Genomic DNA, 114,715 nt, shown 5'->3' with positions numbered 1-114,715 from the left:
TCCCCGGTCAGGGTGGCTTCGACCTCGCCGGGCTGTTGCGGCACGTCCTGCGCGCCGGGTACACGGGGCCCCTCTCGCTGGAAGTCTTCAACGACGTCTTCCGGCAGTCCGACGCCGGGCCCACCGCCGTAGACGCCCGGCGCTCCCTGCTGGTCCTCCAGGAACAGGTCGGCATCGCCGCACTGCCCGCGCTCACCGCGCCCACCGGGGTCGCCTTCGCCGAACTGGTCACGCCCGACGCCGCCCCCGTCTCGGCCGTGCTCGGCGCACTGGGCTTCACCCGGTCCGCACGGCACCGGGGCAAGCCGGTCGACCTGTGGCAGCGGGGCGACGCCCGCATCCTGGTCAACAGCGGACCGGCCGAGCGCCGCCAAGGCACCCGCCTGGCCGCCGTCGGCCTGGAGTCACCCGACCCCGCCGCGGCGGCCCACCGCGCCGAGGCCCTGCTGGCACCGGTGCTGCCCCGCCGCCGGACCCCCGGGGACGCCCCGCTGGAAGCGGTCGCCGCACCCGACGGCACGGAGCTGTTCTTCTGCGCCACCGGACACCCCCGACTGCCCGACTGGCGGGCGGACTTCGAAGACGTGCAGGATGCCGGGTCCGCTCCCGGCGACGACGCCGGATGGCGCGTCGATCACCTCTCCCTCACCCAGCCCTGGCACCAGTTCGACGAGGCGGCGCTCTTCCACCACGCCGTCCTCGGGCTGCGGCCGCAGGAAAGCGTGGACGTCGCCGACCCCTACGGACTGCTGCGCAGCCGCGCCGTCACCACCGACGACGGCGCCGTCCGCATCGTGCTGACCGTCGGCGCGGCGCCCGTCGACGACACCGCGCACGCCCAGCACATCGCCCTGGCCACCGACGACGTGGTCGCTGCCGCCCGCGCCCACCGGGCGGCCGGGGGCGAGCTGCTGCCGATTCCCGACAACTACTACGACGACCTCGCGGCCCGCTTCATTTTCGCCGACGGCGAGCTGGATACGTACCGGGAGCTGGGCATCCTCTACGACCGCGACGAACACGGCACCTTCCGGCACTGCTACACGCACACCGTCGGCCGGGTCTTCTTCGAACTCGTCCAGCGCGACGGCGACTACCGCGGTTACGGCGCCCCGAACGCCCCGGTGCGGCTGGCGGCACAACACGCGGCACGCGGATTCACCGGCGGCTGACGAGGTCGCTCAGGTGCCGCCCGTGCGCGGTGGGGCAAAGGGCGCTTTCGGCTCGCCGCGGTTTTACAGTGACGCCGAGACTTGACGAGTACTCCGGTCACACCCCGGCACGGACCTTCAGGCAGAACGGAACGCCCGCCGGTCCGGAGCACGAGTCCGGCGGGCGTTCCCCTTCGGGCCGCTCAGCGGTCCGTCGAGCGGGACCGGTCAGTGGCCGGCCACCGTCCCGGACAGTTCGTTGGTGGCCTTCGGCAGGGTCACGGACGTCAGCTTCTCGCCCGCGTCCAGGTCGAAGGAGTGCAGTTGGCGCTTGCCCGGGTCGGAGACGTACGCCGTGTGGTCACGGACGAACAGGGTGGGCCTGGGCTGCTGCCAGTCCAGGGGCTCCGTCCAGTCGCCGACGGCGTCGATCTTCTTCTGGACCTTGCCGGTCTCCGGGTCGATGACGTGCAGGACGCCGTTGGTGCCGAGCACGAGGGCTTCGCCGTGCGGGCCGCGGGCCAGGGAGCGGAAGGAGTAGCTGGTCTTGAGGTCGACCAGCTTCATCTTCGCGGTGCGGGTGTCGATCAGGGATATGCGGGTCGGCCGTTCCAGTTCCGCGTCGGGGTCGGTCTTGTAGTCGCCCAGGAGGATCGGGGAGACGTCGCTGCCTGCCTGGTTGCCGGTCCGGGCGTAGTCGTCGGGGGCGTCGACCTTGGTGAACTTGCCGCCCTTGTAGAGGAGTACGCCGTCCTCGCAGCCGAGTCCGACCACGTCGCCCTGGGCGGCGGCCTCGCCGTGCACGCCGGGGCAGTTCTCGGCGCGGGCGATCTCCTTGTTGTCCTTGTCCAGGACGAGGGCGCCGGTGCGCTTCTCCTCGGTGCCCAGGGTGCTGACGAGTTCGCCGCCCGCCAGTTCGATGGCGACACCGTGGTGGGCCTCCGCGGAGGTGTAGGTGCGGCCCTTGGGCTGCTTCCCGCCGGCCAGGTCGGCGGGGTCGAAGACGTTCACCTCGCCCGTGCCGTCGGTGAACAGCACCGTCTTGCCACCGTGCCGCACCACATGCCCCGGCTTCACGCCCTTGAACTCGGCGTCCGTGAACGTCTGTCGGGCCGCGTCGAACACGCGGAAGCCGCTGTCGGTGGAGACGATGACGTGGTCCTGGTCGCCCGCCGGGTTGACCCGGTTGAAGCCGGGCAGCTCGACCGTCTTCGCCAGCTTCAGGGTCTCGCCGTCGAGGACGTAGAGGCCCCCGTCGTAGGAGGCGACGATCGGGTTCTTGACGGCAGCGGCCCCGCTGCTCTCCGTCTGCTTCTTCGGCTCGGCGTCGGAGGAGGCGTCGTCGTTGCCGCCGCAGGCGGTCAGCGTCATGGCCGCCGCCAGGGCGAGTGCCGTGCCCGTGAGCGTTCTGGCGCGTGTCGACCTGTTCATGGTGTGTCTGTCCTCTCCGGCCCTCAGGGCGCGGGTTTGCGGGGTGGAACGGCCGGCGTGTTCGTTCGCCGGGCCGCGGGGAAGCTCGTTCAGTCGCCGGTGAGGCCGTCGGCCATGGCCGAGGTGTTGGCGCGCATCATCTGCAGGTAGGTGTCGGCGCCCTTGCCCTTCTCGGTCAGCGACTCGGAGTACAGCGAGACCACATCCACGTCACCGCCCATCTCCTGGCGCAGCACCTCGGCGAGCCGGGTGGGCTGGGAGGAGTCGGCGAAGACGGTGCGCACCTGCGCCTTCTCCATGGCCTGGGTCAGGGAGCGCAGGTCGGAGGAGCTGGGTGAGGCGAGGGTGGTGCCGCTGGGGACGACGGCGCCGATCACCCGGAAGCCGAAGCGGTCGGCGAGGTAGCCGAAGACGTGGTGGTTGGTGACCAGGGCGCGCCGGTCCTCGGGCACGGCGGCGAAGGACTTCTCCATCCAGGCGGTGAGGTCGGCGAGTTGTCCGTCGTAGCGTGCCGCGTTGGCCCGGACTGCCTTCTCGTCCACGCCGTCCACGTGTTCGGCGACCTGGTCGGCGATCAGGCCGGCGGCCTTGCGCACCCGGTCGGGGTCGGTCCAGAAGTGCGGGTCGGGTTCGCCGGCCTCCTCCTCGGGGCCGCCCTCCTGCCCGGTGCGGAAGGTGAGCGGGTCGGCCGCCTCGCCCGCCGCGAAGGTGGCCACGCCGGACTCGCGGGCCGCTTCCACGTGCCGCAGGACGTTCTCCTCCAGACCGAGCCCGTTGTAGACGACCAGGTCCGCGTTCTCCAGCTCCGCGGCCTGCACGGCCGACAGACCGAAGGAGTGCGGGTCGGCGTTGGGCTTCATCAGGACACTGACGTCCGCCTCGTCCCCGACGATCTCCCGGGTGATGTCGCCGAGGATGTTGGTGGTCACCACGACCCGGGGCCGTTCGTCGCCACCGCCCGCGCAGCCGGTCGCCGCACCGGCGAGGACGAAGAAGCTGATCAGGGTCACCAGCAGGGCACGGACCCGTGCCGCACCCACGCGCACGCTCATCGGCCCGTCTCCACCATCAGGGACGGACGGACGTCCAGGTCGAAGGTGCGCGCCACACGGAGGTTGTCGTTGTAGTCGACCTCGTACACGCGCCTGCCCTCGGGGTCGTTGAGATAGGCGCGGCTGCGGTCCACCTCGATCACCGGAGCCGTGGTGCCCCCGGGCCCGGCTTCGGGTATGTCCTTCAGCAAGGGATCGGTGACCGTGGTCTCCCTGCCGGCGGATATGTCGTAGCCGTGCAGGGCCCCGTCGGTCTCCAGAACCAGCAGCGGCGCGCCTTCACCGGCCGTGTTCGCGGCGACCACGGGGCCGGTCTCCACCCGGGTCCAGGCGCCCTTGGTGACGTCCAGGACCCAGACGGCTTCCTTGCCCGCGGGTGCCGTGAGGGTGCTGCTGCCGGGGCGGTGCCGGAACTCGGTGGCCCGCTCCGGCCGCGGCACGTCCTCGCCGTAGGGGATCTTCTCGGCGGTGAAGGTGCCGTCGTCCCCGTGGACGAGCAGGGCGCCGTCGGCGCAGCCGAGGACGAGCCCGCGCCGGGTGACCGCGTCGCCCCGCGGGTCCACGCACTCCGCATCCGGGGCGGCGACCTGCTTGCCGGACCGGTCGAGCACGGCGACGCTCGCGGGGCCGCCGCCTTCGCCGGTGAGGGTGATGAGGTGTTCCGCGTACGGCACGACGGCGCCGGCGGAGGTGCCCGGGAGCCGGGTGGGGGTGCCGAGGGCGCCCTTCTCCAACTCCGTTCGGGGGTACACGCTCGCCTGCCCGTCCGCCGCCGTGACCACGGTGACGCCCGCGTCACTGCGGACGCGCGCACCGGTGCCGCCCGGGAGCTTTCCGACCTCCTGGATCTTCGCGCGGTAGTAGTGCACGTGATCGCCGTGGTCGACCATCCACGCGCCGCTGTCGAGCACGTGGGTGCCGTCCGCGGTGTGGAGGTAGCCGAAGCGGCCGTCCGTGGTGAGCGCGGTGACACCCGGTCTGCGGGCGGTGTCGTGCACCTTGCCGGTGATCAGGTCCAGCACCCGGGTGTCGCCGCTGCCGGGGTCGCCGAGCACGAGCCGGGACTGCTGCTCGGCCGCCTCGTTGGCACCTTCGACGTAGCCGTGGGGGGTGGTGGGGGAAGTGGGGCGCTCGGAGCCGGACTCGGCATCCTCCTGGCCTCCGCATCCGGCGGTCAGGAGAAACACGGCCGCCAGCGCGGGCACCAGCGATGTGACGTTTCTTCGGACGGACAAGGAGATCGCCTCAGGTTTCGTTCGGTCGGGACATGGGGGCGCTCGGGGCCGAGGTGACCGCCGGGACCGGGAGGCCGGCACGGCGCGCACGGCGGCGGTGCCGGAGTCCGGACGCCAGGTGGGACAGGAAGAAGAGGCCGACCGCGAGGGCCGAGACGCTCGCTCCGGCCGCGGTGCTCAAGTGCCAGGACAGGAGCAGTCCGCCGAAGGTGGCGGACGCGCCGAGGACCGCGGCCAGGGCCATGACGCCGCTGACGCTGCGCGCCCAGGGCAGTGCGGCCGCGGGCGGGGCGATGAGCAGGCCGAGGACGAGGAGCGTTCCCACGATGTGGAACGAGGCGACGATGGCCAGCGCCAGCAGTCCCAGCAGCACGGCGTGGGCGAGCCGGGGACGCAGCCCGAGCGTGCGGGCCTTGCGTTCGTCGAACGCCAGGGCCAGGAAGGCACGGTGACCGAGCACCGAGACGGTCAGTGCCAGCAGCAGGGCCGCCCCGAGGAGCGTCAGGTCGCTCTCCCGCACGGCGAGGACGTCGCCGAAGAGGAATCCGGTGAGGTCCACCGCGAAGGACTGCGAGCGGGACACGATGATGACGCCGAGCGACAGCATGCCGACGAACAGCAGGCCGATGCCGGTGTCCTGGGACAGCCTCGGGGTGCGGCCGAGGACTGTGACGCCCGCGGTCATGACGGCCGCGCTCGCCACCGCCCCCACCAGCAGGTTGCCCCCGAGCAGCGAGGCGACCGCGACGCCGGGCAGCAGTCCGTGGGACATGGCGTCGCCGAGGAAGGCCATCCCCCGCAGCACCACCCACGTACCCGCGAGGGCGCAGATCGCCGACACCAGGATCCCGGCCCACAGGGCCCGCTGCACAAAGGCCACCTCGAAAGGGGCCGTCAACCACTCCATACGAGGACCCTACAATGACAACCATGTTCAATAACAACCCCCTGTCCCCGCCGGACGGCGAACCGAGGAACGAGCGCGTCCGGTTCCACGAGCTGGACGCCGGTTACCCCGGCCGCCCCGTTCTCCGCCAACTCAGTGCGGGCATAACGGCTTTGACCATGACCGCGCTCGTAGGGCCGAACGGGAGCGGCAAGTCCACGTTGCTGGGGGTCCTGGCCGGCGTGATCACTGCCACATCCGGACAGCTCCGGTACGCGCAGGGCTCGCCACCGGCTTTCGTCCCGCAGCGCGGCGCCGTCGGCGACACACTCCCCCTGACGGCGCGGCAGACCGTGGAGATGGGCCGCTGGGGCGAGCGGGGACTGTGGCGGCGGCCGACCCGGCAGGACCGGGCCGTGGTCGACTCCGCCATGGAACGGCTGGGCGTCGCCGACCTCGGCGCCCGCCAGCTCGGCGAGTTGTCGGGCGGCCAGCGCCAGCGCGTCCTGATCGCCCAGGGTCTCGCCCAGCAGTCCGACCTGCTGCTCCTGGACGAGCCGACCACCGGCCTCGATCCCGAGGCACGGGAGCGGATCACGGCGCTGCTGACCGACCTGGTGGCCGACGGCACGACCGTCGTCCAGGCCACGCACGATCTCGACGCCGCCCGCTCGGCCGACGCCTGTCTGCTCCTCAGCGACGGACGGCTGGTCGGAGACGGCCCGCCCGAGCAGGTACTCACCCCTCAGGCACTGACCCGGATCTGGCAGCCGGCGTGAAGCCCGCGACCGGACGCGGGGCGCTGGGTCTGCCGGTCGCCCGCTCCGTTCCCCGGCTGCCGCGGAGACCGGGCGGCGGGAAGATGGGCTCGCACCGATGATCGGTCGACGGCGCAGGGTGTCGTGGAGCGAACCGGAAAGGTGAAGTCGCGGCCGTGAGCGCACAGCGGGCGGCGCATCCGGCGTCGGGGCGGTCGTCGAAGTGTGGAGCACCGAGCACCGTTCGCGTACCACCACTGCGCCAGGAGAGGCACCATGACCGTCGCGGTCGTCCTGTTCACCTCGGATCTGCGTCTGCACGACCATCCGCCGCTGCGCGCCGCGCTGAAGGCGGCGGACGAGGTGGTGCCGCTGTTCGTTCTCGACACCGGGGTCCACGCGGCGGGTTTCGACGCGCCCAACCGCAGGGCGTTCCTCGCCGACTGCCTCGGCGACCTCGACTCCTCGCTACGCCGCCGCGGGGGCCGGCTCGTGGTCCGCTCGGGGCCGGTCGCCCGGGAGGTCCGCGCGGTGGCCGCCGAGTGCGGGGCCGCCGAGGTGCACATGGCCGCGGGCGTCACGGCGTACGCCCAGCGCCGTGAGGAACGGCTGCGCGAGCAACTCGGCGACGACGGCGTGGCGCTGCGGGTGCACGAGGCGGTGATCACCGCCGTCGCTCCGGGAGCGGTGACGCCCTCCGGCGGCGACCACTTCGCCGTGTTCACCCCCTACTTCCGCCGCTGGTCCCAGGAGACGCTGCGGAAGCCCCTCGCCGCACCGCGCACCGTGCGCGTCCCCGACGGGGTGCGCGGCGAGGCCCTGCCCGACCGCGCGGACGTGGCCGGCACCTCGCCCGGGCTGCCCGCCGGAGGGGAGACCGCCGGACGTGACCGGTACTCGCGGTGGTCGCGTTCCGGACTGTCCCGGTACGAGGACCGGCACGACGACCTCGCGGGTGACGCCACGTCCCGGCTGTCGCCGTACCTCCACTTCGGTGCGCTCTCCCCGGTGGAGCTCGTCCACCGGGCCCGCGCGCACGGCGGGCCCGGCGCTCAGGCGTTCGTGCGCCAGGTGTGCTGGCGGGACTTCCACCACCAGGTGCTGGCCGCGCGGCCCGAGGCGTCCCGGGAGGACTACCGCACCCGCCACGACCGGTGGCGTCAGGAGGGCGACGCCGCCGATGACATCGCCGCCTGGCGCGACGGGCGGACCGGTTATCCGATCGTCGACGCGGCCATGCGCCAGCTGCGCCACGAGGGCTGGATGCACAACCGCGCGCGGCTGCTGGCAGCCGGCTTCCTGACCAAGACGCTGTACGTCGACTGGCGGATCGGCGCCCGGCATTTTCTGGACCTCCTCGTGGACGGCGATGTCGTCAACAACCAGCTCAACTGGCAGTGGGTCGCGGGCACCGGCACCGACACCCGCCCCCACCGGGTGCTCAATCCGCTCGTCCAGTCCAGGAGGTTCGACCCGGACGGCGCCTACGTGCGTCGCTGGGTGCCGGAGCTGAGGGGCCTGGACGGCAGGAGTGTGCACGAGCCCTGGCGGCTGGCGGGGACGGAACGCGCGGGACTCGACTACCCGGATCCGCTCATCGACCTCGCCGACGGGCTCGCCCGCTTCAAGCACGCCCGCGGCCGCGACTGAGGAGACACCCGGCGGCGCCGCGTCCACCGCGGCAGAGCCCACCTCGGGCGCCGCGGCGCTTCGTCGAGCACCGGCTCACCGACCGCGCCGAGGTCCGCGATCAGGAGCGCGCGCGGGGTGATACTCCGCCATGAGCCCGTGACGTGGGGCCCCTGAGGTGACGGCGGCGGCCGCGGTGCCGAACCGGACAGGAGCCGCCGCATCCGCGACAGGGCTCCCGGCGGAAGCACTGTCGTGCGGATGACCGAGAGTGAGAAGGGGTTGTGCATGCCTGGACTGCCTCCGATGGTGGCCCCACCGGCCGGACGCGTCGACGACCCTTTCACCGCGGTCGACGCGGCGAACGGCGTCGGCACCGTCCTCGCCCGGGTGCTCGACGAAAGACTGCGCCACTCCCGTGCGGTCGACCCCGTCTTCGCCCGGGAACTGGCCGGCCGCCTCGCCACGCTGGTCGAGCGGGGCGGCAAACGCCTGCGCACCGCGTTCGCCCACTGCGGCTGGCGCGCGGCGGGCGGCTCGGGTGACGCCGCGGCCGTCCTGCGCACGGGGGCCGCCCTCGAACTGCTCCAGGCGTGCGCCCTCGTGCACGACGACGTGATGGACGGATCCGTGCGGCGACGCGGCGCACCGGCCCTGCACGTCGAACTCGCTCGCAGCCACTGGGCCGCGGCCAGGTACGGCTCCGCGGAGGACTTCGGCACGTCGGCCGCCGTCCTCGCCGGTGACCTGGCCCTGGCCTGGGCGGACGACCTGCTGACCGAGACGGCGCTGGGTACGCCGCACGGCCGGCGCCTGCACGACGAGTGGCGGGCGATGCGCACCGAGATGGTCGCCGGGCAGTACCGCGACCTGCACGCCCAGGCCGCCCGGTCCTCCGATGTGGACGAGGCGCTGAGCATCGCGACGCTGAAGAGCGCGCTGTACACCGTCGCCCGGCCCCTCGCGCTGGGAGCGTCCCTGGCCGGAGCCGACGAGCACCTGCTGGACGCGCTGCGGACGGCCGGCCGGTGCGCCGGGCTGGCCTTCCAGCTCCGCGACGACCTCCTGGGCGCCTTCGGCGACCCCGCGCTGACCGGCAAACCGGCCGACGACGATCTGCGCAGCCGCAAGCTCACCTACCTCCTCGCCGTCGCCGTCCGGCTCGCCGAGGCCACCGGTGATCGCCAGGCCGCCGCGGCGCTGGCTCCGGACGCGGACCCCGGGCCCGAGAAGGCCGTACGGCACGTGCGGTCCGCGCTGCGGCGCACCGGCGCCCGGGACCTGGTGGAGGCGAAGATCGAGGAGCTGACGGACCTGAGCCTCGGGCACTTCGGGCGCACCGGCGCACACCCCGCCGTGCGGCACGAGTTCGCCGCACTGGTCGGGCGCGCGACGGGCGTGGCCCCGCACGGTGGGGAGGGGGCCGCGTGAAGCGGGTGCCGGGGCCGACCGACCATGTCGTCGTGGTGGGAGCCGGGCTGTCCGGGCTGGCCTGTGCGCTGCACCTGCTGGGCGCCGGGCGCCGGGTCACCGTCGTCGAACGGGACACCGGTCCGGGCGGCCGGTCCGGCCGGGTACGCCTGGGCGGCTACACGCTGGACACCGGCCCCACGGTGCTGACCATGCCGCACCTGGCGGACGAGGCGTTCGCCGCCGTCGGGGACAGCCTGCACCGTCGCGTGGAGCTGACGGCTCTGCACCCCGCCTACCGGGCGTGCTTCGCGGACGGTTCCGCACTCGACGTGCACACCGACGGCGAGGCGATGGAGGCGGAGGTGCGCCGCTTCGCCGGGCCGGTCCAGGCGGCCGGCTACCGCGACCTGCGGCGGTGGCTGGAGCGGCTGTACCGGGTTCAGATGCGCCGCTTCATCGACACGAACTTCGACTCGCCCCTGCAGTTGCTGCATCCGGATCTCGCCCGGCTGGCGGCGCTGGGCGGTTTCGGACGGCTGGACGGCCGCATCGGCCGCTTCCTGTCCGACGACCGCCTGCGCCGCGTCTTCTCCTTCCAGGCGCTGTACGCCGGGGTCGCCCCGGCCCGCGCACTCGCGGCCTACGCGGTGATCGCGTACATGGACACCGTGGCCGGGGTCTGGTTCCCGAAGGGCGGCATGCACGCACTCCCCCGCGCCATGGCCGACGCGGCGGCGGACGCCGGTGCCGATCTGCGCTGGGGGGCCGAGGTCAGCGCGCTGGAGCGTTCGGCGAGCCGGGTGCGGGCCGTCCGCCTGTCCTCCGGTGAGCGCGTCCCCTGCGACGCGGTGGTGCTGACGTGCGAGCTGCCGGCCGCGTACGGACTGCTGGGGCGGGCGCCGCGGCGGCCGGCCCGGCTGCGTCACTCGCCGTCCGCGGTGATCCTGCACGCGGGCACCGACCGCACCTGGCCGCACCTCGCCCACCACACCCTCTCCTTCAGCGCCGCGTGGGAGCGCACCTTCGACGAGCTGACCCGGACGGGCGAGCTGATGAGCGATCCGTCCCTCCTGATCACCCGCCCCACGGCGCACGATCCCGACCTGGCGCCCCCCGGGCGCCACCTCCACTACGTCCTCGCCCCCTGTCCCAACACCGCGGTCGGCCCCGCGGCCACCACGTGGCGAGAGCTGGGCCCCCGCTACCGCGACCGCCTGGTGAGCGAGCTGGAGCGCCGGGGCCTGGACGGGTTCGCGGACAGCGTCCAGGAGGAACTCCTGGTGACGCCGCTCGACTGGGCGAGGCAGGGCCACGCCGCCGGAAGCCCCTTCTCGGTCTCCCACACCTTCGCCCAGACCGGGCCGTTCCGTCCGCGCAACCTCGTACGGGGGGTGGACAACGTGGTGCTCGCCGGGTGCGGGACCACTCCGGGCGTCGGTGTTCCGACCGTCCTCGTCAGCGGCAAACTGGCCGCCGCCCGCGTCACCGGCGGCGTCCGTCCCCGGTCCGCTTCGGCGCGCCGCTCCCCGGCCGCGCCCGGCACCTCTCCCGTCCCGGCCCCGGCAGGTGCTGATGACCCGTCGTGAACTGGACGCCGCCGGGATCACCGATCCCGTGCTGCGCGCCGCCTACGCCCAGTGCCGTCGGCTCAACGCCCGCCACGGCAGGACCTACTTCCTCGCCACCCGCCTGCTGCCGCTCGAACGCCGCTCCGCCGTGCACGCCCTGTACGGCTTCGCCCGCTGGGCGGACGACATCGTGGACGACCTCGACCGGCCCCGTACGACGGGGGAGCGCGACCGGCTGCTGCGCCGCCTGGAGGGCGATCTGGCCGACGGGCTGCGCACCGGAACGGGCGACGAACCGGTGGTCAGGGCCGTCGTGGACACCGCCGACCGGTACGGCATCGATCATGCGCTCTTCGCCGACTTCCTGTCCTCGATGCGTGCCGATCTGACCGTCACCCACTACCCGACGTTCGCCGATCTGCAGGGGTACGTGCACGGTTCGGCGGCGGTCATCGGCCTGCAGATGCTGCCGGTCCTCGGCACGGTCACGCCCCGGGAAGAGGCGGCACCGCACGCGGCGGCGCTCGGTGTGGCGTTCCAGCTCACCAACTTCCTGCGCGACGTGGGCGAGGACCTCGACCGGGGCCGCGTCTACCTGCCCGGTGATCTGCTGGCCGCGCACGGTGTGGACCGGTCCCTGCTGGAGTGGAGCAGGCGTACCGGGCGCCGCGACCGCCGCATCCGGGCCGCTCTCATGGCGGCGGAGGCCATGACGCGACGCGTGTACCGGACGGCGGAGCCGGGCATCGCCATGCTCGATCCGCGGGTGCGTCCCTGCATCCGTGCCGCGTTCACCCTCTACGGCGGGATTCTCGACGCGATCGCCGAGCAGGACTACTCCGTGCTGCATCGTCGTGCGGTGGTGTCGCGTCGGCGTCGTGCGGCGACCGCCGCGGCCGGGGTGCTGCGCGTGGCCGCTGCCCGGTGGCGTCCTCGCGCCCCGCGGCGAGCAGTCCCGGCGGGCGGTCCGGCAGTCGAGTGGAAGGGGCCGGTGCGGTGAGTGGTGGAAGGGGCGGCAAGCGCTGGTCGCCGCCGTTGCGGCGGCGGGGGCCCGGTCCGGACTGGGCGGCGCAGACCCCGACCTGGCGCCAGGCGCGGCCCGCGCTGATCGCCGACGCGCTCGAGCGGGCGTCCGCCCGTCCGTCCGGCAACTGGTTCGTGGTCGGCGCCTCCCGCACCGTGCGCGCGGGCGATCGCCCCTACGGCCGGACGGTCGGTGGGGTGGAGGTGGTGCTGTGGCGCTCGCCGGACGGCGGGCTTCATGCCGGTCCGGGCATCTGCCCGCACCTGGGCGCTCCGCTGCGCGACAGCCGGGTGGTGTGCGGCACGCTGGTCTGCCACTGGCACGGGCTCGCCCTGGACGGTTCCGCGTCCGCCGGGTGGCAGCCGTTCCCCGTGCACGACGACGGCGTACTCGTCTGGGTGCGGCTGGACGGGGTGGGTGGCGAGGAGCCCACCGAGCGGCCCGTCGTGCCCGCCCGGCCCATGACGGGCCGTGGGGTGGACGCGGTGTTCACGGCGGTGGGGCGGTGCGAACCGCAGGACGTGGTGGCCAACCGGCTCGATCCGTGGCACGGCTCGTGGTTCCACCCGTACTCGTTCGTCGACCTGTCGGTGGTGCGGGAGCCTGAGGGCGGCGAGGACGACGTCTTCGTCGTCGACGTCTCCTTCCGGGTGGCGGGGCGGCTCGTGGTTCCGGTACGGGCCGAGTTCACGGCGCCGGAACCGCGCACGGTCGTCATGCGCATCACCGACGGCGAGGGCGCCACGTCCGTGGTGGAGACGCACGCGACGCCGCTGACCGGGCGGGATCACGCGCGTCCGCGCACCGCCGTGGTCGAGGCGGTCGTCGCCGTGTCGGACCGGCCGGGCTTCGCCCTGGCGCGGGCCGCCGCCCCGGTGCTGCGCCCGCTGATGCGCCGTACGGCCGGCCGCCTGTGGCGCGACGACCTGGCCTATGCCGAACGGCGCTGGGCGCTGCGCAGCACCGGCCGGTTCCCCGGCTGAGGCCGGGGCTGCGGGGCGCCGGTCAGGGAGCCGGGCGGCGCCCCGCGAGGGCTCCGAGCGCCCGGAGCACCGGTGAACGGCCCGTCCGGGGGACCGTCCACAGGGTCTGGCCGCGCACTCCGCGGTCGGCGAGCAGGGCGTTCGCGGCCAGGAAGCCGGTGGTGGCGGCCCGTTCCATGAGGGCGACGGGCAGGTCGCAGCGGATTCCGTCACCGGCCAGGGTCAGCCATGGGTGGGGGGTGCGCACGGTGGGGCGTCGGCGGTGGGAGCCGACCTCGAAGAGCGGGCAGTCCGCGCGCCACTCGTGCCGGGCGTCGACGACGCGGGCCCCGCGCGTCTCCGGGTACACCTGGTGCAGCCGGTCGACGAGCTTGTCCTGCACCTCCTTGGGTTCGGCCGCCGGGTCCACTGCGTAGGCGTGCAGTTCCACGACCGATCCCTCGGTCCGGGCGGCCCAGCGGGCGGCCTCGCCCTCGTACCGTTCCAGGACGCTGATGTTGTCGAGCCCGCCGTAGCCGCTCGTGCCGAGGAATCCGGGCCGGTCGGCGCGGACCGGGCGGTCGAGCCAGAGCCGGGAGACGAGGAACGGCGGCGCGGTGCGCAGGGCGGCGATGTCCTCGCGCCAGGCGGAGGTGCCCAGGCCGGGCGACGCGGCGACGGCCTGCCGCAGTCCCGCGGTGTCGAGGGCCAGCACCACGGCCTGGTGGCGGTCGCTGCCGGTGCCGGTGCTCACGTCCGCTCCCCCGCCCTCGCGGGGAAGGATCGCGTGCACGGGGGTACCGGTGCGCACCTGCGCCCCGAGGCTCCGGAGGTAGTCGCCGAGCGGGTCCCACAGTGCCTGGGGGAAGGGTTCGTCCGGTACGTCGAAGAGCAGGCCCTCGGCCGATCCCAGGAAGTAGATGTGGAACATCAGCAGGAGTTCCGCGGCGGACAGTCGGCGCGGATCGGCGAAGAAGCTGCGGGAGAACACCTCGAAGGCCAGGTGGTGCGCGGCCTCGGGGAAGCGCACGCCTGCCAGGAAGTCGGTGGCGGTGACGGTGTCGAAGCGTTCGTAGACCTCGGGCACGCGCACGTCGAGGAGCGGCAGTGCGGCCCGGGCGTCCAGGGCGGCGAGGTCCCGCCATCCGAAGGTGGGGCTGAGGACGACGAAGCCGAGGGCGCTGAGGGGCGGGGTCCGCGGGACGCGGGCGAAGCTGTCGGTCAGGCCGCCGCTGTGCCGCAGCGGGTAGTCGGGCAGCGCGCCGAGGCGTTCCAGGCCGGGGTCGGTGCGGCGGAGCAGGCCGCGGAGGTTGTAGTACTGGCGGAAGAAGGCGTGGAACCCGCGGGTCATGGTCACGGGGGTGCCGTCCGTCAGGGTGGTGCGCCGGCCGGAGAGCCGGCCGCCGAGCGAGTCCTCCTTCTCGTAGAGAGTGACGCGGGCGCCGCGTTCGGCCAGCAGGGTGGCCGCGGCCAGACCGGCGATGCCGCCGCCGATCACCGCGACGGACGGCTCGTCCCCGCGTCGGAAGCGTTCCGCGCCGGGTGCGGGGAAGAGGATCTCGGCCTTGCGGTCGCGGCCCCGTCGGGCGGCGGTGGGGCGGCGGGCGGTCAACGGACGTGCTCCCTCGTGGTGGTCGGGTCGCCGTTGCGGGCGAGGAAGGTGTGCACGATGCCCGTCTGCCATCCGGCGACGGGGGCGACGCGCACCGAGGTCAGGCCCGCCCGGGTCATGCGGGCGGCGAATTCGGGGGCGGTGTCGAAGGCGAGGACGCTGTGCCGCAGATGACGGTAGAGGGCGCGGTCGCCGGTGAGCGTGCCCGCGGGGACGACGAACCCGCGGCACACCGCCGACCACAGGGCCCGGTGCACGCGTGAGCCGCTGAGGCTGTACTCGTGGGTGGCGAAGCGTCCGCCCGGCCGCAGGAGTCCGCGGACCCCGGCCAGGACCGCGTCCGGGTCGGTGACGTTGCGGAACAGGTAGGCGGCGAAGACCGCGTCGAAGGGGCCCTCGTGGGACGCGGCGAGTTCCTCGGCGGTCAGGTGGAGGAAGCGCACGCGTGCGGGCCAGGGTTTGGCCAGTGCTCGGCGCAGCATGCCCGCGGAGGCGTCCACGGCCGTGATCCGGGCCCTCGGCGCGGCCCTGAGCAGGGCCGCGGTGGAGGCGCCGGTGCCGCACCCGAGGTCGAGCAGGTGCAGTCCGGCTCCGTCGTCCGGGAGCGCGAGGCGTCGGGCCGAGCGCAGGAGGTCGGTGCGGTAGCCGGGGTTGAGGGCCGTGAGGTGGTCGTAGGTGTGGGCGGCGTGGTCGAAGGCGCGGGCCAGGTCGTGGTCGCGCAGGAGTGTCATCGGTTGCTTCCTCCGGTTCGGGCGGCGGGCCGGGAACGGCGGGGCAGGAACGGCACTTCGGCCGCGGTGCGCAGCATCGGCCGGACGGGGGTGCGCAGTCCGATGCCCCACTCCTCCCGCAGCGAGGTCGTGCCGTCGAGGAACCGCAGCAGGCGCTCGGCCGGGACGTCGCGGAAGAGGCCGGTGAAGAAGTCCGGGCCGTCGATCCGTCCGGTGTCCAGGGCGCGCAGCAGGATGGCGTCCATGGCCAGCGCCCGTCGCCCGTACGGTGCCGGGATGCCGCCGTGCCCGTCCCGCAGGGCGGCGGCGATGGCCCTGGCGTGCCGTTGCACCGCGGCGAAGGTGTATCCGGTGGCGGGACGGGTGGCACCGCCCGCGGTCCCGATGCGGAACACGGCGGACCCGGCACGCCGTGGAAAGCGGGCGTCGGTCATGGGGATGACCCCTTGCTCCGTCCGTTCCACGGTGAGTTCGCCGAGTCCGAGGACGTCGCGGCAGTAGCGCCCGAGTGCCGCCTCGTACGCCTCGGTGGTCAGCACGTCGCGGGAGAACTCGGTGTACTCCACGAGCGCCCGGTCCGGCGTCAGCGGCAGGACGTAGCCGAAGGCGAGCCCCTGGGCGGGCTGCGGGACCCGGAAGTCCATCAGATCCGCGACCGTGGGGTCGAACCGGTCGGTGGCGGTGCGCACGAACCAGCCGCGGAAGTGCTGGAGCAGCCGGGTACGGGCCGGTGGCAGTCCGGGCAGTGGCCGCGAGTCGAAGACTTTCCGGGCGTGCAGCGTCAGGGACCGGCCTCCCGGCAGCGCGCACCGGACCGCGGCGCCTCCTGGCACGTCGCACACCGATTCCACCGTCGCGCGCAGGAGTCGCGCGCCGTCCGCACGCGCCAGGCGGCCGTGGACCATCCGCTCGAAGTCGGTCGAGCGCACCATGCGATAGGTGAAGGGGGCCGGTCCGACGGTGAGCGGGCGGCCGTCGGCGCCGTGCACGCGCAGTACGGACCAGGAGGCGCTGACCGCCTCCTCCAGGCCGTCGGTGCCCGCCGCCCAGTAGCACCAGGTGCGCTCCGCGGGGCGGAGCGGACCGTCCGGCGGTTCGACGAGGGTCACGGTGGCGGCCGGGTTCTCCGTCAGCCGGTGCGCGAGGCTGAGACCGGCGGCGCCGCCCCCGACGACGAGCACGTCGGAGGTCTCGGCGCGGTCGGGTGTCACAGGGCTCACCGCTTCGGTGGCATCGCCCACCGGGTCATGTCCACCCGTCACTTCGCCACCTCTCCCCTGAGTCCGTGCTCTCATCCACTCGTCGTGTGTTCGTGACCGAGGCCGTCCCCGGATGCGGCCGGGTGGCGTTCACCCCCCGGCCTCACCTGTCCGGCCCCAGGTCGGCCACGACCTCCCGCGCGGCGCGGGTACCGGAGGCCAGGGCGCCCTGTACGGAGCCGGTCGCCCGGTGGTCCCCGCAGACGTACCGGCCGGGGCCGAGGCGTGTGGTGCGGCTGAGCGGCCAGGGCGGGCGCATCGCCGGCAGCGCGCCCTCGACCGTGTGGGCGGCGACCTGCCGCCAGTCGCTCGCGTCGGTGCCGTACAGCTCGGCCAGGCGCCCGAGCAGCGCCCGTTCCCCGCCGGGCGGGTCCGTGCCGAGTACGGAGGTGGAGACCAGTGCGGTGCCGGGCGGCGCGTAGGTGGGGGCGACCTCGCTGAGGACGCAGGTGTTGAGGATCGCTCCGGTGCTGTCCACCATCAGGGTCGGTTCGGTCATCGGCCGTCTGTCGGTGGCGTGGTAGTAGGTGGTGACGGTGCGGGTGTCCGGCACGGTCAGGTCCGGCAGCAGGCGGGCGGCGGTCGCCGGGTCCGTCGCCACCACGACGCTCGGGGACGGCACCTCGGTCCCGTCCCCGAGCAGCACCCCGGCGTCGGTGATCTCCGCGACGGGCGTACCGAGGCGCAGGACGCCGTCGGGCAGGCCGGCGGCGAGCTGGGCGGGTACGGCGCCGATCCCCTCCGCCGGCAGGCACAGCGATCCTCGGACCATGCTCCGCCAGACCAGGTGGAAGAACCGGGCGGAGGTCTCCAGCCGGTCCTCCAGGAAGACGCCGGACAGGAACGGCCGCAGGATGTCGGCGATCACGGCGTCCGAGACCCCGGCCCGGGTGAGGGCCTCGGAGGTGGAGCCGTCGGGGCGCCGCCTGGCGGCGGAAGCGGGCAGCAGGGCGTCCCGTGCGGTGAGAGCGGCCAGCGCGGTCAGATCACGGGCGGACAGGACCCGTCCCGGCAGCAGTGTCCCTGCCGCCCGGGGCTCCCTGGTCGGATCGGCGAGGCGGACCGGCCCGGCCGCGGTGTGCGCGATCACGCCGGCGGTGAACGGCCGCAGCCGCAGGCTCTTCAGCTCAAGGCGCCGCTTCACCTGCGGGTACGAGGTGTTGAACACCTGGAATCCGCGGTCCAGGAGGAAGCCGTCCCGCCGGTCCGTACGCATCCTGCCGCCCACGCCGTCGGAGGCCTCCAGCAGGGCCACCCGCCGTCCGGCGCGGCACAGGTCCAGGGCGCACGCCAGACCGGCCAGGCCCGCACCGACGACGACCGTGTCCGGTGCCCGGTGATGTTCGTCGCTCATACGTCTCCTCGGTCATCGCCGTGTCGGTGGCGCCCGGGGCCGAAGGCCGTCCGCTCGGCCTCTCCGCCTCCCGCGGCCACCGGTTCAGCGGACCACGTCCCGCGGCCGATGCCGGGGCGCCACGACCAAGCTCCGTCGGAGACAACACGTCACGGAGACAACACGTCACGGGATGAGCGGCTCACCGGGACAGCGGCTCACGGGGGGCGTCGGCTCATGGCGCCATCGGCGGCTCCAGCGCCGCGACCGCCTCGGCGAGCCCCGACGGACGCGCCAGGCCGGGCACCGTCCGTCCCGCCCAGCCGGGGCCCAGGGTCAGGAGGACGGGCCTGCGACGGGCGCCGCGCACCCCCCACTCCATCGCGGCCACGTGCTGGGCCAGCGGCCGGCTGGCGGTGGTGCGGGACTGCGCCCACAGTGCCACCGCGGCCGGTCCGGTCCTGCGCACCGCCGCGACGAGCGACTCGACGGGCAGCGCGCCGCCGAACATCCGCACCGGGACACCTCGTTCCGTCAGTGCCGCGGCCAGGGCCTCCAACGGAAGAGTGTGGTTCTCCTCCGGCACACAGGCGAGCACCGTGGTGGCGCCGGGACGGGCCGCGACGGTGCGGGGCGCGGCACGCCGCAGCGCCCCGGACACGTGCCAGGACAGGAAGTGCTCGACCTCGACGTATCTCTCGCCCGACGTCTCCCACTTGCGGCCGACGGCCTGGAGCGTCGGCACGATCACCTCGGTCCAGGCGGCGACCAGTCCGTGGTCGGCAATCGCGGTGAGCAGCAGTTCGTCCAGGACGGCGGCGTCGAGCCGCAGGGCGGCCCTGGCGATCCCCCTGCACTCCTGACGTACGTCGCCGAGTCGCAGGCCGCTCCCCGCGCGGCTTCGGCGCGGGGTCGGCGCGGGCGGCGGCCCGGCAGCGCCGCGGGAGTCGGTCGCCGCCGGGGGTTTGCCGCTGCGGGCCAGCCGGGCCGCCTCGGCCGGTGGCAGCCCGGTCGCCGTCAGCGCGCACATCCGCTCCAGTCTCGCCACGTCCGCAGCCGTCCAGCGCCGGTGCCGGCCGTCCGTGTGGGCGTCCGGCCCGAGTCCGTACCGGCGGTCCCACGTGCGGACCGTGGTGGGCGCCACCCCCAGCCGCCGCGCCACCTCGCCGGTGGTCAGCCCACCGCCGGGCGGACCGCCCAGGCCTGCCCGGCCCTCGCCGTGTTCCGTGTCTGCGCTCACCCCCGCACTGTACGACGCACAAACGACGCAAGTTGTCCGCGTCGTTCGGGCTTCCAACACTGGACCCAGGCGCACGGCAGGAGGAACGGCCATGAGCACGTACACACGCCCGGTCACCACCATGGTCCCGCCCGTGGAGGAGACGCGGTACGAGGAGGAACTGGCTCGTGGCCTCGTCGGCGCCGACGAGGAGGCGTTCGCGGCCATCTACCGGCGCTGGGGCTCACTCGTGCACACCATGGCGACCCGGTCCCTGGGTGACACCCACGAGGCCGAGGACGTGACCCAGCAGGTCTTCGTCGGCGCCTGGCGCGGTCGGCACGGCTTCCGGCCCGAGCGGGGCGCGCTCGGCGCCTGGCTCGTCGGGATCACGCGCCGCAAGATCGTGGACGCGCTGGCGGCCCGGACACGTCGCCTGTCCCTGGTCGAGTCGGCCGCGCGGGACGCCGTGCCCGCCCGGCTCGTCCAGCAGGCACCGGACGAGGTGCTCGACCGTGTGCTGCTCGTCGAGGCCCTGGCCCGGTTGCCGCAGGCTCAGCGTGAGGTGCTGTGCATGGCCTTCTACGAGGATCTGACGCAGGTCCAGATCGCGGAGCGCACCGGCGTCCCCCTGGGCACGGTCAAGAGTCACGCCCGACGTGGCCTGCATCGGTTGCGCACGGCCGTCGACCGGGGCGACACGCTCGACACGGGCGTCTGACCGGGCCGCACACAGACGACCGAGCCCGAGACGCAGGAGGGCGCAGTGGGCCATGTGGACCCGTCGCATCTGGTGGAACTGGCGCTCGGTCACGCGAGCGGTGACGCCGACGTCGGCGCTCTGCGGCACGTCGCGTCGTGCCCGCGCTGCCGCGGGGAGCTGGCTCGTCTGACCCGTGTGGTGAGCGCTTCGCGCGGCGCGCGGGTGTCGGACCTGCCCGTGGCTCCGCCCGAGCGCGTGTGGCGGCGCATCGTTCACGAGGTGCTCAAGGAGGGCGACGGACCGCTGCTCCCCCGGGAAGGTTCCACTCGCCGCTCCGTCGACGGGAGGGGTCTCGGCGGGGCGCGCGGAGCGCTCCTCATGCTCGCTCCGGCAGCCGCGTTCGTGCTGGTCCGGTGGTTGCGGACGAGGGCCGGTCGCGGGCCCGCGCGACCGCCGTGCGAAGACCGTCGAGCGTCATTCCTCGGCCGGGCGCGGGGCCCGGGGAAGGCGTAGCTCGAAGCACGCTCCGAGGGTTCGGGGAGTGAGGGTGAGGGTGCCCCCGTGGCGGTGGGCCAGGTCGCGGGCGATGGCGAGGCCGAGGCCGGTGCCGCCGTGGTCGCGGGAGCGGGCGTCGTCGAGTCGGACGAAGCGTTCGAAGATGCGCTCGGCGTCCTCGGGGGGCACGCCCGGTCCGTCGTCGTGCACCGTGAGGACGATCCAGGCGTCCTGGTTCCGCAGGGTGATCTGAATGCGGTGTGCGGCGTGGCGGGCGGCGTTGTCGACGAGGTTGCGCAGCAGCCGCTCGTAGTCGTCGGGGTTTCCGCGGGCGTGTGCGGGGGCCGCGCTGTCGCAGGTGAGGGTCAATGGCCGGTCGGCGAGGGGGTGTTGGTCGGCCAGTCGGGGGGCGAGGGCGGTCAGGTCGACGGTCTCGGGGGCGGTGGTGGGGGCGCGGGTGTCGAGGCGCGCGAGGAGCAGCAGGTCCTCGGCGAGGGCGTGCAGGCGGCGGGTCTGTCGTGCGGCGGTGGTGGCCGCGGCGGGCCAGTCGGTGCGTTCCGGGTAGGCCAGCGCGACTTCCAGGCTGGCCAGCAGGGTGGTGAGGGGGCTGCGCAGTTCGTGGGCGGCGTCCGCGACGAAGCGGCGTTGCTGGGCTGCGGCGTTGTCGAGGCGTTGGAGGGTGGTGTTGATGGTGGTGGCCAGCGAGGTGATCTCGTGCCCCGTGGCGGGGACGGTCACGCGTTCGCGGGGGTCGCTCGGCGTGACCGAGGCGGTGAGGCGGCGGATGGCCTCGACCGGCCGCAGCGCTCTTCGGACGGCGAAGTAGGCGACGGCTGCGGTCAGTACGAGGCTGACGAGTCCGGCCGGCAGCAGCGGGCGGACGGTGGCCTCGGTGATCGCCTCGGCCGTGCGCGGGAGCACCACCACGTAGACCCGCAGCTCGGAGTCGGCGGCGACGCCCAGGGCGGCGGCTTCGTCGGCGCTCAGGTCGCGGGCGCTGATGTCGGCGGACATGACCGGGTAGGTCCCGCCGGTCGGGCCGACTCCGTGCCCGGCGTTGCCGTCGCGGCGCTCCGGTATGCGCAGGGGGCGGATCGTCAGGAGCGCGGGGTCATCGGCCTTCGTCGGGGCGGGGAGTACGTGGCGGGTGCCGGGGTCGTAGGCGTCCATGCCTCCGCCGTAGGCGACGGCGGAGCGCCGGCCGCTCGCGACGACCTCGTACGGCACGGTGTTCCTGCGCACCGGGACCACGCCCTCGTTCAGCTGGTCGACGAGTGTCCAGAGCTGTTCCTGTGCCTGGTTCTCGGCGATCCTCGTGGCCTCGCGGCCGACGTCGCGGTGCACCCACCAGCCGACGGCGGCCAGGACGACGGCGGCGGCCGCGGCGGCGGCGAGGGCCGCTCGGGCTCGTACCGAACGCGGCCACCAGCGGCGCCGCGGCTCAGTCGCGGTCACGGTCGTCCACCAGCCGGTAGCCGATGCCCCGTACGGTCTGCAGGGACTGCCGGTGGAACGCGGCGTCCACCTTCTTGCGCAGAGCGCTGACGCGCGCCTCCACGAGGTTGGGATCCAAGGCCTCGTCGGGCCAGGCGTGATAGAGCAGGTCCGATTTGGAGACCGCCTGGCCCGCCCGGCGGGCCAGCAGTTCCAGCACGGCGAACTCCCTGGGGGTCAGCTCCACCCGCCTCCCGGCCCGGCGGCAGACGCGGCCCGCGACATCCAGTGAGAGGTCTCCCACGGCGAGGACGGGCGGGGCGACCGTGGCGGCCCGTCTGACCAGGGCCCGCAGCCGTGCGACGAGCACCGTGTAGGAGAAGGGTTTGACCAGGTAGTCGTCGGCGCCCGTGTCCAGTGCCTCCGCCTGGTCCCAGTCCCCGTCCTTGGCGGTGAGGATCAGGATGGGGGTCGCGTTGCCCTCCCGGCGCAGTTGGGCGCAGACCTTGTAGCCGTTGAGTCCGGGCAGCATCAAGTCCAGTACGACGAGGGCGTATTCGCCGGTCCGGGCCAGCCACAGTCCCTGCCGGCCGTCATGGGCGAGGTCGACGCTGTAGCCCTCGGCGGTCAGACCGGTGTGCAGGGTGTGGGCGAGGTCCACCTCGTCTTCGACCACCAGGATGCGCATGTGGTGCAGCCTCGCACACGGCCGGCCCGCCTTCCTGATCGCCCGGTCAGGTTGGATCAGCGGCCGGTCAACGAGGTCCGGGCACGCTGGCGGGGTTTCGTCGCCCTCGCTGAAAGGCCCTGTCGTCGATGTCCCTTGATGAACGCGCCCCCGCCTCGTCCCGGACGGTTTCCCCTCCCGTACCCGTCCACCGGTCATCACCCGGCCCGGCCAAGGCCGTTGTCGTCGTCGCGCCGTCGCTGCTGACCATCGCTCTGGGTCTCTGGGGGATCCGCAGGCAGAACACGCTGTGGGGGGACGAGGCCGTCACATACCAGCTCGCGCAGCGCGATCTTTCGCGGATATGGCACACCGCCCAGCACGTCGATCTGGTCCACGCCCTGTACTACGCCGTGATGCACGAGGTCTTCGGTCTCTTCGGCGCAGGGCTGCTGACGTTGCGGCTGCCGTCCGTGCTGGCGATGTCCGTGGCGGCGAGCGGGGTCGGGCTTCTGGCACTGCGCCTGGTGGGTCCCCGCGCCGGGCTGCTGGCCGGGCTGGTGTTCGCGGTCCTGCCCCAGGTGCAGAAGTACGCGCAGGAGGGCCGCTCGTACGCCATGGTCTGTGCCCTGGTCGCCTGGGCCACCTATGCGCTCGTGGTCGGCGTCCCGCATCGCGCCCGGTGGCGGTGGGCGGTCTACGCCGCCACCATGCTGCTGGCCTGTCTGCTCCACGAGTTCGCGGTCCTCGCCCTGGTCGCCCACGGCGTCACCCTGGTCGTCTCCCGCGTGCCGCGACCGGTGCTGAGGGCGTGGGGCGTGGCTGCCGCGTGCGTGGTGGCCGGGCTGATGCCCCTGGCGATCCGCAGTGCGGGGCAGTCGGAGCAGGTGTCCTGGATCGGCGGACCGGTGCGGCTCGGCTATTTCCTGGTGGTGGCGGTCGTGGGCGTGGTGTGTGCCCGAGCGCCCCTGGGAGGCAGGGGGCCCGTACGGCTCTCCGTGGTGGCCGTGCCGATCCTCGTGCTTCCCGGCCTCCTGCTGCTGATCGCCTCTTTGGTCAAGCCCCTTTTCGTCGACCGGTACGTGGTGTTCGGCAATATCGGATTCGCCCTGCTCCTGGGCGCCTTGATGGATTGCCTCCACCGGTCGCGGTGGTCCTCCCGCTGGGTGTGGATCGCGGCGGTCGCCGTACTGGCCGGGCTCGTCCCGTCTAGCCTGTCGCTGCGGACGCCGCAGAGCCGGAGCGACGACGCCACCGCCATCGGCGCCGCCGTACGCGAGGAGAGCCGTCCCGGCGACGGTCTGCTCTATCTCTCCGGCCGGCACCGGGTCCTGACCGCGGCCGACCCCGAGGACACCCGTCTTCTGACGGATCTGGCCCTGGCACGGGACCCCGTCTCGTCGAACACACTGGCAGGGGTCGAGCTTCCCGCCCGCCGGATCGCCGCACGCATGCTGGAGTTCGACCGGATCGTGGCGGTCCGCGCGGCGGGGGCGCACTCGCCGACCGACCCGCGGGAGGCAGCGAAGACCAACACCCTGCGGCGCCACTTCCGCGAGCACGGAACGACGCGTGTCCACGGGGCACGCGTCACCGTCTACGTCCGGGACCACGGTCCGTCCGCGAAGGCCGGTCCCCGGTCCGGCGGCTCGAAGCGACGAGCCGCCGGTGAGGCGGGGTTCACCCGTTGCAGCAGGCCTGCCGTGCCTCTTCGACGTACTGGTGCCCGTGCCACCAGAACGTGTCGTTGGCCGGGTGGTCGGGGACGGGGGGCAGCACGGTGCTGCTCCCCTCCGTCTTCCGGGTCCCGGTCGCCGGGGGTTCGGTGAAGGGCCGCAGCAGGGAGTCGACGGTGTGGGCGATGCCGGACACCAGCACCTGCCCGACGTTCGCGGCGTCCTTGATGTCGGTGAGGGGGTCTCCGTCGACGACGGCGAGGTCGGCGTACATGCCGGGTGCGATCCGGCCGAGGTCCTCGTGCAGGGTGTCGCCCGCCAGGCTCGTCGCGGTCGTCAGCGCCTCGTAGGGGGTGAATCCGTAGGTGACCATGGCCCGCAGGTTCATGTGCAGGCTCACCGCCGCGTGGTCGATCGGGGCGTCCGTGCCCGCGACGATCCGGCCTCCTCGGCGGTAGATGTCGAGGGCCTGGCGGACCTGCGCCCGGAGGTTCGCACGCCGCGCGGTCTGGTCGGTCCGGCTCGCCGCGTCGGCGCTCTCCCTCAGGGCGGCCGTCCGCCACGGCGGATTGAGGGTCCGCACCCGGCGGTCCTCGACAAGGGACCTGTCCTCCCGGTACAGGGTGGTCGAGCCGAAGAGGGTCGGTGTGCGGGCCATGTCCGACGCCACGAACAGGTCGGTGACGTCGGAACAGCCCGTCCCGAGCGGTGTCACGGTGCGCGAGTAGCCGAACCGGTTCGTCGCGCCCGTGTGCTCCATGCCGTCCCCGCCGAACGCCATGGCCGGGTAGTGGTAGTGCGAGGTGGCGGGGATTCCGACGCGGTGCGCGAAGGCGACGACGCGCTTGTGCCACACGACCGGCAGCCGGACGTAGCACTTCATGAGGTCGTACTCCAGGCCTTCGGCGCGCTCCAGTTCCAGCTTCAGCTGGGCGTCGGTGAACGTGGGGCGCATGAAGTTGTAGTAGATGCGCGGCCCGTCGACCGCCTCGCCCGTCGCGAAGTACCTGGGCGCGATCCGGGCGCCGGACCGGGTGGCCTCGCGCTCCTCGGCCATGTGGTAGGCGGGGCTCCCCGGCGACCTCGTCGTGGTCACGCCCAGGGAGAGCCAGAGCCGTCCCTGCCGGTCGCCGTAGGCGTAGCCCTGCATCTCCCGGTGGTGGTGCATGTCGATGAGTCCGGGCATCACCAGCCGGTCGCGCGCGTCGATGAGCCTGCCCGCCCGGCCCTCGGCGTGCGGCTCCACGGCCCTGATCCGGTGCCCTTCGACGACGATGTCGACGTCGCGCCGGACCTCCCGGCGCAGGCCGTCCCACATCCGGCCCGCGTGCACCACGGTGCGCGCCGGCGGCCGGACGGCGGTCCAGGTGAGCGGCACGGCGACCGTGCGCGGACGGCCACCGTCCGCCGGTACGAGGCGGAGCCTGCCGTTGTTGAGGTACAGGAGGTGCTTCGAGTCGCCGCTCCAGGACGGCGCGTCGGTCACTTCGCGGGTGATCTGCCGGGGTTCGCCGACCGGTGTTCCGTCCGTCGCGACGTCCACGGTGTACAGGACGCTGGCGACCGCGAACGCCATGCGCCTGCCGTCGGGGGACCAGACCGGTCCGTCGTCCCCCCGGGTCTGGATCGAGCGGCCCGCCACGGCCTCGACGTATCTGCCCCGCCCGGTGGTCCGGTCGACGAGCAGGATCTGGCTCAGCCCCTCCCGGAACCTGGCCGAGAACGGTTTCACGGCCGCCAGGGCGATGGTCTCGCCGTCGGGCGACCAGGTGGGTCTGCCGGGCTCGAACGTCGCGGTGAAGACCCGGCGCACGTCGCCGCTCGCCACGTCCGCGGTCCACAGCGCGCCGTCCTGGTCCAGGAAGGCGATCTCCTTGCCGCTGGGCGACCACGCGGCCGACACCGCCGCCCTGGTGCCGAGGTCGGTCAACTGCCGGTCCCGGCCGGTGCCGAGGTCCCTGATCCAGAGGTCGAGCGTCCCGCCGCGGTCCGTCGAGTACGCCAGCCGCTTCCCGTCGGGCGACCAGGCGGGATCGCACTTCCACCAGTGGTCGCGGGTCAACGGCCGAGGCGCGTGGCCGATCCGCATGACGTAGATGTCGTTGAGCGCGCGGAAGGCGATGTGCTCTCCGTCGGGGGACAGCACCGGGCTCCCGATTCCCCGCACGGGCCGCGGAGCGGTGCTCTCGAAGTCGGACCGGCGCCGGGTGTACCTCGGCCTGCGGGTGGTGACCGCGGCGGAGAAGCCGATGGTCCGGGTGGCCGAGCCGTGCAGCGACCGTACGTGGATCCGGCCGTCCGCGGTGTAGACGAAGCGTTCGCCGTCGAGCCAGGACACCCGGAACGGGAAGGTCTCCTGGTCGTCCACCAGGGGCGTGTCACCGGTCATCAGGCGGCAGCGCCCGTCGTGGGTGAGGTGGTGGACCAGGCCGGTGCCGTCCGGGGTCCATTCCGGCTGGTGGATCACCTGGCCCGCGGGCACCGTGACGTGCGTGCCGCGCCGGCCGGTGGTGCGGTCCACGACGTCGATCCGGGTGTTGTCCACCACGAAGGCGACCCGTTCGCCGTCCGGCGACCAGGACGGCTCGTACTCCTCACCGGGACCGTCGGCGAGTACGCCGACCCGTCCGCTGCCGACGTCGTAGGTCTGGATCGCGTAACTGCCCGACGCGTCGCCGGAGAAGACGATCGTGCGCCCGTCCGGCGACCAGCGGGGCTCCCGGTGGTCGAAGGGGCCCTCCGTCAACCGCCGCAGTCCGCTGCCATCGGGCCGTACGGTCCAGAGGTTGAAGACCCCGTCACGGTAGGACTGGAAGACCAGCCGGCCGCTGTCCGGGGACCAGTCGGGCTGGGCGATGTCGAACAGGTCGCTGGTCAGCCGCCGCGCCTGCCCGCCGGACGCCGGCATCACCCACAGGACCCCCAGCAGGTCGAGGGCGATCCACCGGCCGTCGGGCGAGACCCGTGCCGCGAACGTGGTGCCCGCGCTCAGCCGCAGGGTGTCCGTGCCGTCGGCGCGGTGGTCGGCCGCGACGGCACCCGGCCCGGCCAACGACGTCGCCGTCACCGCGGCGCCGGCGGCGGCCAGGAACCCGCGGCGGGACACCGGTGACGTCCTCGCCCGTCGGCCGCCCTCGGCCGCGTCCGGTGAGCCGGTGCGATCCGCTTCGTTCACAGCACGTCCCTTCAGCCCGGCCGTGAGGTCGAGTCGTTGACAAGTGCGGCACCCTGCCAAATTCTGGCATGGACACATCCAGTGCATCCAGTACATCCAGCATCACGCACCTCGCCCCGGGCACTTCGCGACACGCAGCACGCACCTCCGCTCACCGTCACACCGGCTGCAACGGAAGGACGCGGCACGGCGCAGAAGATCGAGATCCGTCCGCTGGACACGAAGGAGACCACCGGCGACAGCAACAGTCAGGGCGCCTGACGCAAGGGACGTGGTCCGGCGCCGTCGTGGCGCCAGACCATGCTCCGTCCGGCCTCCGCCGCGGTCTGCGGCTCGTCCGGTTCGACGCGCAGCAGCCGGTACCCGATCCGGGGCGGGATCCCGGCGCTTCGGACGTTGGCCTGGTCGCAGTGGATCTCCATGGCCTTGACGCCGGGGAGCCGGAGGCCCTCCTCGGTCAGCGCCGCCGCTGCCCGGGTGGCCAGTCCGCGGCCCGCGGCCGGGGAACAGACCCAGTAGCCGATCTCCAGGACGCCGTCCTCGCCGTTCGGGAACATCGCGCCCCCGCCGAGCACTTTGTCGGAACGGTCCGGCGGGGTCAGCACGTAGACGAACGCCCGGTCGGCGTCCCAGTCCGCGTCCTGCTCGGCGCGGAAGCCCGCGGTCTCCTCCCGGGTGGGCGGATGCTGGGCCCAGCGAAGCCACTCACCCAGGTGCTCGACATCGGCGGCGACCGCGTCGATGAACGCTTCGTCGGAGACCAGGGAGCGCCGTCGCAGGACGGAACCGTCCGGCAGTTCGATGTTCTCGCGCGGAAGCCTGGAAACAGATCCCTCTGTCATGGCTGCATCCTGGCCTACCCGAACGGCCACTTGAAGGGGGCCGCTCCGGCCCCTCAGGAGGACGGTCCCGGGGACCGGCCGGCCCGTCGGGTGAAGCGCCGCAGACCGCGCCGGGTGGGTTTGAGGGGCTTGTCCTCGGGGGCGACGGGCTCCGCGGCCGAGCCGGGGGCCGCGGTCAGGGCCGCCGCCGCGGGCGCCGGCCGCTGCGGTACGGAACGGCCGCCTTGGGCGAGCCGGCCGCGCACGGCCTGTGCCATGGCGTGGTGGGACGGTTCCTGCAGCAGGCCCGCCGCGGACAGCCGCTCCCACATGCGCAGCAGTTCCTGCCCGCGGGTGGCCACCTGGCCCTCGTCCCACAGCCGCTGCCAGGCCGCGGTGGCGCGGGCCACGTCGGGGGCGGCCCGGTTCAGGTCGGTGCGGCAGCGGATGCGGGCGACGGTCAGCGCGAGGACGGTGGAGAGCATGTAGTCGCCGCGCAGATACGCGAGGTACGCCTCGATCGCCCGCGCCTCCAGGGACAGTTCGTCCTCGGCGCCCCGGCGCAGCGTGAGGTGCTCCCGCAGCGCGCTGGCGAGGACGAACGCGGCGTGCAGTTCCTCGCGCTGCGCGTGCTGGATGATCCGCTCGACGCGGGCGAGCGGCGGGAACGCCTCCTCCTCGGCGGCGGTGCGCTCGCGCCCGGGCGGCAGGTCCTCCTCCTCGCCGATGGTCCGGCTGGAGCCGTCGGGGTGCACCCGCAGCCGCGCCACCTGCTGCGCGGTGCGGTCGATGACGGTGGCCGCGACCGGTGCCCCGAGGGTGCGGGCGAACATGGCGACGGCGTCGAGGATGGCCTCGTTGGGCGGCCGGGTGCCGCCCATGTCCAGCAGGTGGCCGTTGACCACCGTCGACCCGTCCTCGGCCACGTAGGCGTCGAGGCGGATCAGCGGCGGGGCGCCGAGGACGGGCAGGTTCCCCTTGTCGCGGGGGGTCAGCGAGTGGTTCATCCGCTCAGGCTCCGGGGCGTACGACGCCGAGGACGGGCATGGAGGCGGCCGGCGCGGTCGTGATGCTGCGGCCGGGCCGCGGTGCGTGGACCATCTGTCCGCCGCCGATGTACATGCCCACGTGGGTGGCGTCGTTGTAGTAGATGATCAGGTCTCCGGGACGGGCCGAGGACAGGCTGACGCGGGTCAGCCCACCCCACTGCGCCTGCGAGGTACGGGGAATGGGGTGCCCGGCCGCCGCCCAGGCCGCGGAGGTGAGTCCGGAGCAGTCGTACGACGACGGGCCCACGGCGCCCCACACGTACGGTTTGCCGATCTGCGCCATCGCGAAGCCGACGGCCTTCCCGGCCGCTCCGCTCGCCTGCGTCCCGCCGCCCGGCGCCGAGCCCTTGCCCTTGCCCTTGCCCTTCCCCGAGCCCACGGGGGTGCCGCCGGGGCCGGTCCAGCGGGCCTCGGCCTGCCGGGCCCGCTCCCGTTCCAGCGCGGCCAGCCTGCGGGTCTGCTCCTCTTCGAGGCCCGCCTCGATCCGCTCGGCCGTGGCGATCTTCTTCTCGATCTTCTGCTTCGCCGCGGCCTTGTCCGCACGGCTGCTCTTCAGCTCGCGCAGTTGCTTCGTGGCGGCCTCGGTCTGGTCGCTCAGCTCCTCGCGGGCGGTCTTCTGGGTCTCGGAGACGTTGACCAGGCCGCGCATGGCCTGGCGGGCCTGGGACGCCTCGTCGAGGGCCTGGTCCGGGTGGTCGCCGAGCAGCAACTGGATGCCGGTGGCGGCGAGGTCGCCCCCGCGGTACTGGGTGCGGGCGGCCGCACCGGCGAGGTCGCGCAGGTCCTTGACCCGCTTCTCGGCACGGGTCAGGTCCTTGCGGAGGGTCGTCAGCCGCTTCTCCTGTTTGGCCGCCTTCTCGTTGGCGGCGTTGTACGCCTCGGTGGCCACCTCCGCCTCGCGGTAGAGGCCGTCCAGTTCGGCGCGGATGTCCTCGATCGACGTGCCGTCGCGCGGGTCGGGTTCGCCCGGCGCCGCGTGTCCGGGGGCGGGCGACAGGAGGATCGCGCAGACGAGGGCTGTGGTGGCGCCCCGGGTCAGTAACCGTCTGCCGCCGGTCGACACGTTCATGAGCTCCACTTTCAGAGGTCGCGTGCGGGCGGCTCAGACGGACGGCTGCCGCCGCGGTCGCCACCGCGGGTCACGCGGTGGGCCGTTCGAGCCTTGAACACACTACCTTCCCCCGAACGGCCCACCACGGTCTCCCCGCACGTGTCAGCTTGCTCACACGCAACTGTTCATCGAGCGGTACTCAGTTGCGCCGGGTGTCGTTCAGTACGGTCTTCGCGGTGTTCACCGTCGCGGTGCGGTTGGCGCCGCTCCGGCCGGTTCGAGTGCGAGGGCACTGGCACCGGGTGCGCTGCCGCCGTCACAGGTGCGGGCGCCCGCGTGCAGGGCCACGGCCGTGCCGGCGCCCAGGGTCGCGGTGAACCGGCCTGCCCCGTCGACCGTGACGCCTCTGCCCGACTGGACATCGCAGTAGGCACCGGCGGGCAGCGACGTCTGGAACGTACGGGTCAGCGAGGAGCCCTCGTGGTTGATGGCGACGTACGCCTTGGAGCCGCGGCCGAAGGCGATCCGGTCGCCGCCGTTGTCCCACCAGTCGGTCACGGCCTGGCCGCGGGCGGCGTTGCGGAACCCGACCATGGAGGAGATCTCGCGCCAGGCGTGCTGGCACTTCCAGCCGTCGCTGTAACAGGCGTTCACCTGACCGCCGTTGGGCGGTCCCGCGTCGTGGTCGGTGAACTCGTAGCCGGAGTGGACGTCGGGGCTGCCGTACGGCCACGCCAGCATGAACACGTGCGCCAGCGTGTAGGTGGCGCCGTCCTTGTAGGTGAGCGTCTCCCCGTTGCGTTCGGTGTCGTGGTTGGTGACGAAGACAGCGGACTTGTCCGAGGACATGTAGCCCCAGGACTCGCCGAAGTTCTTCAGGTAGGCGAGGTTCTCGTTCTGGAAGACGCGCTTGAGGTCCCGGCCGTAGCGGAACTCCTGGACGTCGCCGCTGCCGAGGTACTCGGTCGGGGAGACGGCCTCCCCGGCGCCGTATATCGCCTCGTGCTTCCAGTACACGTTCGGGTTGCTCAGCCGGGACTTGATGTCGGCGAGGTCGCCGGCGGCCATGTGCTTGGCCGCGTCGATGCGGAAGCCGTCGACGCCGAGGGACAGCAGGTCGTTCAGGTAACCGGCGATCCTCCCCCGTACGTAGTCCTCGCCGGTGTCCAGGTCGGCGAGGCCGACCAGTTCGCACTCCTGGACGTTGAAGCGGTCGCCGTAGTTGTTGATCTGCGAGGTGCAGTTGTCGAAGTCGTACGACGAGTACGTGCCGGGGTAGTTGTACTTGGTGTACGACGAGCCGCCGGTGCCGGTGCCGTCGCCGGCCGACATGTGGTTGACGACCGAGTCGGCGACGACCTTCACACCGGCCGCGTGGCAGGTGTCGACCATGCTCTTGAACTGGGCGCGGTCACCGAGCCGGCCCGCGATCCGGTAGCTCACCGGCTGGTACGAGGTCCACCACTGTCCGCCCTGGATGTGCTCCTGGGGCGGCGAGACCTGGACGAAGCCGTAGCCGGCCGGACCGAGGGTGTCGGTGCACGCCCGGGCGACGGAGCTGAACCTCCACTCGAACATCACCGCGGTGACGTCCTTGTCCCCGGGCGGGGCCGCCTGGGCCGGTGCCGCGGTGGCGAGGAGGCTGCCCGCCACCCCGGCGGTGAGGGCGAGCGCCGTGGCGGTGACTCTTCTCGCCGTGCTGGTGTTCCCGTGCATGGAGCCTCCCGTGTGAGGATGCGGGTGTCCCACAAGCGCGGTGCCGGGGGTGTCCGGGGAGTCGGCACACGCTTGCAATACGTTGCAGCAAGAAGACTGCAAGAGGTTGCGGTCGTGACCGTAAGTGCGGGGTTCAACTACGGTCAACCCTCTGGACACGTCCCTTCGCATTCCTTCACGACACCGCTTTCCACGGGCAACTCCGTGCCGCTGCAAGAGATTTCCGCAATTTTCCATCGAGGACGAGGAGACGGGGCACGATGACCGACTGGGTCGCCTGGACGCGGGGGCGGGGACGGGTGCTTGCCGGGGTGGCGGTGGTCACCGCGCTGCTGCTCTCGTTCCACGGATCCGTACCCAACGGCGTCGGCGGGCTGGGGAGTCTGCTGGAGACCTTCCTGCCGTGGCTCGGCGTGGTCGTCGTGGTGCTGCTCGTCCTGGCGCTGGTGCGCCGCTCGGCGCTCGCGCTGCTCGCCCTGCTCCTGCCGGTGGCCGCCTGGACGCACCTCTTCGGCGGACTGCTGCTGCCCGCGCCGGAGCCCGGCCCCGACGACCTGGTCGTGGTGCAGCACAACGTCAGCGACGAGAACACCGACCCCGCGGGCACGGCGCGTGCCCTGGTCCGCGCCGAGCCCGATCTCGTCGCGCTGGAGGAGCTGGTGCCGCCGGCCCTGGAGGTGTACGCGAAGACCCTGGCCCCCGACTACCCCTACCACGCGGTCCGGGGCACCGTCGGGCTCTGGTCGAAGTACCCGCTCTCCGGTTCCCGCCCCCTCGACATCAAGCCGCGGGGCATCGAGGAGGCGTGGGAGCGCGGGCTGCGGACCGTGGCGCACACGCCGCGCGGTGAGGTCGCCGTCCACGTCGCGCACCTGCCGTCGGTCCGGGTGCGGGCGAGCGGGCTCGCGTCGTCCCGGCGGGACGAGAGCGCCGGTCTGCTGGGGGACGCCCTCGCCGCGGAGGAGCTGCGCAGGGTGGTCCTGCTGGGCGACCTGAACGGCACGGTCGACGACCGGGCGCTGCGTCCCCTGACCGACGCGCTGAACGTGCCCGAGCGGGGGCTCGCCCTCAGCTTCCCCGCCGGTTTCCCGCTGGCCCGGATCGACCAGGTGATGGCCCGCGCCGGGAGCGTCGGCGCCGTCCGGACCCTGCCCGCCACCGGCAGCGATCACCTTCCGGTCGTCGCCCGGGTCGTCTGGGACTGAAGCAAACCGCTTGCGGTGTTTGCGTTAGCCTTTCGGGCGTGACGCGACGACTTGCTCAGGTGGCGAAGAAGGTTGGGGTCAGCGAGGCCACGGTCAGCCGGGTACTCAACGGCAAGCCGGGGGTCTCGGAGTCGACCCGGCAGTCCGTGCTGAGCGCCCTGGACGTCCTGGGCTACGAGCGGCCGACCCAGCTGCGGGGCGAGCGCGCCCGCCTGGTCGGACTGGTCCTGCCCGAGCTGCAGAACCCGATCTTCCCAGCGTTCGCCGAGGTCATCGGCGGTGCGCTCGCCCAGCAGGGGCTGACCCCGGTGCTGTGCACGCAGACCAAGGGCGGCGTCTCGGAGGCCGACTACGTCGAGCTGCTGCTGCAGCAGCAGGTCTCCGGGGTGGTGTTCGCGGGCGGTCTGTTCGCTCAGGCGGACGCCCCGCACGACCACTACCGGCTGCTCGCCGAGCGCAACATCCCCGTGGTGCTGATCAACGCGTCGATCGAGAACCTCGACTTCCCGTGCATCGCCTGCGACGACGCCGTCGCCGTCGAGCAGTCCTGGCGGCACCTGGTGTCCCTCGGCCACGAGCGCATCGGCCTGGTGCTGGGCCCCTCCGACCACATCCCCTCGCGCCGCAAACTGGCCGCGGCCCGCGAGGCGGCCCGGGCCGCCGGTGCGGAACTGCCCGAGGAGTTCGTCGAGCGGGCCATGTTCTCCCTGGAAGGCGGTCAGGCGGCCGCCACCCGCCTCCTGCAGCGCGGCGTCACCGGCATCATCTGCGCCAGCGACCCCCTCGCCCTCGGCGCCGTCCGCGCCGCCCGCCGCCACGGCCACCGCGTACCCCACGACGTCTCCGTCGTCGGCTACGACGACTCCGCCTTCATGACCTGCACCGAACCACCCCTCACCACCGTCCGCCAACCCATCGAAGCCATGGGACGCGCCGCCGTCGACCTCCTCTGCGCCCAGATCCAAGGCACCGAAGTCCCCCACGGCGAGCTGCTCTTCGAACCGGAACTCGTCGTCCGCGGCTCCACCGCACAGGTTGCCGCCGACTAGCGGCACTCCCACCCCGCCGCGACCGCAAGTTCCTTGCGGGAAATGACAGTGACTTGCGGCTGCCCGACGTAGCCGGTGAAAGTCGCTGATCCGACGCGTGCCCCGGCGACTGCCCCGTTCTCACCGCCCCCAACGGGCGCTGCCGTGTGCCGACTTTCCGCTGCTCACCCTGTAGACGACTCAACATTTCTCTGCAACTCTGCGAGCGCTCAACGTAAATGTCAGCGAACATTGAGTGTCTACCTGATGTGGGGACAGATGAGAAACCGGAACTGGAGATCACGTGCCCTGTGCACCGTGGTCGCGACCAGTCTCCTGGCGTTGGGAGGACCGCTGCTGTCGGCCACGGCAGCCGGTGGACCCAACATCGCCGTGGGGGACGCCACGGCGGCGAGCAGCTCGCACGGCGAGTACGGCGCCGCCAACATCACCGACGGCAACCAGGGCACGTACTGGCAGAGCGGCGGCAGCAGCCTGCCCCAGTGGGTGCAGACCGATCTCGGTGCCACCGAGCGGATCGACGAGGTCGTCCTGCGGCTGCCCGCCGGCTGGGAGAGCCGCGACCAGACGCTCTCCGTCCAGGGCAGCGCCGACGGCACGAGCTTCAGCACGCTGAAGACATCCGCCACCTACTCCTTCGCTCCCGGTTCGGGCAACACGGTCACCGTGTCCTTCCCCGCCACCCAGACCCGGTTCGTGCGGGTGAACATCACGGCGAACACCGGGTGGCAGGCGGCCCAGCTCTCCGAGCTGGAGGTGCACGGGGCCGGGGAGTCGTCCGTGAACCTCGCCGCCGGCCGGCGGCTGACGGCGAGCAGTTCCACGGGCGCGTACACCCCCGGCAACGGCAACGACGGCAACAGGGCCACCTACTGGGAGAGCGCCAACAACGCCCTGCCGCAGTGGCTCCAGGCCGACCTCGGCTCCTCGCGCCGGGTGGACCGCGTCGTACTGCGGCTGCCGGACGGCTGGCCGAACCGCAGCCAGACCCTGAAGATCCAGGCCAGTGAGAACGGCTCGGACTTCACCGACCTGACCGCCGCCAAGGCGTACGCCTTCGACGCGGCGGGCGGCCAGACGGCCACCATCACCTTCGACGCGGCCACCGCGCGCTATGTGCGGGTCCTGGTGTCGGCCAACACCGGCCGGCCCGCCGCCCAGGTCTCCGAGCTGGAGGTCTTCGGTCCGCAGACGGGTGACACCCAGGCCCCCACGGCCCCGGCGGACCTCGCGTTCACCGAACCGGCCACCGGGCAGATCAGGCTGACCTGGAACGAGTCCTCGGACGACACGGCCGTCACGGGGTACGACATCTACGCCAACGGCGATCTGCTGACCTCGGTCGCCGGTGACGTCACCACCTACACCGACACCAGGTCGGCCGGCACGACGGTCACCTACCACGTGCGTGCCAAGGACGCGGCCGGCAATCAGTCGGGCAACAGCAACTCGGTCACCCGCCGCGCCGACACCGGCGACACCCAGGCGCCCACCGCGCCCGCGAACCTCGCCCTCACCGAACCGGCCGCCGGGCAGATCAAGCTGACGTGGACCGCCTCCACCGACGACAAGGGCGTCACCGGCTACGACGTCTACGCCAACAACCAGCTCCGCAAGAGCGTCGCCGGTGACGTCACCACCTACACCGACACCCAGCCCGCGTCGGCGAACGTGACCTACTTCGTGCGGGCGAAGGACGCGGCGGGCAACGAGTCGGGCGCCAGCAACTCCGTGACGCGCACCGGCAGCGGCGGCGACGGCTCGAACCTGTCCGTCGGCAAGCCGATCAGCGCCTCGTCCTTCATCCACACCTACGTCGCCGGGAACGCCAACGACAACAGCGCCTCCACCTACTGGGAGGGGGCGGCGGGCAGCTACCCGAACACCCTGACCCTGAAGCTGGGCGCGAACGCGGACGTCGACCGCGTCGTCCTCAAGCTCAACCCCGACACCAGCTGGTCGAAGCGCACCCAGAACATCCAGGTGCTCGGCCGCGCCCAGGACGCGTCCGGCTTCACCTCGCTGGTGGCAGCGAAGGACTACGTCTTCGACCCGGCGAGCGGCGGCAACAGCGTGACGGTGCCCGTCGGCGCACGGGCCGCGGACGTCCAGCTGAAGTTCAGCTCCAACACCGGGGCCACGGCCGGGCAGATCGCCGAGTTCCAGGTCATCGGCGTTCCGGCGCCCAATCCGGACCTGGAGGTGACGAAGCTGACCACGTCGCCCGACTCCCCCGTCGAGTCGGACGAGATCACGGTGTCCGCCACCGTCCGCAACGGCGGCGCGGCGGACGCTCCGGCCGGCGAGGTCGCCCTCCGGCTGGGCGGCACCAAGGTCGCCACCGCCGACGTACCCGCCCTGAAGGCGGGGGCGCAGAGCACGGTCAGCGCGTCCGTCGGGGCGCGCGGGGCCGGTTCGTACGAACTGAGCGCGGTCGCCGACGAGGCGAACGAGATCATCGAGCAGAACGAGACCAACAACACCTACACCCGGCCCGAACCGCTGGTGGTCAAGCCGGTGCAGAGCTCCGACCTGGTCGCCGCCGCCGTCACCACCTCGCCGTCCGGTCCGGCCGCCGGTGACGACGTGACCTTCAAGGTCGCGCTCAGGAACCAGGGCACCCAGGACTCCGCGGGGGGCGGCCATGGGGTGACGCTCGCCCTGGTCGACGCCAAGGGTGACACCGTCAAGACCCTGACCGGCGCGCACTCCGGTGTCATCGCCGCCGGTTCGACGGCCCCGGCCGTGAGCCTCGGCACCTGGAAGGCGGCCAACGGCTCGTACTCCATGAAGGTCACGGTCGCCGACGACGCGAACGAACTGCCGGTCAAGCGGGAGAACAACACCTCCACGCAGCCGCTGTTCGTCGGGCGCGGCGCGAACATGCCGTACGACATGTACGAGGCGGAGGACGGCACGGTCGGCGGCGGTGCCACCGTGGTCGGCCCCAACCGCACCATCGGCGACATCGCGGGCGAGGCGTCCGGCCGCAAGGCCGTCCACCTGGACAAGACCGGCGAGTACGTGGAGTTCACCACGAAGGCGGACACCAACACCCTGGTGACCCGCTTCTCGATCCCGGACGCGCCGGGCGGCGGCGGCATCGACGCCACGATCAACGTGTACGTGGACGGCGTCATGAAGAAGGCGCTGCCGCTGACGTCGAAGTACGCCTGGCTGTACGGTGCCGAGGCCTCGCCGGGCAACTCCCCCGGTGCGGGCGCCCCGCGGCACATCTACGACGAGGCGCACCTCATGCTGGGCGAGACCGTCCCGGCCGGCAGCAGGATCCGGCTGCAGAAGGACGCGGCCAACACCACCGACTACGCGATCGACTTCGTCAACCTGGAACAGGTCTCCGCGGTGCCCAACCCCGACCCGGCGGCGTACGCCGTACCGGCCGGGTTCACGCACCAGGACGTGCAGAACGCGCTCGACAGGGTCCGCATGGACACCTCCGGCAAGCTGGTGGGGGTGTACCTGCCGCCCGGCGACTACCCGACGTCGAGCAAGTTCCAGGTGTACGGCAAGGCGGTGAAGGTGATCGGTGCCGGTCCCTGGTTCACCAGGTTCCGCGCGCCCACCACGCAGGACAACACCGACATCGGGTTCCGTGCCGAGGCGACCGCGAAGGGTTCGACCTTTGCGAACTTCGCCTACTTCGGCAACTACACGTCCCGTATCGACGGGCCGGGCAAGGTGTTCGACTTCTCCAACACCTCGGACATCGTGATCGACAACATCTGGAACGAGCACATGGTGTGCCTGTACTGGGGCGCCAACACCGACCGGATGACGATCAAGAACTCCCGGATCCGCAACATGCTCGCCGACGGCATCAACATGACCAACGGCTCCACCGACAACCTGGTTTCCAACAACGACGCCCGGGCCACCGGCGACGACAGCTTCGCGCTCTTCTCGGCGATCGACGCGGGCGGCGCGGACATGAAGAACAACCTGTACGAGAACCTCACGACGACGCTGACCTGGCGTGCCGCGGGCCTCGCCGTCTACGGCGGCTACAACAACACCTTCCGGAACATCCACATCGCGGACACCCTCGTCTACTCGGGCATCACGATCAGCTCGCTGGACTTCGGTTACCCGATGAACGGGTTCGGCACCGATCCGACGACCTTCGAGAACGTCTCGATCGTCCGGGCCGGCGGGCACTTCTGGGGCGGGCAGACCTTCCCCGGCATCTGGGTGTTCTCGGCGTCCAAGGTGTTCCAGGGGATCCGGGTCAACAACGTCGACATCGTCGATCCGACCTACAGCGGCATCATGTTCCAGACGAACTACGTGGGAGGCCAGCCGCAGTTCCCGATCAAGGACACGGTCTTCACCGACGTCTCCGTCACGGGCGCCCGTAAGAGCGGTGACGAGTTCGACGCCAAGTCCGGTTTCGGCCTGTGGGCCAACGAGATGCCCGAGGCCGGACAGGGACCGGCGGTCGGTGAGGTCACCTTCAACGGACTGAAGCTCAGCGACAACGCCGTGGACGTCCGCAACACGACGTCCACCTTCAAGATCATCCGCAATCCGTAGGGACCGGTCCGTAACGGGGATCGGCAACGATGGTTGTCGGACGGGCCACTGACTGGCGCAAGTCTCTTGCGAGACTTGCGCTAGTCTTGCGTTTGTGACGCGACGACTTGCTCAGGTGGCGAAGAAGGTTGGGGTCAGCGAGGCCACGGTCAGCCGGGTGCTCAACGGCAAGCCGGGGGTCTCGGAGTCGACCCGGCAGTCCGTGCTGAGCGCCCTGGACGTCCTCGGCTACGAGCGGCCGACCCAGCTGCGGGGCGAGCGCGCCCGCCTGGTCGGACTGGTCCTGCCCGAGCTGCAGAACCCCATCTTCCCCGCGTTCGCCGAGGTCATCGGCGGCGCGCTCGCCCAGCAGGGGCTGACCCCGGTGCTGTGCACCCAGACCAAGGGCGGCGTCTCGGAGGCCGACTACGTCGAGCTGCTGCTGCAGCAACAGGTCTCCGGGGTCGTCTTCGCCGGCGGCGGTCTGTTCGCCCAGGCGGACGCCCCGCACGACCACTACCGGCTGCTCGCCGAGCGCAACATCCCCGTGGTGCTCGTCAACGCCTCCATCCCCGATCTCGGCTTCCCCTGCGTCGCCTGCGACGACGCCGTCGCCGTGGGCCAGTCCTGGCGGCACCTGGTGTCCCTCGGCCACGAGCGCATCGGCCTGGTCCTGGGCCCCTCCGACCACATCCCCTCGCGCCGCAAGCTCGCCGCCGCACGGCAGGCCGCGGAGGCGGCGAACGGCGCCCTGCCCGACGCCCACGTGGAACGGGCCATGTTCTCCCTGGAAGGCGGTCAGGCGGCCGCCACCCGCCTCCTGCAGCGCGGCGTCACCGGCATCATCTGCGCCAGCGACCCCCTCGCCCTCGGCGCCGTCCGCGCCGCCCGCCGCCACGGCCACCGCGTACCCCACGACGTCTCCGTCGTCGGCTACGACGACTCCGCCTTCATGACCTGCACCGAACCACCCCTCACCACCGTCCGCCAACCCATCGAAGCCATGGGACGCGCCGCCGTCGACCTCCTCTGCGCCCAGATCCAAGGCACCGAAGTCCCCCACAGGGAACTGCTCTTCGAACCGGAACTCGTCGTCCGCGGCTCCACCGCACAGGTTGCCGTGCGGTAGCCGGTTCCCCACGCCTTCGAGACACTGTCAAACATTTACGAAATCAGCGCGAGATATTGCGTTCACTTGTTCACGGTGGTTGAGTGAGCGGCGCCCCACAACGCATCGGCGGTGGGGCGCCTTCCACGTTCATGCCCGAAGGGGACCACCCATGAGAAGTGCTCGGTTCCGCCGTACTCGCCGTGCCGGCGCCATCACGCTCGTCTCCGCTCTCACCCTGACCGCTCTGGCCGCCTGCGGCACGAGCAGCAGTGACGACGGCGGCGGTTCCGAAGGCGGCAGCGGGTCCTCCGACCCGGCCGCTCCACTGGACCCGAAGACCAAGGTGACGCTCACCATCGACTGCATGCCGCCGAAGGCGAAGGCGGCCGAGCTGAAGGAGTGGCAGGAGGACGTCAAGGAGTTCAACAAGACCTACCCCAACGTCACCATCGAGGGCCGCTCCACCCCGGGCCAGTGCCTGGAGCCGCCGCGCTTCACGGCGATGCTCAAGGCCAAGTCCCAGCCCGACATCTTCTACACCTACTTCACCGACCTGCCCCAGGTGCTCGACAACGACGGCGCCGAGGACATCACGGCCTACGTCAACGACAAGACGGTCCCTGCGCTGAAGGACATCGACCCGAACGTCCTCGGCTCGCTCAAGCACGAGAACAAGCTCTACGGCCTGCCCACGAGCAACTACACGATGGGCCTGCTGATCAACCGCAAGCTCTTCGAGCAGGCCGGACTCGACCCGGACACCCCGCCGCGCACCTGGGAGGAGGTCCGCACCGCCGCCAAGAAGATCGCCGACCTGGGCGACGGCATCGCCGGCTTCGGCGAGTACAGCGCGGGCAACACCGGCGGCTGGCACTTCACCGCCCAGATGTACAGCCGCGGTGCCGAGGTCGTCGACGAGAGCGGCAAGAAGGCGGCGTTCAACAACGCGGCGGGCAAGGCGGTCGCCGAGAACCTCCACGCCATGCGCTGGGAGGACGAGAGCATGGGCAAGACCCAGCTGCTCAAGTGGGGCGACCTGCAGAAGCAGATCGCCACGGACAAGCTGGGCATGTTCCTCGCCGCGCCGGACGACATCACGTACATGGTCCAGCAACTCGGCGCCGACTACGAGAACTTCGGCATGGGCCCGATCCCGGGCGAGAAGAACACCCTCGCCGGCGGCAACAGCTACATGATCAAGAAGGGGATCTCCTCGGACAAGGTCAAGGCGGCGATCGCCTGGCTGAACTTCGAGAACCTGACCGTCGGCAAGGGACAGTTCGACTGGGCCCGCAAGAAGACCGACAAGCTCCCGGTGGGCCTGCCGCAGCCCAACTTCTGGCTGAACGAGTCCAAGAAGAAGGACGACGCGGCCCGCCTGGAGCACGCCACCATGCCGGTCGAGAACTTCAAGTCGTTCATGGACAACCCGGTCCCGGGCATGGCCGAGCCGCCGAAGGCCCAGGAGGTCTACAAGGTCCTGGACAACGTGATGTCCGGCATCCTCACCAACGAGGACGCCGACATCGACAAGCTGCTCTCCAGCGCGGAGCAGCAGGTCAACCAGGTTCTGGCCACGCAGTGACCGGCTCCCTCGGGGGGCGGGCCGCACCGCCCCCCGGGGCCCATGAGATCAGTCCCAAGGAGCGACGATGTCGGCCCCCAGCCTGACCCCGAGCAAGGCGGCCAGAGCCCGCCACGCCCAGCCGCCGGTGGACGGACCGCCCCAGCGCGGCGGGTCGTTCGGCAGGAGCCTGAAGCGCAACCTCACCGCGCACGGCTTCCTGATCGGAGCGGTCCTCTGCTTCGCGTTCTTCTCCTGGTATCCGATGGTCCGGGAGTTCTTCCTCGCCTTCCAGAAGACGGAACAGGGCGAGGTCTCCTGGGTCGGCCTGGAGAACCTGGAGACGGTCTTCAACGACCCGGCCTTCTGGCAGGCCTGGCGCAACACCCTGCTGTTCACCGTGCTGGCCCTGGTGCTCGGCTTCGCCGTGCCGTTCGTCGTCGCCCTCGTCATCAACGAACTGCGGCACGGAAAGGGGTACCTCCGGCTGCTCGTCTACCTGCCGGTGATGCTGCCCCCGGTCGCCTCGGTGCTGCTGTTCAAGTACCTGTACGACCCCGGTTACGGCATGCTCAACGAGGTGTTCGGGTTCTTCGGACTGCCCGAGCAGCAGTGGCTGCAGGACCCCGACCTCTCCATGCTCTCCGTGGTCATCGCGTCGACCTGGATGAACATGGGCGGCGCGGCGCTCATCTACCTGGCCGCGCTCCAGGGCATCCCCGGCGAGCTGTACGAGGCGGCCGAGCTGGACGGCGCCGGGCTGCTGCGCAAGATCTGGCACGTGACGATCCCGCAGACGCGGCTCATCCTCTCGCTGATGCTGCTGATGCAGATCATCGCCACCATGCAGGTCTTCGTGGAGCCCTTCCTGCTCACCGGCGGCGCCGGCCCCGAGGGTTCGACGACCACGGTCGTGTACCTCATCTACCAGTACGCCTTCAACTTCAACAACTACGGTGCCGCGGCGGCACTCGGCCTGCTGCTCCTCGTACTGCTGGCCGGGTTCTCGGCGGCGTACGTGAAGCTCAGCCGCGCCGAGGACGAGTAGAGCCGGGGGAACCACCGATGTCCACACGCACACTCATCTCACCGGCCCAGCTCGCCCGCCCCCGCGGGAAGGCGCTCTACTGGGTGGTGTTCGGCCTCGTCGTCACCCTGTTCACCGTGGTCTTCCTGGGCCCGATGTACTGGATGGTCTCCAGCGGCTTCAAGAACACCCAGGAGGCCGTGCAGACCCCGCCGACGCTGGTGCCCGAGTCCTTCGAGCCCGACAACTACTCGCAGGCCTGGAACGTCATGGACCTGGCGAGCCTGCTGGGGAACACGCTGTTCTACGCGTTCGGCGCCCTCGCCTTCCAGCTGGTGTTCGACGTGGCGGCGGCCTACTCGCTGTCCAAGCTCCGGCCGGTCCTCGGCAAGGCCATCCTCGGCCTGATGCTGGCGACGCTGATGATCCCGGCGACCGTGCTGGTCGTACCGCAGTACCTGACGGTGCTCGACGTGCCGATCTTCGAGCGCAACCTGCTCAACACGCCGTGGGCGATCTGGCTGCCCTCGGTGACCAACGCCTTCAACATCTTCCTGCTGAAGCGGTTCTTCGACTCGATCCCCCGGGAGCTGCTCGACGCCGCCTCCATGGACGGTGCCTCGCCGATGCGCACGCTCTGGTCGATCGTGCTGCCGATTTCGCGGCCGATTCTCGGCGTGGTCTCCATCTTCGCGATCGTGGGTGTCTGGAAGGACTTCCTCTGGCCCATGCTGACCCTGCCCGACCCGGCCAAGCAGACCCTGAACGTCGGGATCTACTCCCTGTCCAACGGGGTGCCCATGAACGTGCTGATCGCCGCGCTCACCATGGCCTCGCTGCCGACGCTCCTCATCTTCCTGGTCTTCCAGCGCAACATCATGAGCGGACTCACCGCCGGAGGGCTCAAGGGCTGAGGGCTCAAGGGCCGAGGCGCTCGCCGCCCGCCTCCCTCCCCGTCTCCCGGCACGTCCCGTCAACCTTCGCCGCCGGCCCGTTGGACGCCCCGCTCTGTCCGGGCCGGCGGCGAAGATCCACCCTGCCCGAAAGGACCGTCACGTGGCAGCCCCCAACTCGCACCGCACCGACAACTGGTGGCGCGACGCCGTCATCTACCAGGTGTACCCCCGCAGTTTCGCCGACGGCGACGGCGACGGCACCGGTGACCTCGCGGGCGTGAGGGCGAGACTGCCCTACCTCGCCGAACTCGGTGTGGACGCCGTCTGGTTCACTCCCTGGTACGTCTCCCCGCTCGTCGACGGCGGCTACGACGTCGCCGACTACCGCACCATCGACCCCGCCTTCGGCACCCTCGGCGAGGCCGAGAAGCTGATCGCCGAGGCGCGGGAGCTGGGCATCCGCACCATCGTCGACATCGTCCCCAACCACGTCTCCGACCAGCACGCCTGGTTCCGGGCGGCACTGGAGGCGGGCCCGGGCAGCGCGGAGCGGGAGCGGTTCCACTTCCGCCCCGGCCGCGGCGCGCACGGCGAACTGCCGCCCAACGACTGGCCCTCCCAGTTCTCCGGCCGCACCTGGACCCGGGTCCCGGACGGCGAGTGGTACCTGCACCTGTTCACCCCGGAGCAGCCCGACCTCAACTGGGCCCACCCCGAGGTGCGCCGGGAGCACGAGGACGTGCTGCGGTTCTGGTTCGAGCGCGGAGTGGCGGGCGTCCGCATCGACTCCGCCGCGCTGCTGGCGAAGGACCCCGCGCTCGCGGACTTCGAGGAGGGCGTCGACCCGCACCCGTACATCGACCAGGACGAGCTGCACGACATCTACCGCTCCTGGCGCAAGGTCGCCGACGAGTACGGGGGCGTCTTCGTCGGCGAGGTGTGGCTGCCGGACGCCGAGCGCTTCGCCCGCTATCTGCGGCCCGACGAACTGCACACCGCCTTCAACTTCAACTTCCTGTCCTGCCCCTGGGAGGCGGACCGGCTGCGCCGCACCATCGACGACACCCTGGCCGAGCACGCCCCGGTGGGCGCCCCGGCCACCTGGGTGCTGTGCAACCACGACGTGACCCGCACGGTGACCCGGTACGGCCGCGAGGACACCGGCTTCGACTTCGCGAAAAAGGCCTTCGGCACCCCGACCGACCTGGCCCTGGGCACCCGGCGCGCCCGGGCCGCCGCGCTGCTGACGCTGGCCCTGCCCGGGTCCGTCTACGTGTACCAGGGGGAGGAACTCGGCCTGCCCGAGGCCGACATCCCGCGCGAGCGGATCCAGGACCCGATGCACTTCCGCTCCGGAGGCGTCGACCCGGGCCGGGACGGCTGCCGCGTGCCGCTGCCGTGGGCCGCCGACGCGCCGTACTGCGGGTTCGGCTCGGAGACCGAGCCCTGGCTGCCGCAGCCGGCGGGCTGGTCGGCGTACGCGGCGGACCGCCAGGGCGCGGACCCGGCCTCGATGCTCTCGCTCTACCGCGAGGCGCTGGGCCTGCGGCGGTCCACCGCGGGGTTCGGCGACGGCGGTCTGGAGTGGCTGCCCGCGCCGGACGGCGTCCTCGCGTTCCGGCGCGCGGGCGGCCCGGTGTGCGTCGTGAACCTGTCCGCCGCGCCGGTCGAGCTGCCCGCGCACCGCGCCGTACTGCTCGTCAGCGGACTTCTGGACGAGGCCGGGCGGCTGCCGGGCGACACGGCGGTGTGGCTGCGCGTCTGAGTCGCTCCCGGGCGCCACCCCCCGCCGATGCGGACGCCGACGGGGGGTCCGCCGTCGCCCGTCGTCCCGGGGCAGGGCAGAATCAGGACAGGAGGCCGTGGGAGGAGGCGACGCGTGCGGGACCGAGCGTGGCTGGGCGGGCTGCGCCGCCCCCCGAATCCCCTCGTGAGCGGGCACCGGGCGGCGCGGGGCGCACTGCGGTCGATGACCGAGGCGCTGGGCGCGCGACGCAGGCTGGCCTGGTTGAACGCGGCGGACCTGAGCATCGGCACCACGCTCGATGTGCGGCGGACGGCGGAGGAGCTGGCCGGTTTCACCGTGCCGGAGCTGGCCGACGGCGCCGCGGTGGACCTGCTGGACTCGGTGCTGCGGTTCCAGGACGGCGACCGGGCCACGGGAGGGGACCCGCCGCGGCTCAGGGCCATGGCGGTGTCGGAGGTCGAGGGCCTGAACCTCGCGCCCGACCCCGTGGGCGAGCTTTCGGTGCACACCGCCGACCGGCTGGGGCAGCGATGCCTCACCACCCGCCGGCCGGTGCTGGTGTCCCGGATGACGCGCGCGGACTTCGCCGTGATCGCCCCCTCGCGCGAGTCGTCGGACATCATGCGCCGGGCGGGCGTCCACTCCTACCTGGCGGTGCCGCTGATCGCGCGCGGGGTGCTGCTGGGGCTGGCCGACTTCGTCCGGGCCGGACACCGGGCGCCGTTCAGCCGGACCGACGTGGCCCTGGCCATGGAGCTGGCGTCCAAGGCCGCCGTGTACATCGACAATGCCCGGCTCTACGGGCGCGAGCGCGACCACGTGGTCACCCTGCAGCGGGCGCTGCTCCCCCGGTCCAGCCCGAGCACCCCGGGCCTGGACGTGTCCTCGTGCTACGACCCGGCCGCCGATCCGGCCGCCGTGGGCGGCGACTGGTTCGACGTGGTCGCGCTGCCCAGCGGCCGTACCGCGCTGATGGTGGGCGACGTGATGGGGCGCGGTCTGGCCGCCGCCGCGACCATGGGGCGGCTGCGCACGGTGGCCCGGACCCTGATGGCGCTGGACATCGCGCCCGAGCGGTTGCTGGCCCGGCTCGACCTGGCCGCCCGCGATCTGGAGGAGGACCAGGTCGCCACCTGTCTGTGCGCGGTCTACGACCCGTGCGGCGGCACCTTCCGCATCGCCAGCGCCGGGCATCCGCCGCCGCTGCTGACCGGGCCGGACGGCACCGTCTCGTTCCTGGAGGTGCCCACGGGGGCCCCGCTGGGGGCGGGGGTGATCCCGTACGACCCGGTCGAGCGGCCGGTGCCCGAGCGCAGCCGGCTCACCCTGTACACGGACGGGCTGGTCCGGTCGCGCACGGCCGACCTGGACACCCAGCTGGAGCGGCTGCGCGAGGCGGTCGGCGACGGCCTGCCCGAGGACGCCGCCGCGTGCCGGACGGTCGCCGAGCGGGTCGGCGACGACCGGTCGGACGACGCGATCGTGCTGGCCGCGCTCGCCCGGCCGCTCGGCCCGGAGTGCGACGTGTACGTGCGGACGCTGCCGCCGGACGGCAAGGCCGCCGGGCAGGCCCGTACGGCGGTGCGGGAGCAGTTGGAGCGGTGGGGCCTGGAGGAACTCGTCGACACCACGGAACTGGTGGTCAGCGAGCTGGTGGGCAACGCCCTGCGGTACGGGAACGCCCCCGGCGAGCTGCGGCTGCTGCGCCACGAGCGGCTGTCCGTGGAGGTCTCCGACTCCGGTCCCGACCTGCCGCAGATCCAGCACGCGGACGTGAGCGACGAGAGCGGGCGCGGTCTCCAGCTGATCAACATGATGTGCCGGCGCTGGGGCTCCTGCCGCACGCCCGGCGGGAAGGTCGTCTGGGCCGAGCAGGACCTTCCCCTGCGGGCCGGGACGCCCGGCCCGCCGTAGGGGCCGGGCTAGGCGGCCTTGTCCAGGACCGGGCGCTCGAACTGGGTGCGGTGCAGTTGGGCGTAGCGGCCGTCGGCGGCGAGGAGTTCCTCGTGGGTGCCGCTCTCCACGATGCGGCCGGCCTCGACCACCAGGATGCGGTCGGCCGCCCGGATGGTGGACAGCCGGTGCGCGATCACCACGGCCGTCCTGCCCTGGAGGGCTTCGGTGAGGGCTTCCTGGACGGCCGCCTCGGAGGTGTTGTCGAGGTGGGCGGTGGCCTCGTCGAGGATGACGACACGCTGGCGGGCCAGCAGCAGCCGGGCGATGGTCATGCGCTGGCGTTCGCCGCCGGAGAGCCGGTAGCCGCGCTCGCCGACCACGGTGTCGAGCCCGTCCGGCAGGGACCGTACGAGGTCGGCCAGGCGGGCGCGACGCAGCGCCTGCCACAGGTCGTCCTCGGTGGCGCCGGGCCGGGCGAGGAGCAGGTTGGCCCGGACGGTGTCGTGGAAGAGGTGGCCGTCCTGGGTGACCATGCCGACGCTGTCGCGCAGCGACCGCGCGCTCAGGTCGCGGACGTCGACGCCGCCGACGCGGACGGTGCCGCCGTCGGTGTCGTACAGGCGCGGCAGCAGTTGGGCGATGGTGGACTTGCCCGCACCGGACGATCCGACCAGCGCGATGGTCTGGCCCGGTTCCGCGCGGAAGGAGAGGCCGTGCAGGACCTCTTCGCCGCCGCGGGTGTCCAGGGTGGCGACCTCTTCGAGGGAGGCGAGGGAGACCTTGTCGGCGGACGGGTAGCCGAAGCGGACGTCGTCGAACTCGACGGCGAGCGGACCGTCGGGGACCGGGCGGGCGTCGGGCTTCTCGTCGATGAGCGGGGCCAGGTCGAGGACCTCGAAGACCCGCTCGAAGCTGACGAGGGCGCTCATGACCTCCACGCGGGCCCCGGCGAGCGCGGTGAGCGGCGCATACAGGCGGGTCAGCAGCAGGGCCAGCGCCACGACGGCGCCCGGGTCCAGGGTGCCGCGCAGGGCGAAGAAGCCGCCGAGGCCGTAGACGAGGGCGAGGGCGAGCGCCGAGACGAGGGTGAGCGCGGTGATGAAGGCGGCCTGGGCGGTGGCGGTGCGCACGCCGATGTCGGCGACGCGGCGGGCTCGTTCGGCGAACTCGGCGGACTCCTCCTCCGGGCGGCCGAACAGCTTGATCAGGGTGGCGCCGGGCGCCGAGAAGCGCTCGGTCATGCGGGTGCCCATGGCGGCGTTGAGGGCGGCGGCCTCGCGCTGCATCCGGGCCATGCGGCGGCCCATCCGCCGCGCGGGGAGGACGAACACCGGGAGCAGCACCAGGGCGAGCAGGGTGATCTGCCAGGACAGGGTCAGCATGACGACGAGGGTGAGCAGCAGGGTGACCACGTTGCTGACCACGCCGGACAGGGTGTTGCTGAAGGCGCGCTGGGCGCCGATGACGTCGTTGTTGAGACGGGAGACGAGCGCTCCCGTACGAGTACGTGTGAAGAACGCGACCGGCATGCGCTGCACATGATCGAACACGGCCGTCCGCAGATCGAGGATGAGTCCCTCCCCGAGCGTCGCCGAGAGCCTGCGGGAGAGGATGCCGAGCACCGCCTCCGCGACGGCGATGAGCGCGATGAGCAGGGCGAGGCGTACGACCGTGCCCTCCTCGCCGTCCGACACGATCGCGTCGACGACCTGTCCGGCGAGGACGGGGGTGGCGACGGCGAGCAGTGCGGTCGCCACCCCGAGCAGCAGGAACCGGACGATGCGGCGGCGGTGCGGGCGGGCGAACGCGCCGATGCGGCGCAGCGTGGCGCGGGCGAAGGGGCGGCGCTCGTCTTTGGCGTTCATGACGCTGTACAACTGCGTCCACGCCGTGGTCTCCATACTCATACCGCTGACCGTAGAACCTCGACCAACCTTGAGGTCAAGGCGGCACGGCCCGCGATCCGCAATCCCGTGTCCGCGCGTCGGCCACCCGTAGTTGGCGCGTGTCGGGGAATGTCTTGTGCTGTGACGACAGCGGTTCGAGTCCCCGAGAAGCCACTCCTGCACCGCGTCCCGGTCCGCCGGGTCCTGTGCGTGCTTCCGCTGCTCCTGGTGGGCGTGGTCGCGGTCCGGCACCGGTCCGTGCTCGCCGAGGGTTTCGGCCATCTCGGCACGGCCCGCTGGCCCTGGCTGCTGGCCGCGGCCGGTGCGACGTGCCTGACCTGGGTCGCCGCCGCCTGCACCCGGCAGGGCGCGGTGGTGGAGCGGCTGCCCCGACGGCGGTTGCTGGCCACCCAGTTCGCGGCCGGCGCGGCCAACCACCTGCTGCCGACGGGTCTGGGCGCGAGCGCGGTGAACCTGCGGTTCATGACGGTGTGCGGGCTGCCGCTCGCCCGCTCCTCGGCCGCGCTCGCGCTGTACCTGCTGGCGGAGAGCGTGGGCCGCCTCGCCCTGCTGGGCGCCCTGCTGATCGCGTTCCCCGGCGCGCTGCGGCTCGGCACACTGCTGCCCGAAGGCGCCGTGGGACCGCTGCTGGTGGCCGCGGGCGCGGTACCGGTGGTGGCGGCGGGGGTGCTGGCGCTGTTGCCGCGGCTGCGCGGCGCGCTGGTCTCCTTCCTGCGGACGGCGCTGGGCGAGGCCCGCTCGGTGCACGCCCGGCCGGCTCGTGCGCTGGCGCTGTGGGGCGGTGCGCTGGCCTTTCCCGCGTTGCAGACCTCGGCCCTGGTTCTGGTGGGCCGGTCGCTGGGGCTGACGCTGCCCATCGGGCACATGGCGGTGGCCTACCTGGCGGCGACGGTGGCGGTGGCGCTGGTGCCCACGCCGGGCGGCATCGGCTCGGTCGAGGCGGCGCTGGTCGTGGCGCTGGTGGCGGCGGGCGGGCCGGCGGCCGTGGCCACGGCGGTGGTGCTGGCGTTCCGGCTGCTGACGGTGTGGCTGCCGCTGCTGCCGGGGGCGCTGACGTTGGCGGCGCTGGTGCGGGCGCGGGTGATCTGAGGGAGCCTGCGGACCGGGGTCAGGTGACGGTCACGTGCACCGGTCCGCCGCCCGGATCGACCAGGTGCGTCCAGCGTGCCGTCAGGGTCAGCGGGCGGTGCGGAACGGCCGTGGTGAGGCGGCACCGCTCGCGGTGCAGGGGGCGGCCGTCCTGGGTGACGTGCAGGACGGGGCGGGGCAGCGGGACCGCCGTGCGCAGGAGGTACGGGAAGCGGTCGGCCGCGGTGACGCGGTTCGGGGCGATCCGCAGCAGGGGCGGCTCGGCGACCAGCGGGACGCCGCTGGGCCAGTCCGGGTCCGTCGGGCCCGGTCCCGTGCCTGCGGTGAGCCAGTCGCGTACGGCGGTCGCGGCGTGCGCGCCCTCGCGGACCGCCGTGGCCGCGCTCTCGACGGCGTGCAGCACGCTGCCGACCGCGAAGACGCCGGGCCGTGAGGTGCGCAGGGCGCCGTCCACGGCGGGACCGCGGGTCGACGGGTCCAGGGCCAGTCCGCCGCGCCGGGCGAGTTCGTGGTCGGGGACGAAGTCGCCGGTGAACACGACGGTGTCGCAGGGCAGCGTGGCCGTACGGCCGTCGCGGTGGCGTACGCGTACGCCCGACAGGCGGCCGCGGCCGAGGAGTTCGGTGACCGTGGTGCCGGTGAGGACGGGGGTGCGGTGCCGCAGGCGTGCCGTCAGCGTCCGCGCGGGGGCGGCGGGGGCCCGGGGCAGCTCCGTGACCAGCGCGACGACCTCGGCTCCGGCCGCCCGTACGGTGTCGGCGGCGGCGTGCGAGACGTCCTCGGCGCCGACGATCACCGCGCGGGTGCCGATGGGCTGCCCGTACAGGTGCACCGCCTGCTGGAGTTCGCCGGTGGTGTAGACGCCGGCCGGGCGGGTGCCGGGGACGAGGCGGGCGGCTCGGGGGCGTTCGCGGGCGCCGGTGGCCAGGACGACCGCGCGGGCGGCGAGGGTCCGGACGCCCTGGGGTCCTACGGTGGTGAGGGCCCGCGGGCCCGCCCAGTCGAGGGCGGTGACGCCGGTGCGCAGGTCGGCTCCGGCGTGGACGGTCGCGTCGGCGAGGAGGCCGGCGTAGGCGGGGCCGGTGAGCGTGTGCGGCCGGTTGCCGAAGCCCCGGTGGGCGCAGTGCCTGGGCACTCCCCCGGGCGTCTGCTCGCGCTCCAGGATCTCGACGCGGGCGCCCAGCGTCGCGAGCAGGGAGGCCGCGGCGAGTCCGGCGGGACCGGCGCCCACCACCAGGACGTCGACGTGTCGACTTGTCACTTCCGCGCCTCCTCGAACAACGCCCGTACCGCCGCCCCGCAGTAGAACCCCTGGCAGCGGCCCGCGCGGGCCCGGGTGCGGCGACGCAGGCCGTCCAGGGAACGGGGCGGGACCGTTCCGGCGAGGGCGTCGCGGATCTCACCGCGGGACACGCGCTCGCAGTGGCAGACCAGGGTGCCGTACTCCGGGTCGGCGGCGACGAGGTCGGGGCGCTGGTGGGGGCGGGGGGATGCCTCGCCGAGCTGGGGCATGCGGACCGGTTCGAGCGGGCGCCGGGGGCCGAGGTCGAGGCCGGTGGCGGCGAGCAGGCCGGTGACGTGCTCGGCGAGGGCGAGGGAGGCGGTGAGGCCGGTGGAGCGGATGCCCCCGACGGTGACGTAGCCCTGGTGGGGGTGGGCGGCGATCCGGTAGTCGTCGTGCTCCGTGGCGGCGCGCAGGCCCGCGTAGACGGCGGTGACCTCCTCCTCCAGCAGGGCGGGGAGGATGCGGCGGCCCTGCTCGCGCAGGCGGCGCAGCCCCTCGGCGGTGGAGGCGGTGTCGCGCTTGTCGTCCAGGTCCTCCGCGGTGGGGCCGAGCAGCACGTTGCCGTAGACGGTGGGGGCGACCAGGACGCCCTTGCCGAGGGCGGTGGGGACGGGCAGGAGGATGTGGTGGACGAGGGCGCGGGCGAACTTGTCGTGGACGAGGAGCTGGCCGCGGCGCGGGGTGACGGTGAAGTCGTCGTGGCCGAGGCCGCGGTCGAGGGTGTCGGCGTGCAGCCCGGCGGCGTTGACGAGCCGTCGGGCGTACAGCGGGCCGCGAGGGGTGTCGAGTCGGTGGACGCCGTCCGTGCGACCGGCGTGCGTGACGGGTGATTCGAGGTGCAGGTCGACTCCGGCGCGGACGGCCTGGGTGGCGTACGCGAGGGTCGTCGTCCACGGGCAGATGATGCTCTCGCCGGGTACGTACAGGGCGCCGAGCGCGCCGGGGCCGAGGTGGGGTTCGCGGGCGTAGAGGTCGGCGGGGTCGAGGAGGCGGGCGTCGTGGTACGCGTTGCGCCGGGCCTTCTCCGCGAGGTGGGGCAGTGCCGCGAGCTGCTCCGCGTCCCAGGCGACGAGCAGGGCGCCGACGCGTTCGAGGGGGATGCCCGACTCGACGGCGTACGCGGCGAGTTCGCGGGCGCCCTCCCGCACGAGCCGGGCCTCCAGCGAGCCGGGCACGGCGTCGAATCCGGTGTGCAGGATGGCGGTGTTCGCCTTGGAGGTGCCCTGCCCCACGTCGTCCTGCGCCTCGACGAGGGCGACGCGCAACTGCGGGTGGTGCGCGAGCCGCCGGGCGATCGCACACCCGACGACCCCGGCCCCGACGACCGCCACGTCGTACGGCTCGCCGGGCAGGGCCCCCGACACGGTGACGGTCATACGGTGCCCCCTTCGAACGGCCCACGGTCCGGGTCGTGGCAGGGACCCTGCCCCGTCGAACTCCCGGCGCCCGGCGGCCGTACGGCCCCTCGACGTACGGCGCTCCGGCCACCGGTCACCCCCGCGCGAGCCTGCCCGGTGGATGGCGCGACACCGGATGCCCCCGCACCCGGCACCCCGGTCGCACGCACCGCCCCGCCGGGCACCCGCCCTGCACCCGAACAGCCCGCGCCGCCCTGCCCACCACCTGCACGAGACACCGCCGAGAGGGACAGTACCGGCGCCGCGGGTGGCCGCGGGGCCGGGAACCCGATGGACGGCGCGACACCGGATGCCTGCGCACCCGGCACCCCGGTCGCAGACACCTCCGCACCGGACACCCGCCCGGCACCCGAACCACCCGCGCCACCCCACCCACCACCACCTGCGCAAGGCACCGTCGAGGGCGACGGCACCGCGGGTGTCTGCCGGGCGGGGAAGGCGGGCTGGTTCGGACCGGCGGAGAGGTGCTCGACGGGCGGTGGGGCCGGGGTCCGGCGGGCGGGGGCGGGTCGTGCCGGGTCGGGGAGTCGTCGGCTCGGGTGGTGGCGGCCCGTCACGCCGGGTCCCCGGCGAGCAGTGCGGCGACCGCCGTGCGGAAGCGGGTGCGGCGCTCGGTGGCCTCGTCGGCGGTGACGCGGGGCTCGTACACCGTGGTGGGCCCCACGTCGGGGAGTGCGTCGGCGAGGGTGAGGGACGGGTCCGCGCCGAGCCGGGCCAGGGTGCCGACGCCGAGCGCGGTGGCGTCCGGCAGGGCGGACACCTCGACGGGGAGTTGCAGCAGGTCGGCCTGGGTCTGCATGAGGAGCGCGGAGCGGGTGAGGCCGCCGTCGACGCGCAGTACGGTCAGCGGCGCACCGAGGTCGGCCGCCGCGGCGTCGGCGAGTTCGGCGACCTGGGCGGCCAGGCCCTCGCACAGGGCGCGCACCAGGTGCCCGGGGGTGGTGTCCAGGCCGAGGCCGGTGAGCGAGCCGCGCAGGTCGCCGCGCCACCAGGGAGCGGCGAGCCCGGCCAGCGCCGGGACGAAGGTGACGCCGCCCGCGTCCGGCACCCCGGCGCCCACGGGGTCGAGGTCGGCGGCGCCGGTGATGACGCCGAGTTCGGTGAGCCAGCGTACGGCGGAGGCGGCCGTGTACACCTGGCCGTCCAGGCAGTGGTCGGTGTGTCCGCCGAGCCGCCAGGCGACGCAGGCGGCCAGGCCCGAGGCGCCCCGGCGCGGTGTGCCGCCGGTGTGGGCGAGGAGGAACGCACCGGTGCCGTAGGTGCACTTGGCGGTGCCGGGCTCGGTGACGCGCTGGGCGAGCAGCGCGGCCTGCTGGTCGACGGCGAGGCCGGTGAGCGGGAGTTCGGGGCCGAAGGCCCTGGTCGTGCCGGTGTGGGCGGCGTTGTCCACGATCTCCGGGAGGTGTTCGCCGGTCAGGCCGTACAGCTCCAGGGCGCGCGGCGACCAGGCGGTGCGGTCGAGGTCGAGGAGCCCGGTGCGCGAGGCGGTCGCGGCGTCCGTGACGTGGGCGCCGGTGAGGCGGTGGACGAGCCAGGTGTCGGAGGTGGTGACGTGGCCCGCGCGGCTGAGGTGCCGTCGTATCCAGGCCATTTTCGGCGCGGCGAAGTACGGGTCCAGGGGCAGGCCGGTCAGGTGGCGCAACTCGGCGGCGTGGTCGGCCAGTTCCGCGCAGAGGGGTGCCGCCCGGCGGTCCTGCCAGACCAGCGCGTCGGTGAGCGGGCGGCCTGTGTCCGGGTCCCAGGCGAGCACCGTCTCGCCCTGGTTGGCCAGGCCCAGCGCGGTGACCGGTTCGTCGGCGTCGGCGAGCGCCCGGCGCCCGGCGTCGACCACCGAGCCGTACAGCTCCTCCGGGTCCACCTCCACCAGGCCGCCGGGCAGGTACCGGGGCCGGACCTCGGCGAAACCGGTGCCGACCACGCCGCGCTCGGGGCAGATCACCAGCGCCTTGGTGCCGGACGTGCCCTGGTCGACGGCGAGTACCGAGTCCGGCACCTGCACCTCCCGGCTCCCCGCTCCCGCGCCGACGGTCTCGGCGATCACTGCGCGCCAGCCTGCCCGCGCGGGCACACCGCGTCAAGAGTGACTGACGGTCAGTCAGTTCGCCCTGGTGGCAACGGTTTTGCGCCGGTAACGCGAAAGCGGACAGAGGCGGAACCTCCGCCTCTATAGTGTGCGCCGACCGCTCGACCACCGCACCACCGCCCCCGGGGAGGGCTGTTTGTCACGCCATGCCGCCGTACGGTCCGTTCCGCTCCTCGCGGCGGGCGGGTGATGGCCAGGGACGGCGCACAGCCCGCCTACGACCCCGCCGGACACGACACCGCGCTGCGCTCCGCCCTGCAGGAGGTGCGGGCCGGGCGCTGGATGTCGATGCGCATCCTGCTGGAGCAGACCGGCTCCTGGGCGCAGTGGACACGGCGCACCCAGGTGCTCGCGGCCTCGGCGGCCGGTACGGACGTGGTGCGGGCCTGGCTCGCGGAGGAGCCGCACAGCGTGGCGGCCGCGGTGATGCACGCCCGGGTGGCCGTGGAGCGGACGCTGCGGGCGCACCGCGAGGACCATCCCCGCACCCGCGAGCTGTGGCCGCAGGCCTGGCACGCCTGCGACGCGGCGACCCGGGCCGCGCCCCACGACCCGGTGCCGTGGGTGTGTCTGCTGGCGCTGGCCCGGCTGGACGAGGGGCAGCGCTGGGAGGAGCACCGGATGGCGCCGCCGGAGCCGATGCTGCCGCCGGGGCCGTGGGGGCTGCTCGCCGAGGCCGACAAGCGGGACCCGTACAACCGGGAGGCCCACCACCGCATGCTGCAGTTCCTGTATCCGCGCGGCGGCTCCGAACGCCTCGCCAGGGCGGCCGGGTTCGCGCACTGGGCGGCGGGTTCGGCACCGCCCGGCTCGGCGCTGCACGTGCTGCCGCTGTATGTGCGGGTGGAGCGCTACCGCCGCTCGGGCGCGCGGGAGGCGGCGCTGGACCTGCACTGGGTGGCGGAGGACGCCACCCGGGAGGCACGGCAGGCGTTCGACTCCTGGTTCGCGCTCTCCCCCCGGGACGAGCGGTCCCTGCCGGACCTGAACCACCTGGCCCACGCGCTGTGGGGCGCCCTCCGGTTCCGGGAGGCGAACCAGGTGTTCGACGCGCTCGGCCCCTACTGGACGCCGCTGCCCTGGGCCTGCCGGACCCCGGGCGACGGTTCGGCCGGGCGGGCGGTGGAGGTGTTCCTCCAGGCCCGCACCCGCAGCCGTTCGGCCGCCCGCGCCCGTGGCCACGGGCGCCGACGTACCTGACCCCCCAACCCCCCACCCTTCCGCCCCGGAGGTCCGTCATGCCCCGCCCCTCTGAACCGTCCGTCAACGAGGAACAGCGCCTGCGTGAACTCGGCTACCGCCCGGTGCTGGCCCGCCGCATGGGCGGCTTCGGCAACTTCGCGATCAGTTTCTCGGTGATCTCGATCCTCTCCGGCTGCATGACCCTGTACGGCTTCGGCCTGGGCACCGGCGGCCCCGCGGTGATGCTGTGGGGCTGGGCGGGCGTCGGCCTGTTCGTGCTGTGCGTCGGGATGGCGCTGGCCGAGGTCACCAGCGCGTATCCGACGTCCGGCGCGCTGTACTACATGGCCGACCGGCTCGGCGGCCGCCGCTGGGGCTGGTACACCGGCTGGCTGAACCTGCTGGGGCTGCTCGGCGCGATCGCCGGGATCGACTACGGGGCGGCGCTGTTCACGGGCGCCTTCCTGAACCTCCAGTGGGGCTTCACGCCGACGCCGGAGAAGACGATGCTGATCTTCGTGGTGATCCTGCTGCTGCACGCCACCCTCAACCTCTTCGGCGTGCGGCTGGTCAGCGTGCTCAACTCGGTCAGCGTGTGGTGGCACCTGGCCGGTGTGGCGCTGATCGTCGGCGCGCTGGTGATCGTCCCCGACCACCACCAGTCGCCGTCCTTCGTCTTCACCGAGTTCGTCAACGACACCGGCTGGGAGAACCCGCTGTACGTGGCCGCGATCGGCCTGCTGCTCGCGCAGTACACCTTCTCCGGCTACGACGCCTCCGCCCACCTGTCCGAGGAGACCTCGAACGCCTCGGTGTCGGCGGCGCGCGGCATCGTGCGGGCCATCTGGGTGTCGTGGCTGGCCGGCTTCGTGCTGCTGGCCGGGCTGACCTTCGCCATCCAGGACTACGACGCCACGCGCGCCACCGCGACCGGGGTGCCGCCCGCCCAGATCCTCCTCGACGGCCTAGGCACGGACGGCGCGAGCGCGCTGCTCCTTGTGGTGATCGTGGCGCAGTTGTTCTGCGGCAACGCCGAGGTGGCCGCCGCCAGCCGGATGGTGTTCGCGTTCAGCCGGGACGGCGCCCTGCCCGGCTCGTCGCTGTGGCGCAAGGTCTCCGCCCGCACCCAGACCCCGGTCGCCGCGGTGTGGCTGTCGGTGGCGGTGGCCTGTCTGCTGGCGCTGCCGTCCCTGTACTCGGCGACGGCGTACGGCGCGGTGACCGCCATCAACGTCATCGGCATCACCCCGGCGTACGCCATCCCGGTGCTGCTGCGGCTGCGGGCCGGCGACCGGTTCACGCCGGGGCCCTGGAACCTGGGCCGGTGGAGCAGGCCGGTCGGGTGGGTCGCGGTGGTGTGGGTGGCGTTGGTCACCGTGCTGTTCTGCCTCCCCCAGTCGTCCCCGGTGACGGCCGACACGATGAACTACGCCGTCGTCGCCCTGGTCGTCGTACTGGTATTGGCCACGGTGTGGTGGTTCGTCGCCCGCCGTTCGTACGGCACCCCGACGACCGCGGCCTACGGCGACGACCGTGAGCAGGCGGAACTCGCCGAGGGCATCGTCTGAAACGCCCCGTTCCGCCCTCCGGCCCGGTACGGAACACCGCCCGGGATACGGCAGGATGAGCCCTCGCGCCGGTCGAACTGCCTTGCGGTTCGGCCGGATCGCGCATCCCCGACATCCCGTAGGTTTGGAGACGGCCGGTGACCGAGGACCTGACCATGGACCATCTGCTGCCCGCCGGCATCGCGCTGGGCGCGGGTCTGCTGGGCGCGTTCCTGCTGCGCATGCTGCTGCGCTGGCTGGCGGGCCATGCCGGGCGCACCCGCTGGGGCGGCGACGACGTGATCGTGGCCGCGCTGCGCACGATGGCGCCGTGGGCGGCGATCGCGGCCGGGGTGGCCGGTGCGGCGGCGGCGCTGCCGCTGCCCCGGGCCGTGCAGCACGGTGTCAACCAGGTGCTGACGGTCCTGCTGATCTTCGTGGCGACGGTGACGGCGGCCCGGGTGGTCGCCGGTCTGGTGCGGACGGTGACGTCCTCGCGCTCCGGGGTCGCCGGGTCGGCCACGATCTTCGTCAACATCACCCGGATCCTGGTGCTGGCCATCGGCTTCCTGGTGATGCTGCAGACGCTGGGCGTCTCCATCGCGCCGATGCTGACCGCCCTGGGCGTGGGCGGTCTCGCGGTGGCGCTGGCCCTCCAGGACACGCTGGCCAACCTCTTCGCGGGCATCCACATCCTCGCCTCCAAGACCGTGCAGCCGGGCGACTACATCCAGCTCAGCAGCGGCGAGGAGGGGTACGTCGAGGACATCAACTGGCGCCAGACCACCGTGCGCGAGCTGTCCAACAACCTGGTGGTGATCCCGAACGGGCAGCTCGCGAAGTCGAACATGACCAACTTCATGCGGCCCGAGCAGCAGCTCACGATCCTGGTCCAGGCCGGGGTGTCCTACGACAGTGACCTGGACCACGTGGAGCAGGTGACCTCCGAGGTGGTCGCCGAGGTGATGGCCGAGGTCAGCGGCGCGGTGCCGGACCACGAGCCGGCGATACGCTTCCACACCTTCGGCGACTCGCGGATCGGCTTCACCGTGATCCTGGGCGTGGGCGAGTTCAGCGACCAGTACCGGATCAAGCACGAGTTCATCAAGCGGCTGCACCGGCGCTACCGCGCGGAGGGCATCCGGATCCCGTCGCCCGCCCGGACGGTCGCGCTCCAGCAGGGGGCCGTGGTCTTCCCGCAGCAGCGGGCGGGCGAGGACGCCGTCCCGTTCGGCTGAGCGCGGCGTGGCTCAAATCTCCGTGCGACCCCTGTCGAGCCGGGGTCGATCACGAGATATCTTGATGTCGAGCAATGTTGCAGACGTGGAGCGGAGCACCCGGTGACTGACTCGACCATCATCTATACACACACTGACGAGGCCCCGGCCCTGGCGACGTATTCGTTCCTGCCGGTGGTCCGGGCGTACGCCTCGCAGGCGGGTGTCGCGGTCGAGACCCGCGACATCTCGCTGGCCGGCCGCATCATCGCCCTGTTCCCGGAGTACCTGACCGAGGACCAGCGCATCCCGGACGCCCTCGCGGAGCTGGGCGAGCTGGCCAAGACGCCCGCCGCCAACATCATCAAGCTGCCGAACATCTCGGCGTCCATCCCGCAGCTCAAGGCCGCCATCGCCGAGCTTCAGGGCCAGGGCTACGCGCTGCCGGCCTACCCGGACGACCCGAAGACCGACGAGGAGCGCGACGTCCGCGCCCGCTACGACAAGGTCAAGGGCTCCGCGGTCAACCCGGTGCTGCGCGAGGGCAACTCCGACCGCCGTGCCCCGGCCTCGGTGAAGAACTACGCCAAGACCCACCCGCACCGCATGGGCGCCTGGACCGCCGACTCCAAGACCAACGTGGCGACCATGGGCGAGAACGACTTCCGTTCCACCGAGAAGTCCACGGTGATCGCCGAGGACGGCACCCTGCGGATCGAGCTGGTCGGCGACGACGGCACCACCACGGTGCTGCGCGAGTCGGTGCCGGTGAAGAAGGACGAGGTGGTCGACGCCTCCGTGCTGCGCGTCGCCGCGCTGCGCGAGTTCCTCACCGCCCAGGTCGCCCGCGCCAAGGCCGAGGGCATCCTGTACTCGGTGCACCTGAAGGCCACGATGATGAAGGTCTCCGACCCGATCATCTTCGGCCACGTGGTCCGCGCCTTCTTCCCGAAGACCTTCGCCCAGTACGGCGAGACGCTCGCCAAGGCCGGTCTCACCCCGAACGACGGCCTGGGCGGCATCTACAAGGGCCTGGAGTCCCTGCCCGAGGGTGCCGCGATCAAGGCGTCCTTCGACGCCGAGCTGGCCGAGGGCCCGGAGCTGGCCATGGTCGACTCCGACAAGGGCATCACCAACCTGCACGTGCCCTCGGACGTCATCATCGACGCCTCCATGCCGGCCATGATCCGCACGTCCGGTCACATGTGGGGCGCGGACGGCGGCGAGCACGACGCCCTCGCGGTGATCCCGGACTCCTCCTACGCCGGTGTGTACCAGGCCGTCATCGAGGACTGCCGCGCCAACGGCGCCTACGACCCCTCCACCATGGGTTCGGTCCCGAACGTCGGTCTCATGGCGCAGAAGGCCGAGGAGTACGGCAGCCACGACAAGACCTTCGAGATCCCCACCACGGGCACGGTCCGCCTGGTCGACGCCGCGGGCAACGCGGTGCTGGAGCAGACGGTCTCCGCCGGTGACATCTTCCGCGCCTGCCAGACCAAGGACGCGCCGATCCGCGACTGGGTGAAGCTGGCCGTCACCCGCGCCCGCGCCACCGGCGACCCGGCCGTCTTCTGGCTGGACGAGGGCCGCGCCCACGACGCCAACCTGATCGCCAAGGTCAAGGCGTACCTGCCGGAGCACGACACGGAGGGCCTGGACATCCGGATCCTCAACCCGGTCGAGGCGACCAAGCTGTCGGTGGAGCGCATCCGCCGCGGCGAGAACACCATCTCGGTCACCGGCAACGTGCTGCGCGACTACCTGACCGACCTGTTCCCGATCCTGGAGCTGGGCACCAGCGCCAAGATGCTGTCGGTCGTCCCGCTGATGGCGGGCGGCGGCCTCTTCGAGACCGGTGCCGGCGGCTCTGCCCCGAAGCACGTGCAGCAGCTGGTCAAGGAGGACTACCTGCGCTGGGACTCCCTGGGCGAGTTCTTCGCCCTGGTGCCGTCCCTGGAGCAGTACGCCGAGGCCACCGGCAACACCAAGGCCAAGGTCCTCGCCGACACCCTCGACCGCGCCACGGCGACCTTCCTCAACGAGGACAAGTCCCCGACCCGCCGCGTCGGCGGCATCGACAACCGCGGCAGCCACTTCTACCTGTCCCTGTACTGGGCGCAGGAGCTGGCGAAGCAGACCGACGACGCGGACCTGGCCAAGGCCTTCGCCCCGCTCGCCGAGACGCTCACCGCGAGCGAGCAGAAGATCGTCGATGAGCTGAACGCCGTCCAGGGCAAGCCCGCCGAGATCGGCGGCTACTACCAGCCCGACCCGGCCAAGGCCGCCAAGGTCATGCGCCCGTCGACCACCTGGAACGAGGCCCTGGCGTCCTTCGCCTGATCCTCCCCGGGCCCGCAGCGACCCCCGGCACCCCGTCTCCGTCCCCTCGGAGGCGGGGTGCCGCCGCTTCACCAGTCCCGCGATGCGACCAGCTCCTCCGGGTCCGCGTCCGCGAAGCCGTAGGCCCGGGCGACGAACCAGAAGGCCCCGCCGATCTCCTCCCGGGCCGTGGTTTCGATCTCGCTGCCCGCCTCCTCGAAGGCCGCCGCCAGCTCGTTGAACTCCTCGGTGGCCGCGTGGGTCAGCGCGTAGAGCGCCGTCAGGCCGCCCGGCCGGTCCGACTCCACGCGGGCGCACAGCCGGAGCAGGATCGCGCGTCCCCCACTGACAACGCCCTCGGAGCCCTACCGTGACCGACGCCCCGCCCTCCTTCGAGCTGCTGCCAGGTACCCCGCACTCCCCCGTGCTGCTGCACGTGCCGCACTCCTCCCGTGCGATCCCCGCCGACGTCCGTCCCGGCATCGTCCTGTCCGACGCGGAGCTGGAGCGGGAGCTGGACCACATGACCGACTCGTACACCGCGGAGATGGCCGGGCGGGCCGCCGAGTTGGCCGGGGTCACGCCCTGGCGGTTCGTGAACCGGGTGTCGCGGCTGGTGGTCGACCCGGAGCGGTTCCCGGACGAGCGGGAGGAGATGACGGCCGTCGGGATGGGCGCCGTGTACACGCGGACCTCGCACCGCGAGGTGCTGCGTCCCGAGGGCGCGGACCCCGCGCCGCTGATCGAGCGGTACTTCCGGCCGTACGCCGCCGCGATGACCGACGCGGTCGCCGACCGGCTCGCGGCCACCGGCCGGGCCTTGATCATCGACGTGCACTCCTACCCGACCCAGCCGCTCCCCTACGAACTGCACGGCGAGGGCCCACGCCCGCCCGTCTGCCTGGGCACCGACGCCTTCCACACGTCGCCCGGGCTGCTCGCCGCGGCCCGGGAGGCGTTCGCCCCGTGCGGGGAGACCGGGCTGGACAGCCCGTTCGGCGGGACGTACGTGCCGCTGGACTTCTACGGGACGCGGGCCGAGGTCGGTGCGCTGATGGTGGAGATCCGCCGGGACACCTACATGACGGAGCCGGGCGGTCCGGCCGGGCCGGGCCTGTCGCGCCTCGCGGAGGCGCTCGCGGCGCTCGTCGACGCCGTATCGGGCTGAGAGCCGGTCCGCCCACCACCGGCTGGAGCACTCCCGCGCGACAGCCGGGCGGGTGCGCGGCGAGGGTGGGGGGATGACGCAGGAGACCACCACGCTCACCGGCCAGTCGCCGCCCCCGGTGCGGGACTGGCCCGCCCTCGACCTGGACGGCCCGGAGTTCGACCCGGTCCTCGCCGAGCTGATGCGCGAGGGGCCGCTGACCCGCGTCCGGCTCCCGCACGGCGAGGGCTGGGCCTGGCTGGCGACCCGGTACGACGACGTGAAGGCGATCACGAACGATCCGCGCTTCGGACGGACCGAGGTGACGAAGCGTCAGATCACGCGTCTCGCCCCGCACTTCAAGCCGCGCCCCGGCTCGCTCGCCTTCGCCGACCAGCCCGACCACAACCGGCTGCGGCGCGCGGTCGCGGGCGCGTTCACGGTGGGCGCGACGAAGCGGCTGCGGCCCCGTGCGCAGGAGATCCTGGACGGACTGGTGGACGGCGTGGTCGCCGAGGGGCCCCCGGCCGACCTGGTCGAGCGGGTCCTGGAGCCGTTCCCGATCGCGGTCGTCAGCGAGGTGATGGGCGTACCGGCCGCCGACCGGGAGCGCGTGCACTCCTGGACCCGGCAGATCATCTCCACCTCCGGCGGCGCCGAGGCCGCCGAGCGGGCGAAACAGGGCCTGTACGGGTGGATCACCGAGACCGTCCGCGCCCGGGCGGGCAGCGAGGGCACCGACGTGTACGCGATGCTCGGCGCCGCCGTGGGCCGCGGCGAGGTCGGTGAGACGGAGGCCGTGGGGCTCGCCGGGCCGCTGCAGATCGGCGGCGAGGCCGTCACGCACAACGTCGGCCAGATGCTGTACCTGCTGCTCACCCGCCCCGAGCTGATGGCGTGCATGCGCGAGCGGCCCGAGGCGCGCGGCACGGCGCTGGACGAACTGCTGCGCTGGATCTCGCACCGCACCTCGGTGGGCCTGGCCCGCGTCGCCCTGGAGGACGTCGAGGTGCGCGGCACCCGCATCGCCGCCGGTGACCCCGTGTACGTCTCCTACCTGGCCGCCAACCGCGATCCGGACGTCTTCCCCGAGCCCGACCGCATCGACCTGGACCGCGAACCCAACCCCCACCTGGCGTACGGCAACGGGCACCACTTCTGCACGGGCGCCGTGCTCGCCCGGATGCAGACCGAGTTGCTGGTCGACACGCTCCTGGAGCGGCTGCCGGGGCTGCGGCTCGCGGTCCCGGCCGACCAGGTGGCCTGGCGCCGCAAGACCATGATCAGGGGCCCGCGTACGCTGCCCTGCGCCTGGTAGCCCCGCGCCCGGCGGGCGGCACGCTCAGGCCCGCAGCCACTCCGTCACGACCACGTCCCGGCCGGTCCGCAGCCGCAGCGCGAACGGACCGGCGGGCGGCGCCTCGCCGGTGAACCGGCCCATGTCGTCGGCCATCAGCCGGGCATGCGCCCGCGGCCCGCTCAGCACCTCGATCCCGGCCGGACCCGGCGGCAGCAGCTGGCCGATCAGGCCCTGAGAGGTCACCTCTACGTCGACGGTCACCCCGTCCGACTGGAAGGTCAGCATCCGCGGCGGGTCCGTCTCGCCCCTGACGGGGATGCCGTCCACCAGCGAGTCGAAGGTCAGCTCGGCGACGCGGACCTCCAGGTCGCGCAGGGCGAAGGCGTCGACGGCGACCCGCCGCAGCTCGGCCGGGACCGGGTCCAGGATCGCGGCGGCCTGCCGCAGCTCCTCCTCCAGGAGACCGTCGTACAGCTCCGCGTCGCGCTCGTCGTACCCATCACGCCCGTCGTGCCCGTCGCGCCCGTCGTTGAGATCGCTCATTTCGTCCCCCGTGCCTCCAGCCGGGCCCGCAGCCGGCGCAGACAGCGCTGGCGCATCGGCCCGATGCTGCCCACCGCGATACCCAGCGCGGCGGACACCTCCTGATAACTGGGCGGTGGCGAGGAGATCAGCACCCGCAGCAACTGGCGGCACCGCTCGCCCAGTTCCTCGAACTCCTGCCACAGCAGCCGTACGCGCTCGGTCTGCGCGGCGGCCTCCTCGGAGTCGAGCACCGACTCCTCCGGCGTGCGGTCCTCGCTCGGCCGGTCCAGCAGCTGCGGGTCGTCGGTCGGCGTCCACCGCTTGGAGGCCCTGAGCAGCTTCAGGCACTCGTGCCGCGCCGTACTCGCCAGCCAGGAGCCGGACTTCTCCGGTTCCCTGATCCGCCCCAGGTGCTGGGCGAAGCGGAACCAGGCGGTCTGGTACACCTCGTGCGCGTCGGCGTCGGACAGCCCGTGCGACCTGGCCACGGACCACACCAGCGGACCGAGCCCGTCCACCAGTGACTTCCAGGCCGCCGCGTCCCCGTCGGCCGCCGACTGGACGAGCGCCCCGACATCTGCACGGTCCACGGTCCCACCCCTCGTGTACGACCTGCCATCGTACGCCGTGGAGTGGACGGTTCCGACCGGCAGCAGGCCGTTCACGACCCGCCTTCCGAAGGGTTGGCGGAGCCCGGGCGCCAGGTGGGCGGCAGCAGCGCGGGCACGTGCGCCCCGCGCACCTCCGCGTACTCGGTGTTGGCCGCGAGCAGTTGCCGGGCGGCCGCACGCGGGTCGGTCTCCTTGTGCGCCGTCATGTGGGAGGCGACCAGCCCCGCGACCACGGGGGTGGCGAAGGAGGTGCCGCTCCACTGCGCGTGCCCCTCGAACATCACCTGGTCCGGCTTGGCGGGCGCCTCTCCCGGTTCGCTCAGCACTCCGTTGTGCGGGGGGTACTGGCAGGTGCAGGCGTAGCCGAAGCCGAACCGGCAGGCGTCGTAGGTGGAGTGCTGGTAGACGTACGGCACGGGCGTCTTGAAGCCGGTGAGGGCGCTGGTGAGCCGCTCGCCGGGGGCGTAGGCCCGCACCCAGCCGCCGTGGTTGCTGAAGCAGGCGCCGAACTCGCCGTCGGAGCGCAGCGCCCCGATCGACAGCACGGAGTCCTCCCAGCCGGGCACGGTGGCGTAGGCGGCGGGCCAGAAGGGCGTGGCGCTGGCGTTGTTGCCCGCCGCGGCGACCAGCAGGGTGCGCTGGTCGCGGAGTTCCTCCATGAAGGCGTGCACGCCGAGCAGGCCGTCGGTGCGGCCGTTGGAGGTGCCGGCGGAGAGGCTGAGGACCTCGGGCCAGCCGCCGCGGTCGACGGCCTCGAAGAGCTTCTCGCCCAGCTCGGACTCCAGGATCGCGCCCGCGTCGTTGAGGGTGTTGCGGACGGTCACCTCGGTGTTGGGTGCCACGGCGGCCACCAGCCCCGCGATGAAGGTGCCGTGTCCGACGTACTGGCACAGGACGCCGTCGTCGCCGCACTCCCTGATCTGGGCGTCGCCCTCGGTGTGGGCCAGCAGCGGGTAGGACCGGTAGTCGTGCATGAGGCCGGTGTCGATGACGAGGACGCCGACGGCGGTCGCGGCGTCGTACGGCGTCCCGTCGGCGGCCGGGTTCGGCGGCTCGCTCAGCGGGACGGGGACGGGTTCGTCGCCGGGGCAGGCGTTGACGGCGATGGAGACGACGTGGTTGCGGCTGATCAGCCGGCGGCCCGCGCGGCCCTCCATCGTCCTCAGGGAGCGCAGGGCGTGGGCGACGGTGGGGTCGCCGCCGCCGTCGCCCTCGCCCGGGTCGGCGACCTGGATGCGGGTGATGCCGGTGCGGTTGGTCTCGGGGCTCGCCCGGCGCACGCGGTCCGGCGTCAGCCCGGCCATGGTGGTGAAGTGGTCGCGCACGGTGTCCTCGACGAGGCGGGCCTCCTCGCCGTCGCGGGCGAGGACGACGCCCTTCTCGTAGAAGAACTCGGCGGAGTCGTCCGGTCCCATCGCCAGCGGGACGTCCGGCATCGAGCGCTGGATCTGGTCGAACTGCTCACGGAATCGCTGTGGTGCCATGCTTGTCCTCCACTGGGGCGGTGGCGGTGACGAGGTTCCGGTCCGCGGTCGTGACCGCGGACATGACCACAGTGGTGGCAGCGGTCGTCAATCAGAGTCCCGCAGTGGCCGATTGATACAGACTCGAACCTGTGGGGTGTGGTTCCGGAGCACTACCATCCGTGGGGTGACAGCGCGAAACGACTCGGTTCTCGAACTGCTGCCGATGGTGTTCGCCGCCCCGGGCGAAGCGCTGGCGCGGGCGGAGGAGTTGCTGGGCGCCGATCCCTCCCCGCTGCACGCCTCGGTCGCCCATCAGGTGATCGGCATCTGGCAGCGGGACTTCGGCGACACCCGGCGGGCCCTGGCCCATCTGCGGCGCGCCCGCGACCTCGCCGCCCGCGCGGAGTCGGCCGAGCGGGAGGCGGACGTCCTGGCCACGCTCGGGGTCGCGCTGGTGCACGCCGGGCGTACCCGGGCCGGGCTGGCCGCCTTCGAGCGGGGCGTGGCGCGCGGGAGCGGTCACACGCGCGCGCGGGTGCTGTACCGGCGGGCGTACGTGTGGTGGGTGCTCGGCCGGCACGGTGAGGCGCTGGAGGACGTACGGCGGGCGATCCCGGTGCTGCGGCAGGTGGACGACGTGATCTGGACGGCGCGGGCGCTGACGCTGCGGGCGACCGTGCACCTGGCCCAGGGCTCGGTGGAGCGGGCCGACGCCGACTTCACGGCGGCGGAGGCGCTGTGGGACACCACGGGCCAGGAGCACGACAAGGCCGACGCGGTGGAGAGCCGGGGGCTCGCGGCGTTCCGCGCCGGTGACGTGCCCGCGGCGCTGCGGTTGCTGGACGAGGCGGCGGAGCGGTACGCGAAGCTGGGGACGCCGACGTTCATGCTCACCATCCGGCGCTGCGAGGTGCTGATGGCGGCGGGGCTCGCCACCGAGGCGCTGGCGGAGGCGGACGGGGCGATCACGGTGCTGGACGGGATGGGCGGTCAGTCGACCCGCAAGGCGGAGTTGCTGCTGGTGGCGGCGCGGGCGGCGCGGCTGGCGGACGAGCCGCGGACCGCGCTCGCGCGCGCGGCCGTCGCGGTGCGGCTCTTCGCCGGGCAGCGGCGCACCTGGTACGAGACGCACGCCCGGCTGGTGCTGATCGAGGCGCGGGTCGCCACGGGGCGCGGGTCGGGACGGCTGGTCGCGGACGCGGCGGCGGTGGCGGAGCGGCTGGCGGCCTTCGGTGCGCCCGCCGCGCCGGAGGCCTCGCTCCTCGCGGGCCGGATCGCGCTGGACCTCGGCTGGACGGCGGACGCGGAACGGCATCTGGCGGTGGCCGCGCGCAGCCGGCACGGCGGGCCGCCGCTGGCGCGGATGACGGGCTGGGCGGCGCAGGCGCTGCGGGCCCGGGCGGCGGGGTCGCCGCGGGGGGTCCTGGAAGCCTGCCGGCGCGGTCTGGACGTCCTCGACGACCACCGGATGACGCTGGGCGCCTCGGAACTGCGGGCCCGGGCCACCGCGCAGGGCGCGGAGCTGGCGGCCCTGGCGCAGCGGGCGTCGCTGGTCTCGGGCGGGCCGCGGCGGCTGCTGGGCTGGAGCGAGCGCTGGCGGGCGACGGTGCTGTCGGCGCCGCCGACCCGGCCGCCGGCCGATCCCGTGCTGCTGACCGCCATGACGGCGTTCCGGGAACTCGCGGCCCGCGCGGAGAAGACCCGCTCGGACGGCGGCCGGCCCGCTCCCGCCCTGGAGCGCGAACAGCGGCGCCTGGAGCGGGAGATCCGCTCCCGCACCCTGCACATGCGGGGCGCGGCGCCCGGTGACGGCGACCGGTTCGACGCGGCGCTGCTGCTGCGGCGGCTCGGCGACGAGGTGCGGCTGGTGGAGCTGGCGGTGCTCGACGGGCGGGTGCACGTGCTGCTGTGCGGGCAGGGGCGCGTGCGGCGGTTCGAGGCGGGGCTGCTGGCCGAGGCGGAGGCGGAGGCGGAGCACGTGCAGGCCGGTCTGCGGCGGCTGGCCCATCCGGGCGCCGAGGCGCGGCTGCCGCTGGTGGAGGCGGCCGGCGCCCGGCTCCAGCACCTGCTGCTGGGGCCCGCCGCGGCGCACCTCGGCTCGGGTCCGGTCGTCGTGGTCCCGCCGGGGCGGTTGCACCGGGTGCCGTGGGCCCTGCTGCCCGCGCTGCGGGAAAGGGTCCTGAGCGTGTCGCCGTCGGCGAGCAGCTGGCTGCGCGCGGGGGACACCGCTCCCCCGCCCGGCGGCCGCCAGGTCCTGGTCCGCGGCCCCGGCCTGGCGAGCGGCGGCGCCGAGGTCTCCGAACTCTCCGCCCGGTACACCGGCCGACGCACACCGGGAGGGGCGGGCACGGGGACACCGCCGCCCGGAACACCGGCGGGGACGCGTCACGTGCCACCGCACGACGAACCGGACCGCGGGGAGCGTGAAGGTCCGGCCGGGGCGGGTGGCGGCGCGACGCGGGTTCCCCCGGCCGTCGACGCAGGCGGCGGCCAGTCCACGCGGCCGGAGCGCGACGGTGCGGGGCGGACCGGCGGCGGTCGGCCGGGGCCGGTGGACGTGGCGGGGGGCGGCGCCGCCGCGCGTGGCGCGACGGTCGTGCTGGAGGGCGACGACGCGCGGGTGCCACGGGTCCTCCGGGAGCTGGACGGGGCCGCCCTGGCGCACATCGCGGCGCACGGGACCTTCCGCGCGGACAGCCCCCTGTTCTCGTCGCTGCGGATGGCGGACGGGCCGCTCATCGTGCACGACTTCGAGCGGCTCGACCGCAGCCCGTACCGCATCATCCTGCCCTGCTGCGACACCGCGCGCTTCGCGTCGGTCGGCGCCGACGAGCTGCTGGGCCTGGTCACCGCGCTGCTGCCGCTGGGCACGGCCGGGGTGGTGGCGTGCACCGCGCCGGTCAACGACGCCGCGGTGGTGCCGCTGATGCTCGCGCTGCACAAGGGGCTGGAGGCGGGCCTGTCCCTGGCGGAGGGGCTGCGCGACGCGCGGGCCGCGCTGCCGGGCGACGCGGTGCACCAGGCGACGGGGTGGGCCTTCTCGGCGTTCGGCGCGGCCTGAGCGCCCGATACCCGGTTCCCGCTTCCCCGTACCCGGCCGCCGGATCAGGCGGGTTGGGGCTCGGGCAGTTCCACGAGCCAGGGCAGCGCGTCGCGGTCGCCCGCGCCGAGGCGGGTGTAGGCGCCGTAGAGGTGGTTGCCGACGGTGCGGACGGACAGGGTCAGCCGCTCCGCGATCTGCCGGTTGCTCAGGCCCGCGGCGGCGAGCGTGACGATCTGCCGCTGCCGGGCGGTGAGTTCGCCGAGCACCAGGCCGGACAGTGCGGGGGTGCGGGCGCCCTGGCAGCGCCGGGCGAGGGCGGCGGCACGGGTCCGGGCGGTGCGCGCGGCCCGCGGATCGCGGTGGGCGCCCACCGCCTGGGCGCTCGCCTCGGCCGCGAACAGCAGGAATCCCCGCCGCTCCAACTCCTCGGCGACCCGGTCGAGGGCCGGTCCGTCCTCGCGCGCGAGGGCGTCGGCGTGGGCGGCGAAGACGCCGGTCAGGCGGCCCGCCGCCCGTCGGGGCGCGCCGAGCCGGACCGCGTCGTACGGGTCGCCGCGGCCGGCCGTCCGGACCGCCTCGTCCAGTTCGCCGCGCGCGGCGGCGGCCCAGGTGACGCAGGCCGCCCCCGCCGGGCCCGGCACGTCGTCGCCCGACTGCGCGGTGGCCAGGGCGAGTTCGGTGCGGCAGTCCGGGTCGTCGTGATGGGTCCGCAGGCCCTCGCGGGCCCAGGCCGCGGCCTCCCGCAGCCGTCCGCGCAGCCGTGCGAACCGGGCCCGCAGTGCCGCGTACCGGGCCGGCAACGGGGCCCCTTCGGCGACCAGCCACTCCCCCACCGGTGCCTCGACCGGCCGTACGTCGGCCTGCTCGATGCGCAGGGCGAGCGCGGCCCGCTCCGCCTCCAGGGCGGGTCCGGTCCGGTCCGGGGTGCGGGCCAGCCGCCGGGCCCGCAACCGGCCCGCGGCGGCGCGCAGCACCGGGCCGTGCAGGGGGTGCGCGAGCCGGGTGGCGCCGTGGTCGTCGACGGTGACCAGGCCCTCGGCCTCCAGGTGCTCCAGGGCCCGTACGTCGAGGGCGTCCTGGTCCAGGTCCAGGGGCAGGGGTTCGGCGAAGGCGAGGCGTTCGAGGGTCTCCCGCTCCCCGGCGCGGGTGCGGTCCAGGACGTGGGCGGCGCGCTCGCGGACCGCCGGGGTGATCGGCACCGGCCCCCGCCACGCCCGCTGGTCCGTGTCCGGCACCCGCACGAGGGGGCCTGACTCGCGCACGGCGGTCAGCAGTTCGCGCAGCAGCCGCAGGTCCCCGCCGGCCAGGCGGTACAGGCGGTCGACGGTGAGCGGCTCCAGGGCGGTGTCCGGGCCGGCCGTGAGCAGTTCCGCGGTCTCCTCGCGGGGCAGCGGTTCCAGGGCGAGGCGCGGCAGCAGCTCACCGGACCACAGCCGGGACACCGCGCTCGGTACGGGGCCGCCGTCGGTGGCGACGACCAGGAGGCGGGTGCGGCCGTGCACGGCGAGCTGGTGCACGAGGGCGGCGGAGGCGTCGTCGAGCAGGTGGGCGTCGTCGACCAGCAGCAGCCGGGCGCCGGACAGAAGGTGGACCGCGCGGTGCAGGGTGACCGGTTCGGGCAGCAGGTGGGCGAAGGCGGCGAAGGGGATGTCCCGGGTCTCGGGCGTCCCGGCGGCCCGCACGCAGTCGGTGCCGCGCACGGCCTCCGCCACGAGCCTGGTCTTGCCCGCGCCCGCGGGGCCCGTCACCACGAGGCCGCTCCGTCCGGCCGTCACGGACCTGCGCACCAGCTCCAGTTCGTCCGCCCGGCCGGTGAACGGCCAGGGCGTCTCCAGCCTCTTCGCGTCCCGCAGAGAAGTCGTCACGGCAACATGAGTCGGCATACTCACCCCTGATACAGGGTGACTTGAGTACCCCCCGACTCAGGCGCCGGGACCGGGCCGGACGGCACCCTGATGACCATGACCGCACGCTACTGCTCGCTCGCGCAGCAGCCTGCCCCCGTGCTCGCACCGGGGCTGGCCGCCGAGCGCGTCGCCGCGCTCGTCGGCGGGCAGCGGATGTGGGTCAACGGAACCGTGCTGCACTACTGCTTCCTCGGCGGCGACACCGACACCTCGGTGGTCCCGATGCCGGGCACCGGGCGGCCCCGGCGGGGATCGTGGGTGGGGACCGAGGAGCAGCGGGACGTGGTGCGCGACTGCTTCCGGGAGTGGCGGGACCTCGGCATCGGGCTCGACCTCGAGGAGGTCCGCGACCGGTCGGAGGCGGAGCTGCGCATCGGCTTCCAGCCCGGCGACGGGTCCTGGTCGGCGGTGGGCAAGGACGCACTCGTGGTCGGTCTCAACGACCGTACGATGAACTTCGGGTGGGACCTGACCGCACCGGGCGAGCGGGCGACCGCCCTGCACCAGATCGGGCACGCGCTCGGCATGCTGCACGAGCACCAGAGTCCGTTCGCGGGCATCCTCTGGGACGACGAGGCCGTCTACAACGAGCTGGCGGGCCCGCCCAACCACTGGAGCCGGGAGCGGACCTTCCACAACATCCTGCGCAAGCTCGACGACGACGAGGCCAACGGCCCGGTCTGGGACCCGCAGTCGATCATGGAGTACCCCTTCCCGTCGGGGCTGATCCTGGAGCCCGAGCACTACCGCTCCGGCCTGCGCCCACCCGGTACGCTCTCCGCCGCCGACAAGGAGTTCGCCCTGCGCTGGTACCCGCCCACCGGCCGGCCCGGTCCGCTGGTGCCGTTCCGCTCGGTGCCGTTGGGTCTCGGGCCCGGCGAGCAGGCCGACTTCCGCGTGGACCCGCCGGAGACCCGCGAGTACACCGTGGGCACCTTCGGTGACAGCGACGCCGTCGTCGTCGTCTTCGAGGAGCGGGACGGCGTGCCCCGCTACTTCGCCGGACAGGACGACGGAGGGACCCCCCGCAACGCCACGATCAAGGCCCGTTTCGTCAAGGGCCGCCGCTATGTCGTCCGGGTGCGCCTGTACTCCTCGTGGGGTGCGGGCGAGACGGCGGTCATGTACTGGTGACCGCGCGGCTCACGAGCACCCGGGCGCCGTGGCCACGGACCGGCGCCGGGGGCCGGCCGCGGCGCGCGCCGCCTTCGGGGGAGGGCGACACGCGCCGCGGCACACGCCGTGTCCGCCGCTGGGGGGCGGCGGGCACGGCGACTTCCTGACGACACGTCGCGTCAGGTGGCGCCGCCCGCGAGGGAGCGGCCGAAGGCCGGGTGGGCGGTCAGGCGCCTCAGGTGGGACCACAGGGCGGGGTGGTCGTCCGCGCGCCGCGGGGTGTCGTGTCGGACGAGGGCCGCCCACACCTCGACGTCGGCGGCGGTGAGCCGGTCGCCCACGACGTGGGAGTGCGTGCTCAGGCGCCGCTCCAGCAGGTCCAGCACGCCGGGCAGCGCCGCGGGCTCGGCGGCCCCGGCACACAGCTCCTCGACGGCGGCGATCTCCGCCTCGGCGCCGCGGGGGTACAGCACCGGACCGGCGGCGGGGGTGAAGGACCGGGCGAGGTCGCGCATGATGTCGCGCGCGTGCGTGCTCACGATCCGGCCGGACCAGCCGTCGCTGAGCACCGGCGCGACGGCCGGACCCCGGTAGTGGTGGGCGCTCGCCTCGTACAGCGGTCGCAGGGCGGCGTATCCGCCGTCGGGACAGTCGGGGCGCGGGGCCAGGAGGGTCACCGGACAGATCTCGTCCAGGCCGAGGAGGCGGTGCACGACGGCGATGCCCAGACAGTCGTCGTGGCCGGGCGAGAGGTGGAGGCGGTAGCGGCGCGGCACGGCGTAGTGCCCGCTGCTCGGGTCGCGGCCGATCCGGCCGCGGAAGTCGGGGGCAGGGACGAGCGGTGTGACGGTCATGGTTCTCCCCGGAGTTTCCCTACCTAATCACTAGGATTACTCGGGAAGTGTCGGCCGGTGCCGGAGACCCGTCAAGAGGGTGTCCGCCCACCAAGAAGCGGCGGGGAGCAGGCCCCACGAAAAAGGGCCCCCGCGAGCTTCCGCCCGCGAAGACCCTTCACCACCGTCGGGACGACAGGATTTGAACCTGCGACCCCTTGACCCCCAGTCAAGTGCGCTACCAAGCTGCGCCACGTCCCGGTGTGCGATCCGCGTGTACCGTGATCGCGCTGGTCAAGCCTACCCCATCCGCGCGGTGGGGCGCGGGACCGGATGGGATGATCACATCGCGAGACGCCTTTGCGTCACGCCTTCCGGCAGGCGTTACCTCGCACGGTGCGAACCGAAAGAACCGCGAACAGCGAACGCGACGAACGCCACGAACACCTCCGCGACGACGGCACCGGCGACCGCTCCGCGCGGCGCGCGGTGACCGTCTTCCCGGTCCTCGTCCTCCTGGCCGGCGCCCTCGGCCTGCTGCTTCCCGGCAGTTTCACCGGGGGGAGCGAGGCGGTGCCGTATCTGCTGGGTGTCGTGATGTTCTGCATGGGCATCACCATGACCCCGGAGGACTTCCGCGGAGTCGTGAAGCGCCCCTGGGCGGTGGCGCTCGGACTCGCCGCGCACTACGTCATCATGCCGGGGCTGGGCTGGGCGATCGCCCACCTGCTCGACCTGCCGCCGCAGCTCGCCGCCGGCGTCATCCTGGTGGGCTGCGCGCCCAGCGGTACGGCCTCCAACGTGGTGACCTACCTGGCCCGCGGCGACGTCGCCCTGTCCGTCTCCGTGGCGACCGTGTCCACGCTGGTCGCCCCGCTGGTCACTCCGCCGCTGACACTGCTGCTGGCCGGCGAGTACCTCCCGGTGGACGCCGGGTCCATGGTCACCGACATCCTCAAGACGGTGCTGCTGCCGGTCCTCGCGGGCGTCGTCGTACGGCTGCTCGCGGGACGGCACGTGCAGCGGGCGCTGCCCGCGCTGCCCTGGCTGTCCGCGCTGACGATCTCCGTGATCGTGGCGATCGTCGTGGCGGGCAGCGCGGACGCCATCAAGTCGGCGGCGGGGCTGGTGTTCGTCGCCGTCGTCCTGCACAACGGGCTCGGACTGGCCCTCGGCTACGGCGCGGGGCGCCTCGGCCGGCTGGGCGAGCCCGGCAGCCGCGCCATGGCCTTCGAGGTCGGCATGCAGAACTCCGGCCTCGCCGCGTCGCTGGCCACCGCGCACTTCAGCCCCCTGGCGGCGCTTCCCGCGGCGGTCTTCTCCGTGTGGCACAACGTGTCCGGTGCGGTGGTGGCCGCGTGGTTGTCGCGGCGGGGGCGGTGAGCCGGCCTGCGGCCGGCTGAGCAAGGCGGGCCGTTTCGCCGGGGGCTGCTGTCCGGCCACGGGTGCGTCGTGGCTGGTCGCGCTCACCCGGCGGAGCCGCACAATGTCACAGCCCCGCGCCCCTTCGGGGCGCGGCCGACGGTGGGCCGCGCGGGCGGACGCGCCCGCCCGCCTCCTGTGCGAGAGCTGTCGGGACCGGTCAGTCGACCGGCGGGGTGCCGTGGGTGTGGAACGACTCGATCGTCTTCAGGCCCCAGGCCTGGCCCTTCCTCCGCTCCTCCTCGGTCCAGGTGATCAGCGGCCAGTCCGGCGCCAGCACCAGGCGGGTGAGCGGGTTGCACAGTTCGACGCGGTTGCCGCCGGGCTCGTAGACGTAGAGGAAGAAGGTCTGCTGGACGGCGTGCTTGTGCGGGCCCGTCTCGATGAACACGCCGGTGTCGATGGCGAGATCGGCGGCGCGCAGGATGTCCTCGCGGGTGTCGGCGGCGAACGCGATGTGGTGCAGGCGCCCGGCGGAGCCGGTCCAGTCCTCGGTGTGGACGACGTCGTACGACTTGTTCGTGAAGGTCAGCCAACGGGCCGCGATCTTCCCGGAGTCGAGCCTGATCTGCTCGGTGGGCCGGGCGCCGAGGAGCCGTTCCTGGAACTCGGCGCTCGCGAGCACGTCGGCGGCGAGGAAGTTGACATGGTCCAGGCGGCGTACGCCCACGCCCCGGTTGGGTTTGGCCTGCGGCTGGTTCTTGAGGGCCGGCCTGAGTTCCTCGGGTGCCCGGTAGTGCTCGCTCTCCCAGTACAGGGCGTGCTCGTGTCCGTCGGGGTCGGTGGTGACGTAGAGCTTGCCGAGGCCCGGCTCGTCCTCCACCCAAGTGCCGGGCCGCCCCGCCGCCTCCAGCGCCGCCACCCTGCGCCGCAGCGCCTCCTCGCCGGATGTGCGCAGCGCGAGGCGGCCGAGGCCGGGTCGGTCGCGGGCGGTGAGGACGAGGCTGTGGTGTTCGTAGTCGTCCCAGGTGCGCAGGTAGACGGTGTCGCCGTCCCGGCCGTTGACCGTCAGGCCCAGGTAGTCCGTGAAGAAGGCGACGCTCGCGTCCAGGTCGGGCGTGAAGAGCTGGGCGTGGCCCACGTGCGCGATGTCACCGAGCGGCGGAGTCATGGTGGCCTCCAGGGCGTTGTGCGGAAAGCGGTGCCGTCGCGGTGGACCGGGGGAAGACGGTGCCGTCGAAGAGCCTGCGCGCGGTGCGTACGAGGGCCGTACGCCGGACCACGGGCGGCGGGCCGGGGTCGAGCCGGACGCCGACCTCCAGGAAGCCGGTCGGGTGCTCCACCCGGACGCGGTCGCCGGAGTCTGGAAGTTGGGCGATGCCCTCCCCCACGCCGCCGGGGACGCGCAGCCCGGCGGCCACGCTCGCCGCGCCCAGGACGCCGATGGAGGTGTGGCAGCGCACGGGGATGAAGGTGCGGGTGGTGACCGCGCCGCCGTCCCGGGGCGGGGCGAGCAGGGTCAGTTTGGGCACGGTGGTGCCCTCGACGTCGCCGAGGCCCATGAGGCGCCCGGCGGCGAGCCGGATCTCGCGGAGCCGGTCGGCGAGGGCCGCGTCCGCCTCCAGCTCCGCCGGGGTCTCGTACCCGGTGGCCCCCAGCGCGGCGGCCGGGATCAGGACGGCCGGCATGCCGTTGTCGACGCAGGTCACCTCGGTGCCGGCGACGGTGTCGCGGACGTTGCCGGTGGGCAGCAGGGGGCCGGAGCCCTGCGGGAACTCGATGACGACCGCGGCGGCGGTGCCGGGCACGCCGGATATCTCGGTGTCCCCGTCGTACGCGACGCGCCCGCCCGGGGTGGGGAAGGTCGCGACCGCCAGCTCCCCGGTGTTGAGCATGCGGACGCGTACGGACGTCTCGGCCTCCCCGGCCGGTACCAGCCCCCGTTCGACGGCGAACGGGCCCACCCCGGCGAGGATGTTGCCGCAGTTCTGCCGGTCGGTGACCTCGGGCGCGCCCACGGCGACCTGGAGGAACAGGTAGTCGACGTCCGCGTCCGGGGCGGCCGAGCGGGAGACCACGGCGACTTTGCTGGTCAGCGGGTGCCCGCCGCCCAGGCCGTCGATCTGGCGCGGGTCGGGGCTCCCCATGGTCCGCAGCAGCAGGTCGTCGCGGGCGGCGGGGTCGGCGGGCAGGTCGTCGGCGAGGAAGTAGGCGCCCTTGGAGGTGCCGCCGCGCATCAGCGTGCAGCGCACCTCCTCGGTGCCGGTGCCGGTCACGGCCGTTCCCCGGTGGTGTACGCGTCGTACGACTGGTAGGTGACCCCGAGTTCCTCGAGCTTCTCGCGCAACCCGTAGCGGTCCAGGCCGAGTTGGCCCTCCACGAAGGCGGCGCGGGTGGCGGCCTCCTTCTTCTCGCGGGCCTCGGAGTCCGCGGCGACCTGCCGGGCGCGCTCGCGCGGGACGACCACCACGCCGTCGTCGTCGGCGACGATCACGTCACCCGGGCGGATCACCTGGCCGTCGACGGCGATCGGAACGTTGACCGAGCCCCCGGTGGCCTTGACCGTGCCCTGGGCGGACACGGCGCGGGACCAGGCGGCGAAGCCCATCTCCCGCAGTTCCTGGGTGTCGCGGATGCCGGTGTTGATGACGACGCCGCGGACGCCGCGCCGCTGGAGGGCGGTGGCGAACAGTTCGCCGAACAGGCCGTCGGTGGACGGGGAGGTGGTGGTGACGACGAGGATGTCGCCCTCGCCGCACTGCTCCACGGCGGCGTGGATCATCAGGTTGTCGCCGGGCCAGCTGAGCACGGTGACCGCGGTGCCCGCGACCCGAACGCCCTGCTGCACGGGGCGGATTTCGGGGCCGAGCAGTCCGGTGCGGCCCATGGCCTCGCCGACGGTGGCGACGCCGTACCCGGCGAGTGCCTCCACGTCCCCGGCGTCGGCCTTGGGCGGGTTGGTGACGACGACGCCGCTCATGCCAGCTCCTTCGCGATCTGCGGGTACGGGCGCATGTAGGCCTCGGCCATGGTCTTGTGCGCCAGGCCCAGGTTGGGGCCCGCGTTGCGCTTGAGCTGGACGCCGCGGCGGACGGCCAGGTCGGTGTAGTAGTCCCACAGGTGCTGCTGGGCCGCGAGGCACTCCATCGCCTTGCGCTTGGTCTCCCACATCTCGGTGATGTCGAGCAGCACCTCGGGCCGGAAGCCGCTCATCTCGGGCTGGTGCGGCTCGAAGTAGAAGACGGGCGGGGCGCCGATGATCTCTCCCTCGCCCGGGTAGCCGACGGCCTGCGCGAGGACGCGCGCCTCCAGGGCCATGCGGTTGGCGGCCGGGTGGTCGCCGTTGTACGGGTCCTCGACCGGGTGGGTGAGCACGACGTCGGGCTGGGTGGCGCGGTAGACCTCGACGAGCCGGTCGGTCAGCTCCGGGGTGACGGTCAGCGGGTAGTCGCCGGCGTCGAAGAAGCGGACCTCGGCGCCGAGGGTGGCGGCGGCCTGCTCGGCCTCCTCCCGGCGCAGCGCCTTGATCTCGGCCAGCTTCTTCCCCTCCCGCCAGGCCTTGGCGGACTCGCCGCGCTCACCGAAGGTCAGGCATGCGATGGTGACCTTTTCCCCGCGCGAGGCGGCCAGCGCGATGGCTCCGCCCGCCCGCCACACGAAGTCCCCCGCGTGGGCGGTGACGACGAGGGTCGAACGGGGGACGGCGGCGGGCGCGTTGCCGTACGTCATGGGTGAATCTCCTTGGTGGACAGGTGGCGCCCGCCTCGGTGCGTGGATCAGGTGCGGGTGTCAGTCGCGCAGCGCCTCGATCACGCTGGTGAGGTGGGCCCGGACGGCCGCCTCGGCGGCCTGTGGGTCCCTGGCCTCGATCGTCTCGATCATGGCCAGGTGCTCGTTCAGGGATTGCTGCGGGCGGCCCGGTCGCAGCGCCAGCTGGAAGCGGTGCCGCACCAGTTGGGCGTTGAGCCGTTCCAGCAGTTCCACGGCGGTCAGTTGGCCGGAGAACTCCCGGATCCGGGCGTGGAGTTCGTGGTTGAGGTCCGAGTAGGTCAGCGGTTCGCCGTCGGCCACGGCCTTGCGCATCGCCGAGCCCAGGTCCTTGAGCCGGGCCACCTGCCCGTCGTCGACGGCGGCGGCGGCTTTGGCCGCGCAGAGCCCTTCGAGCACCAGGCGGCACTCGGTGATGGCCACGGCCTCCTCCACGGTCACCACCCGCACCCGTGAACCGCGGTTGCGGATGCGCTCGACGAGTCCCTGGGACTCCAGGTCGATCAGCGCGGCCCGGATACTGGCCCGGGTCACGCCGAACTGCTCGGCGAGTTCGTTCTCCACCAGCCGCTGCGCGGGGGCCATGTCGCCGCGCAGGATCGCCTGCCGCAGTTGCCCGAGCGCAAGCTGTTTGGCCTGCTCCCCGGTGCCCGGACGGGCTTGGTTCGGCATGGTTGCCCTCCCTGAGTGAGTGCCTGTCGAACGTAAATCTAGCCAGACAACATTGTCAACAATTTCGTTCGCACTACGGGCCGGCTCCCGTGCGGCCGCGACGAAGTGTCCGCCCGCCGGGCCGGATGCCCCACACCCTGTCTCCCCCGGCGCCCCGCAGGCCCTGGTTAACGTCGCAACATGACCCACAGCTTCGTTGTCCACGTCCCCGACGCCGCGCTCGAACCCGAGCCGCTCGACCCCGGCCAGATCGTGTCCGGCACCCCCGAGGTGACCGGCAAGGTGGTCTGGGAGTCGCCGGACGGGCGCCGGGTGCGCGGCGTCTGGCAGATCACCCCGGGCGTGGTCACCGACACCGAGGCGGACGAGATGTTCGTCGTGCTCAGCGGTTCGGCCACCATCGAGGTGGCGGGCGGCCCGACGCTCACGGTCGGGCCGGGCGACCTGGTCGTACTGCGCGAGGGCGACCGTACGACGTGGACGGTGCACGAGACGCTGCGCAAGGCGTACGCGATCGACCTCGGCCGGCCCTGAGGCCGGTCGTCCCGGGTCTTTCGGCTTTGTCCTGTCAAAAGGTTGACATGATGCCGACGCCCGCCGAAGGTGGCCTCGAACAGATCACGCAGCACAATCACGGACAGGTCCGAAGAGGGGCTCTCATGGTCGAGGCACTCGGTGTCGCCGTCGTCGGTTTCGGCTGGATGGGCCGGGTGCACACCCAGGCGTACGCCCGGGTGCGCCACCACTATCCGCACCTCGCGCTGCGCCCGGAGTTGGTGACGGTCGCCGAGGAGGTGCCGGGGCGGGCCGAGGAGGCCGCCGCGCAGTTCGGGTTCGCCTCGACGACCCGCGACTGGCGCGAGGTGGCGGCGGACCCGCGGGTGCACGCGGTCAGCATCACGGCGCCCAACTTCCTGCACCGCGAGATCGCCGTCGCGATGGCCGGGGCGGGCAAGCACATCTGGGTGGAGAAGCCGGTCGGCCTGTCCACCGACGACGCGCGGGCGGTGGCCGACGCGGTCGCCGAGGGCGGTGTGCAGAGTGCGGTCGGCTTCAACTACCGCAACGCCCCCGCCGTGGAGGCCGCCCGCGACCTGATCGCCGCCGGCGGGATCGGCAGCGTCACCCACGCCCGCATCCGTCTCTTCAGCGACTACGCGGCCCACCCGGAAGGCGCGCTGACCTGGCGTTACGAGCGGGAGCGCGGCGGCAGCGGGGTGCTCGGCGACCTGGCCTCGCACGGCGCGGACCTGGCCCGGTTCCTGCTCGGCGACATCGCGTCGCTGACCGCCGACACGGCGGTCTTCCTGCCGGAGCGGGCCCGCCCGGCCGCCGCCACCGCCGGACACGCACGGGCCACGGGCGGCGCGTTGGGCCCCGTCGAGAACGAGGACTACGTCAACTGCCTGCTGCGCTTCGCCTCTGGCGCCCGCGGTGTCCTGGAGGCCTGCCGGGTCTCCGTCGGCGAGCAGAACAACTACGGCTTCGAGGTGCACGGCACCACGGGCGCGGTGTTCTGGGACTTCCGCCGCATGAACGAACTGGGCGTCAGCCGCGGCACGGAGTACCAGGACCAGCCGGTCAGCACCCTGTACGTCGGCCCCGGGCACGGCGAGTTCGCCGCCTTCCAGCCGGGCGCCGCGAACGCCATGGGGTACGACGATCTGAAGGTGGTGGAGGCCCACCGCTTCCTGCGCTCGATCGCGGAGGGCACTCCGTACGGCGCCACCCTGCCGGACGCGGTGTACAGCGCGGCTGTGCTGGACGCGATGGCGCGGTCGGCGGAGCGCGGCACCTGGGTCAGCCCCGAGACGTCCGGATGACGGCGCCGCGCGTCACGCGGTCGCCGGGTCGAAGGGCGTGTCGGGCGGCATGTTGTGCGGGGTGACCACCTGGATCGCCGACGGCCGCGCCGGGCCGGCGGGCGGCAGGGCGCCGTGGGCCCGCATCACGTGGCGGCAGGCCTCGCGCAGGTCCTGGCGCAGGTCGTGGTGGAGGACGACGGACAGCCGCCGCTCGCGCAGCAGCCGGGTGTTGTCCTGGTCGAGGTCGTGGGCGACGAACACCTCGCAGGGGCGGCCGAGGTCCGCGAAGGCGCGCAGGGTGGCGATGTTGCCGCCGCCCATCGAGTAGACCGCCCGGATCTCCGGGTCGCGTTCCAGCGCGGCCCGCACCAGGTCGTACTGGGTGGCGTCCAGGCCCTGCCCCTCGGCGATCTCGACGAGGGCCCGCGCGGGGTGCCGGGCCCGCATGACACCGCGGAAGCCCATCTCGCGCTCCTCCTCGTTGCGGAAGAAGCCGCTGCTGAGGCTGGTGAGGACGTTGCCGGGGCGGTCGGCGAGCCACTGGCCCATGAGGTAGGCGGCGGTCGCGCCGGCCGCCCGGTCGTCGATGCCGACGTAGGCCACCCGGGGGCTGGCCGGCAGGTCCGTCGCCAGGGTGACGACGGGGACGCCCGCGGCGGTCAGCCGGCTCACCGCGGCGGTCACCTCGGGGACGTCCGGGGCCTTGAGGATCACCCCCTGGGAGCCGCGCCGGGCGATCCGGTCCAGGGTGCCGGTCAGCTCCCCGGCGGGGCCGGTCTCGCGGAAGTGGAAGCGGCAGCGCACCACGGCGGGGTGCAGGGCGGGCAGTTCGGCCTCCAGCGCGGCCCGCACGGCGGTGGAGAAGCGCTCCGGCGCCTGCATCACGATGTCGCACATGAACGTGCGGCCGACCAGTCGGACCTGGGTGCGCTGGCGGTCCAGGTCGGCGATGGCCCGGCGCACCTCGTACGCGGTGCTCTCGCGCACGCCACCGCGGCCGTTGAGCACCCGGTCGACGGTGGCCTCGCTCAGGCCCGCCTGCCGGGCGATCTCCCGGATCGGGAAGGGGTGCCCCATGGGACCGGCTCCTCGGCTTCGTTCGCACGGCGGTCTCTGAGGGGTTTTTGATGGCCGCCTGCTGGTTGTTCGACGCGTTTGTCAGGACAAGAATGACAGCACCGCGTCGCCCCTGTCAGCGAAAGGACGACGATGCCCGCAGCCCCCGTCCCCGCCCACCGCGCCCGGCTGTCCGCCCGCGACTGCGATCTCGGCGCCTTCCGCGCGCTCGTCGAGCAGCCGACCGACCCGGCCGCGTACCCGCGCGCCGCCGCCGTGGAGCGCAACGTCCCCGTGTACGACGCCGGTGAACTGCGCGACGACCCGGAGACGGCGGCCGAACTCGTCCACGCCCTCGCCGACGGCCCCGGCATCGTCGTCCTCGAGCGCGCCTTCCCCGACCCGGCGGTGGTCGACCGGGCCACCGCCGTGTTCGACGCGTTGATCTCCGAGCAGCGCGCCTCGGGGACCGCCGTCGGCGACCACTTCGCCGCGCCCGGGGCCAACGACCGGGTGTGGAACGCGCTGGAGAAGACGGCCCTGCGCGACCCGGAGGCGTTCGCGGAGTACTACGCCGACGACGCCCTGGCCCTGGTCGCCCGCGCCTGGCTCGGCCCCGGCTATCAGGTCACCTCCCAGATCAACGTGGTCAACCCGGGCGGCACCGCCCAGACCGCGCACCGCGACTACCACCTGGGCTTCCTGTCGAACGAGGCCGCCGCCGCGTACCCGGCGCACGTGCACCGCCTGTCCCCGGCGCTGACGCTCCAGGGCGCGGTCGCGCACTGCGACATGCCGGTGGAGTCGGGTCCCACGATGTACCTGCCGCACTCCCAGAAGTACGAGCCGGGCTACCTGGCCTGGCGGCTGCCGGAGTTCCGGGCCTACTTCGAGGCGCACCACGTGCAGTTGCCGCTGGCCAAGGGCGACGCGGTGTTCTTCAACCCCGCGCTGTTCCACGCGGCGGGCGCCAACCGCTCCGCGGACATCCGCCGCATGGCCAACCTGCTGCAGATCTCCTCCGCGTTCGGCCGGGCCATGGAGACCGTGGACCGGGAGGCGGTGGTGGACGCCGTCTACCCGGTGCTGCTGAAGCGGAAGGCCGAGGGCGTGGGCGCGCGGTGGCTGGAGCAGGTGGTCGCCGCGAGCGCGGAAGGCTACCCCTTCCCCACCAACCTCGACCGCGACCCGCCGGTCGACGGCCTGGCCCCGCCCTCCCAGGCGGACGTCGTGCGGCGGGCGCTGCGCGAGGAGTGGACCCCCGAGGCGCTGCGCGCGGAGCTGCGGGCGGGCCGGGCACGACGAGAGAGCCGGTGAACGGGGGCGTACGGGGCACGGGCCCCGGCACGGACACCCCACACCCCGAGCAAGGAGCAGCACAGCACATGCGTATCGGAATCCTCGGCCTCGGCCGCATCGGCGCCTTCCACGCCGAGACCCTCGCCGGACTCGACGCCGTCGGCTCGCTCGTCGTCGCCGACCCGTTCGCGGACGCCGCGAAGGCCGCCGCCGAGCGGTTCGGCGCCGAGGTCGCCGACTCGCCCGAGGCGGTGCTGGCCGCCGGTGTGGACGGGGTGGTGGTCGCGGCGGCGACCGACGCCCACCCGGACCTGATCCTCGCCGCCGTCGACGCCGGTGTGCCCGTCTTCTGCGAGAAGCCCGTCGCCCGCACCATGGCCGAGGGCGTCGAGGTGCTCAAGGCGATCGCGGGCCGCGACGTGCCGGTCCAGATCGGCTACAACCGCCGCTTCGACGCCGGGTTCGCCGCCGCGCGGGCCGCCGTGCGCAGCGGCGAGCTGGGCACGCTGCACACCGTGCGGTCGACCACGCTGGACCCGGCGCCGCCGCCCGCCGCGTACGTCGCCGCCTCCGGGGGCATCTTCCGGGACTGCTCGGTGCACGACTTCGACATCATCCGCTGGGTGACCGGGCGGGAGGTGAGCGAGGTGTACGCCGTCGGAGGCAACCGCGGTGCCGACTACATCAGGGAGGCGGGTGACGCGGACACCACCGGGGCGGTCCTCACCCTGGACGACGGCACGCTCGCCGTGGTCTCCAACAGCCGCCACAACGGCCGCGGCCACGACGTCCGCATGGAGATCCACGGCTTCGACGACTCGATCGCCGTCGGGCTGGAGGACAAGCTGCCGCTGCGGTCGGTCGAGGCGGGCGTGACCTTCCCGGCCGGTACGCCCCACGACTTCTTCATGGACCGCTTCGCCGCCGCCTACCGCGCCGAGCTGACCGCGTTCACCGAGGTCGTCGCCGGTGTCCGCCCCTCCCCCTGCACGGTCGAGGACGCGCTGGAGGCGGGCTGGATCGCCGAGGCGTGCACCCTGTCGCTGCACGAGCACCGGCCGGTGACGCTCGCGGAGGTGCGGCGCGGCTGAGCGGGGAACGGGCGCACGGGGCGGGTCGGCGGGCCGGGGGTCAGCTCGCCGGCTCGCTGATGTTCACCATCCAGGGGACGCCGAACCGGTCCGTGCACATGCCGAAGACGTCGCCCCACATCTGCCTCTCCAGCGGCACCTCGACCGAGCCGTCGGCTGACAGCTTCTCCCAGTAGCCGCGCAGCTCGGTCGCGTCGTCGCCGCTGAGACTCACCGCGAAGGTGTTCCCCGGCGTGTACTCCATCCCGGGCGGGGTGTCGGCGCCCATCAGGGTGAAGCCGCTCGGCGTCTCCAGCATGCCGTGCATGATCTTGTCGGTGTACGCGGGGTCCGGCACGCCGGCCGAGCCGAAGGTGTTCAGCGCCATCGTGCCGCCGAACACCTGCTCGTAGAACTCCATCGCCTGTCGGGCGTCGCCGTCGAAGCTGAGGTACGGGTTGAGACGCGAGGACATGGGTGCCTCCCGGAACGGGACGAGGTGTCAGTGCTGCGCACGCTAGCGCGCACCACCGACGACGGCCCGCCGAGCGGCGCACCGGCGGGACGCTCCCCCGCCGGCGCGGCCCGTCTCAGGCGCCGCAGGAGCGCAGGAACTTCCGGGTGCGCACCGCGATCGGCAGCGGCTTGTCCGGCTCGCAGGGGTACATGTCCTGCTCGACGATGGCGAAGAGGTCCACGCCGAGTTCCTGGGCCGCCGTGAGCACCGGGCCCAGCTCCGGCACGCCGCCCGGCGGCTCGCACATCACGCCGCGCTGCACGGCCGGGCCGAACGGCACCCCGCCCTCCCGCACCCCGGCGAGGATCTCCGGGTCGACCTGCTTGAGGTGCAGGTAGCCGATGCGCTCGCCGTAGGTCTCGATCAGCTTGACGCTGTCGCCGCCGCAGTAGGCGTAGTGGCCGGTGTCCAGGCAGAGGTTGACCAGTTCGGAGTCGGTGGCGTCGAGGAAGCGCTCGACATGCTCCTCGGTGTCGATGTGGGTGTCGGCGTGCGGGTGGACGACGATGTCCAGGCCGTAGGTCTCCCGCACCTCGCGGCCCAGGCGCTCCATGCCGCGGGTGAGGTGGGTCCACTGCTCGCCGGTCAGCTCCGGCGGCTCCAGGATCTCGGCGGTCTTGTCGTCGCGCCAGAAGGACGGGATGACGACGAGGTGCTTGGCGTCCATGGCCCGGGTGAGGGCGGCGACGCGGCTGACCTGTTCCCAGGTGGCGTCCCACTCGGAGGGGCCGCGGTGCAGGCCGCAGAAGATGGTGCCCGCGGACACCTTGAGCCCGCGCCGGGTCACCTCGTCGGTGAGCCGGGCGGGGTCGGTGGGGAGGTAGCCGTAGGGACCCAGCTCGATCCAGTCGTAGCCGGCCTCGGTGACCTCGTCCAGGAACCGTTCCCACGGCACCTGCCGGGGGTCGTCGGGGAACCAGACGCCCCAGGAGTCGGGGGCCGAGCCGACGCGGATGCGGTCGAGGGCAGAGGGCATGCTCAGGCCTTCCCTTCGGCGGTACCGGATGCGGTGCTGTCGGACGCGGCGGCGCCGGGTGCGGCGTCGGTCCTGTCGGCAGTATCGGACGCGGCGGGCTTCGCCGCATCGCCCGCGGCGTCGGGCAGCGCCTCGACGTCGACCCCGCCGACCTGCGCGAGTTCGTGCTTGAGGGCGGCGAGTTCGGCGCCGCCGGCCATGTGGTTGGTGAGCGCTTCGAGGGTGATGTCGGCGCGGGCGGCGCTCAGTTCGAGGGTGCCCAGGCGCAGCACGCTGAAGTGGTCGCCGACCATGTAGGCGTGGTGGGGGTTGTGGGTGATGAAGATGACGCCGAGTCCGCGTTCGCGGGCGGCGGCGATGTACTTGAGGACCACGCCGGACTGCTTGACGCCGAGGGCGGCGGTGGGCTCGTCGAGGATGAGGACGCGGGCGCCGAAGTAGACGGCGCGGGCGATGGCGACGCACTGGCGCTGGCCACCGGAGAGGGTGCCGATGGGCTGTTCGAGGTCGTCCAGGACGATGCCCATGTTGCGCAGTTCCTCGTCGGCGGTCCGCTTCATGCGGGCGATGTCGAGGCGGCGCACGGGCCAGGGGCCCTTGGTCATCTCCGAGCCGAGGAAGAAGTTGCGCCACACCGGCATCAGCGGGACGGTCGCGAGGTCCTGGTAGACCGTGGCGATGCCGCGGGCGAGGGCGTCGCGCGGGGTCGCGAAGCGCACGGCGTCGCCGTCGACGAGGAACTCGCCCTCGGTGTGCTGGTGCAGCCCGGAGATGATCTTGATGAGGGTGGACTTGCCGGCACCGTTGTCACCGAGCACGCAGGTCACCCGGCCGGGGTGCACAGTAAGGTCGACGCCGTGCAGGGCGCGGATGTTGCCGTAGGACTTGCCGGCGCGGCGCAGTTCGACGAGCGGGCGGTCCTGCTCGGGTGCGGGGTCGGCGAGGACGGCGCCGTGGGTGCCGGGGGCGGGGGTCTTGCTGGTCATTTCCGATTCACCTCCGGGTCGCGGCGCGGCGGACGTACAGGTTGATGAGGACGGCGCCGAGGAGCATCACGCCGAGGAACGCCTTGAACCAGTCGGGGTTCCAGCCCGCGAAGACGATGCCCTGGTTCACCATGCCGAACATGAAGGCACCGAAGACGGGCCCGATGGCGGAGCCGTAGCCGCCGGTGAGCAGACAGCCGCCGATGACGGCCGCGGCGATGTAGATCAGCTCCTGGCCGACGCCCTCGCCCGACTGCACGGTGTTGAAGGAGAACAGCTGGTGCATGCCGACGAACCAGGCGCCGAAGCCGACCAGCATGAACAGCGTGATCTTCGTGAACGTGACCGGCACGCCGACCGCGCGGGCGGACTCCTGGCTGCCGCCGACGGCGAAGATCCAGTTGCCGTACTTGGTGCGCAGCAGCACCCAGGTGGCCAGGGCGGCGAAGACCAGCCACCACACGACCGTGATCTTCACCTCGACGCCGCCGACGTCGAAGGACGAGGCGAACAGGGACTTGGCCTGGTCGAAGCCGTCCATGTCGCTGATGTCGTCGGTGGCGACGTTGCCGGTGACGAGCTTGGTGACGGCGAGGTTGACGCCCTGGAGGACCAGGAAGGTGGCCAGCGTCACCAGGAAGCTGGGCAGGCCGGTCTTCACCAGCACCCAGCCGTTGAAGGCGCCGACGGCCAGCGAGACCACCAGGGCGACGATCACGCCCATCCAGACGTTCATGGTCAGCTGATAGCTGAGCATGGCGGCGGTGAGCGCCGAGCTGACCACGGCGACACCGGCCGACAGGTCGAACTCGCCGCCGATCATCAGCAGGGCGACGGGCAGCGCCATGATGCCGATGGTGGACGACTGGTACAGCACCGTCGCCATGGAGCCGCCGTCGCGGAGCGTGGGCGCGGCGATCAGGAAGAAGACGAACACGGCGACGGCGCCGAGGAAGACCCCGACCTCGGGCCGGGCGAGCAGCCGCAGCGCCATGGGGCGCTCCCGGGTCCGCCCGTCGGTCTCCTTGGGGCCGGGGGCCGGCGGTGTGGTCACCGCCGGCTCAGCCTGACTGGCCATGCTCATCACCGGGTGCCCTTCGAGGCGAACTCGGCGACGGCCTTGACGTTGGACTTGTCGACGAAGGCCGGGCCGGTCAGCACCGGCTGCTCACCGCCGCCGCTGTAGTTGCCGTTGTTCTTGTAGAGCCACAGTCCGTCGACCGCCAGGTAGCCCTGGAGGTAGGGCTGCTGGTCGACGGCGAAGGCGATGTCGCCCTTGTCGATGGCGCCGGTCAGTTCCTTGTTGAGGTCGAAGGTGGCGACCTCGGCCTTGCTGCCGGACTCGGCCACCGACTGCACGGCGGTCATGGCGAAGGGGGCGCCGAGCGTGACGAGGTGGTCGATGTCGCCGTCCTGCTTGAGCTTGGCGGTGACGGTCGACTTCACCGAGGGCATGTCGGTGCCGTTGACGTAGAGGTTCTCGATGGACCCCTCGAAGGTCTTCTTCACACCGTCGCAGCGCTGGGTCAGACCGACGTTGCCCTGCTCGTGGATGACGCAGACGGCCTTCTTGGCCCCGTCCTCGTTGAGCCGCTTGCCGAGCGCCTCGCCCGCCACGCTCTCGTCCTGGCCGAAGAACTCCATCAGGCCGAGCTTCTTCCAGTCCGCCAGACCGGAGTTGAGCCCGACCACGGGTATGCCGGCCTTCTCCGCCTTGGCGAGGACGCTCCGCATGGCGTCCGGCTTGGCGAGGGTGACGGCGATGCCGTCGACCTTCTGGTCGATCGCGTTCTGCACCAGGTTGGCCTGGTTGCCCGCGTTCGGGTCGGCGGAGTAGACGAGCTTGACGTTGTCCTTGTCGGCGGCGGCCTGGGCGCCCTTGCGGACGATGTCCCAGAAGGTGTCGCCGGGCGCCTGGTGGGTGACCAGGGCGACCGTCATGCGGGGGGTGTTCGCCTTGCCCGCGGAGGCCCCCGAGTCGCCCTCCTCGTCGGCCTTCTTCCCGCCCGAGCTGCTGGAGCAGCCGGCGAGGGTCAGGGCCGCGGCGGCGGCGAGGGCCACGGCGGGGGCGAATCTGCGGGAGCGGGCGTGCGAAGAGCGGTCCATCTTTTCCTGCACCTCACTGTGCGACTGTGCGACGGGAGAGCCGTGTGCCAGACCCGAGTGCCAGACCCGAGAAGAATGGCTGTTGCTGCGCTGGGACCGGATACAAGTCCTTGAGACGCCCACTGTCAATACTTTGTCAAGACATCATTTCACTCACAGGTCCGAATGTAAGTACAAAGTCTTGACAGCGTCGTCCGGGAGTCATACACCTGGGAGGCGGCAGGCCCCCGCCCAGCCAAAGGAGCGTCGCACATGGCCGAGTCAGTCCCGCGTTTCGATCTGATCACGATGGGCCGCATCGGGGTCGATCTCTATCCTTTGCAGACGGGCGTACCCCTGGCGGAGGTTGAGACCTTCGGCAAGTTTCTCGGCGGTTCGGCCTCCAACGTGGCGGTCGCCGCCGCCCGGCTCGGCCGCGCCGCGGCCGTCATCACCCGCACCGGCGACGATCCCTTCGGCGCCTATCTGCACGGCGCGCTGAAGGAGTTCGGCGTCGACGACCGCTGGGTCACCCCGGTCGCCGCGTACCCGACCCCGGTGACGTTCTGCGAGATCTTCCCGCCGGACGACTTCCCGCTGTACTTCTACCGCCGCCCCAAGGCACCCGACCTGGAGATCCACCCGGAGGAGCTGGACCTGGACGCGATCCGCGCGGCCTCGGTCTTCTGGATGACCGGCACCGGACTGAGCGAGGAACCCAGCCGTACGGCGACCCTGGCCGCCCTCGCCCACCGCGCGAAGTCCGGCACCACGGTCTTCGACCTGGACTGGCGCCCCATGTTCTGGACCGACCCGGACCAGGCCCGCCCGTACTACGCCGAGGCTCTTCGGCACGCGACCGTCGCGGTCGGCAACCTGGACGAGTGCGAGATCGCCACGGGTGTGCGCGAACCCCGCGCCTGCGCCGAGGCGTTGCTGGCGGCCGGGGTGGAGCTGGCCGTCGTCAAGCAGGGCCCCGAGGGCGTCCTCGCCGTGCACCGCGACGGCCGCTCGGCAGAGGTGCCGCCGGTCCCGGTCGAGGTGGTCAACGGGCTCGGCGCGGGCGACGCGTTCGGCGGCTCCCTGTGCCACGGTCTGCTCTCCGGCTGGGAGCTGGAGCGGATCATGCGGTACGCCAACGCGGCCGGCGCCCTCGTCGCCTCCCGTCTCGCCTGTTCCTCCGCGATGCCCACCGAGGCGGAGGTCGACGACCTCCTCGCGCGAGCCACTCCCTGAACGGAGCAACGCCTTGTCCCCCAGCATCCCCAGCATCCCGGACCTCACCGCGGTCAGGGCCCGGCACCCGGAGGCGATCGCCGAGGCGGCGGCCCGCCGGGTACGCCGCCCGCTGATCGGCGACTCCGGCCGCCTGATGATCGTGGCCGCCGACCATCCGGCGCGCGGCGCGCTCGGCGTCGGCGACCGCGGGCTCGCCATGGCCAACCGGGCCGACCTGTTGGAACGCCTGTGCACCGCGTTGTCCCGGCCCGGCGTCGACGGGGTGCTCGCCACCGCGGACGTGCTGGAGGACCTGCTGCTGCTCGGGGTCCTGGAGAACAAGGTCGTCATGGGGTCGATGAACCGCGGCGGCCTCGCGGGCGCCGCCTTCGAGATGGACGACCGCTTCACCGGCCACCGGGCCGAGGACCTCGCCCGGCTGCGCTTCGACGCGGGCAAGCTGCTGTTGCGCATCGACTACGACGACCCCGGCTCGCTGGCCACGCTGGAGGCGAGCGCCCGGGCGGTCGACGCCATGGCGGCCCGTGAACTGCCGTTGTTCGTGGAGCCGTTCATCTCCCGCCGGGTCGACGGCCGGGTCCGCAACGACCTGTCGGCCGAGGCCGTCACCCGCTCCATCGCCATCGCCTCCGGGCTCGGCGGCACCTCCGCCTACACCTGGCTGAAACTGCCCGTCACCCACGACCCGGACGACATGGCCGAGGTCCTGGAGACCTCCACGCTGCCCGCGGTCCTGCTCGGCGGCGACATAGGGGGCTCCCCCGCGGACCAGACCGCGGCCTACGAACGCTGGCGCAAGGCCCTGCGGCTGCCCACCGTGCAGGGCATGGTCGTCGGCCGCTCGCTGCTCTACCCGGCCGGGGGGAGCGTGGAAGAGGCCGTGGACACGGCCGTCGGACTGCTGTGACCGGGACTGCTGTGCACCACTGCTGTGCACCACTGCTGTGACCGAGGAGAGGCGGAAGAGCGGACGATGACGTATCACCTTCCCGCGGGCAAGGCGGCGGCGGACGGCCCGTACGCCGTGGACGTGACACCCGAGAGCGCGGGCTGGGGCTACTCCGGCCTGCGCGTCGTGCACCTGCCGCCCGGCGGCAGCCACACCTTCGACAGCGGCGAGAGCGAGTGGATCGTCCTGCCGCTGAGCGGCGGCTGCACGGTCGCGACCACCGACGACTTCGGCCACGACGCTTTCGAACTGACGGGCCGGGACGACGTGTTCACCGGTGTCACCGACTTCGCGTACGTCCCGCGCGACGCCCGCACCACCCTGACGTCCACCGGCGGCGGCCGGTTCGCCCTGACCGGCGCCCGCTGCACCCGCCGCCTGCCCGCCCGGTACGTACCGGCCTCGTCCGTGCCGGTGGAGCTGCGGGGCACCGGGAACTGCTCGCGGCAGGTCAACAACTTCGCGGCGGCGGGGACGTTCGAGTGCGACAGGCTGATCGCGGTCGAGGTGCTCACCCCGGGCGGCAACTGGTCCTCCTTCCCGCCCCACAAGCACGACGAACACCGGCCCGGCGAGGAGTCGGTGCTGGAGGAGATCTACTACTTCGAGTTCGCGGACCACGACGGCACCCCGGGCCTCGGCTACCAACGCGTCTCCCCCTCCGGACAGGGACGGGGCACGGACGTGCTCGCCGAAGTGCGCGGCGGGGACGTCGTGCTGATCCCCGACGGCTGGCACGGGCCGTCGATGGCGGTCCCCGGCCACCACATGTACTACCTCAACGTCATGGCGGGTCCGGAGCCCGAACGCGCCTGGCTGATCTGCGACCACCCCGACCACGCGTGGATCCGGGACACCTGGCCCGACCAGCCGGTCGACCCCCGACTCCCCCTCTACACCGCACCGGAGAGGTCCGCATGAGCCCCGCCGCCACCCGCCGACTGACCACCGCCCAGGCCCTGGTGCGCTTCCTGGCCGCGCAGTACACCGAACGCGACGGCGTACGGCACCGCCTGATCGCCGGCACCTGGGGCATCTTCGGCCACGGCAACGTGGCCGGACTCGGCCAGGCACTCGTCGAGTACCGCGAGGCGATGCCGTACCACCAGGGCCGCAACGAACAGGCCATGGTGCACGCCGCCGTCGGCCACGCCCGGCAGCTCAACCGCCTGTCCGCACAGGCGGTGACGACCTCCATCGGCCCCGGCGCCACCAACCTGGTCACCGGCGCCGCCCTCGCCACCATCAACCGGCTGCCGGTCCTGCTCCTGCCCGGCGACTACTTCGCCTCGCACGCCGCCGACCCGCTGCTCCAGCAGCTGGAGCACCCGGTCGAGGCCGACGTGTCCGTCAACGACGCCCTGCGGCCCGTGTCCCGGTACTTCGACCGGATCACCCGGCCCGAGGCCCTCCTCGCCTCCGCGCTCCAGGCGATGCGCGTGCTCAGCGACCCGGCGGAGACCGGCGCGGTCACCCTCGCGCTGCCCCAGGACGTGCAGGCCCAGGCGTACGACTGGCCGGAGGAGTTCTTCGCCGACCGCGTCTGGCGGGTACGCCGCCCGGCGCCCGACCCGGCGGAGCTGGCCGAGGCCGTCCGGGCGGTCCGCGCCGCCGCACGCCCGTTGATCGTCGCGGGCGGCGGTATCCACCACAGCGAGGCCGAACAGGCCCTGCGGGCACTGGTGGACGCCACCGGCATCCCGGTCGCCTCCACCCAGGCCGGCAAGGGCGCGCTGCGCCACGACCACCCGGCGGACCTCGGCGGCATCGGCCACACCGGCACCGCGGTGAGCGACGCCCTGGCCCGCACCGCGGACCTGGTGATCGGCGTCGGCACCCGCTACTCGGACTTCACCACCGCCTCCGGCACCCTCTTCCAGCACCCCGGTGTCCGCTTCCTGAACCTCAACATCACCGCCTTCGACGCCCACAAGCTCGCCGCCGCCACCCTGGTGTGCGACGCGCGGTCGGGGCTCGCCGCACTGACACAGGCGCTGGCCGGGCACCGGGTGGACGCGGCGTACGAGACGGAGTACCGCACCGGGAAGGCCCGTTGGGACGAGACGGTCGAGGCGGTCTTCCGCGCCGACGACGACAGCGCGGTGCCGACCCAGACGCAGGTGCTCGGCGCGCTGGACGCGGTCGTCGGCGACGAGGACGTGGTGATCAACGCGGCCGGTTCGCTCCCCGGCGACCTGCACAAGCTGTGGCGGGCCCGGTCCCCGCGCCAGTACCACCTGGAGTACGGCTACTCCTGCATGGGCTACGAGATCCCGGCCGCGCTCGGTGTCCAGCAGGCCGCGCCCGGAACCCCGGTGTGGGCCCTGGTCGGCGACGGCACGTACCTGATGAACCCGACCGAGATCGTCACGGCGGTCCAGGAGAACCTGCCCGTGAAGCTGGTCCTGGTCCAGAACCACGGCTACGCGTCCATCGGCGGCCTGTCCGAGTCGGTGGGTGCCGAACGCTTCGGCACCGACTACCGCCACCGCGTCGCGGACGGCTCCTTCACCGGCGCCCCGCTCCCCGTCGACCTCGCCGCCAACGCGGCCAGCCTCGGCATGGACGTCCTGCGCGCCAAGACGGTGCGGGAGCTGCGCGAGGCCCTGTCGACGGCCCGCGCGGCGACCCGCCCGACATGCGTGTACGTCGAGACGGCGCCCGCGCCGGACGCCCTCCCGGCCCAGGCGTGGTGGGACGTGCCGGTGGCCGAGGTGTCGGCCCGCGAGGCCGCCACCGGTGCGCGGAAGGCCTACGAGCGCGCGGTCGCCGACCGCCGCCGCCATCTGTGACGCTCTCGGCTCCCCGACAGCCCGTCCCCTACGCAAGGGAGGTACGTCCATGGCGAAGACCGGCGACCCCGCACGTGCCGTGACCGCCCCCGCGACCGGCGCCCTGGACTTCGCCCTGGACCGGAGCAGTCCGGTGCCGCTCTACTACCAGCTGGCCCAGCAGTTGGAGGCAGCGATCGAGCACGGCGTGCTCGCGCCGGGGAACCTGCTGGGCAACGAGGTCGACCTCTCCGTCCGCCTCGGCCTGTCCCGGCCGACCGTCCGGCAGGCGATCCAGTCGCTGGTCGACAAGGGGCTCCTGGTGCGGCGGCGCGGGGTCGGCACCCAGGTGGTGCACAGCCAGGTCAAGCGCCCGCTGGAGCTGAGCAGCCTCTACGACGACCTGGAGGCGGCCGGGCAGGGCCCCGGCACCCGGGTGGTGCGCAACGAGCGCGTCCCGGCCACCGCCGAGGTCGCGGCGGCCCTCGGTGTCGCGGAGGGCACCGAGGTCGCCGTCCTGGAGCGGCTGCGCCTCACCCACGGGCAGCCGGTGGCGATGCTGTGCAACCACCTCCCGGCGGGCCTGCTGGAACTCGACGACGCCCGGCTGGAGTCGACCGGCCTGTACCGGATGATGCGCTCCGGTGGCATCACCCTGCACAGCGCCCGCCAGACCGTCGGCGCCCGCATCGCCTCCCGCGAGGAGGCCGGGCTCCTCGGCGAGCAGGAGGGCGCCGCGCTGCTCACCATGCGGCGGATCGCGTACGACGACACCGGACGGCCGGTCGAGTACGGGACGCACGTCTACCGCGCGTCCCGGTACGCGTTCGACTTCCAGCTGCTGGTCAGGAACTGACCGGGCTCAGTGGACCGCGTCCAGGCGGGCGCGCTGGTCCGCCGTCAGTTCCAGCTCCACGGCGGCCAGGTTCTCCTCCAGCTGTGCCACCGACGAGGCCCCGGCCAGCGGCACGATGGGCAGATCCGCGCCGATCTGCCAGGCGAGGACGACCTGGTTGACCGTGGCCCCGGTCTCCCGGGCGACTGCGCGGAGCACGGCGAGCCGGGCCGGGGTGCCCGGGTGGTCGTAGTCCGGGGGCAGCGGCTTGTCCTCGCGGACGTAGGCACCGGCCAGCAGCGGCGAGTAGGCGACCAGGGTCAGGTCCGGCTCGGCCCGCAGGTAGCCGAGGAGTTCGGCGCCGGCGTGGCCGAGGCTGCCGTACGGGGAGAACTCGCTCGGCACGTCGAAGCGGGGCCGCAGGTGGCTGTGCTGGTACTGCAGCACCTCGTAGCCGGGCAGCCCGGCCGCGGCGGCCAGGGCGCGGGCCCGCTCGACGCGCCACATCGCCTGGTTGCTGACGCCGAGCAGTCCGACGGTGCCCTCGGCGACCAGTGCGCCGAACCCCTCGACGGTCTCGCGCTGCTCCACGGTGAAGTCGTCGATGTGCGCGTACAGCAGATCCAGCTTCTCCACCCCGAGCCTGTCCCGGCTGCGGTCGGCGGCCTCGCGGATCACCTTGGCCGACAGGCCCTCCGGGTTGTCGGTGTAGTGGGTGCCGGGTGCCAACGGGCGCGCGCCGAGCTTGGTGGCGATCACGACCTCGTCGCCGACCCCGCGGCTGCGCCGCCAGCGCCCGAGGAGTTCCTCGCTCTGGCCGCCCTGGCCGCCGTCGGTCCAGAAGGCGTAGTTGTCGGCGGTGTCGATGAAGTTCCCGCCGGCCTCGACGTAGCGGTCGAGGACGGCGAACGAGGTCTTCTCGTCGGTCTGGGAGCCGAACAGCATCGCGCCGAGCGCGAGCACGCTCACCTCGCGACGGTGCGCCGGATCGGTGCCGATGGTGCGGTACTTCATGATGATCCTCCCCATTCGTTCCCGGACGTCCGGGTACGCCGAGGAGTCTCCAATTTGAAGTGCGCTTCAAGTCAAGCGCTCAGTAGTCTCGGCTCGCGTGAACAGGCGAAAGCACAAGAAGCTCTCCAGGCGTCTGGTCGACGCCGCGCTCGTCGGCGACATGTCGCGGGTGCGCTCCGCGCTGCGCGCCGGAGCACCGGCCGAGACGGCGGACCCGGCGGGGAGCACCCCGCTGTACGTGGCGTCCGTGGGCGGGGCCGCCGACATCGTCCGCGTCCTGCTGGCCGCCGGAGCCCGACCCGACACGGAGAGCGGGATCGGCTCGGAGGGCACACCACTGTGCGGCGCGGCCTGCTGGGGCCACACGGAGGCCGTCCGCGCCCTCCTCGACCACGGCGCCGACCCGAACCTGCGCGAGGACCACGGCACCGGCTGGGCACCACTGGCCTGGGCGTCGAAGGGACCGTACCCGGAGACGATGGCCCTCCTCGTCACCGCGGGTGCACGACCGCGGAACTGACCGCCGGGAGGCGGCGACAGCATGAAAAAGGGCCTTCACGGACTCGCGTCCGTGAAGGCCCTCCACACCGTCGGGACGACAGGATTTGAACCTGCGACCCCTTGACCCCCAGTCAAGTGCGCTACCAAGCTGCGCCACGTCCCGGTGTGCTCACGCGCGGTGCACCGCGCGATCACGCGGACAGCACTTTACCCCACACACCGGGTGACGCCTAAGCGGGCACCGGCGAGGGACAATCGGCGCCATGGACAGCCCTGCCGACAACCCCGTGGACAGCACCGCCTCCGACCGCCCGGTGGAGGGGCGGGACCGCGACGACGAGGGCCGGGCGCGCAACGCCCGGCCGCGGGACGGGCTCGGACGCCCGCTGCCGTACGGCGCCGACGGCGTGGCCCGCCAGCCCGAGGGCGTGGTACGGGCCCCCAAGGAGACGGTGGCCGAGGCGCAGCGGCTGCTGGACGACGGGAAGCCGTTCCACGCGCACGAGGTCTTCGAGGACGCCTGGAAATCGGGGCCCGAGGAGGAGCGGGAGCTGTGGCGGGGCCTGGCCCAGCTGGCCGTCGGCCTCACGCACTCCGCGCGCGGCAACGTCACCGGCGGGGCCAGGCTGCTGCGGCGCGGGGCGGGCGCCGTGACCGAGTGGGCGGCGTCGGGGGCCGGGCGCGAGCGGCCGTACGGGATGGACCTCGGCGCGGTCGCCGGGTGGGCCCGGGAGCTGGCCGGCGAGGTGGAGGGCGGCGCGGCCGTGGACGCGGCGGCGCGGGCGCCCCGGCTGCGCGGCTGAGCCTGCCGGGGCGGCCCGGCCGGGGCGCTGTCGGTGGCGTACGGCAGACTCGTGGCGTGCGGACAATTCATGTGATCGGTATCGGCGCGGGCGACCCCGACCAGCTGACGCTCCAGGCGGTCAGGGCGCTGCGGAGCACGGACGTGTTCTTCGTCCTGGACAAGGGCGAGGCGAAGGCCGACCTGGTGCGGCTGCGCCGGGACATGCTGGAGACACACATACCGGAGGGAACCTACCGGGTCGTCGAGGCACGCGACCCCGAGCGGGACCGGAGGGCGGGCGGCGCGGCGTACTCCCCCGCCGTCGGGGACTGGCGCAGTGCCCGCGCGGGCATCTACGAGCGGCTGATCGCCGAGGAGCTGGGCGAGGACGAGAGCGGCGCGTTCCTGGTGTGGGGCGACCCGGCGCTGTACGACAGCACGCTGGGCATCCTGGAGGAGATCCTGGAGCGCGGCGAGGTGGCCTTCGAGTACGACGTCGTACCGGGCATCAGCAGCGTCTCCTCCCTCGTCGCCCGGCACCGGACCGGGCTGAACCGGGTGGCGCGGCCGGTGCAGATCACCACCGGGCGGCGGCTCGCGGAGGGCTTCCCCGAGGACGTGGACGACGTCGTCGTGATGCTGGACGCCCACCAGGCCTTCCGGCGGTACGCGGACCAGGACATCGACATCTACTGGGGTGCCTATCTGGGCACCCCGGACGAGATCCTCGCCTGTGGCCCGATCGCCGAGGCCGCGCCCCGCATCGAGCGGCTGCGCGCCGAGGCCCGGGAGCGCAAGGGCTGGATCATGGACACGTACCTGCTGCGGCGCAACCCCGGCGACCGCTGACCGGGCCGGGCCCGACCGGGTCCCCGGGCACACCCGGGCGGACCGTTCCCGCATGCGTGGCCGGTGCACCGGTGTGATCGTGACCGTGTGACAGTCGCCGAGGAACCGCCGCGGACCGCTGCCGCCCAGCCGCCCGTGCTGGACCGGCGGCGCCGCAACGTCGTCTTCGTCACGATCATGCTCGGCATGCTCCTCGCGGCCCTGGACCAGACGATCGTGGGCACCGCGCTGCCCACGATCGTGTCGGACCTGGGCGGTGCCGCGCACATGTCGTGGGTGGTGACCTCGTACCTGCTCGCGGAGACCGTGGCGACGGTCCTGGTCGGCAAGTTCGGTGACCTGTTCGGCCGCAAGGTGGTCTTCCAGGTGTCCGCGGTCGTGTTCATCACCGGCTCGTTCCTGTGCGGGCTCGCGACGAACATGCCGCTGCTGATCATCTGGCGGGCGGTGCAGGGCATCGGCGCGGGCGGCCTGATAGTGACGTCGATGGCGCTGATCGCGGACGTCATCCCGCTGCGGGAGCGGGGCAAGTACCAGGGTGCGATCGGCGCGGTGTTCGGCGTCGCGACCGTCATCGGCCCGCTGCTGGGCGGGCTGTTCACCGACCACCTGTCCTGGCGCTGGGCGTTCTACGTCAACGTGCCCATCGCGATCGTCGTCGTGATCGCCGCCGCCCGCACCATCCCGGTGGTCAAGTCGGCCGCCCGCCCCGTCATCGACTACCTGGGCATCGCGCTGGTCGCGGTCGGCGCCAGCGCGCTGATCCTGGCGACGAGCTGGGGCGGCAACGAGTACGCGTGGGGCTCGGCCGTGATCATCGGCCTGTTCGCGGGCGGGCTGATCGCGCTCGGCCTGTTCTGCTGGGTGGAGACCCGGGCCGCCCAACCGATGCTGCCGATGCGGCTGTTCTCCAACCCGGTGTTCACGGTCTGCTCGATCCTGAGCTTCGTCGTCGGCTTCGCGATGCTGGGCGCGCTGACGTATCTGCCGACGTATCTGCAGTACGTCGACGGCGACTCGGCCACCGTCTCCGGGGTGCGGACGCTGCCGATGGTGGCGGGGCTGCTGATCGCCTCGGTGTTCAGCGGCAACGTGGTCAGCAAGACGGGGCGGTACCGGCTGTTCCCGATCGCGGGCACGCTGGTGATGGGCGTCGGCCTGTACCTGATGTCGCTGATGGGTCCGGCCACGGGCGCGGGGCTGGAGTCGCTGTACATGTTCGTGCTGGGCACGGGGATCGGCCTGTCCATGCAGGTGCTGACCATCGCCGTGCAGAACACCGCCGAGTACACCGACCTGGGCACCGCGACCTCCGGCGTCACCTTCTTCCGCACGCTGGGCAGTTCCTTCGGCACCGCCGTGTTCGGCACGATCTACGCCAACGCGCTCGGCCCCAACCTGCGCGACGGCGTGGCGGACGCGGCCCGCACCGGCGCCGCCGACCCGTCGGTGATCGCCAGGGCGTCGACCAGTCCGGAGGGCGTGCACCAGCTGCCGCCCCGGGCGTCGGCGCCCATCGTCGGTGCGTACGCGGACACCATCCAGACCGTGTTCCTGTGGACGGTACCGGTCGCCGTCCTGGGCCTGCTGGTCGCACTGTTCCTCAAGCAGGTCCAGCTGCGCGACAGCGCCCGCGCGGGTTCCACGGACATGGGCGAGGGCTTCGCCTCACCGCACGACGCCAGCAGCCGACGGACGCTGGAGGCCTCCGTCGGGAAGATCATCGGCGGTACGGAGCTGGACACCGCGCGCCGGATCATCGCGGACAGCGACACCCGGCTGGACGTCGCGGGGGCCTGGGCGGTGATGCAGGTGGAGCTGTTCACCCGGCTGGTCGGGCACGCCAGCCTCGGCCTGATCGCCGCCCGCCGCAGACTGCCGCCGGAGGTGCTGCTGCCGGTCTTCGACCGGATGGTGGAGGAGGGGTTCCTGACCCGGCACGGCTCCCTGCTCTCCCACACCGAGGCGGGTGCCCGCGAGGCCCTGGTGATCGGCCGGGCGTGGGCGACCTGGCTGGAGGACCGGGTGGAGCGGGACATCGGGCGGCCCTCCGACGCGGAACTGCGTGCCGCCGTCGACGCCATCGCCAAGCGCCTGCTGGTGGAGGACCTCAGCAACGGTCTCCCGCAGCGGATCAGGCGAGCAGAAGCTGCAGACCGCCCACGACCGTCGCCGCGATCACCAGACGCTCGAACAGGCGTTGGTTGATCCGGTTCACGGCCCACTTGCCGAGGAACGCGCCGGGCACCACGAAGACGACCAGCGCCGCGTCGAGCAGCAGCGAGGGACCGTCGATGAGGCCGAGCCCCGCGCTGAAGGGCAGCTTGGAGACGTTGACGATCAGGAAGAAGAACGCCGACGTGCCCAGGAAGCCGAGCTTGCGGAACCCCGCGGAGAGCAGGTACATCGACATCACCGGACCGCCCGCGTTGGCGACCATGGTGGTGAACCCGCCCAGGACGCCGTACGAGCGGGCCTTCGCGCGGCCGGTGCGCGAGGTGACCTCGTCGGGCCGCTCGGTGGCGTCGGCCTGCCGCCGGCGCCACACCGTCACCCCGGCCATGAAGAGCAGGATCACCCCGATCGACGTGCGCACGACCGCGTCGTTCGCCCACACCAGGAACACGGTGCCGACGACCACGCCCACCCCGACCGCCGGGAACAGCCGCCACAGGGTGGGCCAGTGCGCGTGGCGCCGGTAGGTGAGGACGGCCAGGACGTCACCGGCGATCAGGACCGGCAGCAGGATGCCGGTGGAGGCGCGGGCGGGCAGGACGGCCGCGAAGATCGCGAGACTGACCGTGTTGGCGCCGCTCACCGCGGTCTTGGAGAAGCCGACGAGCAGGGCCGCGAAGGCGAGGGCGGCGAATTCCCAGCCGGTGAGGTGCCAGAGCGTGATGGTGTCCATTGCGGGGACCGATGCTATGCGCACCCCCGGCGGCCCGGTAAGCACCGTCTCGCCCATCGGTCCTTAGCGGTCGGTGTACCGCACGCGCAGCTCCCGCTTCAGCACCTTCATGCTCGGCCCGAGCGGCAGCTCGTCCGCGAACTCCACGCGGCGCGGGTACTTGTGCCGCCCCAGGTGCTGCTTGGACCACTCGATGACCTCCCCGGCGTCCGCCGCCGCGCCGGGCGTCGTGCCGGGGGCGCGCACGATCACGGCGCAGACCTCCTCGCCGTGCAGGTCGTCCGGGAGGCCGATGACGGCGACCTGTGCGATGCCGGGGTGGCGCAGCAGCACCTCCTCGACCTCCCGCGGGTAGACGTTGTAGCCGCCCCGGATGATGACGTCCTTCTTCCGGTCGACGATCCTGAGGAAGCCGTCCTCGTCCTTGGTGCCCAGGTCCCCGGTGCGGAACCAGCCGTCGACGAGCGCCTGAGCCGTGGCCTCGGGGCGGCCCAGGTAACCGGAGAAGACGTTGTGGCCGCGCACGACGACCTCGCCCAGCTCGCCGGGCGGCAGCAGCTCCACCGCGTCCTCGACCTCGGCGCGGGCGATCTCCACGTCGACGCCCCACAGCGGGTGGCCGATGGTGCCGGGCCTGGCGCCGAACACCGGCTGGTTCACGGCCGCCGCCGGGGAGGTCTCCGACAGCCCGTACCCCTCGTAGATCTTCGCCCCGAAGGCCGCCTCGAACCGTTCGAGGACGGCCACCGGCAGCGAGGCGCCGCCGGAGATGCACACCCGCAGCTCGGGCAGGGCCTCGGCACCGGCCGCCGCGGCGGCGAGGGCGACGAACATGGTCGGCACCCCGTGGAAGGTGTTGACGCCCTCCTTCACCATCAGCTCGATCGCCCGCGCCGCGTCGAAGCGCGGCAGCAGGACGAGGGTCGCGCCCGCCCGCCAGGTGGAGTTCAGGGAGACGGTCTGGCCGAAGGCGTGGAAGAGGGGCAGCGCGCCGAGCGCCACGTCGTCGGGCCGGATGTCGTTGGCGTCGAAGGCGTTGACCGTCGCGTTCATCACGAGGTTGAAGTGGCTGAGCACGGCGCCCTTGGGGACACCGGTCGTGCCGCTGGTGTAGAAGACGACGGCCGGGTCGTCGGCGTCGCGGGTGACGTAGGCGGGCAGCGGCTCGGCGTCCGCCGCGAGCTTGTCGAACTCCTCGCCGAGCGTGATCACCCGTACGCCGGTCTCCCGCGCGGCGGCCGCTCCGGTCTCCGCCTGCGCCGGGTGGCACAGCAGCAGGGTGGCGCCGCTGTCGCGCAGGACGTGCTCGACCTCGGCCGCCGACAGCAGCAGGTGCACCGGCACCACGACGGCTCCGGCCGCGGCGACGGCGTAGTACGCGACCGGGAAGTCGGCGGTGTTCGGTGCCATCAGCGCCACCCGGTCCCCGGGCCGGACGTCCAGGCCGACGAGGGCTCCGGCCCGGGCGCGGGCCCGCCGCCACACCTCGGCGAAGGTCAGCCGCAGGTCGCCCTCGACCAGCGCCTCCTTGTCGGGACGGCGCCGGGCGTTCTCGGCGAGGATTGCGGCGACGGAGAGGGTTGCCATGGGGTGTTGCTCCGTTTCCTTGCTGCGGCTCTGCAGAGGGGGTGGCTCTAGCGGTCGGGGCCCGGCCTAGTGGCGTTCGACGAGGACCGCGCTGCCCTGCCCCACGCCCACGCACATCGTGGCCAGCCCGCGGCCGGCCCCCGTGCGGCGCATGCGGTGGAGCAGGGTGGTGAGGATGCGGGCGCCGGAGCAGCCGAGCGGGTGGCCCAGCGCGATGGCGCCGCCGGTGGGGTTGACCAGGTCGGGGTCGATGCCGAGCTGGTCGACGCAGGCCAGGGCCTGGGCGGCGAACGCCTCGTTGAACTCGGCCTCGGCGAGGTCGTCGACGCTCCAGCCGGCCCGGGCGAGGACCTTGCGGGTGGCCGGAACCGGGCCGATGCCCATGACGTCGGGGTGGACACCGGCCGAGGCGCCCGCGACGTAGCGGCCCAGCGACTCCAGGCCGAGGTCGTTCAGCGCCTCCTCGCTGACCAGGAGGAGGCCCGCGGCGCCGTCGTTCATCGGGGAGGCGTTGCCCGCGGTGACCGTGCCGCCGGGGCGGAAGACGGGCTTGAGGCTGCCCAGCTTCTCCAGGGAGGTGTCCTCGCGGACGCACTCGTCGGTGTCGACGACCACGCCGTCGGGGCGCTCGACGGGGAGGATCTCGTCGTCGAAGTGGCCGTTCTTCCGGGCCTCGGCGGCGAGGCGGTGGCTGCGCAGGGCGAACTCGTCCTGGCGCTCGCGCGGGACGCCGTACCGCTCGGCGACCTCCTCGGCCGTCTCCCCCATGGCGAGCAGTCCGTGTAGGTCCTTCATGGCCGGGTTGACCAGGCGCCAGCCGAGCCGGGTGTCGGCGGTCTCGATGCGGTGCGGCAGCGCCTCGTCGGGGCGGGGCAGCACGAAGGGGGCGCGGCTCATGGACTCGGAGCCGCCGGCCAGCACGATGTCGGCCTCGCCCGCGGCGACGGTGCGGGCGGCGGCGGTGACGGCTTCGAGACCGGAGGCGCACAGCCGGTTGACGGTGGCGCCGGGCACGGTCTCGGGCAGGCCCGCGAGCAGGGCGGCCATCCGGGCGACGTTGCGGTTGTCCTCGCCCGCCTGGTTGGCGGCGCCCCAGTACACGTCGTCGATCCGGGCCGGGTCCAGCGCGGGCACGTCGGCGACCAGGCCCCGGATCACGGCGGCGGCGAGGTCGTCGGGCCGTACGGCGGACAGCGCGCCGCGCAGCTTGCCGATCGGGGTGCGGCGGGCGGCCGCGAAGTGGACGGGACGCACGAGGGACTCCTGACCGTCGTCGCGCGGTCGGCGGACGGCGCACCGCCGCCGCGTCGACCACCACGAACCTTGATGAGCACTACCCTTAATTAGCACTGCTAGTTTTGGACTATAGACCGCCGGACGGCGTCCTGGGAAGATCCTCCGGAGGACCGTCACCGACCCAGCCGGAGGAGCCATGGCCGAGGCCCGCGAGCACACGCTGACCGGAACACGCGGGCGGATCGCCGTCCGCGAGTGGCCCGCCGGGCGTCCTCGCTACGTCGCGCTGCTGGTCCACGGGTACGGCGAGCACACCGGGCGCTACGAGGAGGTGGCGGGCGTCCTGACCGGGCACGGCGCGGTCGTCTACGCGCCGGACCACACCGGGCACGGGCGCTCGGACGGCGAGCGGGTGGTGATCGAGGACTTCGAGGACGTGGTCGCCGACGTGCACGCCGTGGCGGACCTCGCCCGGGCCGCCCACCCCGGCCTGCCGGTCGTCATGATCGGACACTCCATGGGCGGTCTCATCGCCTCCCGCTACGCCCAGCGCCACCCCGGCGAGCTGACGGCGCTGGTGCTGTCGGGGCCCGTCATCGGCGACTGGGAGCTGCCGCGCCGGCTGCTCGCCCTGGAGGAGATCCCCGACATCCCGATCAGCCCGGCCTCGCTCTCCCGCGACCCGGCGGTGGGAGCGGCGTACGCGGCGGACCCGCTGGTGTGGCACGGGCCGATGAAGCGGCCGACCCTTCAGGCGTTCGTCCGGACGCTGGCGGCCGTGGCCGAGGGCGGCGACGTCGGCCCGCTGCCGCTGCTGTGGGTGCACGGGGACGACGACCGGCTGGTGCCGCTGCCCGGCAGCCGCGTCGGCGTCGAACCGCTGAGCGGCGGCGACCTGACCGTGCGGATCTACCCGGGCGCCCGGCACGAGGTCTTCAACGAGACCAACCGGGCGGAGGTGTTCGCGGACGTCACGCGCTTCCTGGACGGCGTGCTCGCCCGGTGAAGCGACGGGCGTCCGTCTCGGCGTCCGCCTCGTGGTCCGCCGGACTTCCCACCGGGCCCGCCGGGCGTTTGCCCCCCGCGCCCCATGGGCACCCGCGCCCGCATGGAGTGGTTGCGCCGCGCCGCCTGCGTGGATGAGGACCCCGATCTCTTCTTCCCGGTGGGCACCGCCGGACCCGCCCTGCGGGACACGGCGGCCGCCAAGCGGGTCTGCGCCAGATGCCCGGTGACCCCCGAGTGCCTGACGTTCGCCCTGGAGTCGGGGCAGACGTCGGGCGTGTGGGGCGGCACCGACGAGGCAGAGCGGGCCGCGCTGCTCCGGCTGACCTCGCGACACGCACGTACGCACGACGAAATGAGGGACCCCTCATGGCCGACGCCCTCGAACTCGACGCGCTGTGGGAGGACTTCCACCGCGTGGTGAACATGACCTCCGCGGAACTCGCGGACTGGCTCCGGGTGCGCGACTCCGGCGAGCTGACCGAGCCGCTGCCGGACGACGCCGGACCGCCGCTGGGACAGCACGTCCTGGCGATCCTGCAGAAGCGGCGCACCGACCTCACCGAGGACGACCTGCGGGCGATGCGCAAGGTCGTGGACACCGTGACCGCGCAGGCCGACCTGGAGAACGAGCCCCAGGCCGACGACACCCGGCTGCGGCACCGGCTCATGACGGTCGGTCACGACCCGCTGAAGCCGTGACGGCCGGCCGCGACCAACGGCGGACCGTGCGCGAACTCGTCGACGCGCACGGGCAGACGTACGCCGAGGAGGCGGGCATCCGGCTGAAGGACACCCCGCAGCCGCTGTACCGGCTCCTGGTCCTCGCGCACCTGCTCAGCGCCCGCATCAGCGGCTCCATCGCGGTCGCCACCGCCCGCTCCCTGAGCGAGGCGGGACTGCGCGACCCGCGCCGCATGGCCGACGCCACCTGGCAGGAGCGGGTGGACGCGCTCGGCCGGGGCGGCTACCGGCGCTACGACGAGCGCACCGCCACCCAGCTCGGCGAGGCCGCCGAGCTGCTGACCGAGCGGTGGGGCGGTGACCTGCGCCGGCTCCGCGAGGAGGCGGACGGCGACGTCTCCGGGCTGCGGCGGCTGCTCCAGGAGTTCCGCGGGGTCGGGCCGACCGGCGCGGACATCTTCCTGCGGGAGGCACAGCTGGTCTGGCCCGAGGCGGGCCCGCTGCTGGACCGCAAGGCCCTCCAGGGCGCGGAGCGCCTCGGCCTGCCCGGTGACCCGGACCGCCTCCTCTCCCTGGCCGGGAAGACGGAACCCGCCGTCCTCGCGGCCGCGCTGGTGCGGGCGGCGGTGGACAAGGACGTGGCCGAGGACACCCTCGACCGCGTCGGCTGAGCGCGCCGGGCCCGGCGGTGCGGCCCGCTCCCGCCGTCCGGCCGCGCCGGTCACCCGAACAGGCCCGTGCGCTGGTGGGCCCCCGGCCCCGGTGATGCGCTGAGGACACCGTTTCCCGTCCCAGGAGGCATCCCGCGATGAGCCGTCGTCCGTCCCACCCCGCCCGTCTCCTGGCCTGCGCCCTGGCGGCGGGCGCGCTGCTGACCACCGCGGCCTGCTCGGACGGCGGCGGGTCGCAGAGCGCCTCGGACACCGCCGCCGAACAGGCCGGGGTCGCCGAGCGGAACGCGGCGCAGCAGACCCCGAGCGGCTCCCCCACGACCTCCCCGACCGGCTCGCCCAGCGCCTCCCCCGGCACCCTCACCGAGTCCGGCGCCAAGGCCGCGCTGCTCACCGAGGCCGACCTGGAGGGCGGCTGGAACCAGGTCCAGGGCGCGGACAAGTGGCGCGACCGGCTGCTCGTCGGCAAGGTCGACGTGGCCGACTTCCTCACCGCCAAGTCCAACGCGACGGACTGCCAGGCCCTGCTGGACGCCCTCTACGGCGACGACCTGCTGGGCGAGTCCTCGGGGCCGTCGGCCCTCACCGGCTTCGAGCAGGGCGACTCCCGCCTGTTCGAACAGGTCGCGGGGTACGACCGCGCCGGTCTGGACGCCCGTATGAAGTGGCTGCGGACCCTGCCGGACACCTGCGACGAGTTCACCGCCACCGGCTCCGGGGGCGCCGAGCGCACGGTCCAGGTGACCGAGGCGTCGGTGCCCGACGTGGGCGACGCCCGCACGGGGCTGCGGGTGACCGTGCGGGGCGACGCCGACGGGGGCCCGGCCACGCTCACCCTGGACATCGCCACCGTCCGCGTCGACACCTCCGCCGTCACCGTCATGGGCGGCGGCCTGGACGGCGGGCAGACCGACTCCGTCGAGCAGGCGGTACGCCAGGGCACCGAGCGCCTCAAGACCGTCCTCGACGGCGGCACCCCCTCGCCGCTCCCCGGCGACCTGGACTGATCCGGCCGGGCTCCATCGCGTCGTGCGCACATCCACCGAAACCCGGACAGGGTGATCACCGGGCGGCACAATGGTGCGCGACGGACGGCGCACCCGCGAAGGAGCCGAGACGTGAGCGACAGCGACCCCGTGCCCGGCGGGCGCCCCGGCGAGGTCGAGCGGGCCACCGCGCTGACCGGCGAACTGACCGGGCGGGGCGTGCACGGCGTGGTGCTGGCGTACGTCGACACCGCCGGGATCGCCCGGGTGAAGACCGTGCCCACCGCCAGGCTCGCCGCGGCCACGGCCTGGGGCGTGGGCATGTCGCCGGTGTTCGACACCTTCCTGGCCGACGACTCGATCGTCACCACGGACGTCCTCGGCTCCCCCGACGGCGACCTGCGCCTCTACCCCGACCTCGACCGGCTGACCGTACTGGCGGCGCAGACCGGCTGGGCGTGGGCGCCGGTGGACCGGATCACGCAGGAGGGCGCACCGCATCCGGCGTGCGGGCGCACCGTCCTGCGCCGCACCGTGGCCGAGGCCGCCGAGCGGCACGGGATCACCTTCAGGGCCGCCGTCGAGATCGAGTGGGTGCTGGGGCGGGGCGACGCGGACGGCGACGCGTTCGTCCCGGCGGTGTCCGGACCGGCGTACGGCGCGACCCGGCAGGTCGAGCTGAGCGACTGCGCCGCCGACCTGCTGGCTGCGCTCGCGGCGCAGGGCGTGGAGGTGGAGCAGTTCCACCCGGAGTACGCGGCCGGGCAGTTCGAGGTCTCGGTGGGCGCGCTCGACCCGGTGGCGGCGGCGGACCACAGCGTGCTGGTGCGGCAGACGATCCGGGCGGTGCCCCGGCGCCACGGTCTGCGGGTCTCCTTCGCCCCCGCGGTCCTCGGACAGGGCGTCGGCAACGGCGGGCACCTCCACCTCTCCGCCTGGCGCGGCGGGAAGAACCTGCACGCGGGCGGCACGGGCCGGTACGGCATGACCGGCGAGGCCGAGTCCTTCGTGGCCGGAGTCCTCGGCCGGCTCCCGGCGCTCACGGCAATCACCGCGCCGAGCCCGGCCAGCCGGCTGCGCCTGCGCCCCTCGCAGTGGGCCGGAGTGTTCACCGCCTGGGGCCGGGAGACCCGCGAGGCCGCGCTGCGGATCGTCACCGGCACCGCAGGGAACCGCGACCGCGCGGCGAACCTGGAGGTCAAACCGGTCGACCTCGCCGCCAACCCCTATCTCGCCCTCGCCTCGGTGATCGCCGCGGGCCTGGACGGGCTCTCCTCGTCGGCGCCGCTGCCCGAGGAGACCACCGGCGACCCGGCCCGGCTCGACACCGCCGAGGCGGCGGCCCGGGGCGTGCGGCGGCTGCCGCTCACGCTCACCGAGTCGGTGGCGGCCTTCCGGGCCGACGGCCTACTGCGCGAGGCGCTGGGTCCAGTGCTGGCCGACGCGGTGACCGCGGTACGGCTGGGCGAGGCCCGGTCGGCCGAGGGGCTGGACGACGACGGCGTGGCGGCGGCCTACCGCTGGACGTACTGAGATGGCCGCCGGACCCGTGCACGAGCGGCTCGCCGCGCTGGAGCTGGTGGACCACCACTGCCACGGCGCCGTCACCGACGACCTGCACCGCGCGGCTTTCGAGTCCCTGCTCACCGAGGGCGAGGCGTGGCCCGGCGTCTCCCCCTTCGACAGCCCCGTCGGCCTCGCCGTGCGCCGCCACTGCGCGCCCCTGCTGGGTCTGCCGCGCCACTCGCCCGCCGACGTGTACGTGGCCCGGCGGTGGGAGCTGGGCGCCGCCGAGGTCAACCGGCGGTTCCTGCGGGCCGCGCGGACCGGCGTGTTCTGTGTGGACACGGGGTACGCCCCGCACCGTGTGACGGGACCGGCCGAGCTGGCCGGTGCGGCGGGCGCGAAGGCGTACGAGGTGGTCCGGCTGGAGGGCGTCGCGGAGGCGGTGGCGGCGGCCGGAGTCGAACCGGACGCGTACGCGCGGGCGTTCCGCGCCGCCGCGTGGGAGGCGGTGCGGCAGCCCGGCGTGGTGGGCGTCAAGTCGGTGGCGGCCTACCGCACCGGCTTCGACCTGGACCCCGCCCGTCCCGCGCCCGCCGAGGTCACCGAGGCGGCGCGGCACTGGTTCGCGCGCGGCGGCGGCCGACTCGACGATCCGGTGCTGGTGCGGCACCTGCTGTGGACCGCCGTGGACCTCGGGCGGCCGCTGCAACTGCACACCGGGTTCGGCGACAGCGACATCCGCCTGCACCGGGTGGACCCGGCCCTGCTGACCGACTGGCTGCACCTGACCGCCGGCACGATCCCGGTCCTGCTGCTGCACTGCTGGCCCTACCAGCGCCAGGCGGCCTATCTGTCCGCGGTCTTCGAGCGGGTGTACCTCGACGTGGGGCTCACCCTGCACCACGTGGGCCCCGCGCGGGCGGGCTCGATCCTCGCCGAGGCGCTGGAGATCACCCCGTTCCGCAAGCTGCTCTACAGCTCCGACGCCTACGGCCCGGCCGAGTTCCACTACCTGGGGGCGCTGGCCTTCCGGCGCGGACTGGCCGGGCTGCTGCAGGAGCGGCTGGACGCCGACGAGCTGTCCCTGCCGGACGCGTTGCGCCTGGCCCGCTGGGCGGGACGGGACAACGCCCGGCGGGTCTACCGGCTGCCCGGCGGTCCGGCGGACGACGGCTGAGCGGCGTGGGACGGGTCACAGTCCCGGAGCGCCGCCCGGGAAGTACGAACGGCTGAAAGTATGATCAAGCGATGTCTGACATGACCGAAACCACGCCGGGCTGGCTGACGAGCGACGAACTCGAGATGGCGCGCGCCCGTATGCCGATCCTGTACGTCGAGGCCGTGCCCGTGCGGGTGGACGACAGCGGCGAAGTCACCAGCGTCGGCCTGCTCCTGCGCATCGGGCCCGACGGGACGGTCAGCCGGACGCTGGTCTCCGGCCGGGTGCTGCACCACGAGCGGGTGCGGGACGCCCTGCTGCGCCACCTGGAGAAGGACCTCGGCCCGGTGGCGCTGCCCCGGGTGCCGTCCTCGCTCCAGCCGTTCACGGTGGCCGAGTACTTCCCGACGCACGGTGTCACGCCCTACCACGACCCCCGGCAGCACGCGGTCTCGCTCGCCTACGTCGTGCCGGTGACCGGTGACTGCCGGCCGCGTCAGGACGCCCTCGACCTGGTCTGGTTCGACCCGCGCGAGGCCCTTTCCGAGGCGGTGCGCAGCGAGATGCCGGGCGGGCACGGGGTGCTGCTGAAGCAGGCGCTGGCACACGTGGGCTGCGTGGACTGACCGCTCCCCGGGGCTATTCCTCCCGCTGTTCCCCGTCGCTGAGCTGCGGGTCCAGGTCGTCCCTGAGCAGGCCGCGGGACCCCGTCTGCCCGGTGCGGTAGGCGGAGCGGGCCACCAGGTGGGAGGCGACCGGGCCGGTGAGGAACTGGAAGAAGGCGATGAGCGCGAGGGTGCCCACGTCGGTGCCGTGGCGCAGCCTCAGCGCCACCCCGACCAGGACGAGGAGCATCCCGAGGGTCTGCGGTTTGGTGGCGGCGTGGCTGCGGGAGAGCACGTCGGGGAAGCGGAGCATCCCGATCACCCCGAGGAGGCACTGCAGGCAGCCGAGGAACAGCAGGACGGTTCCGGCCAGGTCGGCGGCCTCGGCCCAGGCGTTCACCGGTGGTCCTGCCTGCCGTCCGCCCGCACGGAGGGCCGGTCGCGTGGGGCGATGAAGCGGGCGATGCCCACCGAGCCGGTGAAGCCGAGGAAGGCGAGCACCAGCATCACGGGGAAGTAGAAGGAGTCGCGGTCGTGGGCGGCCTTGACGCCGATGCCGGCGATGATGAGCGCCGCGGCCACGTCCAGGGCGACGGCGCGGTCCAGCATCGAGGGGCCGTACCAGATCCGGTACAGCAGCAGTGCGCCGGCGATCAGGATCATCGTGAGCGAGGCGACGAGCAGGGCGTCTTCGACGGCGTGCAGGGTGGTCACGACGGGGGTTCACCTTCCGGTACGGGACGGGCGGCGTCGGCGATGTCCTCGGCGGCGTGCAGGGTGGTCACGACGGGGGTTCACCTTCCGGTACGGGACGGGCGGCGTCGGCGATGTCCTCGGCGGTGCCGAAGGCCCGGGCGACGAGTTCCTCCATGCGCCACACCTGCCGCTGGGCGCCCTCGATCTCACCGGGGTTGCCCGCGTCGAGGACGTGCAGGAACAGGGTGGCCGTCGAGCGGCGCACCTCGATCACGGAGCCGCCGGGGACGTTGGAGACGGCGACGGCGGTGGCCGTGAGCATGAGGTCACTGCGCACCCGCAGCGGGACGGCCACGACCGCCGTCTGGTAGGGGCCCTTGGCGAAGATCTGCCGGCTGACCTCGACGCTGGAGGAGAACATGTCGTACAGCAGGTAGGCCGCCAGGCGCAGGATGCCCAGGGGGCGCAGCCGCAGGCCGAGGTCCACGGCGGGCAGCGGGAAGGCCAGGCACAGGCAGACCGCGACGAGGACGCCGTTGACGAGGTTGCCCCACGACGGGGTGCCCCACAGCAGGATCCAGATGACGGTGAGCCAGCCGACGAGCGGCAGGTCGAGCACGCGCCGGCCGCGGCCTACGCGGAAGGACCAACTGTAGGGAGAACGGTCGCGGAAGAGGTCGCTCACCGGCCCAGCACCGCCTCGATGTAGGGGGTGCGGGCGAGGAGTTCGGCGGCGGCGGCCTGGGTGAAGGTGGTGAGGGGGCCGCCGAGCACGGTGTACGACAGGCCGAGGGCGACGGCGGCGCCGGTGGCCGCCTGCATCGGCCAGGGCAGCCGTTTGCTGGTGGTGATGGACTGCCCGAGGAAGCCCGCGGCGACCACGGCGCCCGCGGGCACCGGCAGCCCACTGCCCGAGCCGGTCGGCCGTTCCTCGTCGTCCGGTTCGTCGTCCTCGGCGGACTCCAGCACCACGCCCTCCTCCTCGGCGCCGGGTGGCGCGTCGCGCCAGAACGCGAGGTTCCAGACCTTCGCCATGACGTAGAGGGTGAGCAGGCTGGTGGCGGCGGACCCGGCGACGAGTGCCCAGGCCCAGCCGCCGCCGTCGGCGACGCCCGCCCGCATCAGGCCGAGCTTGCCGATGAAGCCGGACAGCGGCGGGATGCCCGCGAGGTTCAGGGCGGGCACGAGGAACAGCACGGCGAGCAACGGCGCCGCCTTCGCCAGGCCGCCGAGGCGGGTGAGTTCCGTGGTGCCGTCGCGCCGCTCGACGAGCCCGGCGACGAGGAACAGGGTGGTCTGCACGGTGATGTGGTGGGCGACGTACACGATCGCTCCGGCGATCGAGCCGCGCCCGGCGAGCGCGATGCCGAAGACCATGTAGCCGATGTGGCTGATGAGGGTGAAGGACAGCACCCGCTTCAGGTCGGTCTGGGCGACTGCGCCGAGGATGCCGACGGCCATGGAGGCGAGCGCGGCGAGCATCAGCAGGTCACCCAGGCGGTGGCCGGGGAAGAGCAGGGTCTGGGTGCGCAGCATCGAGTAGACGCCGACTTTGGTGAGCAGTCCGGCGAAGACCGCGGTGACCGGCGCGGGCGCGGTCGGGTAGGAGTCGGGCAGCCAGGCGGCGAGCGGGAACACCGCCGCCTTGATCGCGAAGACCGTCAGCAGCATCGCCTCCAGCAGGGTGCGCACCCCGAGCGGAACCTCCTGGAGCCGCTCGGCGAGCTGGGCGAAGTTCACGGTGCCCGCGACCGCGTAGGTCATGGCGATGGCGACCAGGAAGAGCACCGAGGAGAACAGCGAGATGATCACGTACGTCGATCCGGCGCGGATGCGGGTCGCGGTGCCGCCGATGGTGAGCAGCACGAAGCTCGCGACGAGCATGATCTCGAAGCCGACGTAGAGGTTGACGAGGTCTCCGGCGAGGAAGGTGCAGGAGACGCCCGCCACGAGGATGAGGTAGGCGGGGTGGAAGACGCCGACCGGCGCCTGGTCGTCGCGGTCGGCCATGCCCTGGCCCAGCGAGTACACGAGGACGAGCAGGGTGACGGCGCTGGAGACGGTGAGCATCAGGCCCGCCAGCCGGTCGGCGACCAGGGTGATGCCGACCGGCGGCGCGAAGTCGCCGAGGTGCACGCTGAGCGGGCCGTGGCGGTCGGCGGCCACCATGAGCACCACGGAGAGGACCAGTACCGCGCCGAGCACGGCGAGGCTGATGAAGCGCTGGAAGCGGTGCAGCCGGGGTCCGATGGCCAGCTTCAGGCCCGTGACGCACAGGGGCAGCAGCACGGGGAGCGGGACGAGCGCGTTCACCTGGTTCCTTCCGTGCCGGCGCCCTCGGGGTCGTCGGGCTGGTCGGGCGGCGGGTGGCAGGAGTCCTCGCCGGGGAGCGAGTCGGGTTCGCGGCCGGTCTCCTCGGGGTCGTTGGAGGGTCCGGCGACGCGGGCCGGGGCGGGTCCGGGGCGTCCTGCGGCGTCGGTGGAGCCCAGCTCGCGGCCTTCCCGGTAGTCCTCGGGGTCGGCGCCGAGGATGTCGTTCCACAGGTTCCCGGAGACGTCGTTGGCGCGGGCCTGGTAGGCGCGTTCCTCACGGACCCGCCTGCGCAGCCGTCTGCGGGCGGCGCGGTAGCGGGCGCGCTGCTCGGCGTCGGCGCCGCCTTCTTCGGCGCGGGCCTCGCGGTAGCGGTCGCGGAGTTCGCCGCGCCGGTCGAGGAACTCGGCGCGCAGGGCGACCAGCCGGTCCTCGGTGTCGTCGCTGATCTCGTCGGATCCGGTGACCTGGTGGCTGCGGTAGGCCATGGCGAGCAGGAAGGCGGTGGTGGCGAGGGTGATGACGATCGCGGTCAGGGCGATGGCCTGGGGCAGCGGGTCGGTGACGCGGTTGCGGATGATGTGCGGGTAGAGCAGGGGTGCGTCGCCCGCGCTGCCGGTGGAGGCGAGGACCAGCAGGTTGACGCCGTTGCCGAGGACCACGGCGCCGAGCAGGATCCGGGTCAGCGACCGGGTCAGCAGCAGGCTGGCGCCGACGGCGTTGAGGACGGCGGCGGCCACCAGCAGGGACAGGCTCACGGTCATGCGCGGCCCGCCTCCGGGCGCGGGGCGGCCCGCTCGATCTGGCGGTCGATCCGGGCGCCGAGGGCCCGCACGATGTCCAGGACCACGCCGAGCACGAGCAGGTAGACGCCGCAGTCGAAGAGGACGGCGGTGGACAGGTGGGCGTCGCCCCACACGGGCAGGTGGCCGTGCCAGGACCAGCCGTGCAGCACGGTGCCCTCGCCGAGGCCGCCGAGCGCGACGCCGGTGGACAGGAACAGGCCGAGGCCGGTGAACACGCCCGGTTTGAAGGGCACGGCGTCGGCGAGTTCGTGGCGGCCGCCGGCGAGGTAGCGGGCGATGAAGGCGACGCCCGCGGTCAGTCCGGCGACGAAGCCGCCGCCCGGCAGGTTCTCCGCGCACAGCAGCAGGTAGACGGAGAGGACGAGGACGGGGTGGAAGATGAGGCGGGCGACCACTTCCAGGACCAGGGAGCGGCGCTCGGGGGCGAGGGTGGCGCTGGCGGCGAGCCAGGTCCGCTCGGGCGCCCCCTCGTCGCCGCTGGGCAGGCCAGCCGATTCGTACCGGGACGCCCGCCAGGCGGTGCGCAGTCCGGCGTGCGGATGGTCGCCGGGCAGCGGCAGTACGGGCTGCTCGGCGCCGTCGGCGCGGCGGTGCAGGTAGATGAGGCTGGTGACACCGATCGCGGCGGTGGCGAGCACCGCGGACTCGCCCATGGTGTCCCAGGCGCGCAGGTCGACCAGGATCGTCGCGACGACGTCCTTCAGCCCGTGGTGCGCGGTCTCCTCGACCATCGCCGCTCCGGCGCTGTCGGCCCGGCGGTGCCCCGCCATGATCCAGACGACGACGGCGACGGCGGCACCGCCCGCGAGGGCCACCGGCATCCGCAGCAGGCGTCGCCACCGGCTGAAGTTCTCCTCGAAGCGCACCGGCATCCGGCGCAGCACCAGCACGAAGACGATCATCGAGACGGTCTCCACGCAGAACTGGGTGAGCGCGAGGTCGGGT

General features: G+C 73.1%; 93 protein-coding genes, 2 tRNA genes and 3 pseudogenes (2 of these 98 only partly in view). 49 read left to right on the top strand and 49 right to left on the bottom strand.

Going from position 1 to position 114,715, the window contains the following annotated elements:
• Window positions 1-1,172, top strand: partial view of a bifunctional sugar phosphate isomerase/epimerase/4-hydroxyphenylpyruvate dioxygenase family protein gene (locus ACGH52_RS34050; protein ID WP_121704476.1) — the 3' portion only. The gene continues 634 nt to the left of window position 1, outside the view; only the last 1,172 of its 1,806 coding nucleotides appear in the window; the start codon falls outside the window, past its left edge; its stop codon occupies window positions 1,170-1,172.
• 207 nt (window positions 1,173-1,379) lie between these two features.
• Here the strand turns inward: ACGH52_RS34050 and aztD are convergent, their stop codons facing one another.
• The 4 genes from aztD to aztB form a co-directional block, all read right to left on the bottom strand.
• Window positions 1,380-2,582, bottom strand: a complete 1,203-nt coding sequence (gene aztD, locus ACGH52_RS34045; protein WP_210977220.1) for a zinc metallochaperone AztD — start codon at window positions 2,580-2,582, stop codon at window positions 1,380-1,382.
• A gap of 89 nt (window positions 2,583-2,671) precedes the next feature.
• Window positions 2,672-3,634, bottom strand: a complete 963-nt coding sequence (gene aztC / locus ACGH52_RS34040) for a zinc ABC transporter substrate-binding protein AztC (RefSeq protein ID WP_399945009.1) — start codon at window positions 3,632-3,634, stop codon at window positions 2,672-2,674.
• Window positions 3,631-4,869: a hypothetical protein gene (locus ACGH52_RS34035; protein WP_399945006.1), complete on the bottom strand. Its 1,239-nt coding sequence runs from the start codon at window positions 4,867-4,869 to the stop codon at window positions 3,631-3,633. The genes aztC and ACGH52_RS34035 overlap by 4 nt, the downstream gene beginning before the upstream one ends.
• A 10-nt stretch (window positions 4,870-4,879) precedes the next feature.
• On the bottom strand, window positions 4,880-5,776 hold the full coding sequence (gene aztB / locus ACGH52_RS34030; protein ID WP_210977217.1) for a zinc ABC transporter permease AztB: 897 nt from the start codon (window positions 5,774-5,776) through the stop codon (window positions 4,880-4,882).
• Between the two features lie 14 nt (window positions 5,777-5,790).
• On the opposite strand from aztB, the gene aztA reads away from it, so the two are divergent.
• The 6 genes from aztA (at window position 5,791) to ACGH52_RS34000 (ending at window position 13,130) form a co-directional block, all read left to right on the top strand.
• The gene (gene aztA / locus ACGH52_RS34025) at window positions 5,791-6,534 is read left to right on the top strand and encodes a zinc ABC transporter ATP-binding protein AztA (protein ID WP_193777892.1); all 744 of its coding nucleotides are present in this window, start codon (window positions 5,791-5,793) and stop codon (window positions 6,532-6,534) included.
• Window positions 6,535-6,789: 255 nt separating this feature from the next.
• Entirely contained in the window at window positions 6,790-8,163 is a 1,374-nt protein-coding gene (locus tag ACGH52_RS34020) for a cryptochrome/photolyase family protein (protein ID WP_399945001.1), read from the top strand.
• Between the two features lie 267 nt (window positions 8,164-8,430).
• A complete protein-coding gene (locus ACGH52_RS34015; RefSeq protein WP_399944998.1) occupies window positions 8,431-9,573 on the top strand; it encodes a polyprenyl synthetase family protein in 1,143 nt (380 codons plus the stop codon).
• Complete coding sequence (gene crtI, locus ACGH52_RS34010) at window positions 9,570-11,141, top strand: phytoene desaturase family protein (RefSeq protein ID WP_399944995.1); 1,572 nt, start codon at window positions 9,570-9,572, stop codon at window positions 11,139-11,141. The genes ACGH52_RS34015 and crtI overlap by 4 nt, the downstream gene beginning before the upstream one ends.
• Window positions 11,128-12,123, top strand: a complete 996-nt coding sequence (locus ACGH52_RS34005) for a phytoene/squalene synthase family protein (RefSeq protein ID WP_399944992.1) — start codon at window positions 11,128-11,130, stop codon at window positions 12,121-12,123. Before crtI ends, ACGH52_RS34005 begins: the two co-directional genes overlap by 14 nt.
• Entirely contained in the window at window positions 12,120-13,130 is a 1,011-nt protein-coding gene (locus tag ACGH52_RS34000; RefSeq protein ID WP_399944990.1) for a DUF5914 domain-containing protein, read from the top strand. The genes ACGH52_RS34005 and ACGH52_RS34000 overlap by 4 nt, the downstream gene beginning before the upstream one ends.
• Before the next feature lie 22 nt (window positions 13,131-13,152).
• Here the strand turns inward: ACGH52_RS34000 and ACGH52_RS33995 are convergent, their stop codons facing one another.
• The 5 genes from ACGH52_RS33995 to ACGH52_RS33975 all read right to left on the bottom strand — a co-directional run bounded on the left by ACGH52_RS33995 (window position 13,153) and on the right by ACGH52_RS33975 (window position 19,284).
• Complete coding sequence (locus ACGH52_RS33995; RefSeq protein WP_399944987.1) at window positions 13,153-14,721, bottom strand: FAD-dependent oxidoreductase; 1,569 nt, start codon at window positions 14,719-14,721, stop codon at window positions 13,153-13,155.
• On the bottom strand, window positions 14,718-15,452 hold the full coding sequence (locus ACGH52_RS33990; protein WP_076977525.1) for a class I SAM-dependent methyltransferase: 735 nt from the start codon (window positions 15,450-15,452) through the stop codon (window positions 14,718-14,720). Before ACGH52_RS33990 ends, ACGH52_RS33995 begins: the two co-directional genes overlap by 4 nt.
• A complete protein-coding gene (locus ACGH52_RS33985) occupies window positions 15,449-16,663 on the bottom strand; it encodes a lycopene cyclase family protein (protein WP_121704489.1) in 1,215 nt (404 codons plus the stop codon). The genes ACGH52_RS33990 and ACGH52_RS33985 overlap by 4 nt, the downstream gene beginning before the upstream one ends.
• Before the next feature lie 151 nt (window positions 16,664-16,814).
• On the bottom strand, window positions 16,815-18,065 hold the full coding sequence (locus ACGH52_RS33980; RefSeq protein WP_121704490.1) for an NAD(P)/FAD-dependent oxidoreductase: 1,251 nt from the start codon (window positions 18,063-18,065) through the stop codon (window positions 16,815-16,817).
• A gap of 214 nt (window positions 18,066-18,279) precedes the next feature.
• The gene (locus ACGH52_RS33975) at window positions 18,280-19,284 is read right to left on the bottom strand and encodes a MerR family transcriptional regulator (RefSeq protein ID WP_399944983.1); all 1,005 of its coding nucleotides are present in this window, start codon (window positions 19,282-19,284) and stop codon (window positions 18,280-18,282) included.
• 91 nt (window positions 19,285-19,375) lie between these two features.
• Here ACGH52_RS33975 and ACGH52_RS33970 point away from each other — a divergent pair, with 91 nt between their 5' ends.
• Entirely contained in the window at window positions 19,376-19,984 is a 609-nt protein-coding gene (locus ACGH52_RS33970) for a sigma-70 family RNA polymerase sigma factor (RefSeq protein WP_121704492.1), read from the top strand.
• Between the two features lie 456 nt (window positions 19,985-20,440).
• On the opposite strand, the gene ACGH52_RS33965 is transcribed toward ACGH52_RS33970, so the two are convergent.
• Entirely contained in the window at window positions 20,441-21,916 is a 1,476-nt protein-coding gene (locus ACGH52_RS33965; protein ID WP_399944980.1) for a sensor histidine kinase, read from the bottom strand.
• Complete coding sequence (locus ACGH52_RS33960; protein WP_121704495.1) at window positions 21,903-22,583, bottom strand: response regulator transcription factor; 681 nt, start codon at window positions 22,581-22,583, stop codon at window positions 21,903-21,905. Before ACGH52_RS33960 ends, ACGH52_RS33965 begins: the two co-directional genes overlap by 14 nt.
• A gap of 128 nt (window positions 22,584-22,711) precedes the next feature.
• Here ACGH52_RS33960 and ACGH52_RS33955 point away from each other — a divergent pair, with 128 nt between their 5' ends.
• On the top strand, window positions 22,712-24,391 hold the full coding sequence (locus tag ACGH52_RS33955) for a glycosyltransferase family 39 protein (RefSeq protein WP_399944977.1): 1,680 nt from the start codon (window positions 22,712-22,714) through the stop codon (window positions 24,389-24,391).
• A gap of 46 nt (window positions 24,392-24,437) precedes the next feature.
• Here ACGH52_RS33955 and ACGH52_RS33950 read toward each other — a convergent pair.
• The 5 genes and pseudogenes from ACGH52_RS33950 to ACGH52_RS33930 all read right to left on the bottom strand — a co-directional run.
• Window positions 24,438-24,896, bottom strand: a pseudogene (locus tag ACGH52_RS33950) (amidohydrolase family protein); the annotation flags it as partial.
• A gap of 2,765 nt (window positions 24,897-27,661) precedes the next feature.
• Window positions 27,662-28,255: a GNAT family N-acetyltransferase gene (locus ACGH52_RS33945; RefSeq protein WP_399944974.1), complete on the bottom strand. Its 594-nt coding sequence runs from the start codon at window positions 28,253-28,255 to the stop codon at window positions 27,662-27,664.
• A 53-nt stretch (window positions 28,256-28,308) separates the two neighbouring features.
• A complete protein-coding gene (locus tag ACGH52_RS33940; protein ID WP_210974849.1) occupies window positions 28,309-29,241 on the bottom strand; it encodes a hypothetical protein in 933 nt (310 codons plus the stop codon).
• Between the two features lie 4 nt (window positions 29,242-29,245).
• Window positions 29,246-30,352: a C40 family peptidase gene (locus ACGH52_RS33935; RefSeq protein WP_121704498.1), complete on the bottom strand. Its 1,107-nt coding sequence runs from the start codon at window positions 30,350-30,352 to the stop codon at window positions 29,246-29,248.
• Window positions 30,353-30,634: 282 nt separating this feature from the next.
• A pseudogene (locus tag ACGH52_RS33930) lies at window positions 30,635-32,050 on the bottom strand (alpha-amylase family protein); the annotation flags it as partial.
• 260 nt (window positions 32,051-32,310) lie between these two features.
• Here ACGH52_RS33930 and ACGH52_RS33925 point away from each other — a divergent pair.
• The 9 genes from ACGH52_RS33925 (at window position 32,311) to ACGH52_RS33885 (ending at window position 47,093) form a co-directional block, all read left to right on the top strand.
• Complete coding sequence (locus ACGH52_RS33925; RefSeq protein ID WP_399944971.1) at window positions 32,311-33,255, top strand: endonuclease/exonuclease/phosphatase family protein; 945 nt, start codon at window positions 32,311-32,313, stop codon at window positions 33,253-33,255.
• A 38-nt stretch (window positions 33,256-33,293) separates the two neighbouring features.
• Window positions 33,294-34,304, top strand: a complete 1,011-nt coding sequence (locus ACGH52_RS33920) for a LacI family DNA-binding transcriptional regulator (RefSeq protein WP_076977514.1) — start codon at window positions 33,294-33,296, stop codon at window positions 34,302-34,304.
• Between the two features lie 258 nt (window positions 34,305-34,562).
• Window positions 34,563-38,855: a discoidin domain-containing protein gene (locus ACGH52_RS33915; RefSeq protein ID WP_399944966.1), complete on the top strand. Its 4,293-nt coding sequence runs from the start codon at window positions 34,563-34,565 to the stop codon at window positions 38,853-38,855.
• 94 nt (window positions 38,856-38,949) lie between these two features.
• Window positions 38,950-39,963 carry a LacI family DNA-binding transcriptional regulator gene (locus ACGH52_RS33910; RefSeq protein ID WP_210974845.1) on the top strand — a complete coding sequence of 338 codons (1,014 nt, stop codon included), beginning with the start codon at window positions 38,950-38,952 and terminating at the stop codon, window positions 39,961-39,963.
• Window positions 39,964-40,114: 151 nt separating this feature from the next.
• Window positions 40,115-41,530 carry an extracellular solute-binding protein gene (locus ACGH52_RS33905; protein WP_076977511.1) on the top strand — a complete coding sequence of 472 codons (1,416 nt, stop codon included), beginning with the start codon at window positions 40,115-40,117 and terminating at the stop codon, window positions 41,528-41,530.
• A 67-nt stretch (window positions 41,531-41,597) separates the two neighbouring features.
• Complete coding sequence (locus ACGH52_RS33900) at window positions 41,598-42,557, top strand: carbohydrate ABC transporter permease (protein WP_121704500.1); 960 nt, start codon at window positions 41,598-41,600, stop codon at window positions 42,555-42,557.
• A 17-nt stretch (window positions 42,558-42,574) separates the two neighbouring features.
• On the top strand, window positions 42,575-43,450 hold the full coding sequence (locus ACGH52_RS33895) for a carbohydrate ABC transporter permease (protein WP_059297071.1): 876 nt from the start codon (window positions 42,575-42,577) through the stop codon (window positions 43,448-43,450).
• A gap of 142 nt (window positions 43,451-43,592) precedes the next feature.
• Window positions 43,593-45,197, top strand: coding sequence for a glycoside hydrolase family 13 protein (locus ACGH52_RS33890; protein ID WP_399944961.1), 1,605 nt, complete (start codon window positions 43,593-43,595; stop codon window positions 45,195-45,197).
• A 114-nt stretch (window positions 45,198-45,311) separates the two neighbouring features.
• The gene (locus ACGH52_RS33885) at window positions 45,312-47,093 is read left to right on the top strand and encodes a SpoIIE family protein phosphatase (RefSeq protein WP_399944958.1); all 1,782 of its coding nucleotides are present in this window, start codon (window positions 45,312-45,314) and stop codon (window positions 47,091-47,093) included.
• 8 nt (window positions 47,094-47,101) lie between these two features.
• Here the strand turns inward: ACGH52_RS33885 and ACGH52_RS33880 are convergent, their stop codons facing one another.
• Window positions 47,102-48,976 (bottom strand): ABC transporter ATP-binding protein, encoded by a 1,875-nt coding sequence (locus ACGH52_RS33880; RefSeq protein WP_076977507.1) that lies wholly within the window; start codon window positions 48,974-48,976, stop codon window positions 47,102-47,104.
• 195 nt (window positions 48,977-49,171) lie between these two features.
• Here ACGH52_RS33880 and ACGH52_RS33875 point away from each other — a divergent pair, with 195 nt between their 5' ends.
• A complete protein-coding gene (locus ACGH52_RS33875; RefSeq protein WP_076977506.1) occupies window positions 49,172-50,071 on the top strand; it encodes a lysylphosphatidylglycerol synthase domain-containing protein in 900 nt (299 codons plus the stop codon).
• Window positions 50,072-50,090: 19 nt separating this feature from the next.
• Here the strand turns inward: ACGH52_RS33875 and ACGH52_RS33870 are convergent, their stop codons facing one another.
• From ACGH52_RS33870 to ACGH52_RS33860, 3 genes are all read right to left on the bottom strand, one after another.
• A complete protein-coding gene (locus tag ACGH52_RS33870; protein WP_399944955.1) occupies window positions 50,091-51,332 on the bottom strand; it encodes an NAD(P)/FAD-dependent oxidoreductase in 1,242 nt (413 codons plus the stop codon).
• Complete coding sequence (locus ACGH52_RS33865) at window positions 51,329-52,732, bottom strand: FAD-dependent oxidoreductase (RefSeq protein WP_210974841.1); 1,404 nt, start codon at window positions 52,730-52,732, stop codon at window positions 51,329-51,331. Before ACGH52_RS33865 ends, ACGH52_RS33870 begins: the two co-directional genes overlap by 4 nt.
• Window positions 52,733-53,327: 595 nt before the next feature.
• A complete protein-coding gene (locus ACGH52_RS33860) occupies window positions 53,328-54,767 on the bottom strand; it encodes an FGGY family carbohydrate kinase (protein ID WP_399946972.1) in 1,440 nt (479 codons plus the stop codon).
• Between the two features lie 279 nt (window positions 54,768-55,046).
• On the opposite strand from ACGH52_RS33860, the gene ACGH52_RS33855 reads away from it, so the two are divergent.
• The 4 genes from ACGH52_RS33855 (at window position 55,047) to ACGH52_RS33840 (ending at window position 61,146) form a co-directional block, all read left to right on the top strand.
• Window positions 55,047-56,057 (top strand): hypothetical protein, encoded by a 1,011-nt coding sequence (locus ACGH52_RS33855; RefSeq protein ID WP_076977503.1) that lies wholly within the window; start codon window positions 55,047-55,049, stop codon window positions 56,055-56,057.
• A 38-nt stretch (window positions 56,058-56,095) separates the two neighbouring features.
• Window positions 56,096-57,607 (top strand): amino acid permease, encoded by a 1,512-nt coding sequence (locus ACGH52_RS33850; RefSeq protein WP_076977502.1) that lies wholly within the window; start codon window positions 56,096-56,098, stop codon window positions 57,605-57,607.
• A 137-nt stretch (window positions 57,608-57,744) separates the two neighbouring features.
• Window positions 57,745-58,824 carry a mechanosensitive ion channel family protein gene (locus tag ACGH52_RS33845; RefSeq protein WP_210974840.1) on the top strand — a complete coding sequence of 360 codons (1,080 nt, stop codon included), beginning with the start codon at window positions 57,745-57,747 and terminating at the stop codon, window positions 58,822-58,824.
• Window positions 58,825-58,926: 102 nt separating this feature from the next.
• On the top strand, window positions 58,927-61,146 hold the full coding sequence (locus ACGH52_RS33840) for an NADP-dependent isocitrate dehydrogenase (protein ID WP_399944949.1): 2,220 nt from the start codon (window positions 58,927-58,929) through the stop codon (window positions 61,144-61,146).
• 68 nt (window positions 61,147-61,214) lie between these two features.
• On the opposite strand, the pseudogene ACGH52_RS33835 reads toward ACGH52_RS33840, so the two are convergent.
• Window positions 61,215-61,478: pseudogene (locus ACGH52_RS33835) on the bottom strand (DUF5713 family protein); the annotation flags it as partial.
• A gap of 17 nt (window positions 61,479-61,495) precedes the next feature.
• On the opposite strand from ACGH52_RS33835, the gene ACGH52_RS33830 reads away from it, so the two are divergent.
• Together ACGH52_RS33830 and ACGH52_RS33825 are read left to right on the top strand one after the other, a co-directional pair.
• Complete coding sequence (locus ACGH52_RS33830; protein ID WP_399944946.1) at window positions 61,496-62,293, top strand: N-formylglutamate amidohydrolase; 798 nt, start codon at window positions 61,496-61,498, stop codon at window positions 62,291-62,293.
• A 73-nt stretch (window positions 62,294-62,366) separates the two neighbouring features.
• On the top strand, window positions 62,367-63,590 hold the full coding sequence (locus ACGH52_RS33825; RefSeq protein ID WP_399944943.1) for a cytochrome P450: 1,224 nt from the start codon (window positions 62,367-62,369) through the stop codon (window positions 63,588-63,590).
• Between the two features lie 24 nt (window positions 63,591-63,614).
• On the opposite strand, the gene ACGH52_RS33820 is transcribed toward ACGH52_RS33825, so the two are convergent.
• The 3 genes from ACGH52_RS33820 to ACGH52_RS33810 all read right to left on the bottom strand — a co-directional run bounded on the left by ACGH52_RS33820 (window position 63,615) and on the right by ACGH52_RS33810 (window position 66,192).
• Entirely contained in the window at window positions 63,615-64,115 is a 501-nt protein-coding gene (locus ACGH52_RS33820; RefSeq protein ID WP_399944940.1) for a hypothetical protein, read from the bottom strand.
• Entirely contained in the window at window positions 64,112-64,687 is a 576-nt protein-coding gene (locus ACGH52_RS33815; protein ID WP_059297227.1) for an RNA polymerase sigma factor, read from the bottom strand. The genes ACGH52_RS33820 and ACGH52_RS33815 overlap by 4 nt, the downstream gene beginning before the upstream one ends.
• A gap of 71 nt (window positions 64,688-64,758) precedes the next feature.
• Complete coding sequence (locus tag ACGH52_RS33810) at window positions 64,759-66,192, bottom strand: S8/S53 family peptidase (RefSeq protein WP_076977497.1); 1,434 nt, start codon at window positions 66,190-66,192, stop codon at window positions 64,759-64,761.
• Window positions 66,193-66,397: 205 nt separating this feature from the next.
• Here ACGH52_RS33810 and ACGH52_RS33805 point away from each other — a divergent pair, with 205 nt between their 5' ends.
• Window positions 66,398-69,235: a CHAT domain-containing protein gene (locus tag ACGH52_RS33805; protein WP_399946969.1), complete on the top strand. Its 2,838-nt coding sequence runs from the start codon at window positions 66,398-66,400 to the stop codon at window positions 69,233-69,235.
• 44 nt (window positions 69,236-69,279) lie between these two features.
• On the opposite strand, the gene ACGH52_RS33800 is transcribed toward ACGH52_RS33805, so the two are convergent.
• Window positions 69,280-71,100 (bottom strand): LuxR C-terminal-related transcriptional regulator, encoded by a 1,821-nt coding sequence (locus ACGH52_RS33800; RefSeq protein ID WP_399944935.1) that lies wholly within the window; start codon window positions 71,098-71,100, stop codon window positions 69,280-69,282.
• Between the two features lie 78 nt (window positions 71,101-71,178).
• Here ACGH52_RS33800 and ACGH52_RS33795 point away from each other — a divergent pair, with 78 nt between their 5' ends.
• Window positions 71,179-72,258, top strand: coding sequence for a hypothetical protein (locus tag ACGH52_RS33795; RefSeq protein WP_059297228.1), 1,080 nt, complete (start codon window positions 71,179-71,181; stop codon window positions 72,256-72,258).
• 161 nt (window positions 72,259-72,419) lie between these two features.
• On the opposite strand, the gene ACGH52_RS33790 is transcribed toward ACGH52_RS33795, so the two are convergent.
• Both ACGH52_RS33790 and ACGH52_RS33785 read right to left on the bottom strand, forming a co-directional pair.
• Window positions 72,420-73,094, bottom strand: a complete 675-nt coding sequence (locus ACGH52_RS33790; protein ID WP_121704110.1) for a glutathione S-transferase C-terminal domain-containing protein — start codon at window positions 73,092-73,094, stop codon at window positions 72,420-72,422.
• Between the two features lie 166 nt (window positions 73,095-73,260).
• Window positions 73,261-73,334, bottom strand: a tRNA-Pro gene (locus ACGH52_RS33785).
• 135 nt (window positions 73,335-73,469) lie between these two features.
• Between ACGH52_RS33785 and ACGH52_RS33780 the strand changes: the two genes are divergently transcribed.
• On the top strand, window positions 73,470-74,456 hold the full coding sequence (locus ACGH52_RS33780) for a bile acid:sodium symporter family protein (RefSeq protein WP_121704111.1): 987 nt from the start codon (window positions 73,470-73,472) through the stop codon (window positions 74,454-74,456).
• Window positions 74,457-74,655: 199 nt separating this feature from the next.
• Here ACGH52_RS33780 and ACGH52_RS33775 read toward each other — a convergent pair whose 3' ends face one another.
• From ACGH52_RS33775 to ACGH52_RS33755, 5 genes are read right to left on the bottom strand one after another with little or no spacing between them, the layout of a single operon-like run.
• A complete protein-coding gene (locus tag ACGH52_RS33775; protein ID WP_076977492.1) occupies window positions 74,656-75,606 on the bottom strand; it encodes a catechol 2,3-dioxygenase in 951 nt (316 codons plus the stop codon).
• Window positions 75,587-76,711, bottom strand: a complete 1,125-nt coding sequence (locus tag ACGH52_RS33770) for a 4-oxalomesaconate tautomerase (protein ID WP_399944930.1) — start codon at window positions 76,709-76,711, stop codon at window positions 75,587-75,589. Before ACGH52_RS33770 ends, ACGH52_RS33775 begins: the two co-directional genes overlap by 20 nt.
• Window positions 76,708-77,415, bottom strand: coding sequence for a 4-carboxy-4-hydroxy-2-oxoadipate aldolase/oxaloacetate decarboxylase (locus ACGH52_RS33765; RefSeq protein WP_121704113.1), 708 nt, complete (start codon window positions 77,413-77,415; stop codon window positions 76,708-76,710). The genes ACGH52_RS33770 and ACGH52_RS33765 overlap by 4 nt, the downstream gene beginning before the upstream one ends.
• Window positions 77,412-78,164 carry a PIG-L deacetylase family protein gene (locus ACGH52_RS33760; RefSeq protein ID WP_399944927.1) on the bottom strand — a complete coding sequence of 251 codons (753 nt, stop codon included), beginning with the start codon at window positions 78,162-78,164 and terminating at the stop codon, window positions 77,412-77,414. The genes ACGH52_RS33765 and ACGH52_RS33760 overlap by 4 nt, the downstream gene beginning before the upstream one ends.
• 60 nt (window positions 78,165-78,224) lie before the next feature.
• Entirely contained in the window at window positions 78,225-78,875 is a 651-nt protein-coding gene (locus ACGH52_RS33755) for a GntR family transcriptional regulator (RefSeq protein WP_076977489.1), read from the bottom strand.
• Window positions 78,876-79,055: 180 nt separating this feature from the next.
• Between ACGH52_RS33755 and ACGH52_RS33750 the strand changes: the two genes are divergently transcribed.
• Both ACGH52_RS33750 and ACGH52_RS33745 read left to right on the top strand, forming a co-directional pair.
• On the top strand, window positions 79,056-79,409 hold the full coding sequence (locus ACGH52_RS33750) for a cupin domain-containing protein (protein WP_076977488.1): 354 nt from the start codon (window positions 79,056-79,058) through the stop codon (window positions 79,407-79,409).
• A gap of 125 nt (window positions 79,410-79,534) precedes the next feature.
• Complete coding sequence (locus ACGH52_RS33745) at window positions 79,535-80,698, top strand: Gfo/Idh/MocA family protein (protein ID WP_399944922.1); 1,164 nt, start codon at window positions 79,535-79,537, stop codon at window positions 80,696-80,698.
• A 12-nt stretch (window positions 80,699-80,710) separates the two neighbouring features.
• Here ACGH52_RS33745 and ACGH52_RS33740 read toward each other — a convergent pair whose 3' ends face one another.
• On the bottom strand, window positions 80,711-81,757 hold the full coding sequence (locus ACGH52_RS33740) for a LacI family DNA-binding transcriptional regulator (RefSeq protein WP_399944919.1): 1,047 nt from the start codon (window positions 81,755-81,757) through the stop codon (window positions 80,711-80,713).
• Between the two features lie 132 nt (window positions 81,758-81,889).
• Here ACGH52_RS33740 and ACGH52_RS33735 point away from each other — a divergent pair, with 132 nt between their 5' ends.
• Both ACGH52_RS33735 and ACGH52_RS33730 read left to right on the top strand, forming a co-directional pair.
• Entirely contained in the window at window positions 81,890-83,053 is a 1,164-nt protein-coding gene (locus ACGH52_RS33735; protein WP_121704117.1) for a phytanoyl-CoA dioxygenase family protein, read from the top strand.
• Window positions 83,054-83,121: 68 nt separating this feature from the next.
• Window positions 83,122-84,126 carry a Gfo/Idh/MocA family oxidoreductase gene (locus ACGH52_RS33730; RefSeq protein WP_193777855.1) on the top strand — a complete coding sequence of 335 codons (1,005 nt, stop codon included), beginning with the start codon at window positions 83,122-83,124 and terminating at the stop codon, window positions 84,124-84,126.
• Window positions 84,127-84,166: 40 nt separating this feature from the next.
• Here the strand turns inward: ACGH52_RS33730 and ACGH52_RS33725 are convergent, their stop codons facing one another.
• The 5 genes from ACGH52_RS33725 to ACGH52_RS33705 form a co-directional block, all read right to left on the bottom strand.
• Window positions 84,167-84,580, bottom strand: a complete 414-nt coding sequence (locus tag ACGH52_RS33725; protein ID WP_399944915.1) for a VOC family protein — start codon at window positions 84,578-84,580, stop codon at window positions 84,167-84,169.
• Between the two features lie 115 nt (window positions 84,581-84,695).
• Entirely contained in the window at window positions 84,696-85,598 is a 903-nt protein-coding gene (locus ACGH52_RS33720) for a sugar phosphate isomerase/epimerase family protein (RefSeq protein WP_399944912.1), read from the bottom strand.
• Window positions 85,599-85,600: 2 nt separating this feature from the next.
• Complete coding sequence (locus ACGH52_RS33715) at window positions 85,601-86,584, bottom strand: ATP-binding cassette domain-containing protein (RefSeq protein ID WP_076977482.1); 984 nt, start codon at window positions 86,582-86,584, stop codon at window positions 85,601-85,603.
• A 7-nt stretch (window positions 86,585-86,591) separates the two neighbouring features.
• Window positions 86,592-87,668 (bottom strand): ABC transporter permease, encoded by a 1,077-nt coding sequence (locus ACGH52_RS33710; protein ID WP_059297100.1) that lies wholly within the window; start codon window positions 87,666-87,668, stop codon window positions 86,592-86,594.
• Entirely contained in the window at window positions 87,668-88,690 is a 1,023-nt protein-coding gene (locus ACGH52_RS33705) for a sugar ABC transporter substrate-binding protein (RefSeq protein WP_059297101.1), read from the bottom strand. Before ACGH52_RS33705 ends, ACGH52_RS33710 begins: the two co-directional genes overlap by 1 nt.
• 252 nt (window positions 88,691-88,942) lie before the next feature.
• On the opposite strand from ACGH52_RS33705, the gene iolC reads away from it, so the two are divergent.
• The 5 genes from iolC to ACGH52_RS33680 all read left to right on the top strand — a co-directional run bounded on the left by iolC (window position 88,943) and on the right by ACGH52_RS33680 (window position 94,484).
• Complete coding sequence (iolC, locus tag ACGH52_RS33700) at window positions 88,943-89,905, top strand: 5-dehydro-2-deoxygluconokinase (protein ID WP_121704121.1); 963 nt, start codon at window positions 88,943-88,945, stop codon at window positions 89,903-89,905.
• 13 nt (window positions 89,906-89,918) lie between these two features.
• Window positions 89,919-90,815 (top strand): deoxyribose-phosphate aldolase, encoded by an 897-nt coding sequence (locus ACGH52_RS33695; RefSeq protein WP_121704122.1) that lies wholly within the window; start codon window positions 89,919-89,921, stop codon window positions 90,813-90,815.
• A 66-nt stretch (window positions 90,816-90,881) separates the two neighbouring features.
• Window positions 90,882-91,778, top strand: a complete 897-nt coding sequence (gene iolB / locus ACGH52_RS33690; RefSeq protein ID WP_210974825.1) for a 5-deoxy-glucuronate isomerase — start codon at window positions 90,882-90,884, stop codon at window positions 91,776-91,778.
• A complete protein-coding gene (gene iolD, locus ACGH52_RS33685; protein WP_399944904.1) occupies window positions 91,775-93,649 on the top strand; it encodes a 3D-(3,5/4)-trihydroxycyclohexane-1,2-dione acylhydrolase (decyclizing) in 1,875 nt (624 codons plus the stop codon). Before iolB ends, iolD begins: the two co-directional genes overlap by 4 nt.
• A gap of 49 nt (window positions 93,650-93,698) precedes the next feature.
• Window positions 93,699-94,484 (top strand): GntR family transcriptional regulator, encoded by a 786-nt coding sequence (locus tag ACGH52_RS33680; RefSeq protein ID WP_121704125.1) that lies wholly within the window; start codon window positions 93,699-93,701, stop codon window positions 94,482-94,484.
• Between the two features lie 6 nt (window positions 94,485-94,490).
• Here the strand turns inward: ACGH52_RS33680 and ACGH52_RS33675 are convergent, their stop codons facing one another.
• Window positions 94,491-95,477, bottom strand: coding sequence for an aldo/keto reductase (locus ACGH52_RS33675; protein WP_399944900.1), 987 nt, complete (start codon window positions 95,475-95,477; stop codon window positions 94,491-94,493).
• Between the two features lie 97 nt (window positions 95,478-95,574).
• Here ACGH52_RS33675 and ACGH52_RS33670 point away from each other — a divergent pair, with 97 nt between their 5' ends.
• Complete coding sequence (locus tag ACGH52_RS33670) at window positions 95,575-95,997, top strand: ankyrin repeat domain-containing protein (RefSeq protein ID WP_399944897.1); 423 nt, start codon at window positions 95,575-95,577, stop codon at window positions 95,995-95,997.
• A gap of 70 nt (window positions 95,998-96,067) precedes the next feature.
• Here the strand turns inward: ACGH52_RS33670 and ACGH52_RS33665 are convergent.
• Window positions 96,068-96,141: transfer RNA gene (locus ACGH52_RS33665), tRNA-Pro, on the bottom strand.
• A 100-nt stretch (window positions 96,142-96,241) separates the two neighbouring features.
• Between ACGH52_RS33665 and ACGH52_RS33660 the strand changes: the two genes are divergently transcribed.
• The 3 genes from ACGH52_RS33660 (at window position 96,242) to ACGH52_RS33650 (ending at window position 99,819) form a co-directional block, all read left to right on the top strand.
• Window positions 96,242-96,781, top strand: a complete 540-nt coding sequence (locus ACGH52_RS33660; RefSeq protein WP_210974822.1) for a DUF309 domain-containing protein — start codon at window positions 96,242-96,244, stop codon at window positions 96,779-96,781.
• 56 nt (window positions 96,782-96,837) lie between these two features.
• A complete protein-coding gene (gene cobF / locus ACGH52_RS33655) occupies window positions 96,838-97,611 on the top strand; it encodes a precorrin-6A synthase (deacetylating) (protein ID WP_059297110.1) in 774 nt (257 codons plus the stop codon).
• A gap of 87 nt (window positions 97,612-97,698) precedes the next feature.
• Window positions 97,699-99,819 carry an MDR family MFS transporter gene (locus ACGH52_RS33650; RefSeq protein WP_399944893.1) on the top strand — a complete coding sequence of 707 codons (2,121 nt, stop codon included), beginning with the start codon at window positions 97,699-97,701 and terminating at the stop codon, window positions 99,817-99,819.
• Here the strand turns inward: ACGH52_RS33650 and ACGH52_RS33645 are convergent.
• The 3 genes from ACGH52_RS33645 to ACGH52_RS33635 form a co-directional block, all read right to left on the bottom strand.
• Window positions 99,746-100,519, bottom strand: a complete 774-nt coding sequence (locus tag ACGH52_RS33645; RefSeq protein WP_121704132.1) for a sulfite exporter TauE/SafE family protein — start codon at window positions 100,517-100,519, stop codon at window positions 99,746-99,748. The two genes, ACGH52_RS33650 and ACGH52_RS33645, sit on opposite strands and share 74 nt — an antisense overlap.
• Window positions 100,520-100,582: 63 nt before the next feature.
• Window positions 100,583-102,106 (bottom strand): long-chain fatty acid--CoA ligase, encoded by a 1,524-nt coding sequence (locus ACGH52_RS33640; protein WP_399944890.1) that lies wholly within the window; start codon window positions 102,104-102,106, stop codon window positions 100,583-100,585.
• Window positions 102,107-102,172: 66 nt separating this feature from the next.
• Entirely contained in the window at window positions 102,173-103,360 is a 1,188-nt protein-coding gene (locus ACGH52_RS33635; RefSeq protein WP_399944887.1) for a thiolase family protein, read from the bottom strand.
• A gap of 178 nt (window positions 103,361-103,538) precedes the next feature.
• Here ACGH52_RS33635 and ACGH52_RS33630 point away from each other — a divergent pair, with 178 nt between their 5' ends.
• From ACGH52_RS33630 to ACGH52_RS33595, 8 genes are all read left to right on the top strand, one after another.
• The gene (locus ACGH52_RS33630; protein WP_399944885.1) at window positions 103,539-104,348 is read left to right on the top strand and encodes a lysophospholipase; all 810 of its coding nucleotides are present in this window, start codon (window positions 103,539-103,541) and stop codon (window positions 104,346-104,348) included.
• An 84-nt stretch (window positions 104,349-104,432) separates the two neighbouring features.
• Entirely contained in the window at window positions 104,433-104,771 is a 339-nt protein-coding gene (locus ACGH52_RS33625) for a WhiB family transcriptional regulator (RefSeq protein WP_374103173.1), read from the top strand.
• Window positions 104,717-105,049 carry a DUF3140 domain-containing protein gene (locus tag ACGH52_RS33620; protein ID WP_059297116.1) on the top strand — a complete coding sequence of 111 codons (333 nt, stop codon included), beginning with the start codon at window positions 104,717-104,719 and terminating at the stop codon, window positions 105,047-105,049. The genes ACGH52_RS33625 and ACGH52_RS33620 overlap by 55 nt, the downstream gene beginning before the upstream one ends.
• Window positions 105,046-105,702, top strand: a complete 657-nt coding sequence (locus ACGH52_RS33615; RefSeq protein ID WP_399944881.1) for an endonuclease — start codon at window positions 105,046-105,048, stop codon at window positions 105,700-105,702. The genes ACGH52_RS33620 and ACGH52_RS33615 overlap by 4 nt, the downstream gene beginning before the upstream one ends.
• A 137-nt stretch (window positions 105,703-105,839) precedes the next feature.
• Window positions 105,840-106,709 carry a hypothetical protein gene (locus ACGH52_RS33610; protein WP_399944878.1) on the top strand — a complete coding sequence of 290 codons (870 nt, stop codon included), beginning with the start codon at window positions 105,840-105,842 and terminating at the stop codon, window positions 106,707-106,709.
• A 111-nt stretch (window positions 106,710-106,820) separates the two neighbouring features.
• Window positions 106,821-108,221 carry a glutamine synthetase gene (locus ACGH52_RS33605; protein ID WP_399944875.1) on the top strand — a complete coding sequence of 467 codons (1,401 nt, stop codon included), beginning with the start codon at window positions 106,821-106,823 and terminating at the stop codon, window positions 108,219-108,221.
• 1 nt (window position 108,222) lies between these two features.
• Window positions 108,223-109,371, top strand: coding sequence for an amidohydrolase family protein (locus ACGH52_RS33600; RefSeq protein ID WP_399944872.1), 1,149 nt, complete (start codon window positions 108,223-108,225; stop codon window positions 109,369-109,371).
• 80 nt (window positions 109,372-109,451) lie between these two features.
• Complete coding sequence (locus ACGH52_RS33595; protein ID WP_059297121.1) at window positions 109,452-109,979, top strand: NUDIX hydrolase family protein; 528 nt, start codon at window positions 109,452-109,454, stop codon at window positions 109,977-109,979.
• Window positions 109,980-109,992: 13 nt separating this feature from the next.
• Here the strand turns inward: ACGH52_RS33595 and mnhG are convergent, their stop codons facing one another.
• From mnhG to ACGH52_RS33565, 6 genes are all read right to left on the bottom strand, one after another.
• Window positions 109,993-110,358, bottom strand: coding sequence for a monovalent cation/H(+) antiporter subunit G (gene mnhG, locus ACGH52_RS33590; RefSeq protein ID WP_059297122.1), 366 nt, complete (start codon window positions 110,356-110,358; stop codon window positions 109,993-109,995).
• The gene (locus tag ACGH52_RS33585) at window positions 110,355-110,621 is read right to left on the bottom strand and encodes a monovalent cation/H+ antiporter complex subunit F (protein WP_247699921.1); all 267 of its coding nucleotides are present in this window, start codon (window positions 110,619-110,621) and stop codon (window positions 110,355-110,357) included. The genes mnhG and ACGH52_RS33585 overlap by 4 nt, the downstream gene beginning before the upstream one ends.
• A 118-nt stretch (window positions 110,622-110,739) precedes the next feature.
• A complete protein-coding gene (locus tag ACGH52_RS33580) occupies window positions 110,740-111,339 on the bottom strand; it encodes a Na+/H+ antiporter subunit E (protein ID WP_399944868.1) in 600 nt (199 codons plus the stop codon).
• On the bottom strand, window positions 111,336-112,967 hold the full coding sequence (locus ACGH52_RS33575) for a Na+/H+ antiporter subunit D (protein WP_399944865.1): 1,632 nt from the start codon (window positions 112,965-112,967) through the stop codon (window positions 111,336-111,338). Before ACGH52_RS33575 ends, ACGH52_RS33580 begins: the two co-directional genes overlap by 4 nt.
• On the bottom strand, window positions 112,964-113,728 hold the full coding sequence (locus ACGH52_RS33570; RefSeq protein ID WP_076977447.1) for a Na(+)/H(+) antiporter subunit C: 765 nt from the start codon (window positions 113,726-113,728) through the stop codon (window positions 112,964-112,966). The genes ACGH52_RS33575 and ACGH52_RS33570 overlap by 4 nt, the downstream gene beginning before the upstream one ends.
• Window positions 113,725-114,715, bottom strand: the 3' portion of a protein-coding gene (locus ACGH52_RS33565) for a Na+/H+ antiporter subunit A (RefSeq protein ID WP_399944863.1). It continues 1,913 nt past the right edge of the window; the window shows 991 of its 2,904 coding nt (coding positions 1,914-2,904); the start codon falls outside the window, past its right edge; its stop codon occupies window positions 113,725-113,727. Before ACGH52_RS33565 ends, ACGH52_RS33570 begins: the two co-directional genes overlap by 4 nt.

The sequence above is a fragment of the Streptomyces sp. BBFR25 genome (assembly GCF_044590125.1).
Lineage (GTDB): Bacteria > Actinomycetota > Actinomycetes > Streptomycetales > Streptomycetaceae > Streptomyces > Streptomyces canus_D.
Note: the sequence above shows the minus strand (reverse complement) of the source record. Positions and strands in the feature narration are given on the sequence as shown.

Excerpts from the sequence above, each read along its gene's own strand:
- aztD (WP_210977220.1), bottom strand. The coding sequence starts at position 2,582 with ATGAACAGGTCGACACGCGCCAGAACGCTCACGGGCACGGCACTCGCC.
- aztC (WP_399945009.1), bottom strand. The coding sequence starts at position 3,634 with ATGAGCGTGCGCGTGGGTGCGGCACGGGTCCGTGCCCTGCTGGTGACC.
- aztB (WP_210977217.1), bottom strand. The coding sequence starts at position 5,776 with ATGGAGTGGTTGACGGCCCCTTTCGAGGTGGCCTTTGTGCAGCGGGCC.
- aztA (WP_193777892.1), top strand. The coding sequence starts at position 5,791 with ATGACAACCATGTTCAATAACAACCCCCTGTCCCCGCCGGACGGCGAA.
- ACGH52_RS34020 (WP_399945001.1), top strand. The coding sequence starts at position 6,790 with ATGACCGTCGCGGTCGTCCTGTTCACCTCGGATCTGCGTCTGCACGAC.
- ACGH52_RS34015 (WP_399944998.1), top strand. The coding sequence starts at position 8,431 with ATGCCTGGACTGCCTCCGATGGTGGCCCCACCGGCCGGACGCGTCGAC.
- ACGH52_RS34005 (WP_399944992.1), top strand. The coding sequence starts at position 11,128 with ATGACCCGTCGTGAACTGGACGCCGCCGGGATCACCGATCCCGTGCTG.
- ACGH52_RS33990 (WP_076977525.1), bottom strand. The coding sequence starts at position 15,452 with ATGACACTCCTGCGCGACCACGACCTGGCCCGCGCCTTCGACCACGCC.
- ACGH52_RS33980 (WP_121704490.1), bottom strand. The coding sequence starts at position 18,065 with ATGAGCGACGAACATCACCGGGCACCGGACACGGTCGTCGTCGGTGCG.
- ACGH52_RS33970 (WP_121704492.1), top strand. The coding sequence starts at position 19,376 with ATGAGCACGTACACACGCCCGGTCACCACCATGGTCCCGCCCGTGGAG.
- ACGH52_RS33960 (WP_121704495.1), bottom strand. The coding sequence starts at position 22,583 with ATGCGCATCCTGGTGGTCGAAGACGAGGTGGACCTCGCCCACACCCTG.
- ACGH52_RS33955 (WP_399944977.1), top strand. The coding sequence starts at position 22,712 with ATGTCCCTTGATGAACGCGCCCCCGCCTCGTCCCGGACGGTTTCCCCT.
- ACGH52_RS33945 (WP_399944974.1), bottom strand. The coding sequence starts at position 28,255 with ATGACAGAGGGATCTGTTTCCAGGCTTCCGCGCGAGAACATCGAACTG.
- ACGH52_RS33940 (WP_210974849.1), bottom strand. The coding sequence starts at position 29,241 with ATGAACCACTCGCTGACCCCCCGCGACAAGGGGAACCTGCCCGTCCTC.
- ACGH52_RS33935 (WP_121704498.1), bottom strand. The coding sequence starts at position 30,352 with ATGAACGTGTCGACCGGCGGCAGACGGTTACTGACCCGGGGCGCCACC.
- ACGH52_RS33925 (WP_399944971.1), top strand. The coding sequence starts at position 32,311 with ATGACCGACTGGGTCGCCTGGACGCGGGGGCGGGGACGGGTGCTTGCC.
- ACGH52_RS33915 (WP_399944966.1), top strand. The coding sequence starts at position 34,563 with ATGAGAAACCGGAACTGGAGATCACGTGCCCTGTGCACCGTGGTCGCG.
- ACGH52_RS33905 (WP_076977511.1), top strand. The coding sequence starts at position 40,115 with ATGAGAAGTGCTCGGTTCCGCCGTACTCGCCGTGCCGGCGCCATCACG.
- ACGH52_RS33900 (WP_121704500.1), top strand. The coding sequence starts at position 41,598 with ATGTCGGCCCCCAGCCTGACCCCGAGCAAGGCGGCCAGAGCCCGCCAC.
- ACGH52_RS33895 (WP_059297071.1), top strand. The coding sequence starts at position 42,575 with ATGTCCACACGCACACTCATCTCACCGGCCCAGCTCGCCCGCCCCCGC.
- ACGH52_RS33880 (WP_076977507.1), bottom strand. The coding sequence starts at position 48,976 with ATGGAGACCACGGCGTGGACGCAGTTGTACAGCGTCATGAACGCCAAA.
- ACGH52_RS33865 (WP_210974841.1), bottom strand. The coding sequence starts at position 52,732 with ATGACCGTCACCGTGTCGGGGGCCCTGCCCGGCGAGCCGTACGACGTG.
- ACGH52_RS33855 (WP_076977503.1), top strand. The coding sequence starts at position 55,047 with ATGGCCAGGGACGGCGCACAGCCCGCCTACGACCCCGCCGGACACGAC.
- ACGH52_RS33850 (WP_076977502.1), top strand. The coding sequence starts at position 56,096 with ATGCCCCGCCCCTCTGAACCGTCCGTCAACGAGGAACAGCGCCTGCGT.
- ACGH52_RS33825 (WP_399944943.1), top strand. The coding sequence starts at position 62,367 with ATGACGCAGGAGACCACCACGCTCACCGGCCAGTCGCCGCCCCCGGTG.
- ACGH52_RS33820 (WP_399944940.1), bottom strand. The coding sequence starts at position 64,115 with ATGAGCGATCTCAACGACGGGCGCGACGGGCACGACGGGCGTGATGGG.
- ACGH52_RS33810 (WP_076977497.1), bottom strand. The coding sequence starts at position 66,192 with ATGGCACCACAGCGATTCCGTGAGCAGTTCGACCAGATCCAGCGCTCG.
- ACGH52_RS33805 (WP_399946969.1), top strand. The coding sequence starts at position 66,398 with ATGGTGTTCGCCGCCCCGGGCGAAGCGCTGGCGCGGGCGGAGGAGTTG.
- ACGH52_RS33800 (WP_399944935.1), bottom strand. The coding sequence starts at position 71,100 with ATGCCGACTCATGTTGCCGTGACGACTTCTCTGCGGGACGCGAAGAGG.
- ACGH52_RS33795 (WP_059297228.1), top strand. The coding sequence starts at position 71,179 with ATGACCGCACGCTACTGCTCGCTCGCGCAGCAGCCTGCCCCCGTGCTC.
- ACGH52_RS33790 (WP_121704110.1), bottom strand. The coding sequence starts at position 73,094 with ATGACCGTCACACCGCTCGTCCCTGCCCCCGACTTCCGCGGCCGGATC.
- ACGH52_RS33775 (WP_076977492.1), bottom strand. The coding sequence starts at position 75,606 with ATGACTCCGCCGCTCGGTGACATCGCGCACGTGGGCCACGCCCAGCTC.
- ACGH52_RS33765 (WP_121704113.1), bottom strand. The coding sequence starts at position 77,415 with ATGAGCGGCGTCGTCGTCACCAACCCGCCCAAGGCCGACGCCGGGGAC.
- ACGH52_RS33760 (WP_399944927.1), bottom strand. The coding sequence starts at position 78,164 with ATGACGTACGGCAACGCGCCCGCCGCCGTCCCCCGTTCGACCCTCGTC.
- ACGH52_RS33755 (WP_076977489.1), bottom strand. The coding sequence starts at position 78,875 with ATGCCGAACCAAGCCCGTCCGGGCACCGGGGAGCAGGCCAAACAGCTT.
- ACGH52_RS33750 (WP_076977488.1), top strand. The coding sequence starts at position 79,056 with ATGACCCACAGCTTCGTTGTCCACGTCCCCGACGCCGCGCTCGAACCC.
- ACGH52_RS33745 (WP_399944922.1), top strand. The coding sequence starts at position 79,535 with ATGGTCGAGGCACTCGGTGTCGCCGTCGTCGGTTTCGGCTGGATGGGC.
- ACGH52_RS33740 (WP_399944919.1), bottom strand. The coding sequence starts at position 81,757 with ATGGGGCACCCCTTCCCGATCCGGGAGATCGCCCGGCAGGCGGGCCTG.
- ACGH52_RS33735 (WP_121704117.1), top strand. The coding sequence starts at position 81,890 with ATGCCCGCAGCCCCCGTCCCCGCCCACCGCGCCCGGCTGTCCGCCCGC.
- ACGH52_RS33730 (WP_193777855.1), top strand. The coding sequence starts at position 83,122 with ATGCGTATCGGAATCCTCGGCCTCGGCCGCATCGGCGCCTTCCACGCC.
- ACGH52_RS33725 (WP_399944915.1), bottom strand. The coding sequence starts at position 84,580 with ATGTCCTCGCGTCTCAACCCGTACCTCAGCTTCGACGGCGACGCCCGA.
- ACGH52_RS33720 (WP_399944912.1), bottom strand. The coding sequence starts at position 85,598 with ATGCCCTCTGCCCTCGACCGCATCCGCGTCGGCTCGGCCCCCGACTCC.
- ACGH52_RS33715 (WP_076977482.1), bottom strand. The coding sequence starts at position 86,584 with ATGACCAGCAAGACCCCCGCCCCCGGCACCCACGGCGCCGTCCTCGCC.
- ACGH52_RS33710 (WP_059297100.1), bottom strand. The coding sequence starts at position 87,668 with ATGAGCATGGCCAGTCAGGCTGAGCCGGCGGTGACCACACCGCCGGCC.
- ACGH52_RS33705 (WP_059297101.1), bottom strand. The coding sequence starts at position 88,690 with ATGGACCGCTCTTCGCACGCCCGCTCCCGCAGATTCGCCCCCGCCGTG.
- iolC (WP_121704121.1), top strand. The coding sequence starts at position 88,943 with ATGGCCGAGTCAGTCCCGCGTTTCGATCTGATCACGATGGGCCGCATC.
- iolB (WP_210974825.1), top strand. The coding sequence starts at position 90,882 with ATGACGTATCACCTTCCCGCGGGCAAGGCGGCGGCGGACGGCCCGTAC.
- iolD (WP_399944904.1), top strand. The coding sequence starts at position 91,775 with ATGAGCCCCGCCGCCACCCGCCGACTGACCACCGCCCAGGCCCTGGTG.
- ACGH52_RS33680 (WP_121704125.1), top strand. The coding sequence starts at position 93,699 with ATGGCGAAGACCGGCGACCCCGCACGTGCCGTGACCGCCCCCGCGACC.
- ACGH52_RS33675 (WP_399944900.1), bottom strand. The coding sequence starts at position 95,477 with ATGAAGTACCGCACCATCGGCACCGATCCGGCGCACCGTCGCGAGGTG.
- ACGH52_RS33660 (WP_210974822.1), top strand. The coding sequence starts at position 96,242 with ATGGACAGCCCTGCCGACAACCCCGTGGACAGCACCGCCTCCGACCGC.
- ACGH52_RS33645 (WP_121704132.1), bottom strand. The coding sequence starts at position 100,519 with ATGGACACCATCACGCTCTGGCACCTCACCGGCTGGGAATTCGCCGCC.
- ACGH52_RS33640 (WP_399944890.1), bottom strand. The coding sequence starts at position 102,106 with ATGGCAACCCTCTCCGTCGCCGCAATCCTCGCCGAGAACGCCCGGCGC.
- ACGH52_RS33630 (WP_399944885.1), top strand. The coding sequence starts at position 103,539 with ATGGCCGAGGCCCGCGAGCACACGCTGACCGGAACACGCGGGCGGATC.
- ACGH52_RS33625 (WP_374103173.1), top strand. The coding sequence starts at position 104,433 with ATGGGCACCCGCGCCCGCATGGAGTGGTTGCGCCGCGCCGCCTGCGTG.
- ACGH52_RS33620 (WP_059297116.1), top strand. The coding sequence starts at position 104,717 with ATGGCCGACGCCCTCGAACTCGACGCGCTGTGGGAGGACTTCCACCGC.
- ACGH52_RS33610 (WP_399944878.1), top strand. The coding sequence starts at position 105,840 with ATGAGCCGTCGTCCGTCCCACCCCGCCCGTCTCCTGGCCTGCGCCCTG.
- ACGH52_RS33600 (WP_399944872.1), top strand. The coding sequence starts at position 108,223 with ATGGCCGCCGGACCCGTGCACGAGCGGCTCGCCGCGCTGGAGCTGGTG.
- ACGH52_RS33595 (WP_059297121.1), top strand. The coding sequence starts at position 109,452 with ATGACCGAAACCACGCCGGGCTGGCTGACGAGCGACGAACTCGAGATG.
- ACGH52_RS33585 (WP_247699921.1), bottom strand. The coding sequence starts at position 110,621 with ATGATCCTGATCGCCGGCGCACTGCTGCTGTACCGGATCTGGTACGGC.
- ACGH52_RS33570 (WP_076977447.1), bottom strand. The coding sequence starts at position 113,728 with ATGACCGTGAGCCTGTCCCTGCTGGTGGCCGCCGCCGTCCTCAACGCC.